107 protein-coding genes (1 of these 107 cut by a window edge) are annotated in these 113407 nt (G+C 64.3%); 57 read left to right on the top strand and 50 right to left on the bottom strand.

Annotated elements, in window-relative coordinates; translation table 11 throughout:
* The 5 genes from rnc to ACGTNG_RS12420 form a co-directional block, all read left to right on the top strand.
* On the top strand, positions 1-278 hold the 3' end of the coding sequence (gene rnc, locus ACGTNG_RS12440; protein ID WP_394577365.1) for a ribonuclease III. The gene continues 427 nt to the left of window position 1, outside the view; the window shows 278 of its 705 coding nt (coding positions 428-705); its start codon lies beyond the left edge, outside the window; its stop codon occupies positions 276-278.
* Positions 275-1174: a GTPase Era gene (era, locus tag ACGTNG_RS12435; RefSeq protein ID WP_394577364.1), complete on the top strand. Its 900-nt coding sequence runs from the start codon at positions 275-277 to the stop codon at positions 1172-1174. Before rnc ends, era begins: the two co-directional genes overlap by 4 nt.
* A 15-nt stretch (positions 1175-1189) precedes the next feature.
* A complete protein-coding gene (gene recO, locus ACGTNG_RS12430) occupies positions 1190-1891 on the top strand; it encodes a DNA repair protein RecO (protein ID WP_394577363.1) in 702 nt (233 codons plus the stop codon).
* 110 nt (positions 1892-2001) lie between these two features.
* A complete protein-coding gene (gene pdxJ, locus ACGTNG_RS12425; protein WP_394577362.1) occupies positions 2002-2814 on the top strand; it encodes a pyridoxine 5'-phosphate synthase in 813 nt (270 codons plus the stop codon).
* Complete coding sequence (locus tag ACGTNG_RS12420; RefSeq protein WP_394577361.1) at positions 2811-3188, top strand: holo-ACP synthase; 378 nt, start codon at positions 2811-2813, stop codon at positions 3186-3188. The genes pdxJ and ACGTNG_RS12420 overlap by 4 nt, the downstream gene beginning before the upstream one ends.
* On the opposite strand, the gene ACGTNG_RS12415 is transcribed toward ACGTNG_RS12420, so the two are convergent.
* Entirely contained in the window at positions 3128-5857 is a 2730-nt protein-coding gene (locus tag ACGTNG_RS12415; protein ID WP_394577360.1) for an ATP-binding protein, read from the bottom strand. The two genes, ACGTNG_RS12420 and ACGTNG_RS12415, sit on opposite strands and share 61 nt — an antisense overlap.
* 117 nt (positions 5858-5974) lie before the next feature.
* Here ACGTNG_RS12415 and cysM point away from each other — a divergent pair, with 117 nt between their 5' ends.
* The 5 genes from cysM to ppc are packed head-to-tail and all read left to right on the top strand — an operon-like array spanning position 5975 to position 14101.
* Positions 5975-6871, top strand: a complete 897-nt coding sequence (gene cysM / locus ACGTNG_RS12410) for a cysteine synthase CysM (protein WP_394577359.1) — start codon at positions 5975-5977, stop codon at positions 6869-6871.
* 1 nt (position 6872) lies between these two features.
* A complete protein-coding gene (locus ACGTNG_RS12405) occupies positions 6873-8309 on the top strand; it encodes a TRAM domain-containing protein (RefSeq protein ID WP_394577358.1) in 1437 nt (478 codons plus the stop codon).
* Positions 8302-10584, top strand: coding sequence for a GTP diphosphokinase (gene relA / locus ACGTNG_RS12400; RefSeq protein ID WP_394577357.1), 2283 nt, complete (start codon positions 8302-8304; stop codon positions 10582-10584). Before ACGTNG_RS12405 ends, relA begins: the two co-directional genes overlap by 8 nt.
* Positions 10581-11456, top strand: coding sequence for a nucleoside triphosphate pyrophosphohydrolase (gene mazG, locus ACGTNG_RS12395; RefSeq protein ID WP_394577356.1), 876 nt, complete (start codon positions 10581-10583; stop codon positions 11454-11456). The genes relA and mazG overlap by 4 nt, the downstream gene beginning before the upstream one ends.
* Positions 11453-14101, top strand: a complete 2649-nt coding sequence (ppc, locus tag ACGTNG_RS12390) for a phosphoenolpyruvate carboxylase (protein WP_394577355.1) — start codon at positions 11453-11455, stop codon at positions 14099-14101. The genes mazG and ppc overlap by 4 nt, the downstream gene beginning before the upstream one ends.
* A 125-nt stretch (positions 14102-14226) precedes the next feature.
* On the opposite strand, the gene ACGTNG_RS12385 is transcribed toward ppc, so the two are convergent.
* From ACGTNG_RS12385 to ACGTNG_RS12375, 3 genes are all read right to left on the bottom strand, one after another.
* Entirely contained in the window at positions 14227-14835 is a 609-nt protein-coding gene (locus ACGTNG_RS12385; RefSeq protein ID WP_394577354.1) for a hypothetical protein, read from the bottom strand.
* A 58-nt stretch (positions 14836-14893) separates the two neighbouring features.
* Positions 14894-15829 carry a ketopantoate reductase family protein gene (locus tag ACGTNG_RS12380; RefSeq protein ID WP_394577353.1) on the bottom strand — a complete coding sequence of 312 codons (936 nt, stop codon included), beginning with the start codon at positions 15827-15829 and terminating at the stop codon, positions 14894-14896.
* 63 nt (positions 15830-15892) lie between these two features.
* Positions 15893-17815 carry a DNA topoisomerase III gene (locus ACGTNG_RS12375; RefSeq protein ID WP_394577352.1) on the bottom strand — a complete coding sequence of 641 codons (1923 nt, stop codon included), beginning with the start codon at positions 17813-17815 and terminating at the stop codon, positions 15893-15895.
* A 118-nt stretch (positions 17816-17933) separates the two neighbouring features.
* Here ACGTNG_RS12375 and ACGTNG_RS12370 point away from each other — a divergent pair, with 118 nt between their 5' ends.
* Together ACGTNG_RS12370 and ACGTNG_RS12365 are read left to right on the top strand one after the other, a co-directional pair.
* Positions 17934-19178 (top strand): ABC1 kinase family protein, encoded by a 1245-nt coding sequence (locus ACGTNG_RS12370; RefSeq protein WP_394577351.1) that lies wholly within the window; start codon positions 17934-17936, stop codon positions 19176-19178.
* A 64-nt stretch (positions 19179-19242) separates the two neighbouring features.
* Positions 19243-21072 (top strand): SEC-C metal-binding domain-containing protein, encoded by a 1830-nt coding sequence (locus tag ACGTNG_RS12365; protein WP_394577350.1) that lies wholly within the window; start codon positions 19243-19245, stop codon positions 21070-21072.
* 47 nt (positions 21073-21119) lie between these two features.
* On the opposite strand, the gene ACGTNG_RS12360 is transcribed toward ACGTNG_RS12365, so the two are convergent.
* Entirely contained in the window at positions 21120-22481 is a 1362-nt protein-coding gene (locus ACGTNG_RS12360) for an AmpG family muropeptide MFS transporter (RefSeq protein WP_394577349.1), read from the bottom strand.
* Between the two features lie 209 nt (positions 22482-22690).
* Here ACGTNG_RS12360 and rfaH point away from each other — a divergent pair, with 209 nt between their 5' ends.
* From rfaH to ccoM, 5 genes are all read left to right on the top strand, one after another.
* A complete protein-coding gene (gene rfaH / locus ACGTNG_RS12355) occupies positions 22691-23233 on the top strand; it encodes a transcription/translation regulatory transformer protein RfaH (RefSeq protein WP_394577348.1) in 543 nt (180 codons plus the stop codon).
* 44 nt (positions 23234-23277) lie between these two features.
* Positions 23278-23784, top strand: coding sequence for an FKBP-type peptidyl-prolyl cis-trans isomerase (locus ACGTNG_RS12350; protein WP_394577347.1), 507 nt, complete (start codon positions 23278-23280; stop codon positions 23782-23784).
* Between the two features lie 128 nt (positions 23785-23912).
* Positions 23913-24230 (top strand): hypothetical protein, encoded by a 318-nt coding sequence (locus tag ACGTNG_RS12345; RefSeq protein ID WP_394577346.1) that lies wholly within the window; start codon positions 23913-23915, stop codon positions 24228-24230.
* Positions 24227-25498 carry a PqqD family protein gene (locus ACGTNG_RS12340; protein ID WP_394577345.1) on the top strand — a complete coding sequence of 424 codons (1272 nt, stop codon included), beginning with the start codon at positions 24227-24229 and terminating at the stop codon, positions 25496-25498. Before ACGTNG_RS12345 ends, ACGTNG_RS12340 begins: the two co-directional genes overlap by 4 nt.
* A 168-nt stretch (positions 25499-25666) precedes the next feature.
* The gene (gene ccoM, locus ACGTNG_RS12335) at positions 25667-25783 is read left to right on the top strand and encodes a cytochrome c oxidase subunit CcoM (RefSeq protein WP_281245157.1); all 117 of its coding nucleotides are present in this window, start codon (positions 25667-25669) and stop codon (positions 25781-25783) included.
* Between the two features lie 93 nt (positions 25784-25876).
* Here the strand turns inward: ccoM and ACGTNG_RS12330 are convergent, their stop codons facing one another.
* The 9 genes from ACGTNG_RS12330 to ACGTNG_RS12290 all read right to left on the bottom strand — a co-directional run bounded on the left by ACGTNG_RS12330 (position 25877) and on the right by ACGTNG_RS12290 (position 34647).
* Positions 25877-26548 carry a lytic transglycosylase domain-containing protein gene (locus ACGTNG_RS12330; RefSeq protein ID WP_394577344.1) on the bottom strand — a complete coding sequence of 224 codons (672 nt, stop codon included), beginning with the start codon at positions 26546-26548 and terminating at the stop codon, positions 25877-25879.
* Positions 26549-26573: 25 nt separating this feature from the next.
* Positions 26574-28283 carry a proline--tRNA ligase gene (locus tag ACGTNG_RS12325; RefSeq protein WP_394577343.1) on the bottom strand — a complete coding sequence of 570 codons (1710 nt, stop codon included), beginning with the start codon at positions 28281-28283 and terminating at the stop codon, positions 26574-26576.
* Positions 28284-28433: 150 nt separating this feature from the next.
* Positions 28434-29300 (bottom strand): N-acetylmuramoyl-L-alanine amidase, encoded by an 867-nt coding sequence (locus ACGTNG_RS12320; protein ID WP_394577342.1) that lies wholly within the window; start codon positions 29298-29300, stop codon positions 28434-28436.
* A gap of 3 nt (positions 29301-29303) precedes the next feature.
* Complete coding sequence (locus ACGTNG_RS12315; RefSeq protein WP_394577341.1) at positions 29304-30059, bottom strand: DUF3307 domain-containing protein; 756 nt, start codon at positions 30057-30059, stop codon at positions 29304-29306.
* A complete protein-coding gene (locus ACGTNG_RS12310; protein WP_394577340.1) occupies positions 30056-30703 on the bottom strand; it encodes a hypothetical protein in 648 nt (215 codons plus the stop codon). Before ACGTNG_RS12310 ends, ACGTNG_RS12315 begins: the two co-directional genes overlap by 4 nt.
* A gap of 138 nt (positions 30704-30841) precedes the next feature.
* Positions 30842-32020, bottom strand: coding sequence for a vWA domain-containing protein (locus tag ACGTNG_RS12305; RefSeq protein WP_394577339.1), 1179 nt, complete (start codon positions 32018-32020; stop codon positions 30842-30844).
* Between the two features lie 3 nt (positions 32021-32023).
* Positions 32024-32869, bottom strand: coding sequence for an AAA family ATPase (locus tag ACGTNG_RS12300; RefSeq protein WP_394577338.1), 846 nt, complete (start codon positions 32867-32869; stop codon positions 32024-32026).
* A gap of 123 nt (positions 32870-32992) precedes the next feature.
* Positions 32993-33757 (bottom strand): glucose 1-dehydrogenase, encoded by a 765-nt coding sequence (locus ACGTNG_RS12295; protein WP_394577337.1) that lies wholly within the window; start codon positions 33755-33757, stop codon positions 32993-32995.
* Entirely contained in the window at positions 33754-34647 is an 894-nt protein-coding gene (locus ACGTNG_RS12290; RefSeq protein WP_394577336.1) for an NAD(P)-dependent oxidoreductase, read from the bottom strand. The genes ACGTNG_RS12295 and ACGTNG_RS12290 overlap by 4 nt, the downstream gene beginning before the upstream one ends.
* Before the next feature lie 222 nt (positions 34648-34869).
* Between ACGTNG_RS12290 and ACGTNG_RS12285 the strand changes: the two genes are divergently transcribed.
* The 3 genes from ACGTNG_RS12285 to ACGTNG_RS12275 are packed head-to-tail and all read left to right on the top strand — an operon-like array spanning position 34870 to position 38388.
* Positions 34870-35415, top strand: a complete 546-nt coding sequence (locus ACGTNG_RS12285) for a TnsA endonuclease N-terminal domain-containing protein (RefSeq protein ID WP_394577335.1) — start codon at positions 34870-34872, stop codon at positions 35413-35415.
* 4 nt (positions 35416-35419) lie between these two features.
* On the top strand, positions 35420-37378 hold the full coding sequence (locus ACGTNG_RS12280; RefSeq protein WP_394577334.1) for a TnsB C-terminal domain-containing protein: 1959 nt from the start codon (positions 35420-35422) through the stop codon (positions 37376-37378).
* Positions 37378-38388, top strand: coding sequence for a TniB family NTP-binding protein (locus ACGTNG_RS12275; RefSeq protein ID WP_394577333.1), 1011 nt, complete (start codon positions 37378-37380; stop codon positions 38386-38388). Before ACGTNG_RS12280 ends, ACGTNG_RS12275 begins: the two co-directional genes overlap by 1 nt.
* 162 nt (positions 38389-38550) lie before the next feature.
* On the opposite strand, the gene ACGTNG_RS12270 is transcribed toward ACGTNG_RS12275, so the two are convergent.
* From ACGTNG_RS12270 to ACGTNG_RS12255, 4 genes are all read right to left on the bottom strand, one after another.
* Positions 38551-38991 (bottom strand): DUF411 domain-containing protein, encoded by a 441-nt coding sequence (locus tag ACGTNG_RS12270; protein WP_394577332.1) that lies wholly within the window; start codon positions 38989-38991, stop codon positions 38551-38553.
* Positions 38988-39131 carry a hypothetical protein gene (locus tag ACGTNG_RS12265; RefSeq protein WP_394577331.1) on the bottom strand — a complete coding sequence of 48 codons (144 nt, stop codon included), beginning with the start codon at positions 39129-39131 and terminating at the stop codon, positions 38988-38990. Before ACGTNG_RS12265 ends, ACGTNG_RS12270 begins: the two co-directional genes overlap by 4 nt.
* Before the next feature lie 78 nt (positions 39132-39209).
* A complete protein-coding gene (locus ACGTNG_RS12260) occupies positions 39210-39518 on the bottom strand; it encodes a hypothetical protein (protein WP_394577330.1) in 309 nt (102 codons plus the stop codon).
* Positions 39519-39637: 119 nt separating this feature from the next.
* Positions 39638-40306: a Spy/CpxP family protein refolding chaperone gene (locus ACGTNG_RS12255; RefSeq protein WP_394577329.1), complete on the bottom strand. Its 669-nt coding sequence runs from the start codon at positions 40304-40306 to the stop codon at positions 39638-39640.
* Between the two features lie 210 nt (positions 40307-40516).
* On the opposite strand from ACGTNG_RS12255, the gene ACGTNG_RS12250 reads away from it, so the two are divergent.
* From ACGTNG_RS12250 to ACGTNG_RS12175, 16 genes are all read left to right on the top strand, one after another.
* Positions 40517-41017 carry a cupredoxin domain-containing protein gene (locus ACGTNG_RS12250; protein WP_394577328.1) on the top strand — a complete coding sequence of 167 codons (501 nt, stop codon included), beginning with the start codon at positions 40517-40519 and terminating at the stop codon, positions 41015-41017.
* Between the two features lie 9 nt (positions 41018-41026).
* Positions 41027-41692, top strand: a complete 666-nt coding sequence (locus tag ACGTNG_RS12245; RefSeq protein ID WP_394577327.1) for a response regulator transcription factor — start codon at positions 41027-41029, stop codon at positions 41690-41692.
* Positions 41679-43007 carry an ATP-binding protein gene (locus ACGTNG_RS12240; RefSeq protein WP_394577326.1) on the top strand — a complete coding sequence of 443 codons (1329 nt, stop codon included), beginning with the start codon at positions 41679-41681 and terminating at the stop codon, positions 43005-43007. The genes ACGTNG_RS12245 and ACGTNG_RS12240 overlap by 14 nt, the downstream gene beginning before the upstream one ends.
* Before the next feature lie 72 nt (positions 43008-43079).
* Positions 43080-44876: a copper resistance system multicopper oxidase gene (locus ACGTNG_RS12235; protein ID WP_394577325.1), complete on the top strand. Its 1797-nt coding sequence runs from the start codon at positions 43080-43082 to the stop codon at positions 44874-44876.
* Positions 44877-44885: 9 nt separating this feature from the next.
* Positions 44886-45656, top strand: coding sequence for a copper resistance protein B (locus ACGTNG_RS12230; RefSeq protein WP_394577324.1), 771 nt, complete (start codon positions 44886-44888; stop codon positions 45654-45656).
* Positions 45657-45788: 132 nt separating this feature from the next.
* A complete protein-coding gene (locus tag ACGTNG_RS12225) occupies positions 45789-46202 on the top strand; it encodes a hypothetical protein (protein WP_394577323.1) in 414 nt (137 codons plus the stop codon).
* A gap of 231 nt (positions 46203-46433) precedes the next feature.
* Positions 46434-46847, top strand: coding sequence for a hypothetical protein (locus ACGTNG_RS12220; protein ID WP_394577322.1), 414 nt, complete (start codon positions 46434-46436; stop codon positions 46845-46847).
* 54 nt (positions 46848-46901) lie between these two features.
* Positions 46902-48206 (top strand): TolC family protein, encoded by a 1305-nt coding sequence (locus ACGTNG_RS12215; RefSeq protein ID WP_394577321.1) that lies wholly within the window; start codon positions 46902-46904, stop codon positions 48204-48206.
* 35 nt (positions 48207-48241) lie between these two features.
* Positions 48242-49873 carry an efflux RND transporter periplasmic adaptor subunit gene (locus tag ACGTNG_RS12210; protein WP_394577320.1) on the top strand — a complete coding sequence of 544 codons (1632 nt, stop codon included), beginning with the start codon at positions 48242-48244 and terminating at the stop codon, positions 49871-49873.
* Positions 49873-52998: an efflux RND transporter permease subunit gene (locus ACGTNG_RS12205; RefSeq protein WP_394577319.1), complete on the top strand. Its 3126-nt coding sequence runs from the start codon at positions 49873-49875 to the stop codon at positions 52996-52998. Before ACGTNG_RS12210 ends, ACGTNG_RS12205 begins: the two co-directional genes overlap by 1 nt.
* Positions 52999-53279: 281 nt before the next feature.
* Positions 53280-54089: a prolipoprotein diacylglyceryl transferase gene (gene lgt, locus ACGTNG_RS12200; protein WP_152484045.1), complete on the top strand. Its 810-nt coding sequence runs from the start codon at positions 53280-53282 to the stop codon at positions 54087-54089.
* Between the two features lie 78 nt (positions 54090-54167).
* The gene (locus ACGTNG_RS12195) at positions 54168-54506 is read left to right on the top strand and encodes a cation transporter (protein WP_152484044.1); all 339 of its coding nucleotides are present in this window, start codon (positions 54168-54170) and stop codon (positions 54504-54506) included.
* 650 nt (positions 54507-55156) lie between these two features.
* Positions 55157-56497 carry an APC family permease gene (locus ACGTNG_RS12190; protein ID WP_394577318.1) on the top strand — a complete coding sequence of 447 codons (1341 nt, stop codon included), beginning with the start codon at positions 55157-55159 and terminating at the stop codon, positions 56495-56497.
* Positions 56498-56515: 18 nt separating this feature from the next.
* Positions 56516-56974, top strand: a complete 459-nt coding sequence (locus ACGTNG_RS12185; RefSeq protein ID WP_394577317.1) for an ATPase — start codon at positions 56516-56518, stop codon at positions 56972-56974.
* Between the two features lie 468 nt (positions 56975-57442).
* A complete protein-coding gene (locus ACGTNG_RS12180) occupies positions 57443-58483 on the top strand; it encodes a cation diffusion facilitator family transporter (RefSeq protein WP_394577316.1) in 1041 nt (346 codons plus the stop codon).
* A complete protein-coding gene (locus ACGTNG_RS12175) occupies positions 58480-59394 on the top strand; it encodes a DMT family transporter (protein ID WP_394577315.1) in 915 nt (304 codons plus the stop codon). The genes ACGTNG_RS12180 and ACGTNG_RS12175 overlap by 4 nt, the downstream gene beginning before the upstream one ends.
* A 125-nt stretch (positions 59395-59519) precedes the next feature.
* Here ACGTNG_RS12175 and ACGTNG_RS12170 read toward each other — a convergent pair whose 3' ends face one another.
* From ACGTNG_RS12170 to ACGTNG_RS12075, 20 genes are all read right to left on the bottom strand, one after another.
* Positions 59520-59720, bottom strand: coding sequence for an IS3 family transposase (locus ACGTNG_RS12170; protein ID WP_394577314.1), 201 nt, complete (start codon positions 59718-59720; stop codon positions 59520-59522).
* Positions 59695-60942 (bottom strand): MFS transporter, encoded by a 1248-nt coding sequence (locus ACGTNG_RS12165; protein WP_394577313.1) that lies wholly within the window; start codon positions 60940-60942, stop codon positions 59695-59697. Before ACGTNG_RS12165 ends, ACGTNG_RS12170 begins: the two co-directional genes overlap by 26 nt.
* Complete coding sequence (fabI, locus tag ACGTNG_RS12160; protein WP_394577312.1) at positions 60942-61724, bottom strand: enoyl-ACP reductase FabI; 783 nt, start codon at positions 61722-61724, stop codon at positions 60942-60944. Before fabI ends, ACGTNG_RS12165 begins: the two co-directional genes overlap by 1 nt.
* Positions 61725-61767: 43 nt before the next feature.
* Positions 61768-62943 (bottom strand): NAD(P)/FAD-dependent oxidoreductase, encoded by a 1176-nt coding sequence (locus ACGTNG_RS12155; protein ID WP_394577311.1) that lies wholly within the window; start codon positions 62941-62943, stop codon positions 61768-61770.
* A 30-nt stretch (positions 62944-62973) separates the two neighbouring features.
* Complete coding sequence (locus tag ACGTNG_RS12150) at positions 62974-63162, bottom strand: YHS domain-containing protein (RefSeq protein WP_394577310.1); 189 nt, start codon at positions 63160-63162, stop codon at positions 62974-62976.
* 116 nt (positions 63163-63278) lie between these two features.
* The gene (locus ACGTNG_RS12145) at positions 63279-64310 is read right to left on the bottom strand and encodes a zinc-dependent alcohol dehydrogenase family protein (protein ID WP_394577309.1); all 1032 of its coding nucleotides are present in this window, start codon (positions 64308-64310) and stop codon (positions 63279-63281) included.
* 110 nt (positions 64311-64420) lie between these two features.
* A complete protein-coding gene (locus ACGTNG_RS12140; RefSeq protein ID WP_394577308.1) occupies positions 64421-66181 on the bottom strand; it encodes a PHA/PHB synthase family protein in 1761 nt (586 codons plus the stop codon).
* Positions 66181-67200 (bottom strand): bifunctional enoyl-CoA hydratase/phosphate acetyltransferase, encoded by a 1020-nt coding sequence (locus tag ACGTNG_RS12135; protein ID WP_394577307.1) that lies wholly within the window; start codon positions 67198-67200, stop codon positions 66181-66183. Before ACGTNG_RS12135 ends, ACGTNG_RS12140 begins: the two co-directional genes overlap by 1 nt.
* Positions 67197-68399 carry an acetate/propionate family kinase gene (locus ACGTNG_RS12130; protein ID WP_394577306.1) on the bottom strand — a complete coding sequence of 401 codons (1203 nt, stop codon included), beginning with the start codon at positions 68397-68399 and terminating at the stop codon, positions 67197-67199. Before ACGTNG_RS12130 ends, ACGTNG_RS12135 begins: the two co-directional genes overlap by 4 nt.
* 52 nt (positions 68400-68451) lie before the next feature.
* Complete coding sequence (locus ACGTNG_RS12125) at positions 68452-68910, bottom strand: ATPase (protein WP_394577305.1); 459 nt, start codon at positions 68908-68910, stop codon at positions 68452-68454.
* A 66-nt stretch (positions 68911-68976) separates the two neighbouring features.
* The gene (locus ACGTNG_RS12120; protein WP_394577304.1) at positions 68977-70770 is read right to left on the bottom strand and encodes a DUF3141 domain-containing protein; all 1794 of its coding nucleotides are present in this window, start codon (positions 70768-70770) and stop codon (positions 68977-68979) included.
* A gap of 19 nt (positions 70771-70789) precedes the next feature.
* Positions 70790-71371, bottom strand: coding sequence for a ubiquinol-cytochrome c reductase iron-sulfur subunit (petA, locus tag ACGTNG_RS12115; protein ID WP_394577303.1), 582 nt, complete (start codon positions 71369-71371; stop codon positions 70790-70792).
* Entirely contained in the window at positions 71368-72558 is a 1191-nt protein-coding gene (gene nhaA / locus ACGTNG_RS12110) for a Na+/H+ antiporter NhaA (RefSeq protein WP_152484034.1), read from the bottom strand. Before nhaA ends, petA begins: the two co-directional genes overlap by 4 nt.
* A gap of 28 nt (positions 72559-72586) precedes the next feature.
* The gene (locus ACGTNG_RS12105) at positions 72587-73246 is read right to left on the bottom strand and encodes a methyltransferase family protein (protein ID WP_152484033.1); all 660 of its coding nucleotides are present in this window, start codon (positions 73244-73246) and stop codon (positions 72587-72589) included.
* Positions 73239-73493, bottom strand: coding sequence for a DUF2933 domain-containing protein (locus ACGTNG_RS12100; RefSeq protein ID WP_152484032.1), 255 nt, complete (start codon positions 73491-73493; stop codon positions 73239-73241). Before ACGTNG_RS12100 ends, ACGTNG_RS12105 begins: the two co-directional genes overlap by 8 nt.
* 2 nt (positions 73494-73495) lie before the next feature.
* Positions 73496-75931 carry a copper-transporting P-type ATPase gene (locus ACGTNG_RS12095; RefSeq protein WP_394577302.1) on the bottom strand — a complete coding sequence of 812 codons (2436 nt, stop codon included), beginning with the start codon at positions 75929-75931 and terminating at the stop codon, positions 73496-73498.
* A 98-nt stretch (positions 75932-76029) separates the two neighbouring features.
* Positions 76030-76284, bottom strand: a complete 255-nt coding sequence (locus ACGTNG_RS12090) for an SHOCT domain-containing protein (RefSeq protein WP_394577301.1) — start codon at positions 76282-76284, stop codon at positions 76030-76032.
* A gap of 183 nt (positions 76285-76467) precedes the next feature.
* On the bottom strand, positions 76468-77139 hold the full coding sequence (locus tag ACGTNG_RS12085; protein ID WP_152484030.1) for a methyltransferase family protein: 672 nt from the start codon (positions 77137-77139) through the stop codon (positions 76468-76470).
* A gap of 3 nt (positions 77140-77142) precedes the next feature.
* Positions 77143-77481, bottom strand: coding sequence for a DUF5676 family membrane protein (locus tag ACGTNG_RS12080; RefSeq protein WP_253939448.1), 339 nt, complete (start codon positions 77479-77481; stop codon positions 77143-77145).
* Positions 77474-77827, bottom strand: coding sequence for a YHS domain-containing protein (locus tag ACGTNG_RS12075; RefSeq protein ID WP_394577300.1), 354 nt, complete (start codon positions 77825-77827; stop codon positions 77474-77476). The genes ACGTNG_RS12080 and ACGTNG_RS12075 overlap by 8 nt, the downstream gene beginning before the upstream one ends.
* Positions 77828-78980: 1153 nt before the next feature.
* Here ACGTNG_RS12075 and ACGTNG_RS12070 point away from each other — a divergent pair.
* Positions 78981-80063, top strand: a complete 1083-nt coding sequence (locus tag ACGTNG_RS12070; RefSeq protein WP_152484028.1) for a L,D-transpeptidase family protein — start codon at positions 78981-78983, stop codon at positions 80061-80063.
* Positions 80064-80211: 148 nt separating this feature from the next.
* On the opposite strand, the gene ACGTNG_RS12065 is transcribed toward ACGTNG_RS12070, so the two are convergent.
* The 4 genes from ACGTNG_RS12065 to ACGTNG_RS12050 form a co-directional block, all read right to left on the bottom strand.
* Positions 80212-80934: a cytochrome c biogenesis CcdA family protein gene (locus tag ACGTNG_RS12065; protein ID WP_394577299.1), complete on the bottom strand. Its 723-nt coding sequence runs from the start codon at positions 80932-80934 to the stop codon at positions 80212-80214.
* 322 nt (positions 80935-81256) lie between these two features.
* Complete coding sequence (locus tag ACGTNG_RS12060; RefSeq protein ID WP_394577298.1) at positions 81257-82339, bottom strand: YncE family protein; 1083 nt, start codon at positions 82337-82339, stop codon at positions 81257-81259.
* A gap of 211 nt (positions 82340-82550) precedes the next feature.
* Positions 82551-82844: a cation transporter gene (locus tag ACGTNG_RS12055; protein ID WP_394577297.1), complete on the bottom strand. Its 294-nt coding sequence runs from the start codon at positions 82842-82844 to the stop codon at positions 82551-82553.
* Between the two features lie 520 nt (positions 82845-83364).
* On the bottom strand, positions 83365-84111 hold the full coding sequence (locus tag ACGTNG_RS12050) for a TVP38/TMEM64 family protein (protein WP_394577296.1): 747 nt from the start codon (positions 84109-84111) through the stop codon (positions 83365-83367).
* A gap of 970 nt (positions 84112-85081) precedes the next feature.
* Here ACGTNG_RS12050 and ACGTNG_RS12045 point away from each other — a divergent pair.
* Genes ACGTNG_RS12045 through cas6f form a run of 3 tightly spaced genes read left to right on the top strand, consistent with a single transcriptional unit; the run spans position 85082 to position 87293 of the window.
* Complete coding sequence (locus tag ACGTNG_RS12045; protein ID WP_394577295.1) at positions 85082-86074, top strand: IS30 family transposase; 993 nt, start codon at positions 85082-85084, stop codon at positions 86072-86074.
* Positions 86075-86082: 8 nt separating this feature from the next.
* Positions 86083-86661, top strand: a complete 579-nt coding sequence (locus tag ACGTNG_RS12040) for a type I-F CRISPR-associated protein Cas7f/Csy3 (RefSeq protein ID WP_394577294.1) — start codon at positions 86083-86085, stop codon at positions 86659-86661.
* Between the two features lie 11 nt (positions 86662-86672).
* Positions 86673-87293: a type I-F CRISPR-associated endoribonuclease Cas6/Csy4 gene (cas6f, locus tag ACGTNG_RS12035; RefSeq protein ID WP_394577293.1), complete on the top strand. Its 621-nt coding sequence runs from the start codon at positions 86673-86675 to the stop codon at positions 87291-87293.
* 610 nt (positions 87294-87903) lie between these two features.
* Here the strand turns inward: cas6f and ACGTNG_RS12030 are convergent.
* On the bottom strand, positions 87904-88854 hold the full coding sequence (locus ACGTNG_RS12030; RefSeq protein WP_394577292.1) for an AEC family transporter: 951 nt from the start codon (positions 88852-88854) through the stop codon (positions 87904-87906).
* A 26-nt stretch (positions 88855-88880) separates the two neighbouring features.
* Positions 88881-89672 carry an IclR family transcriptional regulator domain-containing protein gene (locus ACGTNG_RS12025; protein WP_394577291.1) on the bottom strand — a complete coding sequence of 264 codons (792 nt, stop codon included), beginning with the start codon at positions 89670-89672 and terminating at the stop codon, positions 88881-88883.
* Between the two features lie 139 nt (positions 89673-89811).
* Between ACGTNG_RS12025 and ACGTNG_RS12020 the strand changes: the two genes are divergently transcribed.
* The 9 genes from ACGTNG_RS12020 (at position 89812) to pcaG (ending at position 98882) form a co-directional block, all read left to right on the top strand.
* A complete protein-coding gene (locus ACGTNG_RS12020) occupies positions 89812-91170 on the top strand; it encodes a class-II fumarase/aspartase family protein (RefSeq protein ID WP_394577290.1) in 1359 nt (452 codons plus the stop codon).
* 173 nt (positions 91171-91343) lie between these two features.
* Positions 91344-92174, top strand: coding sequence for a CoA transferase subunit A (locus tag ACGTNG_RS12015; protein WP_394577289.1), 831 nt, complete (start codon positions 91344-91346; stop codon positions 92172-92174).
* The gene (locus ACGTNG_RS12010) at positions 92174-92947 is read left to right on the top strand and encodes a CoA-transferase subunit beta (protein WP_394577288.1); all 774 of its coding nucleotides are present in this window, start codon (positions 92174-92176) and stop codon (positions 92945-92947) included. Before ACGTNG_RS12015 ends, ACGTNG_RS12010 begins: the two co-directional genes overlap by 1 nt.
* A gap of 13 nt (positions 92948-92960) precedes the next feature.
* A complete protein-coding gene (gene pcaF, locus ACGTNG_RS12005; protein ID WP_394577287.1) occupies positions 92961-94163 on the top strand; it encodes a 3-oxoadipyl-CoA thiolase in 1203 nt (400 codons plus the stop codon).
* A gap of 72 nt (positions 94164-94235) precedes the next feature.
* On the top strand, positions 94236-95066 hold the full coding sequence (locus ACGTNG_RS12000) for a 3-oxoadipate:acetyl-CoA acetyltransferase (RefSeq protein ID WP_394577286.1): 831 nt from the start codon (positions 94236-94238) through the stop codon (positions 95064-95066).
* A gap of 103 nt (positions 95067-95169) precedes the next feature.
* Positions 95170-96348, top strand: a complete 1179-nt coding sequence (locus ACGTNG_RS11995; protein ID WP_394577285.1) for an alpha/beta fold hydrolase — start codon at positions 95170-95172, stop codon at positions 96346-96348.
* A 131-nt stretch (positions 96349-96479) separates the two neighbouring features.
* Entirely contained in the window at positions 96480-97394 is a 915-nt protein-coding gene (pcaQ, locus tag ACGTNG_RS11990; RefSeq protein WP_394577284.1) for a pca operon transcription factor PcaQ, read from the top strand.
* 113 nt (positions 97395-97507) lie between these two features.
* Positions 97508-98236, top strand: a complete 729-nt coding sequence (pcaH, locus tag ACGTNG_RS11985) for a protocatechuate 3,4-dioxygenase subunit beta (RefSeq protein WP_394577283.1) — start codon at positions 97508-97510, stop codon at positions 98234-98236.
* A 13-nt stretch (positions 98237-98249) separates the two neighbouring features.
* Positions 98250-98882 carry a protocatechuate 3,4-dioxygenase subunit alpha gene (pcaG, locus tag ACGTNG_RS11980; RefSeq protein WP_394577282.1) on the top strand — a complete coding sequence of 211 codons (633 nt, stop codon included), beginning with the start codon at positions 98250-98252 and terminating at the stop codon, positions 98880-98882.
* A 95-nt stretch (positions 98883-98977) separates the two neighbouring features.
* On the opposite strand, the gene ACGTNG_RS11975 is transcribed toward pcaG, so the two are convergent.
* Positions 98978-100687 (bottom strand): sigma 54-interacting transcriptional regulator, encoded by a 1710-nt coding sequence (locus ACGTNG_RS11975; protein WP_394577281.1) that lies wholly within the window; start codon positions 100685-100687, stop codon positions 98978-98980.
* Between the two features lie 345 nt (positions 100688-101032).
* Between ACGTNG_RS11975 and ACGTNG_RS11970 the strand changes: the two genes are divergently transcribed.
* The 6 genes from ACGTNG_RS11970 to ACGTNG_RS11945 all read left to right on the top strand — a co-directional run bounded on the left by ACGTNG_RS11970 (position 101033) and on the right by ACGTNG_RS11945 (position 107242).
* The gene (locus ACGTNG_RS11970) at positions 101033-101422 is read left to right on the top strand and encodes a c-type cytochrome (protein ID WP_394577280.1); all 390 of its coding nucleotides are present in this window, start codon (positions 101033-101035) and stop codon (positions 101420-101422) included.
* A gap of 4 nt (positions 101423-101426) precedes the next feature.
* On the top strand, positions 101427-101972 hold the full coding sequence (locus ACGTNG_RS11965; RefSeq protein ID WP_394577279.1) for a hypothetical protein: 546 nt from the start codon (positions 101427-101429) through the stop codon (positions 101970-101972).
* 32 nt (positions 101973-102004) lie between these two features.
* Complete coding sequence (locus ACGTNG_RS11960; protein ID WP_394577278.1) at positions 102005-103555, top strand: FAD-binding oxidoreductase; 1551 nt, start codon at positions 102005-102007, stop codon at positions 103553-103555.
* 35 nt (positions 103556-103590) lie between these two features.
* Positions 103591-105057 (top strand): aldehyde dehydrogenase family protein, encoded by a 1467-nt coding sequence (locus ACGTNG_RS11955; RefSeq protein ID WP_394577277.1) that lies wholly within the window; start codon positions 103591-103593, stop codon positions 105055-105057.
* A gap of 69 nt (positions 105058-105126) precedes the next feature.
* Positions 105127-106035: a SphA family protein gene (locus ACGTNG_RS11950; RefSeq protein WP_394577276.1), complete on the top strand. Its 909-nt coding sequence runs from the start codon at positions 105127-105129 to the stop codon at positions 106033-106035.
* Positions 106036-106111: 76 nt separating this feature from the next.
* Positions 106112-107242, top strand: a complete 1131-nt coding sequence (locus tag ACGTNG_RS11945) for an NAD(P)-dependent alcohol dehydrogenase (protein WP_394577275.1) — start codon at positions 106112-106114, stop codon at positions 107240-107242.
* A 94-nt stretch (positions 107243-107336) separates the two neighbouring features.
* Here ACGTNG_RS11945 and ACGTNG_RS11940 read toward each other — a convergent pair whose 3' ends face one another.
* Positions 107337-108242 (bottom strand): helix-turn-helix domain-containing protein, encoded by a 906-nt coding sequence (locus ACGTNG_RS11940; RefSeq protein ID WP_394577274.1) that lies wholly within the window; start codon positions 108240-108242, stop codon positions 107337-107339.
* A gap of 162 nt (positions 108243-108404) precedes the next feature.
* Here ACGTNG_RS11940 and pobA point away from each other — a divergent pair, with 162 nt between their 5' ends.
* Positions 108405-109589 (top strand): 4-hydroxybenzoate 3-monooxygenase, encoded by a 1185-nt coding sequence (gene pobA, locus ACGTNG_RS11935; protein WP_394577273.1) that lies wholly within the window; start codon positions 108405-108407, stop codon positions 109587-109589.
* 96 nt (positions 109590-109685) lie between these two features.
* Here the strand turns inward: pobA and ACGTNG_RS11930 are convergent, their stop codons facing one another.
* The 3 genes from ACGTNG_RS11930 to ACGTNG_RS11920 all read right to left on the bottom strand — a co-directional run bounded on the left by ACGTNG_RS11930 (position 109686) and on the right by ACGTNG_RS11920 (position 112011).
* Positions 109686-110495, bottom strand: coding sequence for a DODA-type extradiol aromatic ring-opening family dioxygenase (locus ACGTNG_RS11930; RefSeq protein ID WP_394577272.1), 810 nt, complete (start codon positions 110493-110495; stop codon positions 109686-109688).
* 22 nt (positions 110496-110517) lie between these two features.
* Entirely contained in the window at positions 110518-111465 is a 948-nt protein-coding gene (locus tag ACGTNG_RS11925) for a glutathione S-transferase family protein (RefSeq protein ID WP_394577271.1), read from the bottom strand.
* 63 nt (positions 111466-111528) lie between these two features.
* Positions 111529-112011, bottom strand: coding sequence for a DoxX family protein (locus tag ACGTNG_RS11920; RefSeq protein ID WP_394577270.1), 483 nt, complete (start codon positions 112009-112011; stop codon positions 111529-111531).
* Between the two features lie 167 nt (positions 112012-112178).
* Here ACGTNG_RS11920 and ACGTNG_RS11915 point away from each other — a divergent pair, with 167 nt between their 5' ends.
* Positions 112179-113087: a LysR family transcriptional regulator gene (locus ACGTNG_RS11915; RefSeq protein WP_394577269.1), complete on the top strand. Its 909-nt coding sequence runs from the start codon at positions 112179-112181 to the stop codon at positions 113085-113087.
* Positions 113088-113185: 98 nt separating this feature from the next.
* Here the strand turns inward: ACGTNG_RS11915 and ACGTNG_RS11910 are convergent.
* The coding region (locus tag ACGTNG_RS11910; RefSeq protein WP_394577268.1) for a hypothetical protein at positions 113186-113407 on the bottom strand (222 nt) is incomplete at its 5' end.

The raw sequence follows: 113407 nt of genomic DNA, 5'->3' as shown, positions 1-113407 counted from the left end.
TGGAGGCCATCAGCCTCGAGGACACCCAGAAGGATCCCAAGACGCGCCTGCAGGAGTTCCTGCAGTCGCGCCAGGTGGCCCTGCCGCGTTACGAGGTGACCGCGGTCGAAGGCGAAGCGCACGCCCAGACCTTCACCGTCGAGTGTCATGTCGAGGTGCTCGACGAGCACACCCGAGGCGTCGGCTCGAGCCGTCGTCACGCCGAACAGCTGGCCGCCGAACAGGCCCTGTACCAGCTCGAACCGACCAAGACCCACGGCACCGGGAGCCAATCATGACCACCACCTGCGGTTTCGTGGCCATCGTCGGCCGCCCCAACGTCGGCAAGTCGACGCTGATGAACCGGATCCTCGGCCAGAAGATCTCCATCACCTCGCGCCGCCCCCAGACCACGCGCCACCAGGTGATGGGCATCAAGACCGACGAGGAGGCGCAGTTCATCTACGTCGACACGCCGGGCATCCACATCCTGGCGAAGGATCGCAACAAGGCGATCAACCGCTTCATGAACCAGGCCGCCGTGCAGGCCCTGCGCGACGTCGACTGCGTGGTCTTCATCATCGACCGCACCCGCTGGAGCGATGAGGATCAGGTGGTACTGCAGCGCCTGGAGCACGTCGAGGCGCCGGTGATCCTGGCCGTCAACAAGGTCGATCGCCTGCAGGACAAGGCCAGCCTGCTGCCCTGGCTGGAGCAGGTCGGCGCGCGCCGCGACTTCGCCGCCATCGTGCCGATCTCCGCCAAGCACGGCACCAACGTGCCCGAGCTCGAGGCCGAGGTCGCCAAGCACCTGCCCGAGAGCGTGCACTACTTCCCGGAGGATCAGGTCACCGACAAGAGCCAGCGCTTCCTCGCCGCCGAGATGATCCGCGAGAAGGTGATGCGCCAGCTCGGCGACGAGCTGCCCTACCAGATGACGGTCGAGATCGAGGAGTTCCGCGACGAGGGGCGGGTGGTGCACATCAGCGCGCTGATCCTCGTCGAGCGGGCGGGCCAGAAGAAGATCCTGATCGGCGAGAAGGGCGATCGGATCAAGAACATTGGTCGCGAGGCGCGCCTGGACATGGAGCGCGCGCTGGGCGCCAAGGTGATGCTCAACCTCTGGGTCAAGGTCAAGAGTGGCTGGTCCGACGACGAGCGGGCGCTGAAGAGCCTGGGCTACGACCTGGACTGATGCCATGACGCCGCGATGACCCCCGAACCGGCCTTCCTGCTGCACAAGCGTCCCTATCGCGAGACCAGCGCCCTGGTCGAGCTGCTGACCCTCCAGCATGGCCGGGTGCGCGCCGTCGCCCAGGGCGTGCAGCGCCCGGGCAGCCGCGCCCGTAGCCGGCTGCAGCCCTTCGCCCCGATGCATGTCACCTGGGCCGGGGAGGGCGAGCTCAAGCGCCTGCGGCTGATGGAGGGGCGCGGCAGCGCGGCGCTGCTGGCCGGCGAGGGGCTGATCTGCGGGCTCTATGCCAACGAGCTGCTGACCCGGGTGCTACCGGTGGAGCTGCCCGTCGCCGAGATCTTCGCCTACTACACCGCCATGCTGGAGGCGCTGCCGCGCCCGGAGGGGCGGGCCGCCTCGCTGCGCCGCCTGGAGGTGGCGGTGCTCGAGGCGCTGGATGCCCTGCCGCGCTTCACCGACCCCGAGGGCGGCGAGCTCGACCCCCAGGGCCGCTACGACCTCGATCACGGCTCGCGCGCCTTCGTGGCGGCCGAGCGCGGCATCGACGGGCGCACCCTCCGGCTGCTGGCCCGGGACGGCTGGGACGAGCCGGGCCTCGCCGGGCCGGCCAAGGCGGTGACGCGACGAGCCCTGGCGCCGCTGCTCGGCTCCCGCCCGCTGCGCTCCCGGGAGCTGATGGTCCAGCTCGCCGGGCGGCGGCGTGAAGGGAAGGACTGACCCTCGGCCGTGCTTCACTCCGCGAGCCTCAGCCGTCACACTTGGCTCTCGTCACCTTTTCGAATCGCCTCATTTCCCATCGCTTCCTACCCTCAGCCAGGAGAGTCTGCATGCATCCCCCGCGTATCCTGCTCGGCGTCAACATCGACCATATCGCCACCCTTCGCCAGGCTCGGGGGACGCGCTATCCCGACCCCGTCCAGGCGGCCCTGCTCGCCGAGGAGGCCGGCGCCGACGGCATCACCGTGCACCTGCGCGAGGACCGTCGCCATATCCAGGAGCGCGACGTGCGCCTGCTGGCCGAGGTGCTCAACACCCGCATGAACCTCGAGATGGCCCTCACCGAGGAGATGCTGCGCCTGGCCGAGGAGCTGCGCCCCGCCCACGTCTGCCTGGTGCCGGAGAAGCGCGAGGAGCTGACCACCGAGGGCGGGCTCGACGTGGTCGGCGGCCGCGCGGTGATCGGCGAGGCCTGTCGGCGCCTGGCGGCGGCGGGGTGCGAGGTGTCGCTGTTCATCGACCCTGAGCCCGAGCAGATCGCCGCCGCCGCCGAGGTGGGCGCGCCGGTGATCGAGCTGCATACCGGCGCCTATGCCGAGGCCTCGGGAGTGGCCGCGCGCCATGAGCACGCGCGGCTGGCCGCCGCCGCCGAGATGGCCGGCGAGCTCGGCCTCACCGTCAACGCCGGCCACGGCCTGCACTACCACAACGTCGAGGCGGTGGCGGCGTTGCCCGGCGTGCACGAGCTCAATATCGGCCATGCGATCATCGCCCGGTCGCTCTTCGTCGGCCTCAAGGAGGCGGTGAGCGAGATGAAGCGGCTGGCCATCGCCGGCCAGGAGGCCGGCCTGCTGGCGGCGCTCGACGAGCATGATCACGATCATGAACACGGCCCGGACGACGAGGCCGGCTGCTGCCGATGATCATTGGCATCGGCACCGATATTGCCCGGGTGGCCCGCTTCGAGCGGGCCATGGCGCGTCACGGCGAGCGTTTCGCCCTGCGCCTGCTCGGCGAGCTCGAACGCGAGCGGTTACGCGACCATGCGCTGCCGGCGGCCTTCCTGGCCAAGCGCTTCGCCGCCAAGGAGGCCTTCGTCAAGGCGCTGGGCACGGGGCTGCGCCGCGGCATGCGCTGGACCGAGATCCAGGTGGTCAACGATGCCCTGGGGCGCCCCTCGCTGGTGCTCTCCGGCAAGGCGCAGGCGCTGGCCGAGGCGGCCGGCGTGCGCGCCCTTCACCTGTCGCTCTCCGACGAGGAGGCCCTGGCCACCGCCTTCGTGGTGCTCGAGGGCTGAGCCGCCTGCCAGCGGCGCAGCTCGGCCATGGCGGCATAGAGGTCGGGCAACAGCGCCGCCACGGCCTCCCGGCCGCGTGACCTCAGGCGGGTCTCCAGGGTCTCCGCCAGCAGCCCCAGGCGCGGGGTGCCGCAGTAGCGGCAGGCGCCGTTCAAGGCGTGCAGGGCATCCAGCAGGGCCTCGTCGTCGTGCCCCGCGACGGCCTCCCGGATGGCGCCTTCGCTCTCCGGCAGGAAGTCGGCCAGTTTCTCGAGCAGCTCGCGTGCCAGCGCCTCGCGCCCGCCGGCGAGCCGCGTGCCGATCTCCAGGTCGACCACGGCCAGCTCCTGTTCGTCATCCTGCCGTGCCTCGTCGTGGGTCGTCGCTGCCTCGGCGGCGTGACGCGACGGCATCGCCAGCCCGAGGCTCTCCTCGAGCAGCCGGACGAGCCGCTGGGGCTCCAGCGGCTTGATCAGCACCTCGTCGAGCCCGCTCTCCAGGAGCGTGCGGCGCTGCTCACCCTGCACGTGGGCGGTCACGGCGACGATCGGCACCCGCCGCCACTCCCCGCCGAGCTGGCGGAGTGCCCGGGTCGTCTCCAGGCCATCCATGCCGGCCATGCGGATATCCATCAGCACCAGGTCGAAGCGCTGCCGACGGGCCAGCGACAGCGCCTCGGCCCCGCTCGCCGCCAGGGTCACCGCGACCCCGGCATCGCTCAGCAGCTCGCGCATCAGCAGACGGTTGGACTCGGTGTCGTCGACCACCAGCAGATGTGCGGCGGCCGTGGGCGTTGCGGCGATGGCGTTCGTGGGCAGGTCGCGAGGCGTGTGCGCCAGGTGACGGCACATCGCCTGCGTCAGTGTCGTGCGGGAGATCGGCTTGGCCAGGATCTCGCCGCCATGCGGCAGCGGCAGGGCGGGGAGGTCGGGGGGATTGGCGTTGACCAGCAGCAGGGCGGGACAGGCCAGGTGTTCCAGTCGCGCCCGCCACGCCTCCAGCGAGGCGGCCTCGAGATCCTCGGCGTCCAGTGCCACCACGGCCAGCGCGACGCCGGGCTCGGCGGCGGCCTGGGTCGCCGTGACGACCCGCGCGCGCCAGCGACGCATCAGGTGCTTGAGGGCGCGTCGAGTGGGCAGATGCGGTTCGTCGAGCGCGATGGTGTCGCCCGGCAGCTGGAGCTCGGGAGGGCGTTCGGCCTCGGCGTTGCCCGCCAGCGGCAGGCTGAAGGAGAAGGTCGAGCCCTCGCCGGGGGCGCTCTCCACGGACAGCTCGCCGCCCATCTGCTCGACCAGCTGGCGACTGATGGCAAGGCCGAGCCCCGTGCCGCCGAACTCTCGTGAGTGGCTGGCATCGGTCTGGTGGAAGGCCTGAAACAGGCGATGGCGGGCCTCCTCGTCGAGGCCCATGCCGGTGTCGCTGACGTCGACGCGCAGCACCACCCGACCGGGCTCGGCCTCTTCCAGCATGACCCGCACGATCACCTCGCCCCGATCGGTGAACTTCACGGCGTTGTTGACCAGGTTGGTGATCACCTGGCGGATGCGCAGCGGGTCGCCCTTGAGGTCGGCGGGCACGTCGTCGTAGACCAGGCCGAGCAGCTGCAGGTCCTTGTGCTGCGCGAGCGGCGCCTGCAGGCCCAGCACCTCGTCGACCAGGGCGACCATGTCCAGCGGCAGCGTCTCCAGCTCGACCCGACCGGCCTCCAGCTTGGAGAAGTCCAGCACGTCGTTGACCAGCATCAGCAGGTTGTCGCAGGCGCGCTGCACGTGGTCCAGCCAATCCCGCTGGCGCGGCTCCAGTCGCGAGCGCCCCAGCAGGCGACAGAAACCGACGATGCCGTTGAGGGGGGTGCGGATCTCGTGGCTCATGTTGGCCAGGAACTCCGACTTGACCCGGTTGGCCTCCACGGCGCGGCGATGGGCCATGTCCAGCTCGATGTTCTGGACCTCGATGGTCTCCATCGACTCCTGGAGCTCGTTGGTGGCCTGCTCGATCTGCGCCTGCAGGTCGTCCCGGGAAGCCGCCAGGTGGTCGGCGAGATCGTTGATGCGCCGGGTCAGCGAGCCCAGCTCCGGCGAGGCCGGCGGGGTCAGCCGCGCCGGCTCCATGCCGAAGGCGAGGCGTTCAAGCGCGCGTCCGGCATCGTCCAGGGGCTGCGTCACTCGCCGCGTGACGGCGAACCCGATCAGCAGCAGCAACAGACCGGCGAGCATCAGCACCAGCCCGGCACTGGCCATGAGGCGGTAGCGGGTGAGCAGCAGAGGCGTGGTGTCGACGTCCAGGGTCAGCCAGCCCGGGGTCGGTCCCGCGCCGGGCAGGGGCAGCTGCCACCGCCAGCGCAGGCCCTGTTCGAGCAGTTGCGGGGTCGCGCCCGTCGGCGGCGCCGGAAGCTGGCCAAGCTGGCCGAGGGTGAGGCGACGCTGCCCGCGGTCATCGCGAACGCCGAGTGCCTGGACATGGGGCAGGGCCATCAGGCGCTGGGCCCGGCGTGACAGCGCCTGCTCATCGCCCGCCGCCAGGGCCTCGCCGAGGCTCGGGGCGAGCAGCTCGCTGCCCCGGGTCAGGGTCTCGCGCAGCGCCGCCCGGTTCTGGCGGTCCTCGAGGACCACGGCCACGCCGGCCAGCAGCGTCAGCAGCAGCATCGGCAGGCCGAGGATCGACAGCATCAGGCGCGTCTTCAAGGACATGGCGGGCTCGTCGGACGGTGGATCGGTCCCCAGTATGCCACAGCGCGGGTGGATGCCTGTCCAGCATGGGGTGGCACGGATATAATGCCGAAAAGACGTGTTCATCAGGAAGGTTACATGCATTTTCCCACTCTCGAGGAGACCGTCGGCCATACGCCGCTGGTCCGCCTCAAGCGCATCACCGCCGGGCGCGGCAACACCCTGCTGGCCAAGCTGGAGGGCAACAACCCGGCCGGGTCGGTCAAGGATCGTCCGGCCCTCTCCATGATTCAGCAGGCCGAGGCCCGGGGCGAGATCGCCCCCGGCGACACCCTGATCGAGGCGACCTCCGGCAACACCGGCATCGCCCTGGCGATGGCGGCCGCGATCATGGGCTATCGCATGGTGATGATCATGCCCGAGAGCGCTTCCGCCGAGCGCAAGCAGGCCATGGCCGCCTACGGGGCCGAGCTGATCGAGGTGAGCGAGACGGGAGGCATGGAGGAGGCCCGCGACCTGGCCGAGAGCATGGTCGCCCGCGGCGAGGGCAAGCCGCTGAACCAGTTCGCCAACCCCGACAATCCGCTGGCCCATTATCGCACCACCGGGCCGGAGCTCTGGGAGCAGACCGGCGGCACCCTCACCCACTTCGTCTGCTCCATGGGCACCACCGGCACCATCATGGGCGTGTCGCGCTACCTCAAGGAGCGCAATCCCGAGGTGCAGATCGTCGGCCTGCAGCCCGAGGACGGGGCAAGCATCGCCGGCATTCGCCGCTGGCCGCCGCAGTACCTGCCGAGCATCTTCGACGCCAGTCGCGTCGACCGTGTGCTCGACATCGGCCAGCAGGAGGCCGAGGAGCACATGCGTCGCCTGGCCCGGGAGGAGGGCATCCTGGCCGGGATCTCCTCCGGCGGCGCGCTCGCCGGGGCGCTGCGCATCGCCGCCGAGGTGGAGAACGCGGTGATCGCCTTCATCGTCTGCGACCGCGGCGACCGCTACCTGTCCACCGGCCTGTTCGCCCCGGAGCGCTGATATGGCCATGCTGGGCAAGCGCCGACCGAAACGGGCCCCGTCGGGCGTCTCCGGGCTGCAGGGGCGAAAGTCCGATGACCGCCACGCGCCCGCCGCCTCCCAGGGGCCCGAGCTGTTGGAGATCCAGGGCCTGGCCCACGACGGGCGGGGCGTCGCCCGCACCGCCGAGGGCAAGACGGTGTTCGTCGACGGCGCGCTGCCGGGGGAGCGGGTGAGGGTCGCCGTGCATCGCACTCGCCAGCGCTTCGACGAGGCGCACGTCCGGGAGCTCGAGACCCCGTCGGCAGAGCGCGTCGTGCCGCCCTGTCCCCACTTCGGTCGCTGCGGCGGCTGCGACCTTCAGCACCTGGCCCTGCCGGGCCAGCGGCGCCACAAGCAGGAGGTCCTGACGGAGCTGCTGGGGCGCCAGGGCATCTCGCTGGAGGACGCCCCCGAGCTGCTGGCCGGGGAGGGCGAGGGCTACCGCCGCCGCGCTCGCCTGGGTGTCAAGGTCGATGCCGATGGCCGGGTGCATCTCGGCTTTCGCGCGCGCCATACCCACCGTCTCGTCGACATCGCCAGCTGCACCGTTCTGGTGCCGGCCCTGGAGGCCTTGCTGACGCCCCTGCACCAGCAGCTGTCGGCGCTCGAGGCGCCACGCCAGGTCGGGCACCTCGAGCTGCTCGAGAGCGACCGTGGGGTGGTGCTGGTGGTGCGTCAGCTGCGCGAACATGCGGGTGATACCCGCCGCTGGCAGGCCTTCGCCGAGGCCCAGGGCGTGCACCTCGCCCGCTGGCTGGGCCGCGAGGCGCCGGCCTTCGAATGGCTGACGCCCGCGCCGGCGCTCGAGTGCCGGGTGCCGGGCCCGGCCGGCGAGCTCCCCCTTCGCGTCGAGCCGGGGGACTTCCTCCAGGCCAATGCCGAGGTCAATCGCCTGATGGTCGCCGCCGCGCTCTCCTGGCTCTCGCCGCATGTCGGAAAGGCCCGGCTGCTCGACCTGTTCGCCGGCATCGGCAACTTCAGCCTGCCGCTGGCCGCGGCCGGTGCCCGGGTCGCCACGGCGGAGGGCAACCCGGCGATGGTCGAGCGCCTGGCCGGCAATGCCCACGCCAATGGCCTTGCGATCGAGGCGCACCAGGCCGACCTCAACGACCCGGCCGCGGTGCGCGAGCTGCTCGCGGCGACGCGCCCCGAGGTGGTGGTGCTGGACCCGCCGCGGGAGGGCGCCGAGGCGGTGAGCCAGGCGCTGGTGGCGCACCCGGTCCCCCATCTGCTGTATGTCTCCTGTGACCCGGCGACGCTCGCCCGGGATGCGGCACACCTCTTGCACGGGGGGTATCGGATCGTGCGCGCGGCGGTCGCCGACATGTTCGTGCACACCTCCCACCTGGAATCCATGCTGATGTTCGAGTTCACGGGCTCGACTCGCGACCCCCAAGGAGCGCCGAGCGATGGTTAAAGTGCGTGAGGATCAGCCGTTGACCCGGGACGGGTCGGTCGATATCGACCTGTGGCTGACGCGCCTGCAGGACGACGTGAAGCTGCGTGACCCCGCGGAGATGGAGCAGGCCTGCCGGCTCGCCCAGCACCTGGAGCAGACCTCCGAGCGGCCCCACAAGAGCTGGCTCATCGATGGCTCGAGCTTTCGCATGGGGCTCGAGATGGCCGATATCCTCGGCGAGCTCAAGCTCGACCAGCCGGCGCTCGAGGCCGCGGTGCTCTATCGGGCGGTGCGCGAGCGGCTGATCGGCCTCGCCGAGGTCGAGAAGCGCTTCGGCGGCGAGGTGGCCGGGCTGATCGACGGCGTGCTACAGATGGCCGCCATCAGCACCTTCCAGGCGCCCAGTCAGGGCCTGACCCAGCACGATCAGCAGGACAACCTGCGCAAGATGCTGGTCAACCTGATCGACGACGTGCGCGTCGCCCTGATCAAGATCGCCGAGCGCACCTGCGCGCTGCGCCAGGTGCGCGACGCCCCACGCGAGAAGCGCCTGCAGGTGGCCCGCGAGGTGTTCGACATCTACGCGCCGCTGGCCCACCGCCTGGGCATCGGCCATCTCAAGTGGGAGCTCGAGGATCTCTCCTTTCGCTACCTGCACGAGGACGACTACAAGGCGATCGCGCGTCAGCTGGCCGAGCGGCGCCAGGACCGCGACCGCTACATCAGCGAGGTGGTGGAGACCCTCAAGTCGCTGATGTCGGCCCAGGGCATCCGCCGCTATCAGGTCGACGGCCGCGCCAAGCACATCTACTCGATCTGGCGGAAGATGAAGCGCAAGCACATCGACTTCTCCCAGGTCCACGATATCCGCGCGGTGCGCATCCTGGTGCCCGAGGTGAGCGACTGCTACACGGTGCTGGGCATCGTCCATTCGCGCTGGCACCACGTGCCCAACGAGTTCGACGACTACATCGCCAACCCCAAGAAGAACGGCTACCAGTCGCTGCACACCGCGGTCCTGGGCCCGGAGAACAAGGTGCTGGAGATCCAGATCCGCACCTTCGCCATGCACGAGGAGGCCGAGCTCGGGGTCTGCGCCCACTGGCGCTACAAGGGGCACGACACCAGCGCCCGCAGCGCCAGCTACGAGGAGAAGATCGCCTGGCTGCGCCAGGTGCTCGAGTGGCACGAGGAGGTCGGCGACTTCGGCGACCTGCGCGAGGGGCTGACCAGCGACGTGGCGCCGGATCGCATCTACGTCTTCACCCCCGACGGCCACGTCATCGACCTGCCGCGGGTCGCCACGCCCATCGATTTCGCCTACCGGGTGCACACCGAGGTAGGCCATCGCTGTCGCGGCGCCAAGGTCGACGGGCGCATCGTGCCGCTCACCTACCGGCTCAAGACCGGCCAGCAGGTGGAGATCCTCACCGCCAGCAAGAGCGGGCCGAGTCGCGACTGGCTCAACCCCAATCTGGGCTACGTGCGCACCTCCCGGGCGCGCGCCAAGATCCAGGCCTGGTTCAAGCTGCAGGCGCGCGACCGCAACCTCGAGGAGGGGCGGGCCCTGTTCGAGCGCGAGATGAAGCGGCTCGACGTCGAGGGCATGGACCTCACCCGCCTGGCCAACAAGGTCAACTACCCGACCCCGGAGGACATGTATGCCGCCCTGGGGGCCGGCGACCTGCGCATCGGCCAGGTGCTGCACCAGGCGCAGCAGCTGTTCGGCGAGAGCGATGACCAGGAGCAGCTCGACCGCCTGCTGGCCAAGCCGCGCAAGGCCACCGGCAAGGGCGCTGGCGGCGACATCACCGTGCTCGGCGTGGGCAACCTCAAGACCAGCATGGCCAACTGCTGCCATCCGGTGCCCGGCGAGGCCATCGTCGGCTTCATCACCCAGGGGCGCGGCGTCACCGTGCACCGCCAGGACTGCCCCAACATCCTCCAGTTGCGTCTCGACGAGCCGCAACGCATCATCGAGGTGGAGTGGGGGGAGCGCGCCCGCACCCAGTACCCGGTGGACATCGAGATCCAGGCCTGGGACCGTTCGGGGCTCTTGCGCGACGTCACCGGGGTGCTCAGCAACGACCGCGTCAACGTGCTCTCCGTCAACACCCTCACCGACACCGACGACGGCATCGCCCGCATGTCCATCACCGTTGAGGTCGACGGCCTGGAGACCCTGGGGCGGCTCTTCTCGCGCATCCAGCAGCTGCCCAACGTCATCGAGGTGCGCCGCCTGCGCGACGGCGGCAAGAAGGGCAAGGGAAAGGGCAAGAGGAAGGCCACATGAGTGATACGCGCCACGACCTGAATCACCTGCTGGAGCTGATGGCCGTGCTGCGAGACCCCCAGCAGGGCTGCCCCTGGGACGTCCAGCAGCACTGGGACTCCATCGTCCCCCATACCCTCGAGGAGGCCTACGAGGTCGCCGATGCCATCGAGCGTCGCGCCTTCGACGAGCTGCCCGGCGAGCTCGGCGACCTGCTCTTCCAGGTGGTCTACTACAGCCAGTTCGCGGCGGAGGAGGGGCGCTTCGACTTCCACGACGTGGTCGATACCCTGACCGCCAAGATGCTGCACCGCCATCCCCACGTCTTCCCCGACGGCACCCTCGCCTCGCGCCGCGAGGGGGTAAGTGCGGCCGAGGTCCAGACCCGGCAGGTGCACTCGCGCTGGGAGTCGCTGAAGGCCGAGGAGCGCGCCGAGCGCGCCCGCGAGGAGGCCGAGGCCGCGTCGGTGCTCGACGACGTGCCGCGCACCCTGCCGGCGCTTGCGCGCGCCGCCAAGCTCTCCAAGCGGGCGGCCCGGGTCGGCTTCGACTGGCCCGACGCCCGCGGCGTGCTGGCGAAGATCCGCGAGGAGCTCGACGAGGTCGAGCAGGCGCTGGCCGAGGGGGATCGCGACCACGCCACCGAGGAGGTGGGGGACCTGCTGTTCGCCGTCACCAACCTGGCGCGCACCCTCAAGGCAGACCCCGAGCAGTGCCTGCGCCACACCAATGCCAAGTTCGAGCGGCGCTTTCGCCACGTCGAGGCGGCGCTGGCCGCCGAGGACGTGCCGCTGCCCGAGGCGGGGCTCGCGGCGATGGAGCGCCACTGGCAGGCGGCCAAGCGACACGACGTCCCCGACACGGAATCGCCGCAAGGAGAGACCCGGCCATGAGCCATGATCTGCATGAATCGCTGCGTGACAATGTTCGTATCCTGGGCGACAGCCTCGGGCGCACCATCGCCGATGACCTCGGGCCGGGCTTCGTCGATCGCATCGAGACCATCCGCGGCTTCGCCAAGCGTGGCCGCCAGGGCGAGCAGGGCAGCCAGCGCGAACTGATCGAGTACCTGCGCCAGCTGCCCGACCGCGACCTGCTGCCGGTCACCCGCGCCTTCAACCAGTTCCTCAACCTCGCCAACATCGCCGAGCAGCACTACCGGGCGCGCTTTCGCCGGGTCGAGGACTACCGGCCCGGCACCCAGCCGGTGCTCTCCGAGCTGCTCGAGCGCGCCCGGGGCGAGGGCCACTCGCCGCGCAAGCTGGTCGAGAGCCTCGCCGGCATGCGCGTCGAGCTGGTGCTCACCGCCCATCCCACCGAGGTCATCCGGCGCACCCTGATTCAGAAGTACGACGCCATCGACGACTGCCTGACCGCCATCGAGTCCTCCGGCGACTACCCGGAGCGCGGCGTGCGCGCCCAGGGGCGCCTGGAGGAGCTGATCAGCCAGGCCTGGCACACCGACGAGATCCGCCACGAGCGGCCGACCCCGGTGGACGAGGCGAAGTGGGGCTTCGCGGTGATCGAGAACTCCCTGTGGCAGGCGGTGCCCGACTTCCATCGCGACCTCGACAACCTGCTGCTGGAGACCGCCGGCGAGCGCCTGCCGCTGGATGCCGCGCCGATTCGCTTCGCCTCCTGGATGGGCGGCGACCGCGACGGCAACCCCAACGTCACCGCCAAGGTCACCCGGGAGGTGCTGCTGCTGGGCCGCTGGATGGCCGCCGACCTCTATCTGCGCGACCTGGAGCAGCTCAAGGCTGAGCTCTCCATGTGGAAGGCCAACAGCGCGCTGCGGGCCGAGGTGGGCGAGGTGGCAGAGCCCTACCGCGAACTGCTCAAGCGCCTGGTGACCCGGGTCGAGGCGACGCGAGAGTGGGCCAAGGCGGAGCTCGACGGGCGCAGCGTCGAGGACGGTCCCATCATCGAGACCCGCGACCAGCTCTACGCGCCGCTGCTGGCCTGCTACCGGTCGCTGTGCGACGTGGGCCTCGACACCATCGCCAACGGCGTGCTGCTCGATACCCTGCGTCGTGTCGCCGTGTTCGGCGTGACCCTGACCAAGCTCGATCTGCGCCAGGAGGCGAGCCGCCACGCCCAGGTGATGGAGGAGCTCACCGACGGCCTGGCCCTCGGCCACTATCGCGACTGGGACGAGGCCCAGCGCCAGGAGTTCCTGCTCGCCGAGTTGGGCTCCCGGCGTCCGCTGATCCCGCGTCGCTGGGAGTGCTCGGCGGAGTCCCGCGAGGTCATCGATACCTTCCGCGTGATCGCCTCCGAGCACCGCGAGGCGCTTGGCACCTACATCATCTCCATGGCGGCCCAGCCCTCGGACGTGCTGGCCGTGGCGCTGCTGATGAAGGAGGTGGGCGGCACGGTCAGCCTGCCCATCGCGCCGCTGTTCGAGACCCTCGACGATCTCGATCATGCCGGTGAGGTCATCGATCACCTGCTGGCGCTGCCGGGCTATCGCGCCCTGGCCGGCGACAGCCAGGAGGTGATGATCGGCTACTCGGACTCCGCCAAGGATGCCGGCCAGCTGGCTGCCGCCTGGGCGCAGTATCGCGCCCAGGAGACGCTGGTGGAGGTGTGTGATCGCCACGGCGTCGACCTGACGCTGTTCCACGGCCGCGGCGGCACCGTGGGGCGCGGCGGCGGCCCGGCCCACGCGGCCATCCTCTCCCAGCCGCCTGGCTCGGTGAACGGCAGCCTGCGGGTGACCGAACAGGGCGAGATGATCCGCTTCAAGTTCGGCCAGCCCGAGATCGCCCTGCGCTCCATGGAGATCTATGCCTGCGCGGTGCTCGAGGCGAGCCTGCTGCCGCCACCGTCGCCGCGAGCCGAGTGGCGCGAGGAGATGGATCGCCTGGCCAAGGTGGCCCACGGCGCCTATGTGAGCGTGGTACGCGAGGATCCCGACTTCGTGCCCTACTTCCGCTCGGTGACCCCGGAGGGGGCGCTGGGTCGCCTGCCGCTGGGGTCGCGGCCGACCAAGCGCCGCCAGGACGGCGGAGTGGAGACCCTGCGGGCCATCCCCTGGATCTTCGCCTGGACCCAGACCCGCCTGATGCTGCCGGCGTGGCTGGGCAGCGGCGAGGCCTTCAGCGGGCGCCTCGAGACACCGGGCGGCCTCGAGCTGCTGCGCGAGATGCGAAAGGAGTGGCCCTTCTTCGGCACCTACCTGGACATGCTGGAGATGCTGCTGGCCAAGGCGGACGTCGACATCGCCGCCTACTACGAGCATCGCCTGGTCGACGAGCCGGCCCTGAAGACGCTGGGTGAGCGGCTGCGGACGCGCTTCGGTCGTCTCCAGGACGCGGTGCTCCAGGTGCTCGACCAGCAGGAGCTGCTGGAGGACACGCCGCTGATTCGCCAGGCGATCGACGTGCGCAACCCTTACATCGACCCGCTGCACGGCCTCCAGGCCGAGTTGCTGCAGCGTAACCGCGACGCCGACGGCGCCATCAGCGCGGATCTTTCCCGGGCCCTGATGGTGACCATGGCGGGCATCGCGGCGGGGCTTCGCAATACCGGCTGATCGCCATGGCCCGAACCTTACTCCACGCCCCAACGACATCGCCCCGGCCAGCTGGCCGGGGCGATGTCGTTCGAGCGCGATGATCAGAGGGTGTGACGGAACCGAGGCTCAGAAGGAACTACGGCTCAGAAGGGCACGTGGATCGAGGCGGTCATCAGGTTGAGGTGCTCCAGGGCCGGGGCATCGATCTGCTCGAACTCGAGGCGGCTGACCACCCGGCGAAACTGCAGGCGAGCCCCGAAGCCCTGGATCCTCGCCGTGCCACGACTCCCCTCGGCGCGATCGTCGGTGCCGACGGGGTCGCCCTGCCACTCCGCCAGTCCCGCCTTGGCGTAGAGGCCGAGAGCACCGACGCGCACGCCGGCCATCAGGCTGCCGCCGAGGCTGGTGGTGTCGTGGAGCCGCGAGCCGTCTTCCCCGGTGATCGGTACGTCGTCGCTGCGCTGATAGCTGACCTCGGCGCCCAGGTCGAGCCGGGGCAGGCTCTGCGGGGTGAAGCCGGCGGTGAGGCGAAAGCCGGACGTGGCGCCGTCGAGGGTGGCGACATCGTCCCCCTGGACGAGCATGCCGTTGTCGAGCAGTACGAGGGGCTGGGCGATGCCGCCGTAGGCGGGCATCTCGGCCTCGATCTCCCTGTCGTCGTCGAGTTCGAGGCCGAGATCGGCCTGGCAGGGCAGGGCGAAGGCCGCCAGGAGGACGGTCAGGGCGATGAGGGCGCGCGAATCCGGATGCATGATCTCCGACCTTGAGTCGGCAGTGGGGGTGCCGGCCCGGAATTATCACCCTCTCAATCTAGCAACCGCCGGTGGGTTGCGCCAATGCGTCGGCACGGGCCCGCAGGGCGGTCAGGTGATCGGCGAGGCCCGGCGCCGCCAGGCCGTGTCGCTCGGCCGCGGTGAGCAGAGGCGCGAGGATCGCCTCGTGCTCGGTGAGGCGCCTGGCCTGGATGTCCTGCAGCATGGAGGCGCGATTGGCGGCTGTCGCCTCGACGACCTGCCACACCAGGCGTCCCCAGCCTGCGATCCCCTCACCCTCGGGCGGCGCGATGCCCTCGGCGGCGAGGATCGGCGCGAGCTCGGCGACCAGGGCCTCGACCCGGGCACGGAAGGGGGCGTCGCGCAGTTCGCCATTGCGGATGGCGAAGCGGGCCACCAGCGGATTGATGGCCGCGTTGACGGCGAGCTTGCGCCACAGCCGAACACGGATGTCGTCGACCGCCTCGGCGGGCAGTCCCGCGGACGATAGGGTGTCGGCCAGTCGCCTGGCGAGGCCGCGATGACGGCCATCCAGGCTGCCGAGGAAGGTGTGGCCGTGGCCGGCGTGGGTCACCCGGGCATCGTCCTGGACGTGGGCGCCCTCGGTGGTGGTGGCACAGAGCACCGGCCCGGCATGGCGTTCGCTGAGCCGTGGCTGGCAGGCGAAGCCGTTCTGCCACAGCACCAGCGGCACCCCCTCGGGCAGGTGGTCGGCCAGGGCGGCGTGGGCCGCCTCGGCGCCATGGGACTTGGTGGTCAGGTGCACCACGTCGGGGGACGGCGCCGGCAGGGCCTCGATCCGGGCCACGTCGACCCGCCGCACGAGCGAGGCGTGCTCCGGGGTGATCAGCGTCTGCTCGGCGGGCAGCGGGCGGCGGGCGATCAGCGTCACCTCGGCCGTGGCGGCCAGCCGCAGGGCGATCAGCCGGCCCAGCGCCCCGGGCCCGACGATCCAGTGTCGCGTCATGGTCATGGCGGCTCTCCTCGTGCGTGCATGGCGGTCAGCATCGGCGGCAGGGGGCCCCGCCGTGCTGGGTCATTTCTGCCGCGGGCGTCGTGGCGTGGTGGTGCCGCGTCGGCGCGGGCCGCCGCGCCTCTTGCCGCCCTTGCCGCGCGGCGGCGGGGCCTGCTCGCCCTGAGCGCTGGCGAGCGCGGTGCGTATCCGGCCGGCGTCCGCGGCGGTGAGCAGGCCACGCAGGTCCTCGATCAGCGCCGTGAGGAAGGGGCCCGGATCGTCGTCCTGCTCGGCGATGGCGCCCAGCCGCTGCTCCCACAGGGCGGTGCGCTCGGGGCGGCCCACCGCCTCGGGCAGCGAGGCGATCAGCGCACTGCCCAGCCGGGTGGCGCGCAGCGCCTTGGCCTGGCGGACCAGGTAGCCGCGCTCCACCAGGGTCTCGAGGATCCCGGCCCGGGTCGCCTCGGTGCCCAGGCCGTCGTGCTCGCGAAGGGTGCGGCGCACCGCCGGGTCGTCGACGTAGCGGGCGATGTTCATCATCGCCTTGATCAGGCTGGCATCGGTGAAGGGCTCGGGCGGGCGCGTCTCGCGATCCTCGACGTCGGCCTGCTCGACCCGACAGGTCTCGCCCTCGGCGAGCGGCGGCAGGGGCGGTGCCTGCTCGCGGGTCGTGAACAGCGGCTTCCAGCCGGGATCGAGGATCTCCTGGCCCTTGGCGCGGAAGTGTTCGTCGAGGATCCGGAAGTCGGCCTGGATGTCGCGCACGGCCAGCGGCGGATAGAACTGGGCCAGCACGTTGCGGGCGATCAGCCGGAAGACGTCCGCCTCGGCCTGCTCGAGCCGCGACAGGTCGGCGGGCTTGCCGGTGGGCGCCAGGGCGTGGTGCGCGCCGACCTTGGCGTCGTTCCAGGCCTTGGAGCGTCGCGAGAAATCCGCATCGCCGAACCAGCCGCGCAGGGTGTCGTCGGCGCGACAGGCGCCCTCGAGGGTGGTGTGGGCGGCGGCGAAGTGCTCCTCGGGCAGGTAGCGACAGTCCGAGCGCGGGTAGGTGATCAGCTGATGGCGCTCGTAGAGGCGCTGGCAGACGTCCAGCGTCGCCTTGGCGGAGAGCCCGTGGCGCCGCGCGGCGTCCACCTGCAGCGCCGAGAGCGAGTAGGGCAGGGGCGCGGCCTGGCGCTTGTCGCGGCTCTCCAGCCGGGTCAGCCGGCCCTCGGCGCCGGGCAGCCGCTCGGCCAGCTCGGCGGCGGGGTCTCGCGACAGCAGCCGCCCCTGATCGTCCAGGGAGTGGGCCTCGCCGGGCTGCCACCAGGCGCGCAGCCGGCCCCGGGCGACGGCGAGGTCGGCCCACAGCACGAAGAAGGGGCGGGGCTCGAAGTCGCGGATCTCGGCGTCGCGGCGCACCACCAGTCCGAGCACCGGCGTCTGCACTCGGCCCACCGACAGCACGCCGTCGTGGCCGGCCTGTCGCCCGCTCACCGTCCAGGCGCGGGTGAGGTTGATGCCATACAGCCAGTCGGCCCGGGCGCGGGACTGGGCCGCCCGGTAGAGGGGGCCATAGCGGGCGTTGTCCTCGAGCCGCCCCAGCGCCCGCTTGACCGCCGGACGGTTGAGGTCGCTGACCAGCAGTCGCGAGACCGGGCCCTTCCAGCCCAGGTGCTCGATCACCTCCTGCACCAGCAGCTGGCCCTCGCGGTCCGGGTCGCCGGCGTGGACCACCTCGCGGGCGTCCTTGAGCAGCTTGCGGATCACCGCCAGCTGGCCGCGGGCCTTCGGCCGGGGCATCAGCTTCCAGCGGCCCGGCAGGATCGGCAGGTGGTCGAGGCGCCACTGCTTGAGGGCGGGATCGTAGGCGTCCGGCGCCGCCTGCTCCAGCAGGTGCCCCAGGCACCAGGTGACGGTGGTGTCACCGACCACCACGGCGCCGTCCTGGCGGCGGGGGCTGCCGGGCAGCGCGTCGGCGATGGCCCGGCCCAGGCTTGGTTTCTCGGCGATGATCAGGCGCATAACGGCTCGTCGGAGAAAATGATATGGACATTCTTCCAGTATTCTCGGCGCCTCGCCAGGTGTAAGCTGTTTACGAGGTGTACAATAGTTGTACAAATTATTGCGAGGAGACAAGGCGATGCGCGAACGTGGCCGAACTCGACGCCTGCTGGGCCTCGGCGCCCGCACCGGCGGCGCGCTGATCCGCACCCGGCTGGGTGGGCAGGCCGACTGGCGGGCCCTCGGCGAGGCGCTCTTCGAGGGGCTTTCCGAGCTCAAGGGGCCGGCCATGAAGCTGGCCCAGATCATGTCCCAGTGGGACGACCTGCTGCCGCCGGATCTCGCCGAGGAGCTCGCCCGCCTGCAGCGCCAGGCCGAACCGATGCCCTGGGCCGACATCCGGCGCACCCTGGTCGAGCAGTATGGCGAGCTCGACGCGACGTTTCGCGAAATCGAGGAACGCCCCTTCGCCAGCGCCTCCATGGGGCAGGTACATCGCGCCGTGACCCATGACGGCGAGACCCTGGTGCTCAAGGTGCAGTATCCCGGTCTGGCCGAGGTGCTGGAGAGCGACCTCGCCCAGGTGCGGCGGCTGATGCGCCTGGGGCGCTGGTTCAAGGTGCCCCAGGCGCGCCTCGATGCGCTCTTCGAGGAGCTGGCGGTGAGCCTGCGCGGCGAGCTCGACTACCACGCCGAGGCCGAGGCGCTGGCTCGCTACCGCGCGCGCTACGCCCACCTCGACCAGCTGGTGATCCCCGAGCCGTTGCCCGCGTTCTCCGGCCCGCGGGTGCTGGCCATGCGTTACGTGGCCGGCACGCCGCTGCGCGAGCTGGAGCAGGCCGACCATGAGCGGCGCCAGCAGGTGGCGACGACGCTTGCCGACTGGCTGACCGAGGAGCTCTTCACCCATGGCGAGCTCCACGCCGACCCCCACGCCGGCAACTTCGCCGCGGACGAGGCGGGACGCCTGGTGATCTATGACCTGGGTGCGGTGATCCCGGTGCCCGAGGCGCGTCTCACGGCGATGATGCACCTGCTCGAGGCGACCCTCGAGGGCGATGCCATGGCCATGGACGCCGCGCTGCTCGAGCTCGGCGGCCGCCAGGGGCAGGGGGCGCCGCTGTCGCTCTACCGCGAGTCGGCCGAGGCGGTATCGCCGCTTTTCCAGCCCGGGGAGCAGGACTTCGGCGATGTTCGCGTGCACCGGCGGCTGCGCGAGCTCTCGCCGAAGGTGTGGGCGGCCATGGATCGCCTGCAGCCGCCGGCGGATACCCTGCTGCTCTCGCGTACCCTCAATGGTCACTACTGGAACCTGGTGCGCCTCGGGGCGCGCCTCGACATGCACGCCCGCACCCGCCCGCTGCTGCCAAGCACGCCGGCATGAGCCACCTGCCCAGCCCGGCGGCGGACTGGTAGACTGTGCCATTTTGTGGATTGCGGAGAGTGTGATGCTGGCAGTATGGGTGGAACAGCTGCTGGGCTTTGCCACGGGCGCCCTGGGAGCCATTCGCCAGGATGAGCGCTATCCCACGCTGATGGCCTGGGCCCGCGAGGAAGGGCCGGCGCTGGTCGGCGGCGATGCGGCCCTGGCCCAGGCGCTGGCCCCGGAGCTGTGGTCACAGACGCCGCTGGCGCGGCTCGACTTCGCCGCCGAGCCGCTGGCCCGGCCGGGACGCAACGAGCCCTGCTGGTGCGACTCCGGGCGCAAGACCAAGCGCTGTTGCGGGGCGGTCAGCCTGCCCGGGCACGTGCCGACCCACCTGATGTGGATGCTCTCGCTGCGCGACTGGAAGGGCGATACCTTGAAGGCGGCGCTGGCCAGCGGCCGGGCGCCGGCCCAGGCGCTGCTGGAGGCCGGGCTGATCGCCGCCGAGTCGGGCCAGCGCGGGCGTGCCCAGCAGATCCTCGAGGCGCTGTTCGAGCGCGCCGACTGGCTGACGCTGCCCGAGCAGGCCGAGCCTGCCTTCGAGATCCTCATCGACCTCTATCAGGAGCGCGGCTTCAACCGCAAGCGCGAGGCGCTGCTCGACGCGGTCCTCGATCGAGGCCCGCTGTTCCTGCGCGGCGTGGCCCTGGAACGCCTCTGCCTGATGCATCTGGACAACGACGACCTGGACAGCGCCCGGGCCGCCTTCGTGCGCGCCCAGCAGGCGCTGCCCGATTCGCCGACGCTGGCCTATATCGAGGCGATGCTGCTGCTCCACGAGGGGCACGAGCAGGAGGCCGCGGAGCGCTCGCGCTTCTGGTTCCGGCGCCTGGCCCGCCAGGGCGACCTGGAACCCGACCAGCTGCAGTTCCTCGCCGACCTGGCCGAGAACCCCGGCGCGACCCTGGCCGACCAGCTGCTCAGCGCCGAGGAGGACCTGGCCGAGCCGCTGGTGGCGCTCCAGGCCCTGCTCGCCGAGCTGCCCGTCGCCCCGCGCCTGGAGATCCGCCGCGACGACGAGGGCGGCCTCGAGTATCACTCCACGGCCCGCGAGGACACCCTGTTCGCCGCCTGGCAGAAGGTCTTCAAGTCGCGGGTCGAGAGCGACGCGCCCATGGGCTTCGACGAGGATCCCTGGTCCCAGGCCGGCGAGTGGCTCCCCGCGCTCTGTGCCCACCCCGAGTGGCTGGATTCGCCGGCCGTGCTGCAGGCCCTGGCGCTGGCGCTGGCCAGCCGCTTCGGCAGCCTGCCGTGGATGGCGCCGAGCCTGTTCGAACCGCTGGCGACCCGGCTCGAGCGCTGGCTCGAGCAGGTGCGCGCCGAGGGCGAGGGCGGCTTCCCGTGGGAGAGCGCCGATAACGCCGTGCTGCTGCGCTCGGGGCTCGCCCTGGTGGTCGGCATGGAACGCGGCGCCCGCGCCCGCTCCCGGGAGCTGGCCGAGCGCCTGCTGGCCCTGGACGCCCAGGACAGCCTGGGACTGCGCGAGCTGGTGCTCGACCAGCTATTGAGAGAGGGGCGCGACCGCGCGGCGCTGGAGCTCAGCGTCCGCGAACTCGAGGGCGAGGACGACGAGGCGCCGCCGCTGGGGCTGCTGATGGGGCGGGTGCTGGCGCTCTATCGCCTGGAGCGCCACGACGAGGCCGACGCGGCGCTCACCGAGGTGCATCGCCACAACGCCCATGTCGTGGCGATGCTGTGCGCCGAGAACCCGCGCCCGGTCGGCAGCGGCGGTGACGGCGTCGCCGCCCCCGGCTCCCGGGCCGAGGCCTGGCAGTATCGCACCCTGATGCGCGACCAGTGGCGCACCACCCCGGGCGCGCTGGACTGGCTGCAGGGCCGGCTGGGCGAGTGACCCGGTGCCGGCCGCGTCGAGGCGGCCTGGGGGCGAGCGAGCCGCCCTCAGGCCGCTCGCGGCGACGGCATCAGCGCGCGGTCGCGGCTGATCCAGATCGCCAGCAGCACGGCGGGCAGGCCGAGCACGGAAGAGACCAGGAAGAAGGTGGCGTAGCCCTCGGCGTTGACCAGCAGGCCGCCGAAGCCGCTCAAAAACTTGCCGGGCAGGGTCATCAGCGACGAGAAGAGCGCGTACTGGGTCGCTGTATAGGCCCGTGAGGTGAGGCTCGACAGGAAGGCGATGAAGACGGCGCTCGCCAGGCCGTTGGCCAGGTTGTCGCCGACGATGGCCATGACCAGCATGGGCACGTTCTGGCCCGCCAGCGACAGGGCCACGAACAGCAGGTTGGTCAGCGCCGCCGCCGCCGCGCCCAGCACCAGGATCGGCCCGATGCCGTAGCGGGCCACCAGCAGCCCGCCGAGAATCCCCCCGCCGATGCTCATGGCGATCCCGAAGACGTTGGTGACGTTGGCGATGGTCGCCAGCGAAAACCCCAGGTCGATGTAGAGCGGGTTGGCCATCGAGGCCATGGCCAGGTCGCTGATCCGGAACACCGCCACGAATGCCAGCAGCCAGATCGCGCGCCGGCGATGGCGGGTGAAGAAGTCGGTGAAGGGGCAGACGATGGCGCCGATCACCCAGGCGACCAGGCGGCGCAGCGGCTTGGGTCGGCCGCGGGAGGCGCGCAGGAAGGCGCGCACCCGCGGCTCGTGGATCAGCTGGGTGCCGAGCGAGGTGCGTGCCGGCTCCGGACGTAGCAGCACCGTGAGCGTCCCGACGCCGACCAGCGCCGCCATGCAGAGATAGGCGGCCTCCCAGGAGACCAGGGAGGCCATGTAGAGGGCGCCGGCGCCGGCGGCCAGCAGGCCCCCGCGATAGCCGATGATGTAGGTCGAGGCCATGGCGGCCTGGACATCGTCCGGGGCCGACTCGATGCGAAAGGCGTCGATGGCGATGTCCTGGGTCGCGCTGCCGAAGGCCACCAGCAGCGCGAGGGCGGCCACCAGCGGCAGGTGGTCGACCGGGTCGACGCCGGAGAGTCCCACCAGACCCGCGGCGATCATCGCCTGGGCCAGCAGCATCCAGCCGCGACGCTGACCGAAGGTGCGGGTCAGCAGTGGCAGGGCGAGCCGATCCACCACCGGAGCCCAGAAGAACTTGATCGAATAGAGCATGCCGATCCAGGCGAAGAAGCCGATGGCCGCCACCTCGACGCCGGTGCTGCGCAGCCACGCCGAGAGCGTGGAGAACACCAGCAGGAAGGGCAGGCCGGCCGAGAAGCCCAGGAACAGCATGGTGATGACCGGGGCGCGCAGATAGATCACCAGGGCGTCATGCCAGCTGCGGCGAGCGATGGGTGGCGGCATGTCGGGCAGGACTCCTTGCGCGGGGGCGTGCGTCGGGACTCGAGGGCGGTCACGCAGGTCCCCGCCATCGATGATAAAATTGTCACACAGTCGCCGGGCCAGTGGCCGTTCGACCCATGTCGCCCGCGGGCCGTTTCCCGGGTCGACATGCGGTGGGATTGTTGCAGAGCACCGGCAGTGATACCAGCAGGAAGCCGATCAGGAGCCATATGAGCGATTCAGAGATTCGTCACGACGAGGCCGATGATGCCATCCCCCGCTGGTACGTCATTCAGTGCAAGGGCGGGGAGTCGTTCCGCGCCGCCGAGCACCTGACCAACCAGGGCTACGAGATCTTCCATCCTGTGCTGCAGGTGCAGAAGAAGCGCCGCGGCAAGCTCGAGTGGGTCAGTGAACCGCTCTTTCCCTACTACCTGTTCATCCGGCTCGATCGCCTGGCCAGCAACTGGCGGCCGATCCGCTCCACCCGCGGGGTGCTTAAGATCGTCACCTTCGGCCTTTCTCAGCCGGTGCCGGTCAGCGATGCGCTGGTCCAGACCCTGCTCGAGCATGGCAGCGACGCCGACGACACGACGGCGAACGTCTACTTCCGCGCGGGCGAGGCGGTGGAGATCACCGAGGGCCCCTTCAAGGACCTGCAGGCGGTGTTTGCCAGCCATAAGGGCGAGGAGCGTGCCATCGTGCTGCTCAACCTGCTGCACCAGCAGCAGCGCCTCGAGATGCCCGTCGGCCAGCTGCGCCGCCGTGAGTAGGCGACGGCCGTGCCGCCCTTCCTCTCATCGCCCAAGGAGACCCCATGACCATCGACCCTCAACGCGTCGTGACCCTGCACTACGTGCTCAGCGATAGCGACGGCAACGTCCTCGACGACTCCCGGGCACGGGCGAAGCCGCTCGAGTACCTGCATGGCCACGGCAACATCATGGCCGGCCTGGAGCAGGCCCTGGCGGGCCGACCCGCCGGGGCCGAGCTCTCCGTCACCCTGATGCCGGCCGAGGCCTACGGCCTGCGCGACGAGGCGCTGGTGCGCGAGGTCGGGCGAGACGCCTTTCCCGCCCCCGACCTCGCCCCCGGCATGCGTTTCCAGACCCCCGGCGACGACGGCCCCGAGATCGTCACCATCCTCGAGGTACGCGACGACGGCGTGCTGATCGATACCAACCATCCCCTGGCCGGCCATACCCTGCGCTATCGCCTGGAGGTGCTCGAGGTGCGCGACGCGACCCGCGCGGAGCTGGCCAAGGGGCATCCGCTGCCGCCCGGCACCGAGCCCGGCGAGGTGGAAGACAAGAAGATGGTCTGAACGTCGGTGTCGGGCGACAACGCCCCCGGCAATTTGCAGCGACTGGGGAAGCGCGCCCGGGCGGGTCGCGTCGTGCTCGACGCACGATAGGCTAGGCACACCGTTCAGCCACTCAGGGAAGCCCATCGATGAGCGACCAACCTGCCCCTTGCCCCCGCCGGCGCACGCTGCTGGCCGCCCTCGGCCTGGTCGGCGTCGCCGCCTACGCCGCGCCGACCCTCACCACCCTGGGCCAGGCCGAAGCCGGCGGCTGGGATGACGGGCGCTGGCGCATCGTCTATGAGACGCACCCGGAGACCCGGGAGCGTCGCTACGTGGACGACTACCGGGAACATCGCCGCCACCGCCATCACAAGCATCACCGTCGTCACCGGCACTCGAAGCATAGTCATAGCCATAGCCACAGCTTCAGCTATCCCAGTCACAGCTACCCCAGCCGCTGGTGAACGGGCTCCATGAGCGCGCGGGACGCCTCGAGGCCCTGCAGCCGGCCGGGCTCGAGGTGGCGCTGCGACTCGAGGGGGCGCCCGAGCTCGGCGAGGCGTTGCGCGCGGCGATGCCCGGCTGGCCGCTCGAGCGCGTTCCTGCCTCGGCACTCGCGTCGCCAGCCGCGTCGTCCGAGACGCTGACGGCCTGGCGGTCGGGTGACGGCTATGGCCAGGCCGTGCCCGGCCGGTCGCGGCCCCGCCGGCTGCCCGGCATCGCCACCGCGGCCGGCAGCCTGATCGCCGACCTGATTCCCTGTCTGCTCGACGCCCGCCCCCACCGGATCGGCCTGCACTGCGCCGCCGTGGAGATCGAGGGACGGCTGGTACTCTTCCCCGCCACCCATCGGGCGGGGAAGAGCCTGCTCAGTGCCGCCTTCGCCGCCGCTGGCTATCGGGTCTTCGCCGACGATGTGCTGATGCTGAAGGTCGATGACCATGACGAGAGCCGGGGCCGGGCGATGGGCGAGGCGCTGGGCATCGCGCCGCGGCTGCGCCTGCCCCTGCCGGCGCCTCTCCCCGCCGAACTGGCGGCGTTTATCGCCGCCCATGATCGCGTCGCGGATGAGCGCTACGGCTACCTGACGCTGGATCGCGACCGCCTCGCCGGCCACGGCGAGCGCTGCCCCCTCGGCGCCATCGTGATGCTGGACCGGGTCCCCGGCACGCCCGCCCCGAGCCTGACGCGCCTCTCTCCCGGCGAGGGCCTGCTGCAGTTGCTGGGGCAGAGCCTTTCCGGCGCGTCGCACGCCCCGGGCGGACTGCTCGAGCGGCTGCTGCCGATCATGCAGGACCTGCCGTGCCGGTCGCTGCGCTATGACGACCCGATGGCGGCCGTCGAGCGGGTGGTGGAAGGCCTGGCCGAGGCGCGCCGGGACGAGGGGGCTCTTCCCCTGGCATCCCCGGCGCCGGCCTCTTGGGGCCGCGGGAGCGCGCCGGCTGACGGTGCCCCGCAGGCGATCTGGCGTCGCCTGCCGGTAGAGGCGGAGTATCCGCTGGGCGAGGAGCACTTCGTGGTCGATGACCAGGGCGGGGTGCATCGCTTGAGCACCGTGGCCGCCGGCATCTGGCGCCTGCTGGGTCTCGAGGCCCTGAGCCTTGCGGAGGTGGTCGCGCTGCTGGCAGAGCGCTTCCCCGCGGTCGAGCCCGCCCGGCTGCACGTCGACGCGGCGCGGCTCTTCGATGATCTGGCGGCGGCCGGGCTGATCGCGCTCGATATCGAGCGCTGAGCACGGCCTTCCGGCGCCGAGCCTGCCGTAGGCGTCTTGGAATCTGATCTGCGTCAAGTCTCATCGGCCTTCGGTACCGGGGCCGGTGGCAAACTTGATGCAGGTCAGTTTAGCTCCCGCGATGGCGCGCTAGAGTGCACTCAACACATCGAGACGGGAGGACACACCATGTATCTGGATGACGCCGTAATCTTCGGACTCGTTACCGTCGCGATGATGATCGCTTTCATGGGGGGCTGGATCGCGTTCATCGTTCGCGACCACCATCGCAAGAACAAGCACTGATCCAGCCGCTTCACTAGTCGTCAGGGGAGGGGGGAGCTTTCCCCCCAGTAGCCGACCCACTTGGGTCGGCTTTTTTTGGTGCGTGTCGCCGACTCAGCGCCCGGCGGTGGCGCGACTGGCGTCCTGCGTCGACCAGCGGTTGGCCAGGGCGCGCATCACCCGTTCCGGGTACCAGGTCTTGCCGAGGCTGCCGTTGTAGCGCGCCAGCGCCCGGGTCAGGTCGCCGCGCTCCACGGCCAGGTAGTGGGCCAGGATCGTGCAGCCGTAGCGCAGGTTGCGGTGCGGGTCCTTGAGGTCGTCGGCGGGCAGGCCCAGCTCACGGACCCAGAATGGCATGATCTGCATCAGCCCGACGGCGCCGGCCGAGGAGACGGCTTCGGCCTGGAAGGCGCTCTCGACCTGGATCACCGCCAGCACCAGCTCCGGGGCCAGGCCCGCCAGGCGCGCCTCGTGGTGGATGCGCCCCAGCAGCGCCCGGCGACGCTGCGCCTCCGGCACGTAGCGGGCCAGACGCGGCTCCATGGCGTTGAGCCACTGGCGCGCGGCCCAGATATCGGCGGGCGCCACCGGCGCGTCGCGCACGGCGTCGAGGGTGTCGCGCAGGCTGGCGGGTGCCGGGGGCAGGGCCCGGACGAAGGGAGCGGGGCGATCGGACGAGAGCGCCGATGGGCTGAGTTCGTTGGCCTGGTAGTCGGAAGGGAGGGCGGCCAGGAAGTCCCGGTCGCCCTGGCCCAGGGCCGTCATGGCGGGCAGGGTGCAGGCCACCGCCAGGGCGGCGGCCCACTGTTGCCTAGATCGCGACCTTCGCGCGCAGGAAGTCGATGATCTCCCCGGCCGGTACCATGGTGGCGTCACTGTCACGGCGTCCCTTGTATTCGAGTTCTTCCTTGTCCAGCCCCCGGTCGCCGACGACCAGGCGGTGGGGAATGCCCATCAGTTCATGGTCGGCGAAGCGCACGCCCGGGCGCAGGTCGCGATCATCCAGCAGCACCTCGAGGCCGGCGGCGGTGAGCGCCTGGTAGAGTCGCTCGGACTCCTCGCGCACACGCTGCGACTTGTGGGCGTTCATCGGCACCATGGCGACGTGGAAGGGCGCGATGGCATCGGGCCAGATGATCCCGGCCGCGTCGTGGTTCTGCTCGATGGCGGCGGCCACGACCCGGGTCACACCGATACCATAGCAGCCCATCCAGGGATGCACGGCACGACCTTCGTCCCCCAGCACGGTGGCGTTCATCGCCTCGGAGTACTTCTGGCCGAGCTGGAAGACGTGGCCGACCTCGATGCCGCGCTTGATGGCGAGCTCGCCCTGGCCGTCCGGCGAGGGGTCGCCCTCCACCACGTTGCGCAGGTCGGCCACCTTGGGCAGCGCCACGTCGCGCTCCCAGTTGATGCCGAAGTAGTGCTGGCCGTCGATGTTGGCGCCGGCGCCGAAGTCGCTCATCATCGCCACGCTGCGATCGATGATGATCGGCATCTCGAGATTGACCGGGCCCAGCGAGCCCGGGCCGGCCCCGACCACGGCGCGGATCTCCTCCTCGGTGGCCATGGTCAGCGGCGCGGCTACCTCGGCGAGGTTCTCGGCCTTCACCTCGTTGAGCTCATGGTCGCCGCGCACCAGCAGGGCGATCAGGCCGCCCTCCGCGCCCTTGACCATCAGCGTCTTGAGGGTCTTCTCGATGGGCAGGCCGTGCTGCTCGACCAGCGCCGCGATGGTCTTGGCATTGGGCGTGTCGACCAGGCGCAACTCCTCGGAGGGGGCCGCACGCTCGCCCTGAGGGGGCAGCGCCTCGGCCTTCTCCATGTTGGCGGCATAGTCGGAGCCGGTGGAGAAGACGATGTCGTCCTCGCCGGAGTCGGCCAGCACGTGGAACTCGTGGGAGCCGGTGCCGCCGATGGCGCCGTTGTCGGCGATCACCGGGCGGAAGTCGAGCCCCAGGCGCGTGAAGATGCGCACGTAGGCGTCGTACATCGCCTGGTAGGTCTCCTTGAGCGAGGCCTCGTCGACGTGGAAAGAGTAGGCGTCCTTCATGATGAACTCGCGGGAGCGCATCACCCCGAAGCGCGGCCGGATCTCGTCGCGGAACTTGGTCTGCACCTGGTAGAAGTTGGCCGGCAGCTGCTTGTAGCTGGCGATCTCCTTGCGCACCAGGTCGGTGATCACCTCCTCATGGGTCGGACCGACGCAGTAGTCGCGGTCGTGACGATCCTTGAGGCGCAGCAGCTCCGGGCCGTACTGCTCCCAGCGGCCGGACTCCTGCCACAGCTCGGCGGGCTGCACCGCGGGCATCAGCAGCTCCTGGGCGCCGGCACGATCCATCTCCTCGCGCACGATGCGCTCGACCTTGCGCAGGGTCTTGAGCCCCATCGGCAGCCAGGTGTAGAGGCCGGAGGTGAGGCGGCGGATCATCCCCGCGCGCAGCATCAGCTGGTGGCTGATGACCTCGGCGTCGGCAGGCGTTTCCTTGAGGGTGGCGATCAACAGTTGACTGGCGCGCATGGGTCCGGGGTTTCCTCGAGCGAGTGCTTGTGCAGAAGCGGGTACGGGGCCGCACGGAGCGGCGACAATGACCCCGCATTGTACGGCCAAGCCCGGTTGGCGGCAAAAGGCCGCTGGCAGGGCCCGTCACGAGACTCGGCCCTCCGGGGCTCAGCGTCCCGGTAGCCCCTCCGGCCGGTAGCGCTCCAGCAGCGCCCAGAGGATCGCTGCGGTCTCGGCGTCGGGCAGGCCGCGGTAGTCGGCGGGACGAAAGCGCATCTGGAAGGCCCGCAGCACCGCCCGGGTGCGCGGGTCGGCCTCGCCGGTGATCGCCAGGCCATAGCCCCAGGCCGCCAGGGCCTCCTGCAGGGTGGCAAGCGAGGGCGGGTCGGCAACGAAGCGGGCCCGCCAGCGCGCCACCGCGGAGGGCTCGGGCCAGGGGCCGATACCGGCCTCATGCAGGCGCCGCCAGGGGAAGGCCGGGCCGGGGTCGATCTTGCGCGTGGGGGCGATGTCGGAATGGGCCACCACGTTCGTGGCTTCGATGCCGTGGCGGTCGATGATGTCCCGGGCCAGCGCGATCAGGGTATCGACCTGGGCATCCGGGTAGGGCGCCCAGGCGATGGTACTCGCCCGGTCGGTCACCAGCAGGCGCTCGATCGCGGCCGCGGTGCGATCCGGCCCGGCGTTGACGATCTCGATGCCGATCGAGGTGGTGTTGAGGTCCGCCTGGCCCTTCCAGCGGCTGGCCCCGGCATGCCAGGCGCGCCGCGACTCCTCCACCAGCTGGTAGACCCGCGGGGCAGCGCCGCGGGGCAGCACGTAGTGGCTGCTGACGCGGGGGCCCGTCAGGGTGGCCAGCGCCTCGGCCTCGTCACCGTCGGTGTAGTGCAGGACCAGGTGGCGGACCCGGCTGTTGTGGGAGGGCGCGACCTGGCTGTGGTCGACGAGATAGCCCGCCCGCTGCTCCCGCGTCTCGGGACCGGCGCAGGCGCCCAGCATCAGTGTCAGGAGCAGCAGCATCACGCGGTAGCACATGGCTCAGCCCCCCAGCGGCAGCAGGCGCACCAGCATGCCCAGCACCAGGGTCGTCGAGACGCTGAGCAGGGTGCCGAGCAGCACGTATTCGGTGAGCTTGCGGTCGCGGGTCTCGCGCAGGTCACCGAAGCGCAGCACCGACTTGGCGGCCAGCAGGAAGCCCACGGCGGTGAGCTGGTCCAGCAGCACCAGGGTCAGCACCAGCAGCCGCTCCAGCACGCCGATGCGCGCGCCGGCGCTGGCCAGGGTGCCGGTGTCCTCGAGCTCCGCGCTCCAGCGCCGCATGATCAGCGCGATGGCGATCGACATCGGGCGCGTCACCAGCAGGTAGGCGGTGGCCACCCCCAGTACCGCCGGCGAGGCCAGCCAGGCGGCCAGCGCCTCCAGCGGGGCGAGGCTGGCCAGCCAGACCAGCCAGAGGCCCATGAGCACCAGCAGGTGACCGGCCTGGTCGAGCAGGAACCAGCGCAGCTCGCCGTCCGGTTGCCGGGACTTGGCGAGGTCGATCAGCCAGTGGCTCGCGCCCACCGCGAGCGCGCCGAGCATCACGGCGGCCGGTCCCCGGGGCGCGGCGCCGGCGGCCACCAGCAGCACGCCGCCGGCGAGCAGCCCGTGCAGCAGGGCATGCAGCAGCAGGCGCGGGGAGCGTTGGTGCAGGCGGTAGCGCTCCTCCACCCAGCGCCTGGGCTGCAGCAGGAAGTCGCCCACCAGATGGGCCAGTACCAGGGCCATGAGCAGCGAGAGGGCCTCGGCACTCATGGCGTCGCCTCCGGTCCGGCGAGTCGCCGGCGCAGGTAGGCGAGACTGTCTGAGAGCAGTGCCCAGCGCGCGGCCCGCAGGCGCTTGTGCACGCTGGGCTGGGAGATGCCCAGTCGGTCGGCGAGGGCTTGCTGGGAGAGCGGCTGAGCGGTGTTTCCGCGAAGGCTCAGCCCGACGACCTCGGCCGCATAGGGGGACCAGCCATCGAGCAGGTCGTCGAGGAAGCGCACCAGCAGGCCGAGCCCCGGATCCTCGGGTTCGTCGAGCAGGGTCAGCGCCAGGTGACCGGCGCTGCCCGCGAGTGCATCCAGGCCGCGCCCCGAGGCGATGAAGGTCTCGCCGTCCGCCTCGCTCACCCCCGGCTCCGCCGGCCCGACCGCCACGGCGATGCGCGCATCCCAGCGCTGGTCGGGTTCCGACTGCTCGATCAGCGCCGCCCGCAGGGTCACGGCGGCCTCCATGGCCGTCTCCGCCCGGGGCAGGGCGAGCTGGAAGCCGTCGCCGCGGAAGCGCTCGCCGTGGCCGCCGTGACGGGAGGCGAGCGCCGCCAGGGTCTCATCCAGTCGTCGGTAGAGTCGCGGCCGATCCGTGACCTTGCGGGACTCGATCACGTCGCCGGTGAGCACGGCGATTCGTCTTGGCATGTCGTACGCTCCCAGGGCTCTACCGCCAGCATAGCCGTAAAGGCCTATATGGCAAAATCATAGCCCTTATAGGCTATAAAATAATGATATAGGCTTTAAGGGCTATAAGTAGGCATGGGGGAAGCGAACACGCAAGGGCTAGCGAGTGAGCTCGCCCATGGCGCGCTCCAGCCCCGCGAGGGTCATGGGGTACATGCGATCCTCGATCAGCTCGCGGATCAGTCGGGTAGAGTGCGTGAGCTCCCAGGCGCGCGGTGGGAGCGGGTTGAGCCAGACAAGGTGCGGGAAGGCCTCGACCAGGCGCCTGAGCCAGACGGCCCCCGGCTCGTCGTTCATGTGCTCGACGCTGCCGTAGGGGTGCGTCACTTCGTACGGCGACATGGCGGCATCGCCGACGATCACCACCTGGTAGTCGCGGCCGTAGGTGTGCAGCACGTCCATCGTCGGGATGCGCTCGCTGCCGCGCCGCCGGTTGTCGCGCCACAGCCCCTCGTAGGGGCAGTTGTGGAAGTAGAAGGCCTCGAGGTGCTTGAACTCCGAACGGGCCGCCGAGAAGAGCTCCTCGCAGGTGCGGACGTGGTCGTCCATGGAACCGCCCACGTCGAGCAGCAGCAGCACCTTCACCGCGTTGTGGCGCTCCGGGCGCATCTGCACGTTGAGCAGGCCCGCGTCCCTTGCGGTCTCGCGGATGGTGGCGTCGACGTCGAACTCTTCCGCCGCGCCCTGGCGGGCGAAGCGCCGGAGCCGGCGCAGGGCCATCTTGACGTTGCGCGTGCCGAGCTCCAGCGAGTCGTCGTAGTCGCGAAAGCGCCGCTCGTCCCACACCTTCACCGCGCGGCGGTGCCGCGAGCCGTCCTGGCCGATGCGGATGCCCTCGGGGTTGTAGCCGTAGGCGCCGAAGGGGCTGGTACCGCCGGTGCCGATCCACTTGCTGCCGCCAGCATGGCGCTCCTGCTGCTCCTCGAGGCGCTGCTTGAAGGTCTCGATGAGCTGCTCGAGGCCGCCGAGCGACGCTATCTGCGCCTTCTCCTCCTCGGAGAGCCGCTTCTCGAACTCGCGGCGCAGCCAGTCGTCGGGGATCAGCGCCTCGATGGCGGCATCGAGGCTCGAGAGCCCCTCGAACCAGGCGGCGAAGGCGCGATCGAAGCGGTCGAAGTGACGCTCGTCCTTGACCATCACGGTGCGCGCCACCCCGTAGAAGGCCTCCATGTCGGCGAACACCACCCCGCGCTCGACCACCGCGTGGAGGTCGAGCAGCTCGCGCAGCGAGACGGGCACGCCGTGGCGCTTCAGGGTCTCGAACAGGCCGATGAACACGGTCTAGCGGCCCTTCCGGCGCATCATGAAGGCCAGCCGCTCCAGCAGCTGGGTGTCCTGCTCGTTCTTGACCAGCGCGCCGGCGAGCGGCGGGAGCGCCTTCGCCGGGTCGCGCTGGTAGAGCGCCTCCTTGGCCAGCTCGTCGCTCATCAGCAGCGTCAGCCAGTCGACCAGCTCCGAGGTGGAGGGGCGCTTCTTCAGGCCCGGGGCCTCGCGCAGTTCGAAGAACACCTCCAGCGCCTCGCCGACCAGCCGCGGGGCGATCTCGGGGAAGTGCACGTCGACGATCGCCTGCATGGTCTCGCGGTCGGGAAACTCGATGTAGTGGAAGAAGCAGCGGCGCAGGAAGGCGTCGGGGAGCTCCTTCTCGTTGTTGGAGGTGATGACGATGATCGGGCGGTGGGTCGCGGTGATGGTCTCGCCGGTCTCGTAGACGTGGAACGCCATGCGATCCAGTTCCTGGAGCAGGTCGTTGGGGAATTCGATGTCCGCCTTGTCGATCTCGTCGATCAGCAGCACCACCCGCTCGCCCGCGGTGAAGGCCTCCCACAGCTTGCCTGGCTTGATGTAGTTGCCGACGTCCTCCACGCCCTCGACCCCCAGTTGGGAGTCGCGCAGCCGGCTGACCGCGTCGTACTCGTAGAGCCCCTGGGCCGCCTTGGTGGAGGACTTGATGTGCCAGGTGATCAGCCGGGTCTCCAGAGAGGCGGCCAGCTCCTCGGCGAGCAGGGTCTTGCCGGTGCCCGGTTCGCCCTTGATCAAGAGCGGCCGCTCCAGGGTCACGGCGGCGTTCACCGCCTGCTTGAGCGCCTCGGTGGCCACGTAGGTGGCCGTGGAATCAAACGCCATGGGTTGCGCCTCGAAGTCGTGGTCGTCGGGAATCAAACGAGTGTACGGTAGGGCGGGAGTATGAACAAATCGCCGGGAACCCGTCGTCAGGAACCCGCCGCCTGGAGGTGCGCCGCTGTCGGCTCACTCCGCGTAGATCATCCGGCGCGTCATGCCGCCGTCCACCACGACATTCTGCCCTGTGATGAAGCCGGCCTCGTCGGAGAGCAGGAAGGCGGCCATGGCGGCGACGTCCGCCGGGCGGCCGACGCGCCCCGTGGGGTGCTGGTCACGGTCGATGTCGCGATGCTCCACCGGCGCTTGATGCGCGCGTTGCTGCCAGTTGCCCACCTCGATCCAGCCGGGGCTGATGGCGTTGACGCGGATCTCGGGGCCGAGGCTCACGGCCAGGGCGTGCGTCAGCGCCACGACGCCCCCCTTGCTGGCGGCATAGGCCTCGCTGTCGGGCTCCGACTGCAGGGCCCGGGTGGAGGCGATGTTGACGATGGCGCCGCCGCTGCGCCTGAGGTGCGGTGCGCCATGCTTGGCGCACAGGAAGGCACCGGTCAGGTTGGTCGTCAGGTAGGCCTGCCAGGTGGAAAGGTCCAGGGACTCCAGCGGGCCGGCGAAGGGATCGGAGAGGCCGGCGTTGTGGATGAGGCCATCGAGGCGCCCGAAGCGCGCCAGGGTGCGGTCCAGGCTCTCGGCGACGGCGGCCTCATCGCCGACGTCGGCGACCATGGCCAGCAGCCGGTCGTCGTGGCCGAGGCGCTCGCGGCACTCGTCCACCGCCTGAGCGTCGCGGTCGATCAGGGCGACGCAATCGCCCCGGGCCAGCAGGTGCGACGCGATGCCGAGCCCGATGCCCTGAGCACCGCCGGTGAGAAAGATCACCCGGGGCGCGCTCATGGCGTCGACTCCTCGGTGCGGCGATAGGCCTCGACCAGCGTGGCCGGATCATGTTCGGCGTGCCCGCGGGCGGCATGGGCGCGCATCAGCTGCGCGGCCAGTCCGCTCATCGGCGTGGCACTGCCGGCGCGCTGGCTCTGGGCCACCGCCAGGTCCAGATCCTTGAGCAGGGTGCGCAGGTGCCAGGGCGGGGCGTCGAAGTCGCTCGCCGCCATGCGCGGCGTGAGGATCCGAAACGGCGTCGAGTCGGCGAAGCCGCCGGCCAGCGCCTCGGTGAGCCGGGTCGCCTCCACGCCGCTGGCCTCGGCCAGGGCCACCATCTCGGCGATCACCGCCGCCTGGCAGCCGACGATCATCTGGTTGCACACCTTGGTCACCTGGCCGCTGCCCACCGCACCCATGTGGGTGATGCGGGCGGAGAGGGGCGCCAGCACGGGGCGGAGCGCCTCGACGTCCTCGGCCGCGCCGCCGCACATGATGGCGAGGCTCCCCGCCTCGGCACCGGCCACGCCGCCGGAGACCGGGGCATCCACCCAGCGCATGCGGCATTCGCTGTCGAGCCAGTCGGCGAAGTCGCGCGTCGCCGCCGGGTCGCAGCTGGAGAGATCGACCAGGCGCTGGCCGGCGCGGCCGTGCTGGGCCACGCCCCCCTCGCCGAACACAACGTCCTCGACCACGGCGGTATTGGCCAGGCAGAGCAGCACCACGTCCACTTCGGCCATCAGTTCCTCGATGGAGCCCGCCACTCGGGCGCCGGCCGCGACCACGCCGGTGGTCTTGTCCGGCGAGCGGTTCCAGACACTGACGGAAAAGCCGGCGTCCAGCAGGCGGCGAGTCATGGGGTCGCCCATCAGGCCGATGCCGATGAAGCCGAGTCGTGGTTGGGTCATGCGGGGCTCTCCGTTAACGAGGGGCGGCGATGGCGTCGCATGTCGTTTTCACCATAAACCTGCATAGATTCCCAAATAGTTTGCATAATTTGCAGCATAAGCCTGCATAGCCTACCTTGCCTAGTAACCTTACCCACATGGTAGCAAGCTATGTATAGGCGCCGTCTCAAACATTCCCGCGTCAAGAATTTGTACAAGTTCGCTAGTCCTAAGATGAATAGGGTGCTAACTGTAGAGTCCTCGCTAGAATTCGATGCATGTTTTCATTTCGAGTATACATCCTCTATCAGCTCCTATGAGGCACAACCTGAAGGCTTCTACTATTCATTTGGCGACAAACAACTACCTTATACCCCAGATTTTTTTGTGTTCGATAAATCTCGTGGTTCTAGATTCATTGAAGTAAAGCCATATGCTGAGCTAGAAAATAAAGATTTCAAGGAAAAATTTATCTGTCGCCAAAAAAGTGCCATGGAAAATGGGATTCCACTATTGCTGGTAACAGATAAGCAAATCAGACTGAACCCAGTCTTGTGCAATCTTAAACTCCTCCACCGATATTCCGGGTTGAAGACGCTAACACCTCTCCACCTGATGTTGCTGGACATCGTTAGGAAGAGTGGGAGGGTCCGAGTACGGGATTTGGTGCATGAAACGGGTGAGCCAAGCAGTGCTGTACTTACATCTGTAATTTCATGGTTGGCAATTGGTGAGATGAGTAGTGATCTCTCAGCGGCTAAATTAGGGGTTGACTCGATCGTGTGGTGATGATGTGGACGATTATGATCATGATCTTGGACTAGATCTATTTGAAGATGAATTCATAGAACCTCGTGAGCCTGAAGCTAAATTAGCGACCGCCAAGCCATTCGATAATGATGCTTTTTTTCGTGAATCTGAATCTTGTGTGCCCGAATCCAATGATGGCGGTGGCAGGCCTCTTGATACGTATCCTGATAAACTTCGAAATGAAGCACTAAGGCGTTTATCTTATATTCAGTATTTTAAAAAAAGAATCAGTGGTGGTTGGACGGAGAAGAACCTTCAGCCATTACTAGACGATGCTGAAATTTTACAAACTCTAGATGGCCCAGTTCCAAGCTGGAGAACACTGGCTGGCTGGCATAGCGCATATAAGAATAATGGCTTTTCAGTGGAAGCTCTAATCCCAAGGCACCATAAGAAAGGAAATAGGAAGAACAAGATAGAAGATGATGGTCACTATTTTTGGCGGGCAATGAATGAAAAATATTTGCGTAAAGAAAGGCCGTCTATACGGTCTGCTTACGTGTATTATTGTGATCTCATTAATCTTGCAAATAGAGGTGTGATTTCAGGAAAGCTGAATCCGATGAGTCAGACAGCATTTTACCATAGGGTATCTAAGCTTCCGCCTTATGATGTCGATTTGGCGAGATATGGTAAGCGATACGCGGATCGAAAATATAAGCCTGTAGGTGCGCATGTTCAGCCTACCAGAGTGCTAGAAAGGGTTGAGATTGATCACACCGCTCTAGATCTTATGTTGTTGGATGATGAGTTGTTGGTCGTGCTGGGCAGGCCATATATAACGGCATTGATTGATTCATACAGTAAATGTCTAGTTGGTTTTTATATTGGTTATAAAGAGCCCAGCTATGACTCGATTCGAAAGGCCCTTCTTAACGCCATGCTGAACAAGGAGTATGTGAAAAAAAAGTATCCAGTAGTTAGCGGTGATTGGCCATGTGAAGGGAAGATTGAAACTTTGGTGGTGGATAATGGTGCCGAGTTTTGGAGTGAGAGTCTTGAATTGGCATGTCAATCGGTTGTAAGTGATATTCAATATAATCCCGTTGGGCGCCCATGGCTAAAGCCTTTGGTTGAAAGATTTTTTGGGCAGATTAACCAGAATTTCCTGATTTCAATGCCAGGTAAAACATTTTCCGGTATTGACCAGTTGGAAGATTATAAACCGGAAAAAGATGCTGTCATTCGATTTTCCACTTTTATGGAGCTTTTTCATAAGTGGGTTGTGGATGTGTATCACCAGGACTCCAATAGCCGTAAAGACAGCGTTCCAATTATCTCATGGGAACAGGGAGTTAAGGAATTCCCTCCTATAATTTATCGCGATGATGATGAGTTCCGAGTTAAGATGGAATTGGCCCCCACGATTGATCGTGTGTTGGGTAAAGATGGAGTGAGGTTTGCATGCTTGAGATACTCAAGCGATGAGCTTGATGCTGTCAGGAAGCTGACTCCTAATTCTGGTAAAAACCGTGGTGTTAAGGTTAAAGTAAAGATTGATCCTGATGACCTTTCTAAGTTGTATGTATATCTCCCCGGTGAAGATGGGTACGTTATAGCTAATGCTGTAGATCCTGATGATTACACTGTGGGGTTGTCGTTATTTCAGCATCAAACAAATCGGAGGTTTCAGCGAAGGTTCATCCATTCCCAAGTAGATAGGGTGGGGTTATCTGAATCTAGGTTGTATATAGAGGGGCGTATAAGAGATGAGGTCGAACTCCTTAAGAGCGGCCCGAAGAACAAGAAATCCGTTAGTGGAATGAAGAAGTTGGCCAGATATAAAAATATCGGTAGTGATGGGGCTTCTTCGGTATGTTCTGAGAATGAGAGTAACGTTAAAAAAATCCCAGAAGAAGATGTTAGTGAAAATAAGGGCGCGAGTAGTAATTCGATACTTGATGAGTGGGAGTCGAATGTGTCCGGTTGGGATCCATACTGATGTTTGAGCTTGAACCAAATGATAGGGAAAGACTGAAAAGTTTCATCGATTGCTTTGTGGAACACCCCGTTCTCACGACGGTTCTTCAAGATTTTGATCGGCTGAGAGCTTATCGTCAACTAGGCGGTGAGCCACAGTGCATGCTGCTTATCGGTGATACAGGGTCAGGTAAAACTCATCTGATCAATCATTACAAATCTAGGATTGATGTGCGCCAAGAAGGTGATGCTTTAATTCAGCCATTATTGGTAAGCCGTATCCCCAGTAAGCTTAACCTCGAACAGATGATGATTCAGATGCTCAGCGATCTTGGTCAATTTGGTAGTGAGTATCGCCGTGGGAGAAGTCGTGATATTGGTTTGACGGAATCATTGATCAAGGCGTTGAGGCGCTGTAAAACAGAGCTAATAATAATAAACGAGTTTCAAGAGATTCTCGAGTTCAAGTCGGCCCGTGATAGGCAGGTCATTGCCAATCGATTAAAGATGATCAACGAGGAGTCACAGATCCCTATCGTTTTGGTTGGGATGCCATGGGCTGCACAAATTGCTGAAGAGCCCCAATGGTCTTCCCGCCTAATATGTCGTAGAGTTATTCCATATTTCAAATTGTCAAATGGACCAGAAGAGTTTGTAAGATTTCTTAAGGGGTTGGCGGTTAGGATGCCTTTTGATACGCCACCAAGGCTGGAAGATAAAAACATAGCATTACCCCTTTTTTCTTATAGCCGGGGGGAGGTCCGACGTCTAAAAGCATTGCTTAATGAGGCTGTTACTATTGCAATGGTCGAAGGTGCTGATTCACTTGATTTGGCGCACCTTGTGAAGGCGCACCAAGTCATGTTTCCCGATAAGGATAACCCTTTCAAAAAAAATCCAGAAAGCCTTCTGTTTAGTGAAATTTCAAGATATTCAGATTACAACCCTCTTGCTATATCCGAAGAAGAAGCCTTTGTGCCGACTCAGTTTATTGACTCTTTGAGCCTAAGTGAAATATTGAATAGATCCTAATTAAAATCGTAACTTCCGAAAAGTCATTCGACGCTGCTGGTAGCTTCTAGGTGTCTGGTATCGGGTTATTGACTAGACGTTGTTATTTAAAGCTTGGTGGGTACACATAACATGACCCAAAGCCCCGACCTGCGTCGGAGCTTAATCTGCCTGATCTGGTTTTCAGAACGTCATGAATGAATTGGCCTCCCCGTCGCGGAATTGGTAGACGTTCCAGTCCTCCTGCTTTGGGCCCGGCATCCCGGGGGTCCCGATAGGCATGCCGGCCAGGCCGATGCCACCGGTGTCAGGACGTTCCTCGAATAGTTTCTCCACGGCCACGAAGGGAACATGGCCCTCGATCACGTATTCACCCATCTCGATGGTGTGGCAGGCGCCGAGCCCGTAGGGCAGGCCGACGCGCTCCTTGACCTTGCCCAGCTCCACGTCATCGACGATGGTCACGCTGACACCGCGCTCCTCGAGCTGGCGGGCGTACTCATCGCAGCAGCCGCACTGGGGATTCTTGTAAAGGGTGGCCTCGGTCGGCGATGCGGCCTGGGCAGTGGCGGCGCCCAACAGCAGCGCGGTGGAGAAAAAGAGGGTGGGGGCGAAGCGGTTCATGAGCGGTCCTCCTGGGAGCGGCGGGACGTGAAGAAATATTTGGCCAGGGCGGCAATACCGAGGCCCAGCAGCAGCATGAAGGCCAGCGGCATCAGCCAGCCGAGCCAGCCCATGAAGGCGAAGCATTCCTTGCTGAACATGGCAAGACTCCTGACGAATGTGCAGGTAAATCCGGTGGCAGGCGGATGGCCAGCGTCACCGAGGCGATCGATGCACGGTCAGGGTCTGGGAGGTTCGCGCGGAGGTGGGGCAATGAATTCGACCGTGGCTGGTCCTGGTCCGTCGGTGTCGGCCAGGGTATCGGGTGTGGCAGGCATGACGAGGGGCGTCGCCGCCAGGGCTGCACAGCCAGCGCATTCGGCGTCGGCGTGATCGAACATCTCGACCTCAGCCGTGCTGCAATCAGTGGCGCAGCTGTCCATGGCCGCCTGGGCGGTCAGGCCGGACACCGACAGCAGCACCACGAGCAGCAATGCCAGCAGGCGTCCTCCTCGTGTGCGGTGCAGCGGTCTGGCCTGGCCGGTCATGGTGATTCCCTCGTCATCCTTACGTCATTCTGTGCCAGTCATTCGGTTGACCACCTTGACCCAGCGCAATATGGAGCGAGATGGCTGAGCGATGCCCGCCAGGCGGCAGGCATCGGGTATCACTGCGGGTTGTTGCCGGAGGAAGGGTCCTGCTTCAGCTGCTCGCGCTGCTCATCGTTCAGCAGGTCCTGCATCCGATTACGCATGCGCACCTTGTCCGCCATCATCTCGCCCTGGAGGGTGGCCATCTGACCATGGAGTGCCTGGACCTCCTCCGGATCCGGACGCTCTGCCTGCATCAGCAGCATCATGTCGTCACGCAGGTTCATCATCTCGCCCATGCGTTCGAAGTGGGCGGAACGGTACTCCTTGCGCATCCCGCGCAGGGAACTCAGCTGCTCCTCGTCGAGCATTGCGGCCATGCCGCCCATGCCGCCCATGCCGCCCATGTTCGCCATCATCGAGCAGGGCATCATTCCGCCCTGGCCGCCCATCATCATGCCGGGCCCCATGCCGCCCTGGCCGCCCATCATGCCCGGGCCCATGCCGCCCTGGCCGCCCATCATGCCGGGGCCCATGCCGCCCTGGCCGCCCATCATCATGCCGGGGCCCATGCCGGCCTGGCCGCCCATCATCATGCCGGGGCCCATGCCGCCCTGGCCGTCCATCATGCCGCCTTGTTGCATCCCCTGGCCCTGTTGCATGCCTTGCGCGGAGGCGGCACCGCTGGCGACGATACCCATGCTGGCGGCCAGAGCGATGGCGAGAAGCTGCTTGTGCTTGATCATGGTCTGTACTCTCAACTTGCCGATGGTAGAGAATTCGCCTTACCCATCTTGGGCAGGCAATCATGGCTTCAGTTATGAGCTTACAACCTATAGGTGGGCCCAATGTCAAGGTGTGATGTGGATTGACACTATTTTTTTCATTGTTCAGCTTGTCTTCAGGTTTGTGCGTTACAAGTGAACTCCCCTGACTCAACTCAAAGAGGGCATATCATGCGCAAGACCCTACTGACGCTGGCACTCGGCCTCGCTACGACAGCTGCTTTTGCAGCTGGTGAGCATGGCGGTTCGCATTCTTCAATGAGCAATGCTGACGTCGATCGCACCATCCGCGTCGAGGCGGGTGACATGTGGTTCGACTCTGAGAAGTTCAACATTTCTTCCGGCGAAACAATCAAGTTCGAAATTGTTAATACTGGTAACGTGGAGCACGAATTCGTCATCGGCGATGCCGAGGCTCAGGAAGAACATCGCAAGATGATGCAGGAGATGGGGGGTAGCCATGGCGGTGGTGGTGGCCATGGTGGTCACGGAGGCCATGACATGGCCGAAGGCGAGCATGGCGGCAGCATGCCGTCCGTGACCATCGCGCCGGGTGACACCGCAGAGCTTGTATGGACTGCCCCCCAGAATGTGGACGAGCTGGAGTACGCCTGCAACATTCCGGGCCATTATGAGGCAGGCATGTCCGGGAATATCGATTTACAGGGGTAAGCTTTTCACATGAAACTGTTGCTTCTTGAAGATGACGACCTTCTCGCAGAGAGTCTGGCCGAAAGTCTGAAAGACAACGGTTACCGGGTCGACCTGGCCACTTCGCTGAAAGTGGCCAGGTCACTTATGGCAACCGAGCACTATGAACTGGTAATCCTCGATCTCGGTCTTCCAGACGGCTCTGGGCTGGATTTGCTCAAGAAGTGGCGTAAGGATGGATACGACCTTCCTGTTCTGATTCTGACTGCTCGAGACACATGGGAAGATAAGGTCGTAGGACTTGAAGAAGGTGCTGATGATTACTTGACAAAGCCCTTTCATGAGCCTGAACTCATCGCCAGGATTAGAGCGCTACTTCGCAGGAAATCTGGCAGTACGTCGCATGAGATTTCTCTCAATGGTATTACGTTGGATGAGGCAAGCCGATGTGTCAGCGTCAATGGTAGGGCTTGGCAGTCCCTGACTGGAACTGAGTTCGCCCTCATGCGTTATTTTATGCATCATCCCGATCGAGTGCTTTCTAAAGAACGCCTTCTCCAGCAACTTTACGCACTAGATCAAGATGCGGCGACGCCTAATATTATTGAAGTGTACATTGCCAGATTGCGACGTCACGTAGGAAAGTCGATGATACAAACTCGGCGCGGACAGGGGTATATCTTTGTTACGCATTGACGGACGGAGCCTGCGAGTCCGCTTGCTGTGTTGGCTCTCTGGCATTGCCATCATCGTGACCGGAGCCACATGGCTGTTGCATGGTATCTTGCTTCAAGACTTGGCGCGCGATTTTCTCGGAGAGCGACTAAAACGAGAAGCCGATCATGCGATTAAACAAGTCAAGCAGGATCATATATCTACCCCCGTCGTGCTGGATTCCGCGAGTCGCGGTTTTCAAGCCTTTCACCACTTGTACGTTCTACGCTTAGGAAGCGATATCTCCTCTTCAGACCCACGTTGGGTGAAGGCACTGGACTTTTTGTTGGATGATACCAGTGATGATCTCGTGGAAGTCAGGGATGGGGAGCAACATATATTGGTATATCGGCGATCTTTCTCTTTGGAGGAAGAGCGTGGGGTGTTGCTGGTTGGTGAAGATTTTTCTCAAGTAGAAGCAGGGCTGCATGAGCTTCACTGGTGGGTAGCGGGTATTGCGGCAGTTTTGTTGTTGCTTCTCGTGATGCTGAATATTCTGGCGGTCAATCGTGGATTGATACCTCTCTCACGACTCCGTGATCAGCTTGGAGAACTACGGTCAGGAGATCGAGAGCGTCTATCCTTGGATGTTCCCTCTGAGCTAGATAGCTTGGTCATTCAACTCAATCGATTCATGGATGAAATCGATAGTCGCTTGCAACGTTCCCGCGACTCGGTGGCCAATCTCTCCCACGCCCTAAAGACGCCGTTAGCCGCCGTGACACAGGTGTTGAGAGGGGCGCGGCCTATTGATGAGACTCGTCGCCAGAAACTGGTGCAGCGTCTCGAGGAGATTCACGCTCAACTTGATGCAGAGCTTAGGCGGTCAAGGATTGCGGGCCCGAACGCGGGGCGTATGTCTGATCTCCATCGTGATTGCACAAGGTTGATCGAGATGTTTCGAGGTCTTTACCCAAACATTGATTTCACCATGAGATTGCCGGAGGAAATCGAGAAACGAGTACCCATTGAGTCTCAAGATTTTTCCGAGATGCTAGGGATAGTGCTTGACAATGCTGGCAAGTGGGCCAGTGGCAAAGTGGATTGTCGTATTGTGCTCGATGATTGCCTCAGGATTACCGTTGATGATGACGGTCCTGGCGTTGCAGCAGATGACCTGTCTCGCCTTGGTCAACGTGGCCGGCGGCTGGATGAAAGTCATCCCGGGTATGGTCTTGGCCTTTCCATTCTGGGGCAACTCATGACGCGCTATGCCGGGAAAGTGAGATTTCAACTTAGCGCACTGGGGGGCTTGTGCGTGAGGATGGAGGTGCCCATCAAGGAATCTACCGATTAATTGCGGATTTTCAGGCCCCTTTCAGGTTCGTGCTTCAGACTGGCTCGCGTCAAACATGGACGGGAGTCACACATGGCAAACTCGCGCGTCATCACGCATCCGATGTCACGTCGTCAGATCCTCAAAGGCGGCGTTGCGCTTGGCCTTGGGTCGGCAGCGGCCCTGAGCCTACGTCCCAGTTGGGCCAACCCTTGGGGCCAGACCAATGTTTATTCCAAGGGAGTCGAGGAGGGGCCTGAGGTGTCATTGGCCATCCGCCGCGAATCGATCCTGATCGATGGCAAGGAGGCACGGCCTATCAGCATCAACGGCACCAGCCCTGGGCCGATGATTCGTCTCAAGGAGGGTCAGGACGCCGTACTCAAGGTCACCAACCTGCTCGACGAGCCCACGTCCATCCACTGGCATGGCCTGATCCTGCCGCCCGGGATGGATGGCGTGCCGGGGGTGAGCTTTCCTGGCATCGCGCCGGGTGAGACCTTCACCTACCGTTTCCCCGTTCGCCAGAACGGTACCTACTGGTATCACAGCCACTCTGGTCTGCAGGAGCAGCTCGGCCATGCTGGCCCACTGGTCATCGATGCCGCCGAGCGTGAGCCCTTCCGCTACGACCGTGAACATGTGCTGCTGCTCACCGACTGGACCTTCGAGGACCCCATGGCGGTCTTCCGTAATCTGAAGACTGCCGAGGGTTACTATAACTTCCAGGAGCGCACCATCGCCGACTTCTTCGCTGATATGCGTGAGAAGGGCTTTGCGGCGACCGCCGAGATGCGTGGCATGTGGGCGAAGATGCGCATGAGCTCGCGCGACATCGCCGATGTCACCGGCAGCACCTATACCTACCTGCTCAATGGTCACTCGCCTGAGGAGAACTGGACGGCGCTTTTCAAGGCCGGTGAGCGGGTTCGCCTACGGGTGATCAACGGCTCGGCCATGTCCTACTTCGACGTGCGTATTCCCGGGTTGAAGATGACCGTGGTGGCCGCCGACGGCCAGCCGGTGCAGCCGGTTCCCGTCGATGAGTTCCGCATAGGGGTGGCCGAGACTTACGATGTTCTGGTCGCCCCCGAGGACGACATGGCCTATACGATCTTCGCCGAACCCATGGACCGAAGCGGCTATGCGCGCGCCACCCTGGCACCGCGAGAGGGCATGGTCGCCGAGATCCCCGAGCGTCGCAAGATTGCCGACCGTGGTATGGAGGCCATGGGTGCCCACGGCATGGGCAGCATGGAGGGCATGGACCACTCCGGCATGGGCGGCTCAGACATGCAGGGCATGGATCATTCCGGCATGAACGGCTCGGACATGCAGGGCATGGACCACGCCAACATGCAGGGCATGTCAGGTGAAGAGAACAGGATGAACGCCAATGGGATGCTGGCGGCAGGGGCGGCTCAGCCTGGCTCTCGCTACGATCAGGCCGGTATCGGTATCGATCCCGGCGAGCGTCGCATGCTGGTCTACCGGGATCTCAAGGCCTTTACTCCCTGGCCGGACCGCCGTGAGCCTGAGCGTGAGCTGGAACTGCACCTCACCGGCAATATGGAACGCTACATGTGGTCCTTCGACGGCAAGAAGTTCAGTGAAGTGACGGGCCCCATTCACTTCAATAAGGATGAGCGCCTGCGCCTGATCCTGATCAACGACACCATGATGGAGCATCCCATCCATCTCCATGGCATGTGGATGGAGCTGGAGAACGGCCAGGGCGAGTTGATCCCGCGCAAGCACACCCTGAACGTCAAGCCGGGTGAGCGCGTCTCGGCGCTGATCACCGCTGACGCCGAGGGCAGCTGGGCCTTCCACTGCCATCTGCTCTACCACATGGATGCCGGCATGTTCCGGGTCGTCAAGGTTTCGTAAGGAGAAGGCATGACTAACAGAATCCCACTGACCGCCGCCGGTGTCCTGCTGGCCACAGCGACGTTTTCCGTTGCCCAGGCAGAGGATGGCTACGATGCTCCGGCCGTCTGGCCATCACCGGTTGTGGAACACAACAAGGGCATGGCACTCTTCGACCGGCTTGAGTACGCCGTACCTGACAAGGGGGAAGAGGCCCTAGTCTGGGACTTTCAGGCCTGGTACGGCGGTGATGTCAACCGGGTCTATCTCAAGTCTGAGGGCGAGAACGTCCAGGGTGACGGCGAGGATGCCGAGTTCGAATCGCTGGAGATTCTCTATAGCTGGTTGATCGCCGACTTCTGGGAACTCCAGGGCGGCATCGGCTATCAGGGAGGTGTGTTCTCGGACGACCATGCCGAGCGCGGTTATGGAGTCATCGGCCTGCAGGGCGTGATGCCCTACGGGATCGAGACCGACGTGGCAATTCAGGTCACCGACGAGGGTGACGTCTCGGCGAGTTTCGAGGGTGAGTACGACCTGCGTCTAACCCAGCGCCTCTATCTGCAACCACGTACCGAAATTTCCGTTGCTGCCAGCGAGGTCGAGGAGTTCGGGGTCGGCGAGGGACTCAACTCCGTGCGTGTCGGTATGCGCCTGGGCTATCAGGTAACCCGGCGGTTCGCGCCCTACGTGGGTGGCTACTGGGAGAAGCAGTACGGAGATACCGCTGATCTCTCGCGTGCCGGAGGTGATGCCACGGAAGATACCGGTGTCGTGGCCGGGGTCAGGTTGATGTTCTGACGTCGATTGTGTTTTTCGATGCTTACGCCACCGAAAGGTGGCGTTTTTTCATGATTTTGGACGGGGGTTTTCAGTTTCATTTCAAGTTGCCCCCCTATCATGAAAGCGCCATCAAAAAAGGAGGACTTCCTCATGAAGCTCAAGATCATGACTTTCGGGATCGCAGTGGCCAGTGCACTATCAATGCCCGTTCTGGCCGATATGGGAGCCAGTGCCCAGGAAATGCCGGTTCTGGAAAGAGGGACATCCGATACACAGATAATGGGCCCTCAGCCCGATCGCTACCAGATCAATATCGATCAGCCCACTACGTTGAGAGTGAGTAGCATGCACTTCTCGGGGGTATCGAGCCAGGGAGTTACTATCAAGGCAACATTGTATGACGATGATGGTAATCGTTTAGCGGAAGCATCCAGCCCGCGAGGCCACTTCCAAATCAGTCGACAGTTAGAACCTGGCAATTACCAGCTAGAGGTCTCAGGAACTCCAGCGGGTTCGGGGCACGAGAATGCTAGTAACCGGTATGAGCTCCACGTGACATACTGAAAGTCAGTCAGGATAAAGCACAATTTTTATCAGCAAGGCCAGCTTAAAGCTGGCCTTTCTTTTTCTCAATTTTTCAATGAGAGTTCGTGTGTAAGTTTTTCGGAACGATGTGCTTTTTCTTTTTAGGAAGAAAAAATGACTTGGGTCACATTCTGCAGCATGACTGTTAAGGATGGGTTCAGGTAAGAGACGTATTATGACCTTGTCACCAAACAGGAAGGGAGAGTTAACATGAAGATAAAAATCGCACTTGCCACCGCCATCATTAGCATCGTTGCTACGCCCGCATTTGCCAATTTTGGCCACACTGAATCCCAGGACAGGCAGCTAACGGAGGGGGTTACATCTGGTGAGATTTTGACCAACGGCTTCCCGCACGAATATGCACTCTCGTTAAGCGAAAGTTCAGTGGTCAAAATTGCCAGTGATCACTTTCCAGGATCATCAAGTATTACGCTTCGGATGAAGGCAAAGTTGATGAATGATTCAGGGAAAATTATTGCGGAGGTAGATTCATTAAACGGAGACTTTACGATTGATGAGAAGCTCGATCAAGGCGAATATCGCCTGATGGTTTCAGGGGATAGTGGCGGACTTGGTGACAGTGATATGCATCAGTACAGCCTGCATGTGGATATTCAGTGATTCAGAGTTGGCCAGCTAGTGCTGGCCAACGCTCATATTCCTTGGAGAGCCGCTGTGATCAAGGCTGCATTGTTACTCACCGGTGTCTTGGGTGTCGCCTGGATGCCAGCTATTGCTGTTGCCGGAAGTGAAACGGACAGTTTACAAAGGGCAATACAGATAGCCATTGATCAGGATCCCTGGTTAACCGGAAGTATGTCCACTGAAGCCGCCCTTGAGAACGAGGCCATTGCGTCGGCCCAGCTCCCAGACCCTCAGGTTTCGTTGAAGGCGGGTAATCTTCCGGTCGATACCTTTGACTTGAATCAAGAGGGTATGACCCAGTTCAGCGTTGGAATCAGTCAGAAGTTTCCCAGGGGGGATAGCCTGGCGCTTGCCAAGCAACAGAAGCAGCAGCTTGCGGCCCAGCAGCCGATGTTGCGTCAGGATAGGGAGGCGAGAATTGAGGCGACGGTCAGTCAGCTTTGGCTGGAAGCCACTCGAGCTCAGCTGAGTATCAGTCGAATAGAGCGTGATCGTAGCTTGTTCGAGCAGCTAGCCGATGTGGCCGAGGTGAGTTATGCGTCCGCCTTTGGAATGACCCGCCAAGATGATGTGATACGTGCGCAGTTGGAGTTGACTCGCCTTGAGGACCGCTTGACCGATCTCAGGCAGCAACAAGAGGCAGTCGAAAGACAGCTATCTGAATGGCTGGGGGGCGAGGCGATGATGTCGGTAGCGGAGGAATTCCCCGTGCTCGAGTTGGAAGAGCCTAAGCTTTTCACTGCTGTTGAGCGTCCCGAGCGTCAGGCGTGGTACGAGCGTGTGAGGCATCACCCTGCGGTCCTGGCAGTCGATCAGACGATTGATGCCATGGAAACTGGAGTCGATGCCGCGAGGCAGCAGTACAAACCAGAATGGGGCGTATCGGCTCAATATGGCTACCGCGGGGACGATCCCATGGGCGGACGTCGTTCGGACTTGTTTTCTGTTGGAGTTACATTCGACTTGCCTATCTTTACGGAGAATCGTCAGGACAAGCGAGTGGCGGCGGCTGCCTCTCGCCATGAGTCAGAGCAATATGAAAGGGAAAGTTTGGTACGTTCATTGATTGCCAGGATTGAAACAAATTGGTCTAAGTTGTCGCGGCTTGATGAGAGGCTTGCATTGTATGGAAATCGCTTGTTGCCAGAGTTGAGCGAACAGGCCGAAGCCTCTCTGAACGCCTATAACAATGACGACGGTGATTTCGCAGAGGCAGTCCGGGCACGAATTGATGAAACTAATGCGAGTGTGGAGCTGATTGGACTTAAAGCTCAAAGACTCAAGGTAATTTCAGATATCAACTACCTGCTGTCACAAAGCGCGTCCGCACGCTAACTCACGACTTCTCAAGTCTGGAATGAGACATCACGATGAAACCCATGGGTAGGTTCTTTTTTGTCATATCGTTAGGCGTCCTGTTGGGGATGTCCGGCAGTATGGTTTTGGGAGGGAAGGAATTCATCCTGGATTCAGTAGCAACTGCTATTGGAAACGATAGTAGTGAGGCTGGGATGGAAGAGAGTAGTGGAGAACGCCCCCCCCTTTATTGGGTGGCGCCGATGGATCCCAACTATAAGCGAGACAATCCTGGAAAATCCCCAATGGGGATGGATCTGGTGCCGGTTTATGATGATAAAGACGAAGGGGACACACCCGGGACAGTGAGGATCACTCCTGATGTCGTCAATAACTTGGGTGTAAAAACAGACTCTGTCGAAAAGGATACGTTTAATTCCACGGTAAGGACAGTTGGCTATGTTCAATATGATGAAGACAAGTTGGTACATATCCATCCCCGCGTCGAGGGGTGGATAGAAAAATTATTTTCCAAGTCTGAAGGAGATCGCGTTACCCAGGGTCAACCGCTTTACTCGATCTATTCGCCGACGCTCGTGAATGCTCAGGAAGAGCTGTTGCTCGCACTAAACCGTGGCAACCAACGTCTGATTTCTGCCGCCATGGAGAGACTGCGAGCGTTACAGGTGCCCACTGAGGCTATCCAGAGACTCAAGGACACGCGTCAAGTCAGCCAGACGATAGTCTTGCGTGCGCCCCAGAGTGGCGTTTTGGACAACTTGCAAGTGCGTGAAGGAATGTTCGTGAGTCCGGGAATGAGCATGATGAGTATAGGCGTTCTCGATCAAGTGTGGGCTGTCGGAGAAGTGTTTGAGCGCCAGGCAGCTTTGATTTCTGAGGGTGATGAGGTTCGCATGACCCTTGACTATCTGCCTGAAAGGCAGTGGACAGGGGTGGTGGACTATATATACCCGAGTATTGATAGTGAAACCCGTACGGCTCGCGTAAGAATGCGATTCTCCAACGACGACCTGGCACTAAAGCCTGGTATGTTTTCTCAGCTGGCCATTATGGCCGATACGACGTCAGAGGCATTGCAAATACCCCGTGAGGCCTTGGTTCGCACCGGAAGTCAGTCGCGTGTCGTTCTTGCATTGGGGGGTGGGAAATTTAAGTCCATTGAAGTCGACGTCGGACGCGTGGGTTGGGAAACCGTCGAGATAGTATCCGGCCTAGAGGAGGGCGATCGCATTGTTACGTCGGCTCAGTTCCTTCTGGATTCCGAGTCAAGCCGAACATCAGACTTTCAGCGAATGGAGCATAGTGGCAATGCTGAAGAGATTGATGGGAATTCCCCTGTTGAGACCGTATGGGTGCCGGCACGCATCGAAGATGTCATGCCAGACCATGGCATGGTGACCCTTTCCCATGCTCCTATTGCGGCTTGGGAATGGCCGGCCATGAGCATGAATTTCCTGATTGGTGATACGGTTAGTCCCGAACAGCTGAAAGTCGGCATGGACATCCATGCCGAGCTCGAACGGATTACGGAAGAAAAATACGCTCTTCGAGGCGTACACGTTGACGACGTGGTAACGAAAACATCCATCGATGTGGTCATGGATCACGGAGAAGCTGGCAACGCGGGTAACGGCCATCAAGAAGGGATGAGCCATCAAGGCCATGCAGCAGGGGAGAGCAAGTAATGATACCTGCGCTGATCCGCTGGTCTATCAGCAACCGTTTTCTCGTGCTTCTTGCTGCCGTGATTCTGGCAGGGGCGGGAATCTATTCAGTCAAGAATACTCCTGTGGACGCTCTTCCGGACTTGTCCGATGTGCAGGTGATCATCAAGACCAACTATCCGGGCCAGGCTCCACAGGTCGTCGAAGATCAGGTCACCTACCCGCTCACTACGGCCATGCTGTCGGTTCCCGGGGCGGCAACGGTACGCGGATACTCCTTTTTCGGCGACTCTTACGTCTATGTGATTTTTGATGAGGATACCGATCCCTACTGGGCCCGCTCTCGTGTGCTGGAGTACCTTTCTCAGGTAGCGCCCACGCTACCGGATAGTGCGCGCCCACAGCTTGGCCCGGATGCCACTGGGGTGGGGTGGGTCTATCTCTACGCCCTCATCGACAGGACTGGCCAACATGACCTCAGCGAGCTGCGCAGCCTGCAAGACTGGTTCCTGAAATATGAGCTTCAGACCGTGTCGGGCGTCTCTGAAGTCGCGGCGCTTGGCGGCATGGTCAAGCAATACCAGGTCGTGGTGGATCCTGAGAAACTGCGTGCCTTCGACATTCCCCTGGCTCACATCCAGACCGCTATACAGCGGGCCAACCAGGAAGTGGGCGCCTCGGTCGTTGAGATGGCCGAAGCCGAGTACATGGTGCGCGCTACTGGTTATATTCAGAGCCGTGAGGATCTTGCCAGTATCCCTCTGGGTGTGGATGACAATGGAACGCCTCTGCTGCTCAAGGATGTCGCCGACATCGGGATGGGGCCCCAGATGCGTCGTGGCATTGCCGAGCTGAACGGGGAAGGTGAGACCGTCGGCGGCATCGTCGTTATGCGCACAGGAGAGAATGCCCAGAAGACGATCGATGGCGTCAAGGCCAAACTTGAGCAGCTCCAGTCCAGCCTGCCGGAGGGGGTGGAGGTCGTGACGGTTTATGACCGTTCAGGCTTGATCGAGAAGGCGGTAGACAACCTGCTGCGTGGCCTACTCGAAGAGCTGGCCATCGTGGCTTTGGTGTGCGTGCTCTTCCTGTTCCACCTGCGTTCTGCTCTGGTGGCGATGATCAGCCTGCCGATGGGCATACTCACTGCCTTCATCATCATGAACTGGCAGGGTATCAACGCCAACATCATGTCCCTTGCGGGTATCGCCATAGCGATCGGTGCCATGATCGATGGCGCCGTCGTGTTGATCGAGAATTTGCACAAACACATGGAGCGTACACCGCTGACGCGTGAGAACCGGTGGAAGGTGGTGGCCGACTCGGCGGTGGAAGTGGGACCGGCCCTCTTCTTCAGCTTGCTGATTATCACGGTCAGCTTCGTGCCTGTGTTTACCCTCGAGGCCCAAGAAGGGCGGATGTTCTCACCGCTCGCCTTCACCAAGACCTATGCCATGGCCGCCAGTGCCGGGCTGGCGGTCACTTTGGTTCCGGTGCTGATGGGCTACTTCATCCGCGGCCGCGTACTGCCTGAGCACAAGAATCCGGTCAATCGGCTGCTGGTCGGGGCCTATATGCCGGTACTCAAGGCAGTATTGAGATTCCCGAAGACGACCATCGCCCTGGTGCTGGCGATAACCCTGGTGGGCTTCTGGCCGGTCAGCAAGATTGGCAGCGAGTTTATACCACCCCTGGATGAAGGCGACTTGATGTACATGCCCACCACCTACCCAGGGCTGTCGATCGGCAAGGCACGCGAGCTCCTTCAGCAGACCGATAAACTGATTGCCAGCGTACCCGAGGTGGACACCGTGTTTGGCAAGATCGGACGGGCCGACACGGCTACCGACCCAGCACCGCTGACCATGATCGAGACCTTCATTCAGCTCAAGCCGCGGGAAGAGTGGCGAGAGGGAATGACCACCGACAAGCTCAAGAAACAACTCGACAGCCTGGTCCGGATACCGGGGGTATCCAATGCCTGGGTGATGCCCATCTCGACGCGTATTGACATGCTGGCTACCGGGATCAAGACGCCGGTGGGCATCAAGGTGGGCGGAGAAGATCTCAAGCAGATTCAGTCCATCGGACTGCAACTGGAGACGATCCTTGCCGATGTTCCTGGTACCGCTTCGGTCTACTCCGAGCGGGTGGCCGGAGGACGCTATATCAAGGTCGATATCAACCGCGCTCGGGCGGCACGCTATGGACTTAATATTGCCGACGTGCAACAGGTGGTGGCGACCGCCATCGGCGGTCGGAACATCACGCAGACCATCGAGGGACTGGAGCGCTACCCGGTCAACCTGCGCTATCCGCAGGATTACCGGGATTCTCCCGAGCGACTGGCCGAGCTACCGATCGTCACTGCCAATGGGCAGCGCATCGCTTTAGCCGACGTGGCGGACATCTACGTGGAAGACGGGCCACCGGCGATCAAGAGCGAGAATGCGCGCCCCAATGGCTGGACTTTCGTGGATATTGAAGGCGTGGATGTCGGCACCTATGTGCAGCGCGCCATGGACGTTGTGGCCGAGGAGCTCGAGCTGCCCGCTGGGTATTCGGTGACGTGGTCCGGGCAGTATGAATACATGTTGCGCGCCAAAGAGAAGCTGAGCTATGTGGTGCCTTTCACGTTGGCCATCATCGTGATCCTGCTCTACATGAGCTTCAAGCGCTTCAGTGAGGTAGCCATCATCATGGGTACGCTACCGCTGGCCATGGTCGGGGCCATCTGGCTGATGTATCTGCTGGGCTATAACTTCTCCGTGGCCGTGGGCGTGGGGTTTATCGCTCTGGCCGGGGTGGCAGTCGAGATCGGGGTGATCATGCTCGTTTATCTCAACCAGGCGTATCAGCAGATGATCGAGCGCTGCCAACACAAGGGAGTACAACCCCGTCGGGAGACTCTACGCCACGCCGTGCTGCACGGTGCTGCGCTGAGGGTGAGACCGGTAATGATGACGTCGGTCTCGACGATTGCCGGTCTTCTGCCGCTGATGTATAGCTCCGGCACGGGTTCCGAGGTCGTCAGTCGCATTGCTGCGCCCATGGTGGGCGGTATGTTGAGTGCGGTGATATTGACGCTTTTGGTATTGCCTTGTGTCTACTACCTGTGGAAATGCCGTCGTGTGAGCCATTCCTAGCTAACAGGATCGGCGAGGCTGGGTGGCACATTATAAACGTTCTAATGCAGTATCTTGAGGGCACCCAGCCTAACACGAGCGGTCATTTGCATTATTGATGTAAAGATTGCCAGTGACGGAGCCTCGCGCCAGGTTGATTTGCGCTTTGTGAGCCCAGATTCAGCTTGCGTTCAGGCCTTGGGGCTATGCTGGGTCATAAGGGATCACGATTGACTATGCGCTAACCCGCTGGCGCAACGTCGAACGGTTCGTAGAAGCTTGAACGTCGCGAGGAAATCGCCATGATTGCGTACCCACAAATCGATCCAGTGGCATTCTCCCTCGGACCGGTACGGCTTCATTGGTATGGCCTGATGTACGTGGTGGGGCTGACGGCTGCATGGTGGCTTGGGCGGCGGCGAGCGCACCGCCTCGGCCTGACCCACGATGATATCGGTGACCTGATCTTCTATGGAGCTCTGGGCGTCATCATCGGCGGCCGCCTGGGCTTTGTGCTGTTCTATGGTCTCGATCAGCTGCTGACCAACCCCTTGTGGCTGTTCAAGGTCTGGGAAGGGGGCATGAGTTTCCATGGGGGGCTTGCCGGCGTTCTGATAGCCGCGTGGCTGTTTGCTCGACGTCACCGCCTGGCCTACCTTCAGCTGACCGATTTCATCGCGCCGCTGGTGCCTATCGGACTAGGTGCAGGGCGCCTCGGTAACTTCATCAATCACGAGTTGCCGGGGAGGGCCAGTGAAGTGCCCTGGGCGATGGTCTTCCCGCCCATGTTGGGTCTGGGCCCTGAGCCGCGCCACCCATCAGCACTCTACGAGTTTGCCCTGGAGGGTGTGGTGCTGTTTGCCGTGCTGTGGTGGCTGTCTCGTAAACCGCAATCGCAAGGTCTTATCTCGGGGCTATTTCTGCTCCTATACGGCACCTTCCGCTTCATCGTGGAGTTTGCTCGCTTGCCCGATCCTCAGTTGGGCTTCATCGCCTTTGGCTGGCTCACCATGGGGCAGCTGTTGACGGTACCAATGTTGGCAGCCGGTGCGTTCCTGGTCATCACTGCGCGTCGTAGCCAGCAAACCTTGGTTGCTACATCGGATCGTTGAGAAAGGCAAGTGCCTTGGGGAAGCATGGCGATAGTAATGGAAGAACGTTAACGATATTGCAGTACTAGGAGAATTCTCATGACACACAAAGAACATCGGTTGGGAGTTTCTGAGGTTAATCTAGTGACTCGTCACTTAAAACTTGATTCCAATGACTTAGACGCGGTGCGAGCGGCTGTTGCAGATATTGATGAACTCTACGGGCTAGATAGTGTTTCGTACGATGACAAGAAACGAAAGCTTAACCTGGCCTATGATGCCTCACGTCTCTGCCTCGACTGCGTTGAGGATATCCTCGAAAAGTATGCGATCGAAATCTGTCGTGATTGGTGGAACCGCTTCAAGGAGGAGCATTATCGGTTTGTCGATCAGAATGTGAAGGACAATGCCAAGCAGGAGCCTTGGAGCTGCCATTGAATGGTAGTCTTAACCACGCACGGGCTAGCCTTAGGTTGAACGCTGTATGAAGATAGGCACTCCGCTCGGCCTCGGAACTTCATGTCGCGTTTTTTGCCTTTCTGCTGAACCTGCCTTGGGAGTTTCTACAGGCTCCGTTGTATGTGGGCATGCCTGCGATGCCACACTGGGAAGCCGTGCAGGCTTGTACCCAGGCGACTCTAGGTGATGTGGTGATCGCGTTGATGGCGTATTGTTCGGTGGCTGCATGGCGTCGACGTCGTGACAGGCTTGGGTCTATGGGGCCAAGGAGTGCTTGGGCTTCGTGCTGGTGGGTGTCGGGATCACGGTGGCGATGGAGTGGTACGCGACGCTAGTCAGTCAACGCTGGGAGTATGCACCGCTAATGCCCCGCGTGCCCTGGTTGGGCACGGGCCTCTCGCCGTTACTCCAATGGTTGATCTTGCCGCCGCTGATGCTATGGATGTCGCGCCGTCATCTGCTAGGAGCTGAAGGTGTATCCAAAAAGAGGATTTAACTGTTGGGTGGCACATAGGTTCTACACTCTGAACTATTCTGTCAAGGCACGCTCTACTCTTCGTCATCGGGCGCATGTCGGATTGTCAAGAGGGCTTTCAGTAGGATCCTGTTTCATGACCCCAAGGAGAGAGATGATGAAGTCAATGGATAGAACCCCACAGTACCAGGAGAATAGCCTCTCCCTGATCGGTGCGATCGCCTTGGGTACTGGGGTCATGATCGGTGCGGGCATCTTTGCCTTGACAGGACAGATGGCCGAGATGACGGGGGCGCTTTTCCCTCTGGCTTTCTTATCAGCGGCACTAATCGTCTCCTTCAGTGCCTACTCCTATGTGAAGATGTCCAATGCCTATCCGTCAGCTGGTGGTATTGGCATGTACCTCCAAAAAGCCTATGGACCGACACTGACCACCGCTTTCCATGCGCTCTTGATGTATTTTTCCATGGTGATAGCGCAAAGCTTCTTAGCGAGAACCTTCGGGTCCTACACGCTAGAGCTTTTCGATGTGAGGGATAGGTCACTGCTTGTCCCCTTATTGGGCGTTGTCCTGCTGATTTCTGCATTCTTGATCAACCTCTCAGCCAACAAGTTGATCCAGGGCGTTGCATCAGTAATCGGGTTCATAAAAATTGGCGGGATTCTATTGTTTGGCGTCGTCGGTGTCATATTCGCCGACTCCGTCGGTATGGAAACCTCGGCATCGGCTCCTGAGGGATCTCTTACAGGCTTTCTGGGAGCGACCGCGTTGGGAATCCTGGCCTTCAAGGGGTTCACGACGATAACCAACAGCGGCTCAGAGATTAAAGATCCCCATCGCAATGTCGGCAGGGCGATCATGATATCGATCGGTTTTTGCGTCGTGATCTATGCGTTGGTGGGGTTTGCCGTTGCGAGTAACTTGTCCCTGACGGAAATCATTGAAACGAAAGACTATTCACTTGCGGCGGCTGCGCGGCCGGCTTTTGGAGAGGCCGCCGTTTGGTTCACCGTCATCCTCGCCATGCTGGCCACCGCGGGTGGCATCATTGCCAGTATATTTGCGGTCTCACGCATGTTGGCAATGCTGACGGAAATGAAACTGGTGCCGCATCGTCACTTTCATATGCCAGGCAGTATCCAGAAGCATACCCTGGTTTATACGGTCGTGCTTGGTTTGGTTCTGACGGCTTTCTTTGAACTTAGCCGTATCGCCGCACTTGGTATCATTTTTTACTTGATCATGGATATTGCTGTTCATTGGGGGGTGTTGCGTCATCTTCGCAAGGAGGTCGGTGCCAACCCAATCGTGCTGGTTATTGCGATACTGCTGGATGCCGTCGTGCTGGCAGGCTTCCTTTGGGTGAAAGCGACGACAGATCCCCTGGTGCTAATCGTCGCAACGGTTGTCATGGCGGCCATCCTGGTTGGCGAACGTCTCTTTCTGTCTCGTAAAGAATCATCAAATCACAGCGACAACATGCATTCCCACTGATGTCAGAGGAGCAGAATCATGGAGGTAAAAACGTTTGGTGATCTGGTCGACTGGACACGGCAGCTTCATGAGCATTTGGCACGCTGTCTTTCCCACTGTGCCGATCATAATGAAGAAGAGCGGGCCAGGATGCTGCTTACTTATCTGGCGGATCATGAGAATGAGATGGAGTATGTTGTTGATGAGTTCAAGAATCGAGCGGACCCCAAAGTATTGAATACCTATGTATATGATTATCTGGAACACAGGCCGATCCGGACGCATCGGACCTGTGATGCACCCTATGCTGCGCTGGGTTTCAATGAAATCTGTCGGGAGATTTTTGATTTCCATGATCAAGTGACGGATCTCTATCGTAACTTGGTTGGCAAGGCGGAGATTCCTGAAGCAAGGGAGTTGCTTGAATCCCTTCTTGAGCTGGAACAGCATGAAGCGATGCGCCTTGTTCGTCAGACAGGGAGAATGGATGATCTCTGATTATTGCCTGATTGTACAGTGATGGTAATCACCTGACACATGCTCCTATAGTTAAGCAGTGTTTTTCGCCATTTTCCTGGCTCTTTCCTCGCTGTTTTGGGCAGCCCTTTCTTGAACGCGGCATAGGCTCTCATCCCATTCAAGTTGCGGGCTTGGGGGGAGTTTGGTTTTGTAGAGGATGAGGTAGTCAGCCAAGCCTTGCTGCATCTCATCCAGGGCTTCTTACCACTTGGTGCGACGCTGGATGCTGAAATGCTCATCCAACAGCGTTCAATGCAGACGTTCGACAAACCCGTTGCTCTTCGGCCGGTGTACCTTGTTCGTGCGGTGCTCTTCTCAAGTTGGAGGAACAGCTCATGCATGCGGGCAGATTGACGGGGTTACTCTCGAGCCTTTCGGATGAGTCGGTGACCCAATCAGATGTCGAATCGAAAGGGGTACGTGGCAACACTGGGCAGGGGCCGCGTCATGAATGAATCTCTGGCCATGCCGGGGCCCGGACGTGATCGCTCGAACACGATGCCCATGATGGAACGGCACGTACTGAAACGGAGACAAGGTGCGCTTATGAATCACGGCAACGGCGGTCACGGCCATGCGGGGCACATGCCTTCCAGTGGATCTGGAATGGCGATTTCGGCCTGGCTGACGGGGATCTACTTCTTCATCGAGATGGCCATCGGCTTGTGGACCGGCTCGGTCGCGGTGATCTCGGACGCCTTCCACACCTTCTCGGCGGTGGGTGGCGTGCTGGTGGCCATTATCGCCGCCCGGCTCGCCCGCCGCCCGGCCGATGAAGACCGCAGCTTTGGCTGGTATCGCGCCGAGATCGTGGGTGCCCTGGTCAACGGCGGCTTTTTGCTGGGCATGGCGCTGATCGTGATCGTGATGGCCGGCATGCGGATGACCGACCCCATTGATCTGCCCACGGCACCCCTGCTGTGGGCGGCGGCCGGCGGCCTGCTTACCGAGATCATCTCGCTGGGCTTGATCTGGAAGCAAAGCCGCAGCGACCTGAACGTCAAAGGCGCATTGTGGCACATCATCCAGACTTTCGTCGGCAGTCTGCTCATCATCGTCACCGCACTGGTGATCCGTTTCACCGGGTTTTTGCTGATCGACCCGCTGCTCGGCATGGTCTTCGGCTTCGTACTGTTGTGGGCGAGCTGGGGTATCCTGCGCGACGCCACCCATTTGCTGATGGAGGGCACGCCCGCCGAGATCCGCCTGGCTGAGGTGACGGCAGCCCTGGTAGCGCTCGACGGCGTGGAAGACGCCCATCACGTGCACGCCTGGGCACTGACCAGCGGGCGTTACGTGTTCTCCGGTCACCTGCGAATCTCCGACGGCGCCGATCCACAGGCCGTGCTCAAAGCCGCCTATAGAATGCTCAAGGATCAATACGGTTTTTTCTTCGCCACACTGCAGGTGGAGACCGCCTGTCTCGACGAGTCCGGCGCCGAAGCGATCGATGTCACGCATGTAGCGAGTAAGGGGGGACGGGCATGAAAACCCTACTTCTGCTTGCGTTGATCACGGTCTCCGAGGCGACCATCGGCGTGTTCGTCAAGCTAACCGACGGCCGCGTCCCTGTTCAGACGCTGACTTTCTACGCCATGGCCTTCGCCGCGGCCTTCCTGTTCATCGCGCGGGCCCTGGTGACTCGACAATGGCCTCGGTTTCCCAAGGGGAATGTCAAGGACACCGCCCTCATCGGCGTGCTGATCGCGGCCCAGGGCGGCGTCTTCAACCTGGCCATGACGTTGGTGCCCATCGCCAACGCGGTGATCTTCTGGAGCGTGGCGCCGTTCTTCGTGTTTATCTTCTCGGCGCTTTTCCTGGGTGAAAAGGCGCGCAAGAGCTACATCCTGATCTTCGTCATCGCCCTGATCGGTATCGCGCTCGCCAATCCGCTCGGCGGCGGCCATATGCTGGGCAACCTCGTGGCGCTGGCCACCGGGGCGATCTACGCCGCGATGGTCACCTACATGCGCTACGAGGGCAAGACCGAGACCGGGAATGACATCGCCTGGTCGCTGCTGGTCGCGGCGCTGGCGCTCTCGCCGTTCCTGTTGATCGCCGGTCCCGGCCAGGTGGCGACGACGATCGCCTATCCGGCACTCGGCGTGGAACTGCCGGTGATGCTCTGGGCCGCAGGCCTGGGTATCGTGTCCACCGGTTTCGCCTATTTCGGCATCTCCATCGTCTTGAAGTCGCTCAATGCCAATGTCTATGCGCTGGTCGACATCATCGTCTCGCCGGTGGTGGCCTCAACCCTAGGCTACCTGATCTTCGCAGAGGTGCCGGGCCGAGGCATGATCTATGGCGGTGCCTTGCTGCTCGGTGCCGGCTTCTGGTTGACCCGCGAGATGTCGCGGGGCCGGGAAACCCAGGCTGTGCATCCCTGTCAGTGCGTATAGACGTCGCCGAGGACGAAATGTGTTTGCCGAGAGCCTGGCCGAGTGGTCACGCGCCAACGTGTGTGTACCTGGGGATTCGGACGTTGTGGGATGTTTGTTCTGGTCCAGTCAGAGCGGACACCTTCTCAAGCTGTAGCTGCCAGTTTGACACCTCTAGGCGTTTGAGTGCTCAGGGTCGGGTGGAGTCGGTAGCTGTCATATTTCAGCTCGATGTATTCAACCACGGCCTGCCGTGCAGCCTGGCGGGCCTCGTATCGTTGACCAGCCAACCACTCAATTTTCAGTGGGCCGAAGTAACGCTCAATGAGGCCGGGAACCCGTGCCATAGCTGGCTGTTGCCCGCAAACGATAGTGAACAATGAAAGTAATGACGGCGGTAACGAAAAGCACGATCGCAAGCCCCCAGTACGTGCCGAGAGCACTACCAACGAACAGCAACCCGGCACCCGCAGAGCCAACGGCTTGTCCGAGGCTGGCCAAGGCGGTCTGCTTGCCCAGTGCCACACCCTGTGCTGGCCCGCTGGCCAGGGAGACCTGATAGGCCAGCAACGGAATCAGCAGCCCCGAACCGGCACCCAGCAGTCCGACCACGACGAATGCTGCCCAGAAGCTCGAAGCATACGGGAGGCCAAGAATGCCCACGGCCATCAGCAGGAAGGCCCCGCCGATCAGATGGCTGGGAGAGAGGCGTTTCGGTGGGTATGCCGACCACAGAAGTTGCGCCGCCAGCATCACCAGGCTGCACGCCGTGAACAGCAACCCGACCCTGAAGGGGTCGAGACCAATAGACTGCCTCGCCTGCAGGCTGAGCCCCACCTCAAAGGCCCCCAGGCCGAGCATCGCCAGCAGCGTCAGCGCCAGAAAGCCACCGACGGCCCGAGGCGACGCCGGCTCGGAGGCATGCGTGTCGGAAGGCAGGCGGTGAGCCGGCTGTTCGCGGACGTGATGGTAGATCAACAGCCACACCGCACCAGCCAATCCCGCCGTGACCACGAAGGGCCAGGCCACTGGCCCGCCGAGGACCATGTCGGATTGAGGCATCACCATGGGAATGCTGGCGAGCCAGCCGCTAAGCATGGGGCCGGACAAGAAGCCCAAGGTGGCGGCGGCACTGAGCCAGGCAAAACGCCGTGCACGGCGCGTTGGGTCGTCACACTCGGCCGCCTGCGCCAACGCCACCGGGATCACCGCTGCCGCAAAGGCGCCGGCAAGGGCCCGTACCCCATAGGCGAGTGGCAGGTTTCGAGTCAGGCTGAAGCCCAGCATGGCCAGTGCAAACCCTGCCAGCCCCCATAGCAGGACGGGCCGACGGCCCAGGCGGTCGGAGAGACTTCCCCATAGTGGGGCAAAGCCGAACAAGGCCAGCGTATACACCCCCGTCAGCAGCCCGGTGTGCAGCGATACGTCCCCGGGGGTAGTCACTGCCAGCACCCGGTCGAGGAACAGCGGCAGAATCGGCAGCACCGTACCGTAGCCGAGGAAGACGACTAAGGTGGCGGCGAGCAGAGCCGTGAAGCCGGCTCCTGATTTGCTGAGGACCCCCGCCATTAGTGAAAGACCATGCCGGCGATATGAAAGCCGGCATCGACGTGGAGCACCTCGCCGGTAATGCCGGTGGCATAGTCGCTGGCCAGCACCAGCGCGGTGCGACCCACCTCATCGACGTCCACGGTGCGGCGCAGCGGTGCCCGCTTCACGGTCTCATTGAGTAGCTCGTCGAAATGCTCGATGCCGGAGGCGGCACGGGTTGCCACCGCTCCTGCAGAGATGGCGTTGACGCGGATGTTGCGGGGGCCAAGCTCATGGGCCAGGTAGCGTACCGAGGCCTCCAGTGCGGCCTTGACGGGGCCCATGACGTTGTAGTGGTCGACGACCTTCTCGGCGCCGAAGTAGCTCAGCGTCATGAGACTGCCGCCCCGGTCCATCAAGGGCTCGGCCAATTGGGCCATGTGAATCAGCGAGTGGCAGGAAATGGCCATCGATTCGGAGAAGCCCTCGGCCGAGCAGTCCGTGAGTCGCCCGTGCAGATCCTCCTTGCGGGCCCAGGCGATGCCATGCAGGAGGAAATCCAGTCGCCCCCAGCGCTGACGGATCTGCTCGAACACTGCCTCCAGCTGCCCCGGCACCGTCACGTCGCAGGGGAGAAACAGTCCGGCGTCCACTTCCCGGGCCAGCGGCCCGACATGGGGACGTGCCTTGTCATTGAGATAGGTGATCGCCAGTTCCGCACCGGCATTACGGAAGTGCCGGGCAGCTGACCAGGCTAGACTGTGATCATTGGCGATGCCCACCACCAGGCCCTTGCGGTTTTTCAAGTCGAGGTGTTCCATGCTCGTCCTCCATTACGTTAGGTTTCCCCATGCCCAAGGTCTTCTAGCGCACTGCGAGTGTCCCCGAGCTGACGTGGCGCTGGCACAGGCAGCGCAGGCAGGTACAGGCGTTGTCGCAGCAGTCGGGATCGTGCTGAGGGATGCGCGCCTGACGCCGCGCGAACGGATACAGGATCCGACCCAGCAGGCTTGGGTGGTAAAGCTTGGCGAGCATTGGGCGCGCATCGCGCCTGGCCATTCGGCGAAACATTGCACGCCGCCCGCGGTCTCCGGCCTTGGTGTACAGCAGTCGGTTGCCGATGCCCTGGCGGATCGCCGGCAGCAGCGAGCGCTGCCATAGCGAGTCGTAATCGCGACCCTCCAGCAGGCTGTGCGCGGCCAAAACGCCCGAGCGCAGGGCGTAACGCATGCCAAAGCCCGCCAGCGCATCTTGAAAGCCCGCCTGCTCGCCCACCAGCAGATGCCCTTCGTGCTCGCCCCGGCAGGGCGGTCCATAGTTACCGACGCCACCGAAGGGACGCGCCTTGCGCATGTCCAGCCCGGCCTGCTCGGTAAAGAATGCGATCGTGCGTGTCAGGCACTCGTTATTACGCGTGAACTCCCTGAACAGACAGGTGGCGACGGTACCCTGTCCGCCCTGCACCAGCAGGTAGGTGTAGCCGCCTGGCGCCAGGTGGTCGCTGAAGCAGGCCCACTGGCCGTCCGGCATGGCGGTCTCGAACAGGTAGCCCACCGCCATGACGTTGGCGAGCATCGGCCCCTTGGCCTCTACGGTGGAGCCGTGTGTGTTCTTGACGGGGGACGACAGCCTCACCTCCACACCGCAGGCCTTGGCCTGCTCGAGCAGGGCGTGATCCAGGGTGCCCGTTTCCGATCCCCGGCGGACCAGGTAGTACAGGGGCTGGTTAGAACGAATTGCGTGGCGGGCGCCCCAGCCGTCGAAGGCCGTCACTTGCGAGATGGCGTGATGCTCGAAGCTGGGCCGAATTCCCTCGCTCGCGAGCTCATCTAGCACATCGATGTCGTCGCTCCAGCTCTCGAGCCCCTGGAAATCGCCATGGAAGCGGGCACCAACACGACGGCGACGCTCGTGCACGATCACGCGCTTTCCCGCGCGCGCCAGGACGATGGCGCAGGCCAACCCGGCGGGGCCGGCGCCGATTACGGTCACGGTATCGCCCCGCGCGGGGCCGGCGCAGACGGCCGAGTTCTGGGTCATGGATGAAGGGCCTCTACGTTCGCCCACGTCTCAGCCATCCAACTGATGCGCACGAACGTACCGTTCGGGATCCGTCTCGAACTGTTCGCGGCAAGCCTCTGAGCAGAAGTAATAGCGCTGCCCCCGGTATTCACTCCCCGTGGCGGCGGTCTGGAAGCTGATCGCCATGCCACATACCGGATCCAGGAAAGACTTCTGTTCCAATCGTTCGTGTTTCATCGCTGTTTCCCCTTTTCATTATTCAGAACGGCGCATGCGGGTTGCGCCCCCAGCTGAAAACGCAGCCGGCCATCCAGCTCCAGTATTCGGCCATTGAAAAAGTCGTCCCCGCTTGGTCACTCGGCGGTCAATAGCATCTTGATGGCCTGCTCCTTCGCCGCCTGGGAAAACACGTCGTAGGCCTTCTCGATGTCGTCGAGCTTGAAGCGGTGGGTCACCAAGCCCGCGGGCTCGACGCCACCGGCCTCGACGATGCGCATTAGCACCGGGGTCGTGTCGGTGTTCACCAGGCCGGTACGCACCGTGACATTCTTGATCCAGAGGTCCTGCAGGCGGAACTCGACGCTCTTGCCGTGCACGCCGATGTTGGCGATATGCCCCCCCGGGCGCACGATGCGCTGGCAGATATCGAAGGTCTCGGGGATCCCCACTGCTTCCATGGCGACGTCCACGCCTTCGCCACCGGTCAGCTCGTCGATAGCGTCGAGCGGGTCCCGGGCGATGGTGTCGGTGGCGCCGAGCCGCCTGGCCATGGCCAGGCGGTTCTCGTCGGGGTCGATCATGATAATCCGTGCGGGAGAGTAGAAGTGCGAGGTCATCAGAGCCGCCAGGCCGATGGGCCCCGCGCCGACAATGGCCACCGTGTCGCCGAGCCCCACCTCACCGTTCAAGGCGCCGATCTCATGGCCGGTAGGCAGAATGTCGCTAAGCATCACCGCCGCAGCGCGGTCCATCTCCTTCGGCAATCGGTGCAGGCTGTTGTCCGCGTGCGGGATACGCACGTACTCGGCCTGGGTGCCGTCGATCAGGTGACCGAGGATCCAGCCGCCGTCGCGGCAGTGGGCATAGAGACCGCGCTTGCAATAGTCGCAGCGGCCGCAGGAGGTGATGCAGGAAATCAGCACCTCGTCGCCGATCTGGATGTTGCTCACGCCGTCGCCGACTTCCTCGACGACGCCGACGCCCTCGTGGCCGAGGATACGACCATCTTCCACGGCGGGCACGTCGCCCTTGAGGATGTGCAAGTCGGTGCCGCAGATAGTGGTATGGGTAATGCGCACCACCGCGTCCGTGGGCTTGGTGATGCTCGGGCGCGGCTTCTCCTCCCAGCGACGCTGGCCAGGACCATGATAGACGAGTGCTTTCATGATGTTACCTCCTTAAGTGTCGCAGATCGGCAGCTCATGGCGAGCTACGTATATGGGTCAATTTGCGGTTACAGTTGCACCGCTTCCTCTACCAGGCCGGCAGGACGGGCTCAATGCTCCAGTACATAACGTCCTGGCGCTTCGTCCAGCGCCGGATAGCCTCTGGTCACCCCCGGCTCCCGGGCGGGCACGCGCTGGGTGCTGTGATCGGCCAACCAGCCCTGCCAGCAGGGCCACCAGGAGCCGTCATGATGCGCGGCAGTGGCCTGCCAGCCGTCCGGATCCATGAAGGGGTCGTCGCGGCGGATGGTCGAGATCTGGTGATAGCGGCGGGAATCGCCGGGCGGGTTGACGATGCCCGCATTGTGCCCGCCGCTGGAGAGCACGAAGGTGACGTCCGCCGGCGTCAGCCACTGCACCTTGTAGACGGAGCGCCAGGGGGCGACATGATCCTTGAGCGTGCTGACGGCGAACACGGGAATCTCGATGTCGGTCAGCGATACGGGCCGTTCGTCCACCCGGTAGCGCCCACCGGCGAGGTCGTTGTCGAGGAACAGCCACCGGAGGTACTCGCTGTGCATGCGTGCCGGCATGCGGGTGCCGTCGGCGTTCCAGGCCATCAGGTCGAACATGGGCGGACGCTCGCCGGCCAGATAACTGTGCACCATCGTCGACCAGATCAGGTCCTGGGAACGCAGCAACTGGAAGGCGCCCGCCATCTGGCGCGTATCCAGATAGCCCCGGACGGCCATGAGGTCCTCGAGGAAGCGTACCTGGTCCTCGTCGATGAACAGCATCAGCTCGCCGGCCTCGCTGAAGTCGGTCTGCGCGGCGAGCAGCGTCAGGCTGGCCAGGCGAGTGTCACCGTCCCGCCCCATGGCGGCCGCGGCGATCGACAGCAGCGTCCCGCCCAGGCAATAGCCCACGCCGTGGACGCGCTGCTCCGGGCAACTGGCCGTGACCGCGTCGAGGGCCGCCATGACCCCCAGCCGGCGGTAGTCGGCCATGCCCAGTTCCCGGTCCTCGCTGCCCGGGTTCTTCCAGGACACGACGAACACCGTATGGCCCTGTGCCACCAGGTAGCGGATCAGGGAGTTCTCCGGGGAGAGGTCGAGGATGTAGTACTTCATGATCCAGGCCGGCACGATCAGCAGCGGCTCGGCATGGACCTCCTGGTTGACGGGTGCATACTGGATCAGCTCGATGAGCCGGTTGCGGAAGACCACCTTGCCCGGCGTCACCGCTACGTCCCGGCCGACCCGATACGCTTCGAACCCCACCGGCCCCTCGCCTACCTGCCGTCGCTGCCAGTCCTCTAGCAGATTGGAGACACCACGGGCCAGGTTGGCGCCACCCTCGCGCCGCGTCTGCTCCTGCAGTTCGGGATTGGTGGCGAGGAAGTTCGATGGCGACCAGATGTCGAGCATCTGCCGCGCACCGAAATTCACCATCGCCTGATGATGGCGCGAGACGCCCGGTACGCCGGTGGTGGCCGCATGCCACCACTGCTGCTGCAGCAGGAAGCCCTGATAGAGCATGTTGAAGGGCCAGCGTTGCCAGGCCGCGTCCTGGAATCGCTTGTCCTGGGGCAGCGGCTCGATGCAGCGTTCGCAGTTAGCGTCCCGGCAAGCCTGCTCGCAATAACTGCCGAAACGTTGCCGCTTGCGCAGGGCCTTGCCGACGAGCTCGACCTGTTTGTCCGGCGACAGGAGCAGGTGTTGCGCCCAGTCCCACCAGGCCTGCTGGACGGCGGTCGGCGACAGCCCACCCGTGAAGAGACTCATCATGGCGTGCAGGCGCTGGTCGGTGGTCGTCGCGGGTGGGCTCGCTTTCGGCCCGTCGATGGTGGTGGTTCGGGGCGTGGTGTTCATCAGCGCACCTCCGTGGGGCAGCAGGCCGACTCGGGTTGCGGGGAGCAGCAGAAGGTGGATTCCGCTTCGTCAGGGGAGGGCACGGGCAGGCGGATCCCCGCGCGGTACATCAGCGCCGCCACGGCCAGTCCGGCCAGGCGTGCCTCGGGCGGGTCGGCCCGGGAACTCAGTACCGCCGGCACCGTCAGCCCCATGACCACCCCGGCCGCCGTGGCGCCGGCATGGTACTCGAGGTTCTTGGCCAACACGTTGCCTGACACCAGATCCGGCATGAGCAGGATGTCGGCCTTCCCCGCCACCGGGGAGTCGATGCCCTTTTCGCGGGCCGCACGTTCCGAGATGGCGTTGTCGAAGGCCAGTGGCCCGTCGACCTCGGCGCCGGCAATCTGGCCGCGGCGGGCCATCAGGGTCAGGCAGGCCGCATCCAGGGTAGAGACGATGGCCGGATTGACCGTTTCCACGGCGGAAATGACCGCGGCACGTGGCCGCTCGAGCCCGATCATGTGCATCAGCTCGATGGCGTTCTGGAGAATCTGCGCCTTGGCGTCGAGGTCGGGGGTAATGTTCACGGCCGCATCGGTCACGGCCAGCAGGCGTGGGCAGTCGGGCACGTCCACCAAAAAGACGTGGCTCACGCGCCGGCCGGGCTGTCGCAGGCCATTGCCCAGCAGGGCATGCATGAAGGTATCGGTTTGGAGGTGCCCTTTCATCAGCGCATCCGCGCGACCGGCCTGCACGAGCTCCACCCCGATGCGGGCGGCCTCCACATCCGAATCGGCCTCGATCATCGCTTGTGGATCGAGGTCCCACCCGATCGTCGCGGCGGCCTCGACGACCTCGGCGGGGCGGCCGATGAGCACCGGCTCGGCGATGCGCCGCCTCGCCGCCCCGCGAAGCGTCTCCAGCACCGCGGCCTGGGCCGCGTTGACCACGGCGACGCGGATCGGGTCACCGCCACCGGCCCGCTGAATCAGGTCATCGAGCGTCGCAAGGGCCACTGGCGTTGCCGTCTGGGTCATGTCACCTCCTGGGTGTTGGTTAATGTGCGCTGCACGTGCCGGGCGATCATCCGTTCTTCATCGGTGGCCACGGCCTCTACCCGGACCGGGCCCTCGGCGGCGGAAATCACCGGCCCGGGCGTGCGGTTGCGTCCTTCCTCCAGTGTGATGCCGAGATACCCCATTCCCGCGCAGATCTGTGCCCGGATCGCCGGTGAGTTCGCCCCGATGCCGCCGGTGAAGATCAGTCGGTCCAGCCCGCCGAGCGCGGCGCTTAGGGCACCGATGAAGTGGCGGGCACGATGGCAGAAGAAGTCGACGGCCTGCGCAGCCTCCGGCGTATCCTCGCGGTGCGTCAGGAGTTCCCGCATGTCGGCACTCACCCTCGAAAGCCCCAGCAGCCCCGAGCGTCGATAGAGCAGGGCTTCCAACGCCGCGACGTCGAGTCCGTCGTGACTCGCCAGGTAGAGCAGGATACCGGGGTCCAGATCCCCGCTGCGGGTGCCCATGGGCATGCCGCCCAAGGCACTGAAGCCCATCGTCGTCTCGATGCTGCACCCGTCCCGGATTGCCGCCAGGGAGGCGCCGTTGCCCAGGTGCGCCACGATCAGGCGCTCACGTAACGCCTCCGGGCCATGGCGCCGCCTCAGGTCGTCGACGATGAACTCGTAGGAGAGCCCGTGAAAGCCGTAGCGGCGCACACCCCCGGCCTCGTATTCCCGTGGCAACCCGGTGTGCCGGGCAACCGCGGGCAGGCCGTGGTGGAACGCCGTGTCGAAGCAGGCGAATTGGGGCACGTCGGGGAATTGCGTGCGCATGGCGCTGATCCCGGCCAGGTTGTGTGGCAGGTGCAGCGGAGCCAGTGGCACCAGAGCGTGAAGTCGGTCCAGCAGGGAGGCATCGATCCGTTGAGGGCAGTCGCAATCGGGACCACCATGGACCACCCGGTGCCCGATACCGGCGAGGTCCAGTTGGCTTGTCTGCTGTTGAAGAAGGGTGTCGACCTTCTCGATGGCGGTGGCATGATCAGCCATTCGCGCGGGATGGTCGTCAACCGTTCCCTGTGCACTCGACATCTGGAGCCGGCCTTGTGACGTGCCGATCCCACTGGCCGCTCCCCATACCAGCCGTGCGAGCCCTTCCGTCAGAATGAATACGGCGAACTTCAGGCTGGATGACCCGCAGTTGACCACCAGAATGGCCGATCGACGGTTTGGCATAGTCGAGTCTTCCTTCTCCGGGGGCGAAAGGTGATCCCTGTTCAGCGCCCGGCTACAGGTCTCGGGCTCGGTTGATCTGTTGGGACAGACGCATTGCCTCGTGTTCCTCTAGCTTCAAGAGCTCGCGAACGAGATCCCGAGCCTCGGGGATGTCGGCGCGTCCTTCCAGGTAGCGGTATAGTGCGATGACCTGATCGTGCAGCGAGAAGACTTCCCGGCTAATGTCTTCGAAGCCCATCTTGGCATAGGGCAAATTGCACGCCTGATGGGGTTTGATGGGCGCATGCGACAGGTAGTCGTAAACCCAGGTGTTTAGGGCTTTGGGGTCGGCCTGCTTCTCGAAGCTGGCCACGGTATGCTCCAGGACCGCTTCGTGATCGGCGAGATACTCCAGCAGCGATTTAGCCCGTGCCTCCTCCTGCTGGGTGGCACAGTGCCTGAAGCATTCGGCCAACTGGGCATGCAGCTGGCGAGTCCAGTCGATCAGGTCATGAAAGGTCTCGATATTCATTTATTGCTCTCCATTAGTGGTTTGCTCTATCGGTATTGGTTGTAAACCGGGTCGGCTTCGACTGGGTCACTCGCTCTCGCTCCACCATCCCCCGCCGTAGAGGCTGTGAAACCCCATCTCGTACATGCTGTCGCGGGTCGTGCCGGCCAGTTCCAGAGTCGAGACGATCGAATCGCTCATCAATGTCTCCCATTGCCGATAGGGGCTGCTGCTATCGACCGGCGTTGGCATGGTCTCCACCATCTCGGCCAGCCACTTCACGCCGCCCATCCAGGGCGCGAAGCGCTCCGAGAACATCAGTCGGCTGGTCCGTGCCGGATGCAGTTGACGCAGCATCTCGGCCGACCAGGGGGTGGTGGCCAGCCGCACCCAGGGGCCGACGAAGGTCTCGTAGAGGGCCACATTGTGCGTGGAAAGGGCTTTTACCTGCTCGAACGCCGGTTCCTGCTCGGGGTAGTCCAGCTCCTCCACGCGGCGCTCCTCAAAGTGCACCTGAAACTGCGGCTTGTGGCAGTCGGGATCGCCGGTGGGGTTGTCGATCTTCATCTCGTAGAGCCCCGGCGCGAGGTCATTCAGCTCGCCGACGCTCTCGAGGATCGCTCGGTGCTCCAGCCGTGCGACCTTGGCGGAAACGAAGATCCCCAGATGGCCGACATGCGGATTGAGCAGATAGATGATGCGCTGGCCAGCGGCCTTGAGTGCCTCGGTGTCGGGGTACACCGCCGGGATCCAGTTGAGCGCCTGGTGCGGTGGGGTGATGTTGTCGCCGCCGGAGGCGAAGATCACCAGCGGGTTGCGGATACGCGTGAGGTCGACGGTGCAGCCCGGGCAGATCTGCAGCTCACCGCGCTCGAGCTGGTTGCCGATGAAGAAGTTCTCGACGATGGCGGTGATCTCTTCCTTGCTCAGCGAATAGAAGCCCGTCCACCAGCGCTCGAAGTCCAGGAACCGCTCGCGCTGGCCGTCGATGTCGGCGATCAACTGGTAGTCCTTCTGCCATAGGGTATTTGCCGGCTTGAGGCTCTCGAAGTTGGCGGCCAGATTCGCGCCGTCGAATCGCCCGTCCCCCAGGTCGGCCATCAGGTGGGTCAGCCAGGCGCCGCCCAGCAGGCCGCCGGCGAGGCGCATCGGATTGACGCCGGACTCGCCGGACCAGTAGGACAGCGGCGAGCCGTTGAGCACCGCCGGCCCGACCAGGCCCTCACAGTCGGCAGAGAGCAGTGCGATCGCCCAGCCCGCCTGACAGTTGCCGTAGAGCACCGGTGGCTTGCCGGGGTGGCGCTCGGCCAGCGTCTCGACGAAGCGCCGCAGGACGTGCTGCACATCCTCCAGCGTCTGCCCGGGCATGGGCTCGGGGAAGAAGATCACGAAGTAGACTGGGTGGCCCTCGTGGAGCGCCATGCCCACTTCGGAGTCTTGTTTGAAACCGCCGATGCCCGGGCCATGACCGGCACGCGGGTCGACGATCATCACCGGCGGCTTGGCCTCGTCGAGGCAGTCCTCCAGGCAGTCGTCGCCGACCCGGGTGATGCGCAGCAGGGCGTAGTTGGCGGGCCGCGCCAGTTGCCGACCATCGAGGATCATCTCGTAGTCGAAGTCGAGCAGTGGTGGCTTGCCCGCCTGCTCATGCTCGAGCATGTTGTCGGCGCGCTCACGCAGGGTGTCCAGGTAGCGCACGCCGCGCCGCCACAGGTCGGTCTGGTAGGCGAGCAGTTCCGTGGCCGGGTGGCTCGGGAGGAGGCCCTCTTCGGGCTCGGGTACGGTCATCGGGGCGGCCATCTCTGGTGGGGCGGTGGGTTGGCGCTTGCGCGGGGCTTTACGCGCCGTGGGTGGCTTGGTGGTCGATGTCTTGGCGGTCATGGTGGATTACCTCTCGGTGTCAGGATGTCGTGGGCTCAGGGTCGACGCCGATCTCGATCAGGGACTCCGACAGGAAGCGATAGGGCGGAACCTCCAGATTGATCGGCGCCGGCACCGCCTTGAAGACCCGTCCGGCGAAGTCGAACTTGGAACCGTGGCAGGGGCAGAAGTAGCCGCCCAGCCAGTCGTCGGTGACCGAGCCCGGCTCCGGCCGAAACAGGGGCACGCAGCCGAGGTGGGTACAGATCGCGACGACCAACAGATACTCCTCCTCGAGCGAGCGCAGGGGCCCGGTGATATAGGCCGGCTGCTGTGATTCCACCTCGGCGAGGGGATCGCGGAGCCGGTCGGAGTCGGTCAGTGTCGCCAGGCGCTCGAGGATCGCTGGGGTGCGGCGCAAGACCCAGACGGGCTTGCCGCGCCATTCCACGGTCAACTGCTGACCCGGCTCCAGCTTGTCGACATCGACCTCGACGGGGGCGCCGGCGGCCCTGGCGCGCGCACTGGGCTGCCAGGAGGCAATGAACGGCACCGCCGTGAATGCCGCGCCGACACCGCCGGCCACCACCGTCGCACCGACGAGAAAGCGTCTGCGTTTCATGTTTGCCTCCCGGACTCGGATTGCGGGGCTGCCGAGTGGGGCAGCGTTGCCGCCAGTACCGCACCACCGATCAGTGCCGCCATGGCCGAGGCGGCCAACACGCCCTGGCGGGCCGAGGTCAGGGCCGCTGGCGTATCGAAGGCGAGCCCGGCGATGAACAGGCTCATGGTGAAACCGATGCCAGCCAGCACGGCCACCCCGTACAGATGGCACCACCCCACACCCGCGGGAAGCCGCGCGAGGCGCAGCCGGATCGCCAGCCAGGCAAGGGAGAAGACGCCCAACTGCTTGCCCAGCAAGAGGCCGAGGGCCACCCCGAGGAAGACGTCGCCGAAGCCGTCGCCTGCTGCTCGTATCACGATTCCGGCGTTGAAGAAGGCGAATACCGGGACGACCCCAAAGGTGACCCAGCGCCGCAGGTCATGGTAGGTGCGAGCCAGGGGCGAGCCTTCCTCGCGGCCGTCCCGTGTTCTGGCGGGGATGGCCAAGGCGATCGCGATGCCGGCCAGGGTGGCGTGGACCCCGGACTTGAGTACCGCCACCCACAGCACCAGCCCCAGCAGCACATAGGGCATGGCGCGCATGACCCGGAAGCGGTTGAGGAGGACGAAGCCGGCAAGAGCCGTACCGGCAATCAACAGCGCCTCCCCGGAGAGACGCTCGGTGTAGAACAGCGCGATGATGGCGATGGCGCCGAGGTCGTCGAAGACCGCCAGGGCCATCAGAAACACGCGCAGTGCGGGTGGCACGCGCTCGCCGAACAAGGACAATACCGCCAGTGCCAGCACGATGTCGGTGGCGGTGGGCACGGCCCAGCCATGGGCGGCGATGCCTTCGGTGCCGTTGACGAGTAGGTAGACCAGCGCTGGCAGCAGCATGCCACCGGCTGCTGCGATCGCCGGCAGCGCCACCTGCCGGGCCGAGCCCAGCAGGCCACCGAGCATCTCGCGCTTGAGTTCGACGCCCATCAGCAGGAAGAAGAACACCATCAGCCCGTCGTTGATCCACAGGATCAACGGCTTGTCGATACCCAGGGTACCGACCTGCACTGACACGGGAGTGTGGTGCACCAGCTGGTAGACGTCTCGCAGTGGCGAGTTGGCGAGTATCAACGCCGCGAGCATGGCGCCGACGGTCACCAGGCCTGCCGTGCGCTCTTCGATCCCCTGCTGTGCCAGTGTGGTCATCGTGGTTGTTATCTCCCGGAGATGGTCCTTACAGGCGCCAGCCACTCGGACCCGCCACCCGCAGGCGTGGAATGAAGCGTGGCGTGCGGGCCGCGTAGGTCTGCCATTCGTCGCCGAACTGGCGCGCTACCTCGCGCTCTTCGTGAACCGCCAGGCGCGAGTACATCCACACCAGCACCGGGAACATCGCCAGCGTCAGCAGGGTGGGCCACTGCAGCAGGAAACCGGCCATCACCAGCACGAAGCCGGCGTACTGCGGATGTCGGACATGGGCATAGAGACCGTTGGTGGCCAGCTCTCCTCGCTGCTGGGCGGCATAGAGCGACCGCCAGCCGGCGGCGATAAGCCAGAACCCGGCGACGATGAACACCATGCTCAGCAGATGGAACGGCCCGAAGTGCGGGTTGGCCTGCCAGCCGAACAGCATCTCCAGCAGGTGCCCCGCGTCGTGGCTGAACCAGTCCACCTGCGGGTAGCGTGACTGCAGCCAGCCGGAAAGGAAGTAGAGGGTCAGCGGGAAGCCGTACATCTCCGTGAACAACGCCACCAGGAAGGCGCTGAAGGCCCCGAGCGAGCGCCAGTCCCGGCGCGTCTGCGGCTTGAAGAAGCTGAAGGCGAAGAAGATGAAGATCGCCGAATTGAGCAGCACCAGGCCCCACAGGCCGTAGGCGGGCACGTCATCACTCATCGCGCGCTCCCTTGCGGTCATCATGCCCGCTATGGCTGCCGTGCCCACCATGGCCTCCATGCCCGCCGTGCATAAACACATGCATCAGCGGGCAGGCGAGCAGGATCAGCCAGGGCAGGGCGCCGAGCAGGTGCACCCTGTGCTCCTCCCAGAGCAGGAAGCCCATCACCGCCAGGGCGAGCGCTGCCATGAGCCAGAAGGTGCCCTTGCTGGGTCCTCGCTCCAGCCACCCTTTATCGTCACTCATGGTCAGATCCTCACCCGGCGCAGGCGCAGCGAGTTCATGACCACCGACAGCGAAGACGCGCTCATCGCGAAGGCGGCGAACATCGGCCCGATCAGGATGCCGAGGAATGGATAGAGGATCCCGGCGGCGATCGGCACGCCGGCCCCGTTGTAGACCAGGGCGAAGAACAGGTTCTGCTTGATGTTGCGCATGGTGGCCAGCGACAGCTTGCGGGCCCGCACGATGCCGTCGAGGTTGCCCTTGACCAGCGTGAAGCCGGCGCTTTCGATCGCCACGTCGGCGCCGGTGCCCATGGCGATGCCGACATCCGCCTGGGCCAGGGCGGGGGCGTCGTTCACCCCATCGCCGGCCATGGCCACCTTGCGGCCTTGTTCCTGCAATTCACGGATGATGCGGGCCTTGTCTTCGGGCAGCACGTCGGCGCGGATCTCGTCGATGCCCAGCCGGCCGGCGACGGCACGGGCGGTACGCTCGTTATCGCCGGTGGCCATGATGATGCGAAAGCCGAGTTGGTGCAGCGCCTTCAGGGCGTCGGGCGTGGTCTCCTTGACCGGGTCGGCCACACTGACCAGGCCGGCGATCTGGCCGTCGAGCACGACGAACATCACCGTCTCGCCCTCATCGCGGCGGGCGTTGGCGGTTTCGGAAATCTGCCCACCGTCGAGGCCCAGCTCGGCCATCAGCTTGGCGTTGCCGAGTGCCACCGACTTGCCGTCCACGACCCCCTTGACGCCCATGCCGGTCACGGCCTCGAAATCGGTAGCATCGGCGAGGGATACGCCGCGCTCCTCTGCGCCGGCGACGATGGCCTCGGCCAGCGGGTGCTCGGAGCCTTTCTCGAGGCTGGCCGCCAGGCGCAGCACCTCGGCCTCGTCATGCCCCGACTCCGGCAGCACCGCTACCAGCTTCGGCTTGCCTTCGGTCAGGGTGCCGGTCTTGTCAACCATCAGCGTGTCGACCTTGGCGAAACGCTCCAGCGCCTCGGCATTCTTGATCAGTACGCCGGCCTGGGCGCCGCGCCCGGTGGCCGTCATGATCGACATCGGGGTGGCGAGGCCCAGGGCGCAGGGGCAGGCGATGATCAACACCGCCACCGCCGAGACCAGCGCATAGGAGAGCGACGGTGCGGGGCCCCAGATCGCCCAGGCAATGAAGGAGAGAATGGCGACACCGATCACCGCGGGGACGAACGTGCCTGCTACTTTGTCGGCGAATTTCTGGATCGGCGCACGGCTGCGCTGGGCAGCGGCCACCATCTCGACGATCTGGCTGAGCATGGTATCGGCACCGACGCGGGTGGCCTCCATGACCAGGCTGCCGGTGCCGTTGATCGTGGCCCCCGTGACCCTGTCGCCTTGGACCTTTTCCACAGGGACCGGCTCGCCCGAGATCATCGACTCATCGATCGAGGAGCGGCCCTCGACGACCACGCCGTCCACCGGCACCTTGTCGCCGGGCCTCACGCGCAGGCGATCGCCCACCTGCACGTCTTCCAGCGCCACCTCCTCTTCGCTGCCGTCGGGCCGGATCACCCGGGCGGTCTTGGCGGCCATGTCCATCAGCGCGCGGATCGCTTTGCCGGTGCCCTCGCGGGCGCGCAATTCCATCACCTGGCCCAGCAGGACCAGGGTCACGATCACCGCCGCGGCCTCGAAGTAGACGCCGACGGTGCCGTCTTCCCGGCGGAAACCCTCGGGGAAGATGCCGGGCGCCAGCACCGCGACGATCGAGAAGAGATAGGCCGCGCCGACCCCCATGCCGATCAGGCTGAACATGTTGAGGTTCATCGTGCGGAAGGAATTAACGCCGCGTACGAAGAACGGCCAGCCGGACCAAAGGATTACCGGCGTGCTGAGCACCAGCTCGATCCACATCGCGTTGCGTTCACCGAAGAAGTCGCGAATGGCCCCGAAGCCCAAGTAGGGGCTCATCGTCAGAATCAGGACCGGAAGCGTGAGCACGGCCGCGACCCAGAAGCGTCGGGTAAAATCGACCAGCTCGGGATTCGGCCCTTCATCGCCGACCGCCGCCGATTCCAGCTCCAGCCCCATACCGCACAGAGGACAGGCACCGGGAGTGGTCTGGCGCACTTCGGGGTGCATCGGGCAGGTGTAGACGGCGCCGGCATGCCCGGCCGGCACCTTGTCGTACTTGCCGCCGCGGACCGGTTCGCTTCCCGCATGGCCGGTGCCATGCCCGTGACACCCGTCATGCTGGCCATGATCGGATGGTGCTTGAGTGTCGTCGCTTCCCATGGGCACGAGGTGCATGCCGCACTTCGGGCAATCACCCTGCTGATCGGAAACGACCTCCGGGTGCATCGGGCAGGTGTACTGGGAAGCCCCTTGATCGCTGGCGTTCAGGGAACCGGCATCTGTGCCTTCCTTCAGCTGACCGTGATGCGAGTGCTCACGCCGCTTGATGTGCTGCTGTGTCATGAAGCCATCTCCGTTACCTTCGTTGGCTGGGGGTATCTCAGGGTCTTCCTTCCCGCGAGCGAGGGACGCCTTGTCGCCTTGGCGCCTAGGCAGCGACGTCAATGCCGCAGATCGCGCCTGCGTTGCTCGTATTCCTCGCGGTCGATCTCGCCGCGGGCGTAGCGTTCTTGCAGAAGGTCCAGTGCCGTTGGCCGCTGTTGAGAAGGGGTCTCGTCCCGGCCTCGGGTCAGGCCACGCACCAGGAGAACAGCCAAGGCAATGACGGCGCCCCAGAACAACACCATCATGAGCCCGCCGAAGAGCATATGCCCCCAGCCGTAACTCTCCATATACGCCATCATGTCGCCCCACATGGTCGGATCTCCATTCATGTTGAATTACCCTGCCCTGCTGTCAGGCTAAAACCTGTGGGTAACCCAATGGTCAAGATAAAATAGAGGTGAAAGTATCCTGCTCTTGATCCTGGTCAACGTTCGGCATCTTCAGTAGAATGAAATTAACGCCGAACGCATTTGTTGTTGTGTGAATTCAGGATGTCAGTGAACCCTCGGCTCATCGTGAGTATTGCGTGAGGTATCGGCTAGCTTCCGCCACTGTCCCCAGCGAGGAATAAACATCGGTACCCGCCGCTGATAGGCGCGATAGCCGTCACCGAATCGAGCCAGCATCTGCCGTTCTTCGCGGTGGGCCAGCCAGGCATAGGAAAGCACGACCACCGGAAACAGGCCGACCGAGAATAGCGTCGGCCAATGCACTACACCCTCACCGAACAAGGCAATGAACAAACCGGTGTATTGGGGATGCCGTACTAGGGAATAGAGTCCGCCGGTCACCGGGTGGTTCTCGCGCCGTGCCTTGTAGACTTGCCGCCAGCCCTGAATAAAGATGCCGATGCCGGTAAACGCTAGCCCGTAGCCAAACAGCATGGAGACAAGCATGCCGGCTTCTCCCAGTCCCACCAGCGTCGACCAGAGGCTGGCGCTGACATACTCGCTATCCAGACCGAAGAAACGCACCAATAGATAGATTGTGAGCGGAAAGCCATACATCTCGGCGTAAAGCGCGATGATAAAGGCCTGCACCGCGCCGGCACCGGTCCATTCGCGCCAGTTCTTCGGTGCGAAATAGCGATAGAAGAACCAGGACACCAAGACGATGACGATCAGCGCGAGGCCCCAGTCACCAGTATGATTGAGGGATTCGTTCATGGCCTACGCTCCACTGCGCCGGTTGAGGCGTGTGACAAAGAAGTTGTAGAGCGGGCCGAAGACCAGGGCTATGTACCAGCCGTAGCCGAAGCTTTCAGCCAGGCCTAGGAAGAAGCTTGACCAACTGAGCCAAGTAAAACCTGGCAACAAGCGCAGCCAGCTCTCATACATCGCTTGGTCGGGAAACAGCAGGTCGAACCCAACACACAGGATGAAGGTGACGGCCAGAAACAGCCCCATGCTCATCCCGAGCGAGATCACAGGAATCCGTGGCGTGGCTTGAACCGGCAAGCGGGTTCCGGAACGAGGCTTGGCTGGCGGCGGAACATCGGCATCAGGCATCTTCGTTCTCCGGCTGGGTAGGTAAAACTTTTGCTGCCGGTGCGAGATGCTGTTCGGGCGCGGCCTCGAAGCGTTCCCGGCAGTCACGTGAGCAGAAGTAATAGACATGGCCCTCGTGGACACTCGGCTTGGCCTTTTCTGTGCTGACGGTCTTGCCACAGACGGGATCGACGTCCTCGGCTGGCGGAATCCAGCGCAGGCTCTCGGTGGTCGTCTGCCTCTCTGACGCCCCCTTGCCATGCTTGGCTTTGCCATGACCATGACCCATCACGTGAGCACCGCAGCCAAAACGCATCATCAGAAAGATGATTCCCGCCCAGAGCATGAAATATATGAGCTCGTTCATGGACTCTCTCCTGCTATTTCATTATCGGGGCCCGTGTCATATCGGCCGACTTATGCGATATGCCGAGACGCTATCTTCTAGAGAAAGGTTAGAACCTCTGCGTGGCACCAAGCCCAAGGCCGGAGTCGCTTCCCTACGTCTCTCGGTTTTGCGGAGTGTTTCAAAGCATACGCAACGAAACTGAATTGATGCTGAACAGTGAAGCACCCCCGACGCCTGGCGGTGGTTTACGGCATCAAGATGCAGCCAGCGTCTGCTGGGAAGAGCCTCTGCACGCACAGCGGCCACTCCGGCAGTCACCTGGATCGATGCGGGCACGGGTTATCTCCCCGCGTATCCGTCTGGAGTCGTGGGGCTGGGGAGTGTGGTCAGACTTAGCCTCTGAAGCGTTGGCTCAGCAGGTAGACTGGAACCGAAGAGAGGATGGGAAGGGCTCTTGGCGTGCCGCAGGCGGTGACAAGCCGTGGCGCCATGGCCATATGGTGGTAGCGTGGCCGAGGTGGCTCCGTGTAGATGCCTTCCAAGATGGTCCAGAACCTATTGACCCACAATCAGGTCATATGGCGCGGTAAACCTCGGTGCGGCATCGAGGTTGTGGCCTGTGCTGGTAGCGTGAAATACTCACGCCGAAATCCGCGCTTTTGGAACCAGGCGATGCCTATGCCGCGCCTTGTCATGACATAGTTGCTGGGTATCAGCGTAGCGATGCCGGGTCTCGTCATGGCGGACGAATATCATGCCGGTGATTCCTGTGCGGTCGAGTCGGCTTTTGATCTGGCCTCGGTACCTGCCATGCGGGAAGCAACCGATGAGCAGGGTGGGCTGACAATCTGCAGTGCGCCCTGCAGACACTGCAATGACGTGATGTTGCTCACCCTTTCCCTTACTGCTATCCCCCCTGCCGCCAGCGCCGGTCCGGAGCACGGTCTGGCCGCTAGCTGTGTAAACCCACCAAGTTGTTCATCCGGCTGCCCGATCCCCATCTGGGGTGCATCGCCTTTGGTTGGCTGACCATGGGCCAGCGGCTGACGCTGCCGATGCTGGTGGCGGGGATGGCGCTGGTGGCGTGGTCACGTCGCCAACCTCGCCCGGTGGGCAAGGCGCGACAGCCGGAACGCCCCATATCGACTCCCTGGTGACGGAGGATAGTGTTATGACGAATGATACCAATGGGCCTGGTCGAACAGGAGTGAGTCAGGCTCTGCGCTGGCTTCAGGCAGTGGTACTGCTGCTGGCCGCCGGGAGCGCTCCCCTCCAGGCGGCGGGGGCGCCAGACGACTGGCCCAAGGGCCACTACCCGCTGCCCGAGCGGGGCGACCTGATCGGGCAGGACTATACCGTCGAGGCGGGTGCCGAGGAGACGTTGCTCGACCTCGCCCGCGAGCACAACCTGGGATATGAGGAGATTCGTCGCGCCAATCCCGATCTCAGCGTCTGGATGCCCGGGGAGGGCACAGAGGTAGTGATCCCGGCGCAGCGCCTGCTGCCGCCGGTGCCCCGCGAGGGCATCGTGATCAACCTCGCCGAACTCCGCCTCTACTACTACCCGGAGGTGGAGGAGGGCGAGGCGCCGCGGGTCGAGACCTATCCCATCGGCATCGGTCGTGAAGGCTTCGACACCCCGCTCGGCAAGACCGAGACCACCATGCGCATCGAGAACCCCGCCTGGTATCCGCCCGAGTCGGTGCGTCAGGAAGCGGCGGCGCGTGGCGAGCAGGCGCCCGCTGTGGTCCCGCCGGGGCCGGACAACCCCCTCGGCGACCACGCGATCCTGCTCGGCTTCGACGGCTATCTCATCCACGGCACCAACCGGCCGGACGGCATCGGCATGCGTGCCAGCCGTGGCTGCATCCGCATGTTTCCCGAGGACATCGAATCGATCTTCGTTCGGGTTCCCGTCGGCACCCAAGTCAACATCATCGATCAACCGATCAAGGCCGGCTGGCACGCGGGCAAGCCCTACGTGCAGGCCTACCAGCCGCTGGAGGTGCAGAAGAATGGCATGGCGCAACTGCTGGATGCCTTGACGTTGCTGGGTCAGTCTGCCGGTGGGGAATCCCTGGCACTCGACTATCAACAGCTGCGCGGGGTGCTGGATGCAGCCGATGGCCAGGTCATCGCCATCCGACCGGCGCCGGAACCCGAACCCGTGGCGGCCGATGCGGAGAGCGAGACCGGCGGCATCTACGAACACCTGGGGGGCCAGCAGGGCTTTCTCGAAGCCCTTGAAGTGTGACGCCGGCATCCAGGCATCACCTGATCCGCGCCCTGGCAGCAACGTGTCGGGGGCGCCTGGCGCGGTGACACAGAACACGTCGTGCCGGTGGATGACGTTACGTCGAGAAGTCGCAGAAGACTCGACGGTTGGACTCCGATCGGCACCCTCAGCCGATCGTGGCCAGGGCCGGGAACCAGTCCACCAGGATGCTGGAGAGCCGGGTGAGCGTCCCGGAGACGATCAGCAACCCCATGAGGATAAGGATCACGCCGGCGACCGGTCGGGCATAGGCACTCCACTTGCCGAGATGACCCCGGTAGTGGCTGAACTTGTTGAGCAACAGGGTGCTGGCCAGGAAGGGCAGGGCCAGGCCCAGGGAGTAGGTCGCCAGGTAGAGCATGCCGGCCTGGGCGTTGGTGGTGGTCGAGGTAGCCATCAGGATCGCCCCCAGGATCGGGCCGATGCAGGGCGTCCAGCCGATGGCAAAGGAGATGCCGAAGAAGGTCGCCGCCATGGGGGAGCCTCCTCTCAGCTCCGGCGACCACTGAAAGCTGCGCTGCAGGACGGGTAGTCGGAACACGCCCGTCATGAACAGGCCGAGCACGATGACGATGCTGCCGGTAATCCAGTTGAGCTCTTGACGATAGCCGCGAAGGAGCTGGCCGATACTGGTGACGCCCAGGCCCATCAGGATGAAGACCACGCTGAAGCCAAAGACGAAGAAGGTGCTCAGCAGCATCGCCTCGAAGCGTCGATCTGCCTTGCCGGCGCTGCCGCCGGTGACCACCGACAGATAGGCGGGCAGCAGCGGAAGGGTGCAGGGTGAGAAGAACGACAGCAGCCCGCCAAAGAGGGCGCCGATCAGGCCGATGGAGGAGAGCGTGTCCACTGAGCTTCTACCTGGATGCAATGAAATGAATGGATAGCGGCCGGCAGCCGTCAGAGTTGCCGGCCTGGGTCGGTTAGGCGGCACCTGGTGTTCCTAGAGGTCACGAGCGCGATGGGGCGGACATCGCCTCGTGTTCCTTCGTCGTCGGCAGCGGTTGGATCCAGGGCCGTGCCTCGGGAATCTCGGCACGGCCGTCCAGACAACGATACCGCGCGATGGCCGGATCGTGAAAGGCGAACACCTTACGACAGGTCCCATCTACTCTCATCGGCAGGTGACCCGCCTGGAGCGCGAGATGGGATCATGGGACAAGTCGGCTTATTCACCTGCCGGAACGCGAAGCCTCGAGAGATATCTGGTGACCGATGCCCCCCAGTTCTACGGTCTGCAACACCTCGAGGGAGTCCGGGTCGACGATCCACAGGAGGGGTTCTGCGCGGCTGGTGACCAGTACCCGCCCATCAGTGGGCGCCACGGCGAGATGGTACGGGGCCGGAGACAGCTCGGCGCTGTGTCGTATGCCGTCCTCGAGCGATATCCTGACGAGGCGGTTATCGCCCTGACTCGTCGCATAGAGGCTCAGGCCATCCGGACTCAGGTCGATGCCGTGAGGTGCCGCGCCGATCTCGTATTCTTCGGCCACACTCCCTGCCGCGAGATCCACCGCCAGGGCTCTCCCCCCGGTATCATCGTTGACGTACAGGCGTTCGCCGTTCTCCGAGAGCACCATGTGCTCCGGGCTGCCACCGACGCGCATGTTGCGCCGCACGAACCAGTGCTGGGGATCCACCTCGCTGATGGTGCCATTACCGGCGTTGCTGACCAGTATGCTACCCCCCTCTGCGTTCTGAACCAGGTAGTTCGGGTTCGGCCCCGTGGTCAAGGAGGCGATCACCTGGCCGCTTTCCAGCGACACCACGCTGATGCCGCCGCCGGTGGGATGGGTCGAGACGACATGCTGCCCGTCTTGCGTGACCAGGACATGATGCACGGGCCCTGGCACATCCAGTGTTCTGACGATGCGGCTCGTGGCCGTGTCGGTGACGTAGAGCAGGCCGGTACTAGCGGCCTTCGTGGAAGCTGTGCCGCCGTCGCCATGATGGGCCGCGTGCTCGTCTTCCGTCACCCCCTCGGGACGAGCGAGCTCGCTACCGGCATCCTGCGGGGAAAGGCTCCCCACGATGAGTTGTCGTCCGTCAGGAGTGAGGGCGGAGCCGTGCGTATTGATCGTATCGGTCACGGTCGATATCACCTCCTGACGCTCCAGGTCGATGATACCCACGGCATCTGCCGTCCCCATCGGCACGAAGGCCCGGTCGTTCGCCGCTAGGGCGGTCGTTGAGGCTGCGAGGGCGATGCCGGCCATGAGACTAGCCAGCCAAGAACTGTGCAGAGGGTTCTTCATGAGAGACATGTCCTAAGTATTGAGGCCCCTGAGGGGCGTGGGCGACCGTCAGCAGACGGTCGGGGGTATGGAAAACGTCGATGAGATCGACATCGAGCAATAGCCATCGACAGACCTCGTGGTCAGATCCTCGTTTTGCTCGAGCGCAGGGAGCGGCGCATCACCGATACTGAGCCGAACGACATGGCTGCGGCGGTGATGAAGAGAGCAGTCAATGGCAACTCCATGGCTCCTTGCTGGCATTGTCCTTGATGTTCTGGTCGACGAACCGGTAATGGTCTTCCTTGAAGCGCGTCCACCAGCCATGGCTGATCTCGATGGCGTGCCGGGCGAGGATCGCCTCGATATGGTCGATGCACAGCCACGACGCATCATAGGCCATGCTGAGCTTGTGCTTCTCGGTGTCATAAGTGACTCGCTCGAGCCCGTACAGCCCATCGATCTCGTCCATGGCGACGCGTAACTCATCCTGATCGCAGGGCTCGAGCTTCAGCTTGCGAGTCACTAGATTGACCTCGGAGACCCCGAGGCGGTGTTGATTCTTTGACATACGGAACACCCCCCCTGTCATTTGCGTCATGCACGGTCAGGTCCACGTCCGGTGTAATTGCAGAGCATTACCCAGCATCGATACCGAACTGGTCGCCATGGCGATACCTACCCCTTGGCCCAGGGCATCGTTGATGCCATCGCCGTACCTTCTGCCTCCGGCAGCACCCCGGTGATGCCTAGGCGCTTGGATTTCGCCGATTGGCCCAAAGCCTAAAACCCTTGGGTAACGCAAGGGTCAAGCGAGAGGGGAGCACCTAGGTGGCGGACGGCGTCAAACGTTGATCGACGTCATGCAATTTCCGGTTTCGTGAGGCTCACTCCTAGCCTAGGTGGCAAAGCTGAACCAACCCTGAATGGGCGGAGCCTGTTGGGACGTCATGTCATGTGGATGTCGGTCAGGCATGCCGGGTTAGGCGTCCCAGTATCCCATCATTGACGATTCAAGCAGGGCGCCTGGCGGGGCTGAGACTCGGCTACCCGAGATGCAGCCAGCGCCTGAGGGCCGATCGCAAGCGTGCCGGCGCGGATTTCCAGGCCAGAGGGAGCAGGGTGATGGTGCCGAGCGCGAGCACCGTGAGGCCCGCGCGGCGCAGGTCCTCGGATGCGAGCTCGTCGCCGAAATGCGCCAGCAGGAAACTTGCCGGTAACACGCCCAGCAGCGTCGCGACGGCAAAGCGCCAGGCCCTGAGAGGCGAGAGCCCTGCCGCGTAGCTGATGACATCGAACGAGACGAACGGCATCAGCCGGGTGGCGAAAACGGCGGCCATCAGGGCATTCTGCGAGCCAAGGAAACGCTGCAGCAGGCTCGGGGATGGGCGTACGCCGAACCAGACCCTCAGGGCGTCATATCCCAGCAGGCGGGATATGGAGAAGGCGATCAGCGCACCCGTACCGGAGCCGGTGGCGACATAGAGCGTCCCCCAGGCATGGCCATAGGCCGCGCCGGCGGCGAGTGCGATCGGGGCGCTGGGGATCGGGCTCATGACGATAGCCAGGGTCATCAGGCCGATGATCAGAACCGGCCCCAGCGGGCCAAGCCGTATCACTGCCTGCTCGAGGGTGTCGCCTGTCTGAAGGGCGTGCAGCATCCCGGTGCGCCCCAGCAGCAGGGCGGTGGCAAGGAAGACGGCAAGCAGCCCAACGCCACATAGGATGCGCCGCCTCGAGGCTTGGGATAAGCGGGAAGGGGCGCCGTCCTCCTGCTTCTGCTGCCCGGCCATGTTTTCCAATCCTGATCTCCCACGCTTGTCGTTGCACCCACTCGGCCTCCTTGAGGATGAATGACAGCCGGCTGGCAGGTGCAATCAATGTCCGAGCACTGTCCTCATGCTGAGCCCGCTTAAGTGGACGAGGCCTCAGGGCGGCGGCACTCGCCAGTTGCACTATCACGCCGAGCCCCCACAGCGCGCATGTTTTGTCCTGCCCGTCTTCAATGGCAGTCACGGGAGAAGAAAAAGTAGTCATGGCTATCGTGGACGCTCGGCTTGGCCTTTTCGGTGCTGAGGTCTTGCCACACACGGGATCCAACGTCTTCGGTGGGTGGAATCCAGTGCGGCCCCTCGGTCGTCGCCTGGCCTTCCTGCCTCTACCGTGTGGTCAAAAGTGCTGCGGTGATTCTATGAACCCAGGCATATAGCCTGCGCAGCTCAGAAGGAGGCTTCAGGTGATTCCTGCCCGTGGCATGAACTGCACCAGCCTGTTCATCGTCGCTTTCCTTTGCCGTCTGCCGTCAACCTCTCGCCACGTTGCGCAAGCGAGCTTGTTATCAGGATACAACCTATGGGTTGCCCAAGGGTAAAATGAGGAAGTGGTTAAGGGTGGTTTTGTTGACTCATGTCAGTTTTCAGTCTGCGCAGCCAAGCTGAAATGGTGCTGAATATTGGGGATTATAACTATTTTTAGCCTAAAGGGTGTAGAAAGCCAAGCCATTTTCTTAGGAAGAGTAAAGGGATAAAAACGGGGCGCCTTTGTGATTGATTCCTGGCGGTCTCTTGTGGGAATATTTTAAGTTTTGTTCAGTCTTGATCTTGGTTAATTGTGTGAAAGGAGTGAAAGAGATGCGAATGCTTAAGGCCTTGTTGTCACTTTCCTGGATTCATAGAATAACCGCAGCACTTTGGACCGCACGGTAGAGGCAGGAGGGCCAGCGCCGGTACCCTCCCTGCTTTACCGACCAAAGTGAAGCAGAGCATGGGATACCGACAGCTGACCCAGATCCAACGATACCAGATCCACGCCCGATATGACGTGGGCATGAGCCAGCGGCAGATCGGCAGGAAGCTGGGTCTTCACAGCAGCACAATCAGTCGTGAGCTGCGCCGCAACGCCACCTCTGGTGGCTACGATCCCGAGCAGGCCCAGATCCTCAGTGATCACCGGCGGCGTATCGCCTGGAAGTGGACGAAGCGCCTGCCTAGCATGATTGCCGCTGTGGCTGGCCGGCTGCGTGAGGAGTGGAGCCCACAACAGATCAGCGGTTTCATAGCCCCCTTGGCCGGGGTAGGTGTCAGTCATCAGTGGATCTACTCCTTGATCTGGGACGACAAGGCACTGGGTGGCGATCTCTGGCGCCATCTCCGTCAGCCGAAACGACGCAGCAAGCACCGTGCCCAGGCCAAGAGCGCTGGGCTGGGCAAGATCCCAAACCGGTTAGGCATCGAGCACCGACCGGCTGAGGTCAATGACCGGCGCTTCATCGGCCACTGGGAGGGCGACACCGTGATCCAGGGACATAAGCAATCGGGCCTGGTTACGCTGGTCGAGCGTCGCAGCGGCTATCTGCTGGCGGCACGGCTGCCCAAGATCTCGGCGGAGCTGACGAAAGCGGCCATGATCCGCCTGCTGAAGCCTCGCCGGGGAGCTGTTCAAACGATAACGCTGGACAATGGCTCGGAATTTGCCGACCACGAAGCCGTGGCCAGGTCGGTGACGGCGGCGACGTACTTCTGTGATCCCTACTGCTCTGGTCAGAGAGGGACCAACGAGAACACGAATGGCCTGATACGGCAGTACTTCCCCAAGGGAACGGACTTCCGCCAGGTCACCGATACCGAGCTGCGCGCGGTGGTAAAGAAGCTGAATGATCGCCCCCGAAAACGGCTCGGCTATCGGACACCGGCACAGGTGTTCCTGGGGGAGTACTCAGGAGCCCTGGATACCGCAGGTGCTGCGCTTATTGCTTGAATTCAGGTATGAAAATCGCTGACCATGACAGTGATGTTTTGGTCAGTAATCTTCATCGGTGCGGTAAAGACCCATTACAGTGGGATCAACATTCGCGAGAAACTCTTGATAAGATTTCCTCGGGTATGAGTCGTGCATTACATGACCCTAAGGTTTTTTGGTTTGCTGAAATTACTGCCAAGCTTAGAGTGGGGTTTTGTCAAGAAATTTTTCCTAGTCAGATGTTCCTTAATAAGTCAGATGGCAGGAGTTTACCCACTAAGCAGCTAGCGAAGACGATAATGAGCGATGGACGAGAAGCAGCATGCTTTACTTCTACGAAGGTTGGTGCTGCCATTCAAATGGTAGATGATTGGTGGGAAGAAGGCGCGGAAAAAGCTTTACGTGTCAGTGAGTATGGTGCTGACAGTGATACACTGTTAGCAAGGAGAGGGGCACTATCTGGCCGTGACTTTTACTCTTTTCTCATTAAGTCAGATGAGTTCTTGAAAGATGTTGAGAAGAAAGGTTGTATCAGCCCCGACTATCATTATTTGATGGCCGTGCTTGCTAAAGGCGGGATGTTTCAGAAGAGCAAGGGTAAATAGAGTCGACTGATATGAATAGGTATTTTTTCTCTGTGCGCTATCTTGTTCCCGATGCTGACGTAGGTCTGCTGTCAGGCCGCAGTATGACTGCGCTTCATTACTTTGTTATCAACAATCATCCATTTGATATAGGTGTTTCTTTCCCTTGCTGGTCAGCTCAATCGCTTGGTGATGTGATGGACTTTGTATGTGAAGATAAAACTAAGCTGAGTTTGTTTAGAGAGTGTGGTTATTTATCCATGATGAAAGGGGAAGGTCTGTTTGATGTGGGTGATGTTGGCATGGTCGATGATGAGAGCATTGATGAGGTAAGGTTTGTTCGTAATCAAGGTATCAAGAAGATTTTTCCAGGTGAAATGCGAAGAAGGCTGAAAAGAGCAAAGAAAAGGGCATTGGAAAGAGGGGAGGCCTTTCAACCAGAAAAATTGGCTAACCAAAGGGAGGTTGAACGCTTTCACTCATCCTTTATGGAGAGTAGCAGTACCGGGCAGTCATTCATGCTGCATATTCAAATGGAAGCGGGTGCCACCTATATGGAAAAAAGAGAAGCTGGGAAAGTATTCAGTTCGTATGGGCTAGCCACTAATCAGGTATCCCGGGGAACTGTGCCTATTAGAGCATTGGTCCCATAAGCTAAATGTTTTTGCTTAAATTTCGCCACTCTTTTTTGTATGGTCGTAATATTTTTTATGATTTTCAATGGGTTGATAAGCACTTGGTTAGAAAGGTTGGTTGAAGAGATGGTAGCTTAATTCATTGATAAATAAATGGGTTAGTGGTTTTTTGTGTAGTAGACTGCCGCATAGGCAGCCAAAAATAGCAGGGCATGATTGATGACCTGAATATCGGCGTGAACTGCCGCATAGGCAGCCAAAAATAACGAGGGGATGTGCGCAATTATCACCGGCGAGTGAACTGCCGAAAAGGCAGCCAAAAATATTAGCCCGATACCGATAAAGCCGAGACGTGGTACAACTGCCGTACAGGCAGCCTTCCCCCTCCCCGCTTGCTTGGGTGGGGATTTTTTTCATTCCTTTGGAAAAATTACAACATGCCTACCTAATCAGTCCCCACAATACAGGATTATGCAATTTAATGCTTCAAATCTATGCTGTCTTTTAGTGAAAGTTTTCATCCAACCTACTGATTTGTAGGCACAGATTGTGCAAAGTTTACGTAGAAACGACATCGCATGCACCATCCGTCTGCATAAACTGCCACAAAGTCACCCGGGGTCGGAAATCAGATCGGCAGCAGGGCGAACCGCGTCAGCAGCCAGATGACCAGGCTGATGGTCACGAAGGAGGCGAGGGTGCTGACCATCAGGGCGGCGGCGCTGGCATCGCCCTGACCGAACTGCTTACCAAAGAGCGGGTAGACGCTGATCATGGGGGCGCAGGCGAACAGCAGGGCGCCGGCGACCAGTAGCGGGTCAGGGTGGGGCAGCAGCAGGAAGACTCCCAGCACGGCCAGGGGGTGCAGGAGGAGCTTGCCCAGCACCACCTGACCGACATCCACGGCCATGCCGCGCACCCGGAGGCCATGGAGCATGCCGCCGATGGTGAACAGGGCCGCGGGTCCCGCCGCCTCGGCCAGCATGTTGATGGCCTTGGCCGGCGGGCCCGGCAGCCTCAGCCCGGTCACGGCGAGGAGGATGCCGATCAGCAGCCCGATCAGCACCGGGTTGCGCGTCAGGCGAATGAGGGTCTGGTGTGCAATCTGGCCGACGCCGTTGCCGTTCTGGCGGCTGGCCTCGGCCAGGATCAGCGCCGAGGGGATGATGAACAGAGTCTCCACCACCATGTTGAGCGCCATGAAGATCGCTGCCGGCGGGCCGATCGCCATCACGGCGATCGGGTAGCCGATGAAGCCGCTGTTGGAGGCCGACATGCCCAGCGCATGGATGGCGCCGGCGTCCAGGCGCCTGCCGCGCAGCCCCACGGACAGCGCCAGCCCCAGCAGGAAGGCCGCCAACGACCCCAGCCCATAGGCGAGCAGGTAGGTCGGGTCGAAGACCTCCTCCAGGGGGTAGTCGGTCAGGGCGCGGATGATCAGCGAAGGCAACGCCAGGTACATGACGAAGGTGCCCACGCCCTGCAGATTGTCACGACTGAGCAGGCCGGTGCGCGCCGCGATGAAGCCGGCGCCGATCAGCAGGAAGATCGGTAGCGTGATCGCCAGTATCTCTAGCACTTGGCCGTCCTTGGGGTGGCAGGGGGTCAGCTGGCGCTGGCGCGAATCTCTCGGGCCTTGTCCTGCAGCAGCGGCAGGTACTGGCGAACCAGGGTGTCGTAGTCGATGCGGGCCGCATTGGTGCTGATGTTGATGGCGCCCAGCAGGCGGCCGTTGGCATCGAAGGCCGGCACCGCCACCGAGCGCAACCCGGAGTCGAGTTCCTGGTCGGCGATGGCGTAGCCCTGCTGGCGCACCTCGAGTATGCAGCGCCTCAGCTCTGCCTTGTCGGTGATGGTCTTGTCGGTATGCGGCTGTAGGACCACTCTCTCGAGGAAGGCGTCCAACTCATCTTCTGGCAACTGGGCCAGCAGCACGCGTCCCATGGAGGTGTGGGCCGCGGGCAGGCGCGTGCCCACCGAGAGGGTGATGGCCATCAGCCGGTGGCGGGACGAGGAGCGTGCCACATAGGTGACGTCATCGCCGTCCAGCACGCCGAGCGATGAGGATTCGCCACACTCGGTGGTGATGTCTTCGAGAATCTGCTGGATCACGCTGCGGTATTGATTGGCCGACAGGAACGCGTAGCCGAGGCTCAGCACCTTGGGGGCCAGCTCGAAGTGGCGTTGCTGCTTGCGAACGTAGCCCAGGGCGTGGAGCGTCAGCAGGAAGCGTCGTGCCCGGGCACGGTTCATGCCGGTGCGTGACGCCACTTCGCTGAGCGTCATGCGCGGGTGGGCCTCGTCGAAGGCCAGGATGACCTCGAGGCCACTGGCCAGGGCGGTGACGAAGTCGCGATCATCGGGGCTCAGGGCCTGGTCCTGCAGAGACGTATCCATCCGTCGATATCCTTGCTCGTGTTGCCGAAGAACCATGGTCTAATCTAGCATATTTGTTCGAAATGCGAACATGTGTGCGACTTAGGGGGGGCTGTCCGCCCCTCGGTCGACGCCCCACTTAACCACCGGAGAGACCGTCATGCCTGCCGCCCTGATCCAGCACCCCTTCATGAGTCAGCAGGCGCTGGCCGAGTGCAACACCCGGGCCATGGTCGATGCCATGCTGGCCTTCGAGCTGACCCTGGCCGAGGTCCAGGAGGCCCGCGGCGCAGTACCCGAGGGCGCCGGCCCGGCCATGCGCCAGACACTCGAGGCGCATGCCTTCGACCTGGAGGCGATCGCCGCGGGCGTCGCCAGCGGCGGCAATGCGGCCATCCCCTTCGTCAAGCAGGGGCGCGCCGCCTTGCCGGAGGAGCTTAAGCGCTATTGGCACCAGGGCGCTACCAGCCAGGACGTGGTCGACACGGCCCTGATGCTGCTGTTGACGCCGCGCCTGGCCGCCCTCGATGCGCTGCTGGTGCGCTGTCGCACCGCGGCCATCGACCTGATGCAGGCCCATGACGAGACCGTGATGGTGGGCCGCACCCTGATGCAGCAGGCGCTGCCGATAACCTTCGGCGTCAAGGTGGCCCACTGGGCCATCGGCCTGGAACAGGCCCGCCGTCGCCTGGCCGGCCTCGAGCTGCCGGTGCAGTTCGGCGGGGCCGTGGGGGTGCACTCTGGTTTAGACGGGCCGAGCTGTGACGGGCAGGGCCTCGCCTTCATGGACGACCTGGCCGAGCGGCTGGGACTGGCGGCTGCCGTGCTGCCCTGGCACACCGATCGACAGCCGATCCATGCCCTGGCCACGGGGCTCGATGCCGCCGCTGGCGCCGCCGAGAAACTGGCCCTGGACGTGTCGCTGCTGACCCAGACGGAGCTCGGCGAGGTGGCTGAGCCGGCGGCCCCCGGCATGGGGGAGTCCTCCTCGATGCCGCACAAGCGCAATCCGGTGCGCTGCGCGCTGATCCGCGGCGCCGCCCGCCAGGTGCATGGCCATACCACGGTGCTGCTCAACGCCGCGGCCCAGCCCCTGGAACGGGGGCTGGGCGAGTGGCACGCCGAGTGGGCGCCATTGATCGACAGTGCCCTGCTGCTGGAAGGCGCGCTGGAACAGGCCGCGGTGCTGCTCGAGGGCCTGGAGGTGCACCCCGAGGCGATGCGGCGCAACCTGGCGGCGACGGGCGGCGGCATCATGGCCGAGCCGGTCTCGCGCCTGCTGGCCCCGGTGGTGGGCCAGGACGCTGCCAAGCGTATCAGCGCAGAAGCCGCCGAGACGGCCCGCCTGACGGGACGCCCCTTTGCCCAGGTATTGCACGAACAGCTCCTGGCGGAGCACGAGGAGGTGGCGGGGCGCGTCGCGCGTACCGACCTCGAGCGGGCCAGTGATCCGGCCTTATACCTTGGTAGTAGTCGAGCCCAGGTGCAGCGTGCCCTCGCCTGGTTGGAAGGCAAGTAATCCACTGTAAGTTCGACATTTTCTCGGTGATCGCGAGGGGAGGCCAGGCCTCCCCTTTTTCGTGCGTGCCCGGCGGGATTTGACGGGCGCCCGTGGCGGGGGTAATTTGTTCGCATCACAAATCAAAGTTCGTCATTCGAACTTATAGAGAGCCACCGCCAGGAGGAGATCCCATGGCCGAATTCCTGAGCCTGCATGACGCGGTCGCGCGCTACGTCGAGGACGGCGCCACCGTGGCCATGGAAGGCTTTACCCACCTGATTCCCTTCGCCGCGGGTCACGAGGTGATTCGCCAGGGCAAGCGTGACCTGACCCTGATCCGCATGACCCCCGACCTGATCTACGATCAGCTGATCGGTGCGGGCTGTGCGAAGAAGGTCATCTTCTCCTGGGGCGGCAACCCCGGCGTGGGCTCCCTGCATCGCCTGCGCGACGCCGTGGAGAAGGGCTGGCCGCGTCAGATCGAGATCCTCGAGCACAGCCATGCCGCCATGGCCTGCGCCTTCGAGGCCGGGGCCGCCGGCCTGCCTCTGGCCGTGCTGCGCGGCTACGTCGGCAGCGAGCTGCCCAACGTCAACGACCAGATCAAGTTCATCGAGTGCCCCTTCACCGGCGAGCGCCTGGCCGCGGTGCCGGCAGTGCGACCCGATGTCTCCATCGTCCACGCCCAGAAGGCGGACCGTCAGGGCAATGTGCTGGTGGAGGGGATCGTCGGCGTGCAGAAGGAGGCCGTGCTGGCGGCGACGCACAGCATCGTCACCGTCGAGGAGATCGTCGACGACCTGACCGCCGAGCCGGACTATCACCCCAACGCCTGCCTCATCCCGGGCTGGGCCATCGCGGCCATCGCCGTGGCCGAGAAGGGCGCCTTGCCCTCCTATGCCCATGGCTACTACCCGCGCGACAACCGCTTCTACAAGGAGTGGGATGCCATCGCCCGGGATCGCGACGCCTTCACGGCCTGGATCGAAGAGAATGTCATGAACGCAGGGGGGAACGCCTGATGAGCCTCGACTACACCTCCGCCGAGATGATGACCGTCACCGCCGCCCGCGCGCTGGAAAACGGCATGACCTGCTTCGTCGGCATCGGCCTGCCCTCCGAGGCCGCCAACCTGGCGCGTTTGACCCACGCCCCCGACGTGGTGCTGATCTACGAGTCCGGCACCCTGCAGACCAAGCCGGACGTGCTGCCGCTCTCCATCGGTGATGGCGAGCTCGCCGAGTCGGCGCTAACCACCGTCGCGGTGCCGGAAATGTTCCGCTACTGGCTGCAGGGCGGCAAGATCAGCGTGGGCTTCCTGGGCACCGCCCAGATCGACCGCTACGCCAACCTCAACACCACCCTGATCGGTGACTACCAGTCGCCCAAGGTGCGCCTGCCGGGAGGCGGAGGTGCTCCAGAAATTGCGACGAATGCGGGCGAGGTCTTCATCACCCTGAAGCACTCCAAGCGCGCCTTCGTGAAGGATGTGGACTTCGTCACCACCCTGGGCTTCGGCCGCGACGGCAAGGGCCGCGACGGCGTGCCGAACATCGGCAGGGGGCCCACTCGCGTCATCACCGACCTCTGCGTGATGAAGCCCGATCCGGAGACCAGGGAGCTCACGGTGGTCTCCCTGCACCCGGGCGTGAGCCGCGAGGACGTGTGTGACGCCACCGGCTGGGAGATTCGCTTCGCCGGCGAGCTCGAGAGCACCCCGGAGCCCTCCGCGCATGAGCTCGAGATCCTTCGCGAGCTGAAGGACAGAACCGAACGCCAGCACGCCGGCGAGTAACAGGAGATTCATCATGAGTGACGTATTCCTCTGTCATCCGCGGCGCAGTGCGGTGGGCCGCTTCGGCGGCACCCTGGCAAGCGTGCGCCCCGACGATCTCGCCGCCAGCATCTTCAAGGCGGTGCTGGCCGAGGCACCGGGGCTCGATCCGGCGGCCATCGACGATGTTTTCATGGGCTGCGCCAACCAGGCCGGCGAGGACAACCGCAGCGTGGCGCGAATGTCGGCACTTCTGGCCGGCTTGCCGACCTCCGTGCCCGGCACCACCCTGAACCGCCTGTGCGGCTCCGGCATGGACGCGGTGGGCACCGCCTTCCGCGCCATCAAGGCCGGCGAGATGGAGCTGGCCCTGGCCGGCGGCGTGGAGTCCATGTCCCGTGCGCCCTACGTAATGGGCAAGGCCGACAACGCCTTCTCCCGCGGCCAACAGATCGAGGACACCACCATCGGCTGGCGCTTCATCAACCCGCTGATGAAGAAGGCCTACGGCGTCGATTCCATGCCCGAGACCGCCGAGAACGTAGCCGGGCAGTTCAAGATCGCCCGGGAGGATCAGGACGCCTTCGCCCTGCGCTCCCAGCAGAAGGCCGCCGTCGCGCAAAAGGCCGGGCGCTTCGCCCTCGAGATCACCGCCATCGAGATCCCGCGGCGCAAGCAGGAGCCGCTGATCTTCGACCAGGACGAGCACCTGCGCGAGACGACCCTCGAGAAGCTCGCCGGCCTGCCCACGCCGTTCCGTGAGGGCGGCAGCGTCACCGCCGGCAACGCCTCCGGGGTCAACGACGGCGCCGCCGCCATGCTGGTGGCCAGCGCCGCGGCGGTGGAGCAGCACGGCCTGAAACCCATAGCGAAGATTCTCGGCATGGCCACCGCCGGCGTCGAGCCGCGCATCATGGGCTATGGCCCGGTGCCCGCAGTCAACAAGCTGCTCGAACGCACCGGCGTGTCGCTCGACGAGATCGACGTCATCGAGCTCAATGAAGCCTTCGCCGCTCAGGCGCTGGCCTGTATGCGCGATCTGGGCATCAAAGACGACGACCCGCGGGTCAACCCCAACGGCGGCGCCATCGCCCTGGGCCACCCGCTGGGCATGTCCGGCGCCCGCCTGCTGCTGACTGCGGCTCACGAGCTCAAGAAGAGCGGCAAACGCTACGCCCTGTGCACCATGTGCGTGGGCGTGGGGCAGGGCATCGCCACCCTGATCGAGCGGGCCTAGGCGCCCGCGGCGCCGCCTTTGAGACTGCGCCAGACCCTCCACACTAGCCCCTGGGCATAACGTGAGGTTCCCATGTCAAATCCCTGTATTATCTGCGTTGCCATCACCGGCAGCCTGCCACGCAAAGAGAACAACCCGGCGGTTCCGGTCACCATCGAGGAACAGGTCGAGAGCACCCAGGCGGCCTTCGAGGCCGGAGCGACCATTGCGCACTGCCATGTCCGCAACGACGATCAGACCCCGACCTCGGATCCCGAGAAGTTTGCCCGTCTGCTCGAAGGGCTGCGCAAGCACTGCCCGGGGATGATCATCCAGCTTTCCACCGGCGGCCGCTCAGGTGCCGAGCGTGAGCGCGGGGGCATGCTGCCGCTGAAGCCCGACATGGCGAGCTTGTCGGTGGGGTCCAACAACTTCCCCACACGCGTCTACGAGAATGCTCCCGACCTGGTGGACTGGCTCGCCTCCGAGATGCTGACCCATGACATCAAGCCCGAGATCGAGGCCTTTGACCTGTCGCATATCCATCAGGCGGTAAACCTGATGAAGCAGGACAAGATCAAGGCGCCGCTGTACGTCCAGTTCGTGATGGGCGTAAAGAATGCCATGCCGGCCGACAAGCCGACTTTCGACTTCTACATCGAGACCCTCGAACGGCTTGCGCCGGGTTCCCAATGGTGCGGGGCCGGTGTCGGTGCCAACCAGCTGGTGCTCAATGAGTGGTCGATCGCCGCCGGCGGCCACACGCGCACCGGCCTTGAGGACAACGTCCGCTGGGACAAGGAGAGCCTGGCCCCTTCGAATGCCGCCCTGGTCGAGCGGGTGGCAACGCTCTGCGAGAAGTACGAGCGCCCGGTGGCTACCTGGCAGCAGGCTCGCGAGATCCTGGGGCTCAAGGCGGTCTGACGACTCGCCATCGATTCCTTTTCGGGGGCCTCTGACGGGGATCCAGACCGCCGTCGAGGGGGACAACATTGAATTTTGACGTTAGTCGTCAGGAGAGACTTCCATGGCATTTCTGAACATCAATGGCCGCAGCGTGGCCTATCGCCTGCTCGGCGCCGAGGCCAACCCCCTGGTGATGCTGGCCCATCCCCTGGGCATGAGCCAGGCGGTGTGGGATGACGTCCTGCCGGCGCTGCTGCCGCGCTACCGCGTGCTGACCTGGGACCTGCCCGGTCACGGCGCCAGCCAGGCCTGGGGCGATGGGCCGATCACCCCGGCCGACCTGGCAAGCGAAGCCCTGGCCCTGGCCGACCACGCCAGTGCCGGCTGCTTCCACTTCGCCGGCACCTCTATCGGAGGCGTGGTGGGCCAGCAGTTGATCAGCGAGCACGGCGAACGGCTGCTTTCCGCCACCCTGACCAACACCGGGGCGGTGATCGGCAACGCCGAACTGTGGAATACCCGTGCCGGCCGCGTGCGCCAGGAGGGCCTGGCGGCGATGTCCGAGGAGATAGTACCGCGCTGGTTCGCCCCGGCCTGCTTCGAGGCCGAGCCGGCCCTGAAGACCGGATGGTGCACTCAGATGGGCCGCGGCGACGACGAGTCCTATGCGCGGCTGTGCGAGATGCTGGGGCGCGATACCTTTACCGGCAAGCTGTCCGGGAAGGGCGTGAAGGTGCAGCTGTTCGGTGGCAGCGAGGACATGGCGACCCCGCCGGCCACGCTCGAGGCCCTGGCGGGCGAGCTTGATGGTGGGCCCCTCGAGGTTCTCGAGAACGTCGGCCACGTGCCCTCCGTGGAGGTGCCGGCGCTGTTCGCCGAGAAACTGTTGGCGGTGACGGCGGTGGAGTTAGGCGACGTGGGGGCCCGCGGCGTTGACTACGCCACCGGTCTCGAGACCCGCCAGCAGGTGCTGGGCGAAGAACATGTGGCTCGCTCCACCGAGAATGCCAACAGCCTGGACGCCCCCTTCCAGCAGATGATCACCCGCTTGGCCTGGGGCGAGCTGTGGAGCAACGAGGACCTGACCCGTCGCGAGCGCAGCCTCATCACCACCGGGATCCTGGCCGCACTAGGTCGCGAGGAGCTGACGTTGCACCTCAAGACCGCCAAACGCATCGGGCTCTCAGAGGCCGAGCTGCGCCAGGTGCTGATGCATGTGGCCATCTACGGCGGCGTGCCGGCGGCCAATCATGCCTTCGCCCTAGCCAAGGAACTGGGCTGGGGAAGCGGCGAGGCCTGAACCAGCCGGTTTTTTTGAGGCGCTGTCCCCGCGCCGCTATGGCAAGCTACGAAGCCGGCCTCTTGGCCGGCTTCGTCTTGTTTGTTCCGGCGAATGGGCGGCGGTTCGCCCCGCGCCACCAGGAGACCCGAATGCTCAATGCCCGTATCAAGCTGCGTCATCTCCAGGCTTTTCTCGAGGTGGCACGCCAGCGCAGCTTCGCCCGTGCCGCCGATCGCCTGGCGATCACTCAGCCCGGTATCTCCAAGACTATCAAGGAACTGGAGGAGATCCTGGGCACCGCGCTCTTCGAGCGGACCTCTCGAGGAGTAGCGCTGACCCAGGCCGGCTTGACCCTGCTGCGCCACGCCGGCCCGGCTATCCGGGCCCTGGAGGAGGGCGTCAGCGCCTTGGGCGAGGCGCATGCCGGAGTGCGCTGGTTGCGGGTGGGAGCACTCTCCACGGTCGAGAGCCGCCTGCTGCCCGAGGCCATCCAGCGTTGGCAACAGGCCGAGTCCGGCGAAGCCGGTGTCAACGTAGTGGCGGGGCCGAGCGCCTTCCTGCTCTCCCGGCTGCGCCGGGGGGAGCTGGACCTCGTGGTGGGGCGTATGACCGAGGCCCGCGAGATCCGCGACCTGACTTACGAGCACCTCTACTACGAGCGCCTGGTGCTGGTGGTGCGGGCTGGCCATCCCTTGGCGCGGGTCGAGCCCCTCGAGCCCCATCGACTGCGGGAATATGCCTGGGTACTGCCTCCTCCCCAGACCACTCTGCGCCAGCGGGTCGACAGCTTCTTCGTGCGCCATTCCCTTCGCCTGCCGGGGCGTCAGCTGGAGACCCTGTCGCTGCCGTTGAGTCATCGCTACACCACGCAGAGCGATGCCGTCTGGGTGGCGCCCGAGGAAGCGGTGCGCGATGCCCTGCTGGACGGCCGGCTAGCCGAGCTGGCCCTGCCGCTGGAGCAGCATGGGGGGTCGGTGGGGCTTTGCACCAACAGCAGCCTGGAACCGTCGCTGGCTCTGGAGGGGTTCTGCGAGACGCTGAGGGAGGTGGCGGCGGCGTGGTAGATGCTAGGTAAGACATAACCCAGAGGTTATGAAAGGCGGTGCGAACGTCAATTGGCAGGCCTGCGACAGGGCGACACACTGGTGTGGCTTCATAACCCCTGGAGACGATCGATATGCAGGACGACAGCAAGCGCTACGTGGAGCGCGACCGCAACTGGCATCCGCCGGCCTATGCGCCCGGCTACAAGACCTCCGTGGCTCGTTCGCCTCAACAGGCGCTGGTCAGCATGCAAAAGCCCACGGTCTCGGAGCTTTCCGGTCCCGACTTCCGACATCTGCGTATGGGGCCCCACGACAACGACCTGCTGCTCAACTTTCGCCAGGATCAGAGCCAGGGCCTTCCTCAGGGCGAGCGCATCATCATGTTCGGCCGCGTGGTCGACCAGTTCGGCAAGCCGGTGCCCCATACCCTGGTGGAGATGTGGCAGGCCAACGCCGGCGGCCGCTATCGCCACAAGAACGACAACTACCTGGCCCCCCTGGACCCCAACTTCGGTGGCGTCGGCCGCTGCCTGACCGACGATCAGGGGTGGTACCGTTTCCGTACCATCAAGCCGGGCCCCTACCCCTGGCCCAACGATCCCAATAGCTGGCGCCCATCCCACATCCACGTGTCGGTGATGGGGCCGTCGATCTCCACGCGCCTGATCACCCAGATGTATTTCGAGGGTGACCCGCTGATCCCGCTGTGTCCCATCGTCCACACCCTCAAGGATCCCGAGGCCGTCGAGACCATGATCGGTCGCCTCGACATGGCCCGCAGCAAGCCCATGGACTGCCTGGCCTATCGCTTCGACCTGGTGGTACGCGGCGAGCTGCAGACCTACTTCGAAAATCAGTAACAGGGGTGACGAGATGAACCAGCCGAATTCCCGACCCACCAGCGAACTGATGTTGCGTGAGACCGCCTCCCAGACCGCCGGCCCCTACGTGCATATCGGCCTGGCCCTGGCCGCCGCCGGCAACCCGACCCGGGACGAGGAGATCTGGAACGAGATGGCTCGCCCCGAGGCCGAGGGTGAGCATATCGAGGTGGTCGGCACCGTGATCGATGGCAACGGCGACCTGGTCCGCGATGCCTTCATCGAAGCCTGGCAGGCTGATGCCAGCGGCGAGTATCAGCGCGAGTACGACCTCAGCAAGCCGTTCAACAGCTTCGGGCGCACCGCTACCACCTTCGACCACGGCAGTGAGTGGGCCCTCGAGACCGTCAAGCCGGGCCCAGTGGCCCACGCCAGCGGTCACGCTCAGGCGCCGCATATCAATCTGTCGATCTTCGCCCGCGGCATCAACATCCACCTGCAGACCCGTCTCTACTTCGAGGATGAAGCCGAGGCCAACGCCGCGTGTCCGGTGCTTTCGCGCATCGAATCGCCGACCCGCCGCCAGACGCTGATCGCCCGGCGCGAGGAGGTCGACGGCAAGGTGCGCTATCGCCTCGACATTCGCCTGCAGGGCGAGGGCGAGACGGTGTTCTTCGACTTCTGATCGATGGAAACCCGAAGCGCGAGGCCCCGCCATCCGATGAGGATGGCGGGGCCTTCTGCGTTATGGGGAGGACCGCTCGCCGTGACACGCCCGGCCTACCGCATGCCGTGCTTCTTGAGCCGGTAGGCATAGGCGGCGCGGGTCATGCCCAGCCGGCGTGCGGCGGCGGTGATGTTGCCGTCGCTGTCGCTCTGGGCGGCCTCGAGCATGGTGCGCTCGACCTCCTCCAGGGTCATGCCTGCCTCGATCAGCGCGCGGACCCGCTCCCGCGGTGATGACTCCACGGGCGTGTTGCCCGGCGAGTCTTTGAGCATGCCCGAGGCATCGAGCCCCTGGCCCTTCTCGCGCTCCAGGGTGGGGACCCGATAGTCACCGAACAGCGCCTTCTCGGTGATGCGCTTGTGGTCGGCGGTGAGGATGACGCCGCGCTCTACACTGTTCTTGAGTTCGCGGATGTTGCCCGGCCAGCGGTACTGGCTCAAGGCCGAGCGGGCCTGGTCGGAGAAGCCCAGGGTGCGACGCTGGTAGTGGTGCTCGAAGCGTGACAGGAAGTGTTCCGCCAGGGCGGCAATGTCCTCGTGTCGCTCGCGAAGGGGTGGCACGGTCAGGGTGAAGGCGTTCAGGCGGTAGAAGAGGTCCCGGCGGAAGCTGCCCTCCTCGACGCGCCGCAGCAGGTCGGTATGGGTGGCCGCCACGATGCGCACGTCCACGTCCTGCACCGCCTGGCCGCCGACTCGCTCGATCTGATGCTCCTCGAGCGCCCGCAGCAGGGCGGCCTGGGCACGCGGCGAGAGCTCCGCGAGTTCGTCCAGGAACAGCGTGCCGTCATCGGCCCGCTCGAAGCGCCCCATCCGCGACTGCACCGCCCCCGTGTAGGCGCCTTTCTCGACCCCGAACAGTTCCGACTCGATCAGTTCCGGCGGAATGGCCGCACAGTTGACCGCGATGAAGGGGCCCTCGGCGCGGTGGCTCTGGTCGTGCAGGCGCCGTGCCAGGATCTCCTTGCCGGTACCGGTCTCGCCCAGCAGCAGCACGGGGACCTCGGAGGGCGCCGCGCTCTCGAGCATGGCGAGCATCTCCTGGAAGGCCGGCGTCGAACCGATGGGCGCCCAGTCCTCCTGGCCGCGGGTGCGGGCCAGGTCACCCTCCAGGGTGGCGATGCGCGCCTGCAGCTCGTAGAGCTCATCGATCAGCGGCTCCTCGCGAAAGTGCTCGGCGAAGGCCTCATGGTCGGGCCACTCCTCGGCCAGCTTGCCGACGATGCGGCACTCGGCCTCCCCGCAGCCGCGACAGCTGACCTCGCGGAACTGCACCTCGCGGCCCAGCAGGTGGCTGGCATAGGCGCAGGCGTACCCCAGCAGGGTCCAGCAGACGGGCTCGGCCTGGGGGCCTCGCGGGCGCCAGACATCGACCTCGAAGGAGCCCTTCCAGATGAACTCGCTATAGAACCAGTCGTTCTCCAGGTCCATCTCCAGGTGCACCGGCACCGCCTGGACATGGCCCTGCAGGGCATGCAGCTGGGGGCCTGCCAGGTAGCTCTCCTCCAGTGCCTCGTCGTCTCCCCTGAGTGACCGGCCGAGCTCCGCATCCATCAGTCCGGAATGGTAGCCCAGTCGCATGAAGAGCCCGCGGGCACGCTCCATGCCCAGGGTGGTCACCAGCTCGTTGCGGAAGAAGGACGAGGCCGCCAGCGGCATCAGCAGCATGCGTTGCTCGCCAAGCCAGATCTGGCCCTCCTCCGGCAGGAAGCGCAGGGCATCCATGAGGTCGCGGGCACTGGGGTAGTCGGGGGGTGAGGCGGACATGACGTCTTCCAGCTGTCGCGGATCAAGGGCAGAGGATATCACCCCGTCCGGAGGAGAGGGGCAAGGACTCCCGTCAGGGTGACGGCGGCGCTTCACCATTTGCGCAGGGGGTCACCAAATGGTTGAGCCATAATATCGAACAGGTGTCCGCAATCCGGACAATACGGTGCCGAGAACTCGCCTAGTGCCTTGATGACAAGGTTTTTTCCGATAACGGCATGGTTCTTGACAGTCAAATGACGTGGAGCACGATGCTAACTTCTTGATTTATACCAAAGTCTAAGGCGTTGGTGTCGGTGTGCTCCAAGGCGACATGCCCTTGACGAACAGACGGGTGACACTGACATGAAGAACACAACAAGGGTGCCCTTGCGGCATCTCCCCTCGCTCAGGCTCAAGCCCCTCGCCCTGCTGGGTGCCCTGTTGCTCCCGGCGGCAGCCTCGGCAGCCCCCGACAGCGCGCCGGACGTTCGCGACCCGGCCGAGGTCTACCGCCAGGTCTGTGCCCACTGCCACGCCCCGGACAAGGCCGTCGGCCCCGAGATCACCATCGCCTTCCCCGAGGCGGCCTGGGAGGCCCGCGCCAACTACATCCGCATGACCGTGCGCAACGGCCGGGCCGCCATGCCGGCCTTCCGTGCGGCCAAGATCAGCGACCCCGAGCTGGAGGCCCTGATCCAGGCCCTGGTCAGCGGAGAGCTGGACGACGCGCCCGCCCAGGGCGGCGAGGAGTGAGGCCATGAACCTGACACGTCGACAACTGCTGAAGAACGGCCTGCTGCTGGGCTCCGCGGTGCCCCTCTCCCTGGGGGCCGCCTGGGCCGCGGAGCGCGGCCTCGCCGATGCACCGGTGCATGGCCCGATCCGCCTCTACGGGGCCGACCGCTCGACCACCGAGCTGGGGCTGGTGCTGCGCCAGCAGGGCTGGGCACCGCGCTACGAGGGCCGTCTCGACCCGCTGGCGCTCAACGCCCTGCCTGCCGGCACCCTGGCGACCGGCTTCACCGATGAGGCGGGCCTGGTGCTGCTGACCAGCCTGCTGGCCGGGCGCGGTCGTGTACTGGCACTGGGTCGCCACGAGGCGGGACGCCACCAGCTGCTGAGCCATCGCGGCCCGCTGGCGGCGCCGCTGGCGGTGGAGGCGGGTAGCTGGCAGGCCGCGCTGGGGCGCGAATATGCCCGACTGGCGGTGGCGGACGGCAACGGTCGCCACTCCCGGGAGGCCAGGCGTCCGGCCGGCGAGGCCACCAGCGCCACCGAGCTGAGCTTCCTGGTTCGGCTCTGAGGCCCTGAACACAACAAGTGAGAGACGACTCCATGAGCACCACACAGCGCATTCTTCCCAAGGGCGTGTCCGAGACAGACTTCGATGCGGCCCTCGCCCGTTTCCGCGAGATCCTCGGCGCCGACAGCGTTCTGACCGAGAGCGACCAGCTCGCGCCCTATACCAAGATCATGATGGCCGGCGACGACGCGGACTACATCCCGTCCGCGGCTCTGTTGCCCACCACCACCGAGCAGGTGCAGGGGATCGTGCGGACCTGCAACCAGTACAAGGTGCCGATCTGGACCATCTCCACCGGCAAGAACCTGGGCTACGGTTCCGCCGCCCCCGGCGAGACCGGCCAGGTGATGCTCGATATGCACCGCATGAATCAAATCCTCGACGTCGATCCGGATGTCTGTACGGCGCTGCTCGAGCCCGGGGTGACCTATCAGCAGCTCTACGACTACATCAAGGAGAACGACCTCAAGTTGTGGCTGGATCCGCCAGCGCCCTCGGCGATCGCCGGGCCGGTGGGCAACACCCTGGACCGCGGCGTGGGCTATACCCCCTACGGCGAGCACTTCATGTTCCAGTGCGGCATGGAGGTGGTACTGGCCAACGGCGAGGTGGTGCGTACCGGCATGGGGGGCATCGAGAACTCCAGTTCCTGGCAGGTCTTCAAGTGGGGCTATGGCCCCTATATCGATGGCCTCTTCACCCAGTCCAACTTCGGCATCGTCACCAAGATGGGCCTGTGGCTGATGCCAGAGCCGCCCGCCTATCGTCCCTTCCTGATCCAGTACCAGGATCCGGAAGATATCGAGGAGATCGTCGACGTGCTGCGCCCGCTGCGCATCGCCCAGATCATCCCCAACGCCGTGGTCATCGTGCATACACTGTGGGACGCCGGCACCCATGTGGTGCGCAAGGAGTACTACGACGGCAGCGACTCCATCCCGCGGGAGGCCATCGAGCGCATCAAGGCCGATGAAGGCATCGGCGAGTGGAACGTCTACGCGGCCCTCTACGGCACCCCGGAGCAGATCGAGGTCAACTGGAAGATCGTCGAGCAGGCCTTCGGGGCCAGCGGCAAGGCCAAGATCATGTATGGCGAGGAGGCCGAGCAGCGCGGCGGCGGCTTCGAGTATCGCTCGGCGCTGATGAAGGGCGACATGAACCTGCAGGAGTTTGGCCTCTACAACTGGCGTGGGGGCGGCGGCTCCATGTGGTTCGCGCCTGTCTCCCAGGCCAAGGGTAGCGAGACCAGGGATCAGACCGAACTGGCCCAGCGGATCCTCGGCAAGTACGGCTTCGACTATGTCGCCGAGTACATCGTCGGCTGGCGCGACATGCACCACGTCATCGACCTGCTCTACAACCGCCAGGACCCGGAGGAGACCCAGCGTGCTCACGACTGCTTCGCCGAGCTGATCGACGAGTTCGCCAAGCGCGGCTATGGGCTCTACCGCACCAATACCGAGTTCATGGAGCAGGTCGCCGGCACTTTCGGCGAGCCGCTGCGCGAGGTGCACAAGACCCTGAAGAATGCCCTGGACCCCAACGGCATCCTGTCGCCCGGCAAGTCCGGCATTCGCCAGTGACCCTCGGCCCGCGATATCCCAGAGGAGAGTGACTCATGAGTACTGCATACCGCGATTTCCATCTCCAGCCCATCGCCGGCGAGTGGCGTGAGGGCGGCAGCGAACGCCGTGCCGAGGTGATCAACCCCTTTGATGGCAGTGCACTGCTCGATATCCGTCTGGCGGATCGCAGCGATCTGGATGCCGCCTTCCTGGCGGCCGAGCAAGCCCAGACCGATTGGGCAGTGACCCCGCCCGCCGAGCGTAGCGCCCTGCTGCAGCGCGCGGTGGCGATCTTCGACGACCGCAAGGAGGAGATCATCGACTGGCTGATCCGTGAGTCGGGCAGCACCCGCCTCAAGGCCAACGTCGAGTGGGGCGCGGCCCGCGGCATCACTCAGGAGGCCGCCAGCATGCCGGGCCGAGTGCACGGCATGACCCTGCCCTCCAACGTGCCGGGCAAGGAGAACCGCGTCTATCGCAAGCCGCTGGGCGTGGTGGGGGTGATCAGCCCCTGGAACTTCCCGCTGCACCTCTCCCAGCGCTCCGTCGCTCCGGCGCTGGCGCTGGGCAACGCCGTGGTGATCAAGCCGGCCAGCGACACCCCGGTCACCGGCGGCCTGCTGCTGGCCAGGATCTTCGAGGAGGCCGGCCTGCCCAGGGGGCTGCTCAGCGTGGTAGTGGGCGCCGGCAGCGAGATCGGCGACGCCTTCGTCGAGCATCGCGTGCCCCGCATGGTCTCCTTCACCGGCTCCACGCCGGTGGGGCGTCGCATCGGCGCCATCTGCAGCGGCGGCGAGCATATCAAGAAGGTGGCGCTGGAGCTGGGTGGCAACAGCCCCTTCGTGGTGCTGGACGACGCCGATATCGAGCAGGCCGTCAATGCCGCGGCGATGGGCAAGTTCCTGCATCAGGGCCAGATCTGCATGGCGGTGAATCGCATCATCGTCGATGCCTCGCGCTACGACGAGTTCGCCGAGCGCTTCGTGGCGAAGGTCAAGGGGCTTGCGGTCGGCGACCCGGACGACATGGCCACCGTGGTCGGGCCGGTCATCAACGCCAAGCAGCGCGAGGGGCTCGAGGCGAAGATCGCCACCGCCAAGCAGGAGGGCGCGAGCGTGCTGGTGGAGGGTGAGATCGACGGCCAGCTGGTGCCGCCCCATGTGTTCGGCGACGTCACCCCGGAGATGGAGATCAGCCGCGAGGAGATCTTCGGGCCGCTGGTGGGTATCCAGAAGGCCCGCGACGAGGCCCATGCCCTGACGCTCGCCAATGCCAGCGAGTATGGCCTATCCAGTGCGGTGTTCACCGCCGACCTGGCCCGCGGGGCACGCTTCGCCCAAGGCATCAAGGCGGGCATGACCCATGTGAACGACATGCCGGTCAACGACGAGGCCCATGTGCCCTTCGGCGGCGAGAAGAACTCGGGGCTGGGTCGCTTCAACGGCGACTGGGCGATCGAGGAGTTCACCACCGACCAGTGGATCAGCGTGCAGCATACCCCCCGCGGCTACCCCTTCTAAGCACGACCGACGGCCCTGTCATCCCTCTCCGGGGGTGGCAGGGCGAGCCAACAAGAGAGACAACACGCGATGAAGTATCCGACAACTGCCTGGCTGGCTGCCCTTGGCACCAGCCTCCTTGCCACGCCTGCGCTTGCCGTGAATGGCCACTATGTACCGGGCATCGAGGGGTTGAGCGCGGCGGCCGCCCCCCCGGAAGGCCTCTACTACCGCGCCTACCTGATGCACTACGACATCGACAGCTTCCGTGATGCGAACGGTGATGCCGCGCCGGGCAACAACAGCGGCTCGGTCAACGCCCTGGCCCACCGCTTCATTTGGATGACCGGCCAGCAGTTCCTGGGCGCCGACTACGGGATGGAAGCGATCATCCCGATGCTCGATACCAAGCTCGACCTCGATGTCGCCGGCGGCCAGCGCTTCGACGACGACGGCATCGGCGATGTGTTCGTCGGCCCGGTGATCCTGGGCTGGCACGGCGAACAGTGGGATGCCACCTTCGCCGCCGGTCACTGGTTCGACACCGGCGACTTCGATGCGACCAACCCGGCCTCGGTGGGCAAGGGCTACGGCACCACCATGCTGACCCTGGGGGGCATGTGGCACCTCGATGCCGAGCAGCGCTGGAACGTCTCGGCCCTGTCACGCTACGAGATCAAGACCGAACAGGACGATACCGGCGTGACGCCGGGGGACAGCTGGCTTCTGGAGTGGGGCATCGGCCATCGCCTGGAGAACGGCCTGGAGCTCGGCCTGGTGGGCTACGACGCCTGGCAGCTCGAGGCCGATGAGGGCGCGGCGACCGGCGCCAAGGCCGAGCGCCACGCCATCGGCGTCGAGGCGGGCTACCTCTGGCCGGCAGTCGGCGTTCAGCTCAAGGGCGCCGCCTATCACGAGTACGATGCCGAAGCGGGTGGCCTCAAGGGCCTCGAGAGCGAGGGCGACGCCTTCCGCCTGCAGTTGACCAAGTTCCTGTGATCGCTCGCGATCATCGGAGCCTCAATGCCCCGCTCGGCCGCCGGCCGGGCGGGGCCTTCGATGAAGGAGACTAACCATGCAGATTCACGCGGCCGTGACCCGTGAGCAGGGAAGTGACTTCGCGTGGCAGGAGATCGAACTGGCGGAGCCTGCCCATGGCGAGGTCAGGGTGCGCATCGTCGCCACCGGCGTCTGCCATACCGATGCCGTGGCCCGGGACCTCGGCATCGCACCGTTCCCCATCGTGCTGGGCCACGAGGGGGCCGGGGTGGTGGAGGCCCTCGGCGAGGGGGGCAGCGGTCTCGAGGTGGGCGACCACGTGGTGCTGTCGTTTGCCCACTGCGGCGGCTGCGGCCACTGCCTGACCGGCCATCCCACCGTCTGCGACAGCTTCAACGAGCTCAACTTCGGCGGCGCCATGGATGACGGCGGCCACCGCCTGACACGTGACGGCGAGTCGCTGGCGACCTTCTTCGGCCAGTCGTCATTTGCCAGCCACGCCGTGGTCAACGCCCGCAACGCAGTGAAGGTCGACCCCGAGGTGGACCTGGCGCTGCTCGGTCCGCTGGGTTGTGGCATCCAGACCGGTGCGGGGACCGTGCTCAACCGCCTCAAGCCGGACTTCGGCTCCTCCATCGTGGTCTATGGATGTGGCGCGGTGGGGCTATCCGCCATCATGGCGGCGCGGATCGCCGGCTGCCGGCACATCATCGCGGTGGACGTGCATAACAGCCGTCTCGACCTGGCGCGTGAGCTGGGCGCCACCCATGCGGTCAACGGCCAGCAGGAGGACACCGTCGAGCGGGTGCGCGAAATCACCGACGGCGGCAGCCATTACGCGGTAGAAACCACCGGGGTGCCGGCGGTGGTGCGCCAGTCGCTGCAGGCGCTGCGTCCGCTGGGTGTCTCAGCGATCGTCGGCGTCACCCCGGAGGTGACCCTGGGCGTGCACCACGACCTGATGGCCGAGGGCAAGTCGATGCTCGGGGTGATCGAGGGCGATTCCGTGCCGCGGGTCTTCATCCCGCAGCTGGTGGCTTACTTCAAGGAAGGGCGGTTCCCCTTCGACCGGCTGGTCAAGTTCTACACCGCCGACCAGATCAACCAGGCCTTCGAGGACTCCAAGAACGGCACCACCGTCAAGCCGGTGCTGAAGATCGTGGATCAGCTTCCAAGTGAGGTCGATCGCGACACCCGCGCAGGCTGAATTTTGTCAGCCAGCCGCACGTCCTGACCCGACGCTTTGGCGATTTCACCGCACCCCCGGTAGCCCTGCTGCCGGGGGTGCGGTGGTTTAGGGCTCAAGGCGCCGTAGCGGGTTGGCGCCGGCGGAAATCCCGGGGCGAGGTGCCGGTCAGGCGCTTGAAGAAGCGTGTGAAGTAGGCCGGTTCGGAAAAGCCCAGGCTGTCCGCCACCTCGCCGATGGTCATGTTGGTGTAGGTGAGCTGGCGCTTGGCCTCGAGCAGCAGACGCTCATGCAGCAGCTGCAGGGCGCTGCGGTCGGCCAGCTGCCGGCACAGCAGATTGAGGTGGGCGCTGCTCATGCCCAGCTGTTCGGCGAAGCGCGCGACGCTGGGCTGTTGGCGAAACTGCGCCTCGATCAGCGCCTGGTAGTGGCACAGATGCTCCAGGGCGCGGCTGCGGCCGGGGGACGAAGGATGAGCGGCCGGCCGCCAGTCATGGTCGGCCAGACGCGCCACCGTTACCGTCAGCGCCTCGATCAGGGCGGTCAGCAGTCGTTCGCGCCCCGGGGCCGGGTGGCGGTATTCGTCGTCGATCTGAGCCACCAGGATGGCGACGCGAGCCGCCTCGCGGGCGTCGTCCAGGCCGAGGGCCTCGGCCCGTCCAAGCACGCCGGCCTGGTCGGTCAGGTCACGGGCCAGCCGTTCGGTCAGCGGGCGCGCCAAGGTGATGATATGGCCCTGGGTGTCCGGCGAAAAATGAAAGCCGTGGATGCTCATGGCCGGCACCACGATGACCAGGGGAGCGTCATGGGCGTGCAGGCTCCCCTCCAGCTCGAGGCTGACGCGACCCGAGGAGAGGTGGAGCAGGTGCAACAGGTCGGCATGGCGATGGGGGTGGATCTTCCAGTCGTGCAGCCGGCTGCGTTCCGGAATCGACTCGCAGTGCAGCAGATCCGGGGTCGGCCAGGCGTGGGTTTCACCGTAGAGCTTGAAGACCGGAACATCGGCGACCGAAACGGTCATGACATCTCCTGGGAGAAAGCTTCGACCAAAGTCGTGGTCGTATATTGAGAATGTCCAAGTTCAGCTGCCAATTGTGCCTTATCTGGGGGAGAGATTCAGTGAAAAATACAATCCATATAGCGAACACTTGTTCACCGATGAAGACAGCAAGGGAGCGAACCCATGAAAACTCAAGTCGCCATCATCGGCGCCGGTCCCTCGGGCCTGCTGCTTGGCCAGCTGCTCACCCGTCAGGGCATTGATAACGTCATCCTCGAGCGCAAGTCCGGTGAGTACGTGCTCAGCCGTATCCGGGCCGGCGTGCTGGAGCAGGGGATGGTCGATCTGCTTCGCGAGGCGGGCGTCGACAAGCGCATGGACGAGGAGGGCGAGGTGCATGATGGTGTCGAGCTGGCACTCGACAACCGTCGGGTGCGTGTGGATCTCGCGGGGCTGACCGGCGGCAAGACGGTAATGGTCTATGGCCAGACCGAGGTGACCCGTGACCTGATGGAGGCGCGCGAGGGCATCGGCGCCCAGACCATCTATGAGGCGGATAACGTCCGGCCCCATGATCTCGAAAGCGACAGCCCCTATGTGACCTTCGAGAAGGACGGCGAGACCCATCGCCTGGACTGCGACTACGTGGCCGGCTGCGACGGTTTTCACGGCATCTCGCGCAAGTCGATCCCCGAGGGGCGTATCAAGGAGTTCGAGAAGGTCTATCCCTTCGGCTGGTTGGGCCTGCTCGCCGACACTCCGCCGGTCGCCGAGGAACTGATCTATGCCCGCCACGAGCGAGGCTTCGCCCTGTGCAGCATGCGTTCCTCGACCCGTAGTCGTTACTACATCCAGGTGGGCCTGGACGAGAAGGTCGAGGACTGGTCCGATGAGCGCTTCTGGGAGGAGCTCAAGCGGCGCATTCCCGATGACGTGGCCGCAAAGCTGGTCACCGGGCCGTCGCTGGAGAAGAGCATCGCGCCGCTGCGCAGCTTCGTGGTCGAGCCGATGCAGTACGGCCGCCTCTTCCTGGTCGGCGATGCCGCCCATATCGTGCCGCCCACCGGTGCCAAGGGGCTCAACCTGGCGGCCAGTGACGTTAATACCCTCTATCGGCTGATGGTCAAGGTCTACCAGGAAGGGCGCACCGACCTGATCCCCAGCTACTCCGCGACTTGCCTCAAGCGGATCTGGAAGGCCGAGCGCTTCTCCTGGTGGATGACCTCCATGCTGCACAAGTTCTCCGAGGAGGAGGACTTCGCCACCCGCATGCAGCAGGCCGAGCTCGACTATGTGACAGGCTCCGAGGCGGGGCTGACCACCATAGCCGAGAACTACGTGGGCCTGCCCTACGAGTCCCTCGAATAGCGCAACCGCTTGTCTGGTCATGTGAAGACCCGAGCCCCATGGCTCGGGTCTTCCTGTTTGGAGCGTTGTGTCCTGGGCTTCCTGCCCGCGCCTCGCTCATGAGGGCACCCGCCAGTGGAACATCCCCGAGGTCTTGCCGAGGATCGTCGCGGCGATATGCGTCTCGCTGGGCTTCTCCGCCAGGCCGACACAGACATGCAGCGGCAGCAGATGCTCCTCGCGTGGATGGCAGAATCGGGCATGGGGCGCGCGCTCCCAGTGGATCAGGCGCTCGGCACGCTCGGCCTCCTCGATGCGCGCGTCGCAACAGGTCTCCTCCAGCCACGCCTCGAAGGCCTGATTGCGGGCCTGGATCTCCGGGGTGCTGGGCGCAAAGAACGCCGACATGTTGTGGAAGGAGAAGCCGGAGCCGATCACCAGCAGGTCATCGACGTCCAGCGCCTGCAGCGCTCGGCCGATGGCCAGGTGCGTGGCGGCATCGAGGCTGTCGACCAGGGACAGCTGCACGCAGGGAATGTCGGCCTCGGGATACATCAGCTTGAGCGGGACGAACAGCCCGTGGTCGAAGCCCCGCCGGTCATCGAGCCGCGCCGAGATGCCGGCCTGCTCCAGCGTCTGGTGGATCCGCCGCGCCAGCGCCGGCTCCCCGGGGCAGGGATAGGTGATCTCGTAGGCCTCCGGGGGAAAGCCGTGGTAGTCATAGATCAGCGGCGGGTTGGCGCCCGAGGTGATGGTCGGGACTGACGCCTCCCAGTGGGCGCTGATGACCAGGATGGCGGAGGGCCTGGGGAGCCGGCCCGCGATCTCGTTGAGTCGCTCCACCATGTCACGGTGGCCAGGGTCCCCCAGCAGCGGCATCGGCCCCCCACCATGGGAGATGAAGAGAACATCAGTCGTGCGGGTCATGGCGGTCGCTCCTATATCCACGTCAGATCTCGCCGGGTCCGACCGGCACGATGCCGGTGGGGTTCAGCGCCTTGATGGAGTAATACCCCGCCTGGATATGGTCAAGGTGCACGGTCTCGGCGATACCGTCCAGGGCCAGGATCCGGTGCATGTAGGCTTGAAGGTTCGGCATGGCGCGCAGGGTGTTGCGGTTGCACTTGAAGAGCCCGTGGTAGGCGGCATCGAAGCGCACCAGGGTCACGAACAGGCGCAGGTCGGTTTCCGTCAGGCGTTCGCCGAACAGGTAGGGCCGTCCATCGGCCAACCGGGCTTCCATCTCATCCAGGGCGGTAAACACCTTGCCGTAGGCCTCCTCGTAGGCCTGCTGGCTGGAGGCGAAGCCGGCCTGATACACGCCGTTGTTCAGGTCCGCGTACAGATAGGCGTTCAGGGCATCGATCTCGACGGCGAGGTCGGCCGGGTAGAGGTCCGGTCCCTGCTCCTTGATGCCGGCGAAGGCGCCGTTGAGCATCCGCACGATATCCGCGGACTCGTTGCTGACGATGGTCCCGGTCCGCTTGTCCCACAGCACCGGCACCGTGGCGCGGCCGGAGACCTGCGGATCGGCACGGGTGTACAGCTCATGCAGGTAGCGCGCGCCGTTGAGCGTGTCCTCGTCGGCCCCGGGGTAACCGCCAAACTGCCAGCCCTGATCGGTCAGCCGGGGATTGACGACCGTGACGTCGATAACGTCCTTCAGTCCCTTCAGCGCGCGCACCATCAGCGCCCGTGAGGCCCAGGGACAGATATAGGCGACGTAGAGGTGGTAGCGCCCGGATTCTGCCTTGAAGCCCCCCTCGCCGGTGGGGCCCGGCGCTCCGTCGGGGGTGATCCAGTGGCGAAATGGCGAGGTCTGGCGAATGAAGCGCCCCTGCTCGTCCTTCGCCTGCACCGGCTGCCAGTTCTCCTGCCAGACACCGTTGACCAGCATGATCGCATTCTCCTATGGAAGGGGCGCGCCCGGGAGGGGCGCGCCGGTCGGTCGTGGTCGGCATTACTGGCCTGAGGTCGCGCCCCGGCTGTGGGCGGCCTTCTCCAGTGGGTCGAGCAGCAGGGTATCCAGTGCGAAGCGCCCACCGCCCTGGATCGCCAGGGCCGTCGTGGCGGCGAACAGGGTCAGGGCATACTCGTAGCCGTTGTTGGCCATGAACAGGCCGTTGTCGATATGCACCGCGAAGATGGCCACCAGCATCGTGACGGCCGATACCAGCGCCGCCGGACGGGTCAGCAGGCCCAGCACCAGCGCCAGTCCGCCGAAGAACTCGGCGCCGCCGGCCAGCAGCGCCATCAGGGTGCCCGGGGCGAGCCCGATACTCGCCAGCCACTGCGCGGTGCCTTCCAGGCCGTAGCCACCGAACCAGCCAAACAGCTTCTGTGCGCCGTGGGCGGCCAGGATCAGCCCGACCGGGACGCGCAGGACCAGGGCGGCCATGCCGCCGCGGGAGTGGAGCAGGGTCTTCACGAATGGGTTATTCATGATCGTTACCTCGACGTTTTCTTGGGGGGGAGGGTGGCCCGAGGGCGCTCCCCCCGGGTGATGACGCCACTCTACTATCACCGAAAAGAAAGACTAAGACGGCAAGTGTTGCCTTATAATCAATGGTATGTTGATAATTTGGCTTGCCAAGTCGCCAGGAGTCCCCGATGGACCGTATCGATGCCATGCGCGCCTTCATCAGCGTGGTGAGTGAGGGCAGTTTCACCCGTGCCGCCGAGCGCCTGGAGATGTCGCCGCAGCTGGTCAGCAAGTACGTGGCCCAGCTCGAGGAGCACCTGGGGGTGCGTCTGCTCAATCGCACCACTCGCAGGATCCACCTGACCGAAGCGGGCGCGCGCTATCTTCCGCGGGCCCAGCAGCTTCTGGCCGATCTCGACGACATGGAGCAGCAGCTCGGCGACCTGCAGACCCAGGCCCGGGGCCTGCTGCGGATCAGCGCGCCGGTCTCCTTCGCGACCCGCCACCTGGCGCCGCTGCTCGGCGACTTCCAGCGCGCCCATCCCGGCGTCGACATCGACCTGCAGCTGAATGACCGCAAGGTCGACATCGTCGAGGAGGGCTTCGATATCGCGCTGCGCATCGGCCACCTGAAGAGCTCCTCGCTGATCGCCAAGCGGATCGCGCCGGTGCGCCTGGTGATGTGCGCGTCGCCCGCCTACCTGGCTCAACACGGCACCCCCGGGCACCCGGAGGAGCTCAAGGCGCATCGCTACCTGCGCTACAGCTACGCCGAGCAGGAGGCCGGCGACTCGCTCTTTCGCTGGTTGCCGGGCCGTGATCCGGCGCGGGGCGGTGACCTGGTCAGCAACAACGGCGACGTGCTGGTCGAGTCGGCCATCGCCGGCGCCGGCATCGCCCTGCAGCCCACCTTCATCGCGGGGCCCGCCATCCAGGCCGGCAGGCTGCGGGTCGTGCTGCCGGACCACGAGCCCAGGCCGATGTCGCTCTACGCCGTCTACGCTCACCGCCAGCTTCTGGCGAGCAAGGTGCGCTGTTTCGTCGACTTCATGGAGGGCTATTTCGGCGATCCACCCTTCTGGGACCGGTTCGACTGACGCGGCAGAGCGCTTCCCTACAACGAAACACCCCGGGCCCCGCCAGCGGCGGGACCCGGGGTGGGGCGTTCAGCCTCGCGTCGGGTTATTCGCGTCCTTCACTCACGGTACTCGTCGATGCTCGGGCAGGAGCAGATCAGCTGCCGGTCGCCGAAGACGTTGTCGACGCGATTGACCGCCGGCCAGTACTTGCCCGCCCGGGTCGCCTCGGAGGGGAAGGCGCCGAGTTCACGGGAGTAGGGGCGCTCCCATTGTGCGTCCATCAGGTCGGCCATGGTGTGCGGGGCGTTGACCAGCGGGTTGTTCTCCGCCGGCCAGTC

The organism is Halomonas sp. B23F22_3 (assembly GCF_043496965.1).
Lineage (GTDB): Bacteria > Pseudomonadota > Gammaproteobacteria > Pseudomonadales > Halomonadaceae > Halomonas.
Note: the sequence above shows the minus strand (reverse complement) of the source record. Positions and strands in the feature narration are given on the sequence as shown.

Bases quoted from the DNA above. Each gene is read 5' to 3' on its own strand.
- era (WP_394577364.1), top strand. From the start codon at position 275: ATGACCACCACCTGCGGTTTCGTGGCCATCGTCGGCCGCCCCAACGTC.
- recO (WP_394577363.1), top strand. From the start codon at position 1,190: ATGACCCCCGAACCGGCCTTCCTGCTGCACAAGCGTCCCTATCGCGAG.
- pdxJ (WP_394577362.1), top strand. From the start codon at position 2,002: ATGCATCCCCCGCGTATCCTGCTCGGCGTCAACATCGACCATATCGCC.
- ACGTNG_RS12420 (WP_394577361.1), top strand. From the start codon at position 2,811: ATGATCATTGGCATCGGCACCGATATTGCCCGGGTGGCCCGCTTCGAG.
- ACGTNG_RS12415 (WP_394577360.1), bottom strand. From the start codon at position 5,857: ATGTCCTTGAAGACGCGCCTGATGCTGTCGATCCTCGGCCTGCCGATG.
- cysM (WP_394577359.1), top strand. From the start codon at position 5,975: ATGCATTTTCCCACTCTCGAGGAGACCGTCGGCCATACGCCGCTGGTC.
- ACGTNG_RS12405 (WP_394577358.1), top strand. From the start codon at position 6,873: ATGGCCATGCTGGGCAAGCGCCGACCGAAACGGGCCCCGTCGGGCGTC.
- relA (WP_394577357.1), top strand. From the start codon at position 8,302: ATGGTTAAAGTGCGTGAGGATCAGCCGTTGACCCGGGACGGGTCGGTC.
- mazG (WP_394577356.1), top strand. From the start codon at position 10,581: ATGAGTGATACGCGCCACGACCTGAATCACCTGCTGGAGCTGATGGCC.
- ppc (WP_394577355.1), top strand. From the start codon at position 11,453: ATGAGCCATGATCTGCATGAATCGCTGCGTGACAATGTTCGTATCCTG.
- ACGTNG_RS12385 (WP_394577354.1), bottom strand. From the start codon at position 14,835: ATGCATCCGGATTCGCGCGCCCTCATCGCCCTGACCGTCCTCCTGGCG.
- ACGTNG_RS12380 (WP_394577353.1), bottom strand. From the start codon at position 15,829: ATGACCATGACGCGACACTGGATCGTCGGGCCCGGGGCGCTGGGCCGG.
- ACGTNG_RS12375 (WP_394577352.1), bottom strand. From the start codon at position 17,815: ATGCGCCTGATCATCGCCGAGAAACCAAGCCTGGGCCGGGCCATCGCC.
- ACGTNG_RS12370 (WP_394577351.1), top strand. From the start codon at position 17,934: ATGCGCGAACGTGGCCGAACTCGACGCCTGCTGGGCCTCGGCGCCCGC.
- ACGTNG_RS12365 (WP_394577350.1), top strand. From the start codon at position 19,243: ATGCTGGCAGTATGGGTGGAACAGCTGCTGGGCTTTGCCACGGGCGCC.
- ACGTNG_RS12360 (WP_394577349.1), bottom strand. From the start codon at position 22,481: ATGCCGCCACCCATCGCTCGCCGCAGCTGGCATGACGCCCTGGTGATC.
- rfaH (WP_394577348.1), top strand. From the start codon at position 22,691: ATGAGCGATTCAGAGATTCGTCACGACGAGGCCGATGATGCCATCCCC.
- ACGTNG_RS12350 (WP_394577347.1), top strand. From the start codon at position 23,278: ATGACCATCGACCCTCAACGCGTCGTGACCCTGCACTACGTGCTCAGC.
- ACGTNG_RS12345 (WP_394577346.1), top strand. From the start codon at position 23,913: ATGAGCGACCAACCTGCCCCTTGCCCCCGCCGGCGCACGCTGCTGGCC.
- ccoM (WP_281245157.1), top strand. From the start codon at position 25,667: ATGTATCTGGATGACGCCGTAATCTTCGGACTCGTTACCGTCGCGATG.
- ACGTNG_RS12325 (WP_394577343.1), bottom strand. From the start codon at position 28,283: ATGCGCGCCAGTCAACTGTTGATCGCCACCCTCAAGGAAACGCCTGCC.
- ACGTNG_RS12320 (WP_394577342.1), bottom strand. From the start codon at position 29,300: ATGTGCTACCGCGTGATGCTGCTGCTCCTGACACTGATGCTGGGCGCC.
- ACGTNG_RS12315 (WP_394577341.1), bottom strand. From the start codon at position 30,059: ATGAGTGCCGAGGCCCTCTCGCTGCTCATGGCCCTGGTACTGGCCCAT.
- ACGTNG_RS12310 (WP_394577340.1), bottom strand. From the start codon at position 30,703: ATGCCAAGACGAATCGCCGTGCTCACCGGCGACGTGATCGAGTCCCGC.
- ACGTNG_RS12300 (WP_394577338.1), bottom strand. From the start codon at position 32,869: ATGGCGTTTGATTCCACGGCCACCTACGTGGCCACCGAGGCGCTCAAG.
- ACGTNG_RS12295 (WP_394577337.1), bottom strand. From the start codon at position 33,757: ATGAGCGCGCCCCGGGTGATCTTTCTCACCGGCGGTGCTCAGGGCATC.
- ACGTNG_RS12290 (WP_394577336.1), bottom strand. From the start codon at position 34,647: ATGACCCAACCACGACTCGGCTTCATCGGCATCGGCCTGATGGGCGAC.
- ACGTNG_RS12275 (WP_394577333.1), top strand. From the start codon at position 37,378: ATGTTTGAGCTTGAACCAAATGATAGGGAAAGACTGAAAAGTTTCATC.
- ACGTNG_RS12270 (WP_394577332.1), bottom strand. From the start codon at position 38,991: ATGAACCGCTTCGCCCCCACCCTCTTTTTCTCCACCGCGCTGCTGTTG.
- ACGTNG_RS12265 (WP_394577331.1), bottom strand. From the start codon at position 39,131: ATGTTCAGCAAGGAATGCTTCGCCTTCATGGGCTGGCTCGGCTGGCTG.
- ACGTNG_RS12260 (WP_394577330.1), bottom strand. From the start codon at position 39,518: ATGACCGGCCAGGCCAGACCGCTGCACCGCACACGAGGAGGACGCCTG.
- ACGTNG_RS12255 (WP_394577329.1), bottom strand. From the start codon at position 40,306: ATGATCAAGCACAAGCAGCTTCTCGCCATCGCTCTGGCCGCCAGCATG.
- ACGTNG_RS12250 (WP_394577328.1), top strand. From the start codon at position 40,517: ATGCGCAAGACCCTACTGACGCTGGCACTCGGCCTCGCTACGACAGCT.
- ACGTNG_RS12245 (WP_394577327.1), top strand. From the start codon at position 41,027: ATGAAACTGTTGCTTCTTGAAGATGACGACCTTCTCGCAGAGAGTCTG.
- ACGTNG_RS12235 (WP_394577325.1), top strand. From the start codon at position 43,080: ATGGCAAACTCGCGCGTCATCACGCATCCGATGTCACGTCGTCAGATC.
- ACGTNG_RS12230 (WP_394577324.1), top strand. From the start codon at position 44,886: ATGACTAACAGAATCCCACTGACCGCCGCCGGTGTCCTGCTGGCCACA.
- ACGTNG_RS12225 (WP_394577323.1), top strand. From the start codon at position 45,789: ATGAAGCTCAAGATCATGACTTTCGGGATCGCAGTGGCCAGTGCACTA.
- ACGTNG_RS12220 (WP_394577322.1), top strand. From the start codon at position 46,434: ATGAAGATAAAAATCGCACTTGCCACCGCCATCATTAGCATCGTTGCT.
- ACGTNG_RS12210 (WP_394577320.1), top strand. From the start codon at position 48,242: ATGAAACCCATGGGTAGGTTCTTTTTTGTCATATCGTTAGGCGTCCTG.
- ACGTNG_RS12205 (WP_394577319.1), top strand. From the start codon at position 49,873: ATGATACCTGCGCTGATCCGCTGGTCTATCAGCAACCGTTTTCTCGTG.
- lgt (WP_152484045.1), top strand. From the start codon at position 53,280: ATGATTGCGTACCCACAAATCGATCCAGTGGCATTCTCCCTCGGACCG.
- ACGTNG_RS12195 (WP_152484044.1), top strand. From the start codon at position 54,168: ATGACACACAAAGAACATCGGTTGGGAGTTTCTGAGGTTAATCTAGTG.
- ACGTNG_RS12190 (WP_394577318.1), top strand. From the start codon at position 55,157: ATGATGAAGTCAATGGATAGAACCCCACAGTACCAGGAGAATAGCCTC.
- ACGTNG_RS12185 (WP_394577317.1), top strand. From the start codon at position 56,516: ATGGAGGTAAAAACGTTTGGTGATCTGGTCGACTGGACACGGCAGCTT.
- ACGTNG_RS12180 (WP_394577316.1), top strand. From the start codon at position 57,443: ATGAATGAATCTCTGGCCATGCCGGGGCCCGGACGTGATCGCTCGAAC.
- ACGTNG_RS12175 (WP_394577315.1), top strand. From the start codon at position 58,480: ATGAAAACCCTACTTCTGCTTGCGTTGATCACGGTCTCCGAGGCGACC.
- ACGTNG_RS12170 (WP_394577314.1), bottom strand. From the start codon at position 59,720: ATGGCACGGGTTCCCGGCCTCATTGAGCGTTACTTCGGCCCACTGAAA.
- ACGTNG_RS12165 (WP_394577313.1), bottom strand. From the start codon at position 60,942: ATGGCGGGGGTCCTCAGCAAATCAGGAGCCGGCTTCACGGCTCTGCTC.
- fabI (WP_394577312.1), bottom strand. From the start codon at position 61,724: ATGGAACACCTCGACTTGAAAAACCGCAAGGGCCTGGTGGTGGGCATC.
- ACGTNG_RS12155 (WP_394577311.1), bottom strand. From the start codon at position 62,943: ATGACCCAGAACTCGGCCGTCTGCGCCGGCCCCGCGCGGGGCGATACC.
- ACGTNG_RS12150 (WP_394577310.1), bottom strand. From the start codon at position 63,162: ATGAAACACGAACGATTGGAACAGAAGTCTTTCCTGGATCCGGTATGT.
- ACGTNG_RS12145 (WP_394577309.1), bottom strand. From the start codon at position 64,310: ATGAAAGCACTCGTCTATCATGGTCCTGGCCAGCGTCGCTGGGAGGAG.
- ACGTNG_RS12140 (WP_394577308.1), bottom strand. From the start codon at position 66,181: ATGAACACCACGCCCCGAACCACCACCATCGACGGGCCGAAAGCGAGC.
- ACGTNG_RS12135 (WP_394577307.1), bottom strand. From the start codon at position 67,200: ATGACCCAGACGGCAACGCCAGTGGCCCTTGCGACGCTCGATGACCTG.
- ACGTNG_RS12130 (WP_394577306.1), bottom strand. From the start codon at position 68,399: ATGCCAAACCGTCGATCGGCCATTCTGGTGGTCAACTGCGGGTCATCC.
- ACGTNG_RS12125 (WP_394577305.1), bottom strand. From the start codon at position 68,910: ATGAATATCGAGACCTTTCATGACCTGATCGACTGGACTCGCCAGCTG.
- ACGTNG_RS12120 (WP_394577304.1), bottom strand. From the start codon at position 70,770: ATGACCGCCAAGACATCGACCACCAAGCCACCCACGGCGCGTAAAGCC.
- petA (WP_394577303.1), bottom strand. From the start codon at position 71,371: ATGAAACGCAGACGCTTTCTCGTCGGTGCGACGGTGGTGGCCGGCGGT.
- nhaA (WP_152484034.1), bottom strand. From the start codon at position 72,558: ATGACCACACTGGCACAGCAGGGGATCGAAGAGCGCACGGCAGGCCTG.
- ACGTNG_RS12105 (WP_152484033.1), bottom strand. From the start codon at position 73,246: ATGAGTGATGACGTGCCCGCCTACGGCCTGTGGGGCCTGGTGCTGCTC.
- ACGTNG_RS12100 (WP_152484032.1), bottom strand. From the start codon at position 73,493: ATGAGTGACGATAAAGGGTGGCTGGAGCGAGGACCCAGCAAGGGCACC.
- ACGTNG_RS12095 (WP_394577302.1), bottom strand. From the start codon at position 75,931: ATGACACAGCAGCACATCAAGCGGCGTGAGCACTCGCATCACGGTCAG.
- ACGTNG_RS12090 (WP_394577301.1), bottom strand. From the start codon at position 76,284: ATGTGGGGCGACATGATGGCGTATATGGAGAGTTACGGCTGGGGGCAT.
- ACGTNG_RS12085 (WP_152484030.1), bottom strand. From the start codon at position 77,139: ATGAACGAATCCCTCAATCATACTGGTGACTGGGGCCTCGCGCTGATC.
- ACGTNG_RS12080 (WP_253939448.1), bottom strand. From the start codon at position 77,481: ATGCCTGATGCCGATGTTCCGCCGCCAGCCAAGCCTCGTTCCGGAACC.
- ACGTNG_RS12075 (WP_394577300.1), bottom strand. From the start codon at position 77,827: ATGAACGAGCTCATATATTTCATGCTCTGGGCGGGAATCATCTTTCTG.
- ACGTNG_RS12070 (WP_152484028.1), top strand. From the start codon at position 78,981: ATGACGAATGATACCAATGGGCCTGGTCGAACAGGAGTGAGTCAGGCT.
- ACGTNG_RS12060 (WP_394577298.1), bottom strand. From the start codon at position 82,339: ATGAAGAACCCTCTGCACAGTTCTTGGCTGGCTAGTCTCATGGCCGGC.
- ACGTNG_RS12050 (WP_394577296.1), bottom strand. From the start codon at position 84,111: ATGGCCGGGCAGCAGAAGCAGGAGGACGGCGCCCCTTCCCGCTTATCC.
- ACGTNG_RS12045 (WP_394577295.1), top strand. From the start codon at position 85,082: ATGGGATACCGACAGCTGACCCAGATCCAACGATACCAGATCCACGCC.
- ACGTNG_RS12040 (WP_394577294.1), top strand. From the start codon at position 86,083: ATGAAAATCGCTGACCATGACAGTGATGTTTTGGTCAGTAATCTTCAT.
- cas6f (WP_394577293.1), top strand. From the start codon at position 86,673: ATGAATAGGTATTTTTTCTCTGTGCGCTATCTTGTTCCCGATGCTGAC.
- ACGTNG_RS12025 (WP_394577291.1), bottom strand. From the start codon at position 89,672: ATGGATACGTCTCTGCAGGACCAGGCCCTGAGCCCCGATGATCGCGAC.
- ACGTNG_RS12020 (WP_394577290.1), top strand. From the start codon at position 89,812: ATGCCTGCCGCCCTGATCCAGCACCCCTTCATGAGTCAGCAGGCGCTG.
- ACGTNG_RS12015 (WP_394577289.1), top strand. From the start codon at position 91,344: ATGGCCGAATTCCTGAGCCTGCATGACGCGGTCGCGCGCTACGTCGAG.
- ACGTNG_RS12010 (WP_394577288.1), top strand. From the start codon at position 92,174: ATGAGCCTCGACTACACCTCCGCCGAGATGATGACCGTCACCGCCGCC.
- pcaF (WP_394577287.1), top strand. From the start codon at position 92,961: ATGAGTGACGTATTCCTCTGTCATCCGCGGCGCAGTGCGGTGGGCCGC.
- ACGTNG_RS12000 (WP_394577286.1), top strand. From the start codon at position 94,236: ATGTCAAATCCCTGTATTATCTGCGTTGCCATCACCGGCAGCCTGCCA.
- ACGTNG_RS11995 (WP_394577285.1), top strand. From the start codon at position 95,170: ATGGCATTTCTGAACATCAATGGCCGCAGCGTGGCCTATCGCCTGCTC.
- pcaQ (WP_394577284.1), top strand. From the start codon at position 96,480: ATGCTCAATGCCCGTATCAAGCTGCGTCATCTCCAGGCTTTTCTCGAG.
- pcaH (WP_394577283.1), top strand. From the start codon at position 97,508: ATGCAGGACGACAGCAAGCGCTACGTGGAGCGCGACCGCAACTGGCAT.
- pcaG (WP_394577282.1), top strand. From the start codon at position 98,250: ATGAACCAGCCGAATTCCCGACCCACCAGCGAACTGATGTTGCGTGAG.
- ACGTNG_RS11975 (WP_394577281.1), bottom strand. From the start codon at position 100,687: ATGTCCGCCTCACCCCCCGACTACCCCAGTGCCCGCGACCTCATGGAT.
- ACGTNG_RS11970 (WP_394577280.1), top strand. From the start codon at position 101,033: ATGAAGAACACAACAAGGGTGCCCTTGCGGCATCTCCCCTCGCTCAGG.
- ACGTNG_RS11965 (WP_394577279.1), top strand. From the start codon at position 101,427: ATGAACCTGACACGTCGACAACTGCTGAAGAACGGCCTGCTGCTGGGC.
- ACGTNG_RS11960 (WP_394577278.1), top strand. From the start codon at position 102,005: ATGAGCACCACACAGCGCATTCTTCCCAAGGGCGTGTCCGAGACAGAC.
- ACGTNG_RS11955 (WP_394577277.1), top strand. From the start codon at position 103,591: ATGAGTACTGCATACCGCGATTTCCATCTCCAGCCCATCGCCGGCGAG.
- ACGTNG_RS11950 (WP_394577276.1), top strand. From the start codon at position 105,127: ATGAAGTATCCGACAACTGCCTGGCTGGCTGCCCTTGGCACCAGCCTC.
- ACGTNG_RS11945 (WP_394577275.1), top strand. From the start codon at position 106,112: ATGCAGATTCACGCGGCCGTGACCCGTGAGCAGGGAAGTGACTTCGCG.
- ACGTNG_RS11940 (WP_394577274.1), bottom strand. From the start codon at position 108,242: ATGACCGTTTCGGTCGCCGATGTTCCGGTCTTCAAGCTCTACGGTGAA.
- pobA (WP_394577273.1), top strand. From the start codon at position 108,405: ATGAAAACTCAAGTCGCCATCATCGGCGCCGGTCCCTCGGGCCTGCTG.
- ACGTNG_RS11930 (WP_394577272.1), bottom strand. From the start codon at position 110,495: ATGACCCGCACGACTGATGTTCTCTTCATCTCCCATGGTGGGGGGCCG.
- ACGTNG_RS11925 (WP_394577271.1), bottom strand. From the start codon at position 111,465: ATGCTGGTCAACGGTGTCTGGCAGGAGAACTGGCAGCCGGTGCAGGCG.
- ACGTNG_RS11920 (WP_394577270.1), bottom strand. From the start codon at position 112,011: ATGAATAACCCATTCGTGAAGACCCTGCTCCACTCCCGCGGCGGCATG.
- ACGTNG_RS11915 (WP_394577269.1), top strand. From the start codon at position 112,179: ATGGACCGTATCGATGCCATGCGCGCCTTCATCAGCGTGGTGAGTGAG.